Source organism: Methanosarcina vacuolata Z-761, from assembly GCF_000969905.1.
In the GTDB taxonomy this organism is placed as follows: Archaea; Halobacteriota; Methanosarcinia; order Methanosarcinales; family Methanosarcinaceae; genus Methanosarcina; species Methanosarcina vacuolata.
Map to the genome: position 1 here is coordinate 461,371 of NZ_CP009520.1, position 115,343 is coordinate 576,713.

Genomic DNA, 115,343 nt, shown 5'->3' on the forward strand with positions numbered 1-115,343 from the left:
TAGATTTGGAGTAGTTTTGCGAAAATAAGGTAAGAATGCCTTGATCAATATTCTCACGAGTTTTTGTAGTCTCCTTACAGGGAAAAGTTTCAGCTCCTCCAATAAATAAACTACCCATTACAAACGGTATTAGAAAAAACATTTTTAGGCGATTACGGCTGTTCACTAAACCACCACATAAATTTTATATTCTATTTTTTATCCGACTTGCTTCTTCTAATTCAATAATCATCTGAACAGCCTTTCAAGTCCGAAACATTATTGTATGATATTTGTACTCGTAATACATTGAACGTACACAAATCATTTTAAAACCATGCTTATTTGCAATTTTTTCGATTGTGTAGGGGTTGTGGGCAAATCCAAGGATATCTTTTGGACTATTTTTCAGGCGTGCCGATACTGCAGTCCGAAACTCGAAGCCTGTTTTGCATAAAATTCTCAAGCCGTTCGTGTTTTGTGAGAATAGGCCTATCTTCCATAGTGGATATAGGCGGGAGTCCAGGATGTCAAAAAGTACTATTTTGCCATCTTTATTTAGATGCTTTGACGCATCAGAGATGAATTTATCAATTTCCTGAAATGTCAGGTACTGAATTACACCAGCTGCAGTTATTCTATCGAAGTTGAAATGCAGGTTATCCCAGAGTGTTTCATGGTCAGCAAGAAGCAGATCTATGTTTTGACACTTTTTTTTCTCAATCCTTTTACTTGCTTCTTTTAACATAGATTCGGAAAAATCCACCCCTAAAAGCTGTTCATACTCTGGAGCATAGTACGTCAAAAGTTCTGCGGCACCGCATCCAAAATCAAGAAGTGTTCTGCCCCCTTCAAGGTGGAACAGTTTTTCCCTGGCTTCCATAGAAAGAAACTCCTCAGATGAGTATCTGTGCCCTCCATGTTTCTTATCTTTGAAAAAATCTTTCCAGACATTTTTTGATTTTGACATGCTTTTCGGACTCCAATATCTTGCTCTTTTCGATATCTTTTTCCAGGCAATCTGTAACTTCCAGATTACCGTTTTTTAACTATTTATTGACTGATTCGAGCTATAAAAAAAATTAATAATTTTTCTGATTTTACACATATGCGCATAATTATATATACTTTTCTAATCAAATTTCAAGGTCTGTATCACGAGTTGTCAAGATAACTAAAGTATTATCTTTACCCATAATAAATTTGAAATTCGTCCCCTCTGCTCCTGAAGTGCATATTTATTAACATTAATTTAAAGGCTTTTAATATGCTATATAATTCAAGTTTAATATATATTTGAAATAAATATTAAAAAATTTCAGTTAATTTTAAATTTAAATATTATACATAATCTATTTGTCCATTTTATATTAAAGACTGCCTATTGCTAAAATCAGTTATTTGCTGAAAATCAGTTATTTGCTTATAATCAGTTATTTGCCTAAAATAAGTTAGATATTCTCCCAAAACAACTAATTTGTATAAATTATAAATTTGACATTATGTCTTCATTACATCGGTGATGTTTTATGGGAATCCATAGAACATTATCACCTGCCGCAAAACCAAATACAAAAGACCTTATGCAGACTTATGAATATTAATAAACGGAATCTTATATGCAGTTACACAAGGTTGTAAGTGGAAAGATATTTCTCCACACCTAAGAAAAGAAGATAGCCAATAAAAGTGGACTGGGTCAATTTCAAAAAGAAAATCACAATAAAAAAGTTCTTTAGCTGGATAAGATTATTCAAAATCTCTTGCAAAGATATGAAATCAAAGAATCGCATACCTTATGTTCTAATCTTATCAGCGATAACGAAGGTAAATTTTGGTAGCCCACAATCTAATTAAGATTCTTTTACCACTACCCCTGTAAATGCAGAGTTTATAGGCTGTAAATACAAAGTTGATTGGCTGTAAAGCAAACTGCAAGGTTTCTTTGCCATTTCCAAGTCATTTAGCATGAAAGTTTTTTCAAGTACTTTCGTTTCTTTGTGCCTGTGATTAGAAGAATTTCATATGCGTTTTTTTGTAAAGTATTTTCTTCTCCAGTGGAGTGCAACATTGACAAGTCCGATCATTACGGGCACTTCAATTAAAGGGCCCACTACCGCTGCAAACGCCTGACCTGAATTGATACCAAAAACCGCCACTGCTACGGCAATTGCAAGTTCAAAGTTGTTACTTGCTGCCGTAAAGGCGAGGGAAGTTGTCTGTTCGTAACTAATCCCCATTTGTTTACATATAAGGAAAGAGACCCCAAACATAGTTACAAAATATATTAAGAGGGGTATTGCAATCCTTACAACGTCCATTGGCAGTGCAACAATGTATTCGCCTTTTAACGAGAACATAACAATAATCGTGAACAATAGAGCATAAAGTGAAATCGGGCCTATTGTTGGAATGAGTTTGTTATCATACCATTCGGCTCCTTTTGAGGGGCGCAGGAAATAACGGGTTAAAAAACCAGCAATGAAAGGAATTCCCAGATAGATCGCAACACTTTGAGCAACCTCTCCCATGGATACATATATTTCCATGCCACTAAGTCCCAGCCATTCAGGCAGTATGGTTATAAAGAAATAAGCAAAGACGGAGTAGAAGACCAGCTGAAAGACTGAATTGAAAGCAACAAGTGCAGCCGCATATTCATTGTCCCCATCTGCCAGACTGTTCCAAACAATCACCATGGCAATGCACCTGGCCAGACCTATTAGAATAACACCTACCATATATTCTGGATATTCTCTGAGAAATACAATTGCCAGGATAAACATCAAAATGGGGCCGATGATCCAGTTCTGGAGTAAGGATAAACCCAATACCTTATGATTTCTAAAGACCTTGCCTAGCTCTTCATATTTGACCCGCGCCAGTGGCGGATACATCATAACTATTAACCCGATAGCGATGGGAATGGACGTGGTGCCAATAGACAAACTCTGTAATAAGTCTGCAAAGCCCGGGAAGACAAAACCCAGAGCCACGCCGATAAACATAGCCAGAAAGATCCACAGGGTTAAATAACGATTTAAAAACGATAATTTTGATACAGCAGTTTCTTCCAGAACGAACACCCTCTATTTTTCAATAAATATTTTATAAAAATGTAACTATTCAGCCTATAAAAACATGTCTATTGATATTGATTCTAGTGAAAGTAATAAATCAAAGAAATAACCTATAGAAGAGGACGAAACGCAGTCAGTTGCCAACAGTTCCATAAAATCAATTTGCAGAAATTTGTCTATTTAATTTTAACAAAGATGGCTATTGATTCTGTTTTATATAGACTGAATAGTTACATAAAAATAACTATTTTTTGATCACTCGCAACATCTATCACTTGCTTTAAGCTTTTCTAATAAAACTAAATCGTCTTTACAAACGTTTATTTTCTCAACTTCATAACCAATAATAATTGAGAGGAAGGGAAATTTTTGAAAAGTAGAATCGTTGAGTTGATAATAGACCCACTGGGATTTTTTTACAGAAACAATAATTCCTGCCACTTTCAGTTTATTCAGATGTCTGGAAGTGTTAGATTGCTTAATGCCTAAAACTGCTTCAATATCACAGACACATAGTTCTCGGTTTTTTAAAAGATTTAGTATCCTTATCCTGTTTTCATCAGCCAACGCCTTAAGTATGTAAACAATATCCATGGGCACCACCAACTCTAAATGAGTATATGCAATTATACTCATATAATATTTAAAAGTACGGTCTTATTTTTAATTGTGAATTCTACTTAAAATTCTATCAGTAACATTATATAATCAACTGTTTAAGCCTCAATTATTTTGGTGAGGTTACTTCTGATTCTAAATAAATGTTTTTTTATTAAAGAAAGCTCGTGATCGTTGAAACCTCCCAACAGAAACATCACAGATAGATAAACAAGAACGCCTATTCCTGCAGCCACGAGAAGCTTATAGGTGGTCAATATCTCAAAACGGGAAACAAAGAAGTACATAGCCGTTGAGGATAAAATACATTTTATGATATCATAAAAATAAAAGTTATGTTTGAAATGTTTTAGAGACATGTGTGTGCAAAGAATAGCCATAAAAAAGTATGAGAATAAGGTTGATAGAGCAGCCCCGACAATGCCTACCCAGGGTATTAGAAGAAGGTTAAGTAACACGTTCAAAACCGCCACAGCAAAATTAATATAAGTTGGTACTTTCGTTTTTTTGACAATTAATAGTGTATTGATAAAAATTTGAGCGATTCCTGCTAGAAGGCCAGAAGAAGCTATAACTGGGATCACAAACCAACCTGAAACAAAGTTCTCTGTTGTAAATATTCCAAGCAAAGGTTTTGCAAAAGCTGAAAGCCCAAAGACTGCAGGAATAGAAATAATAAGGAAATATCGCAAGGAATAAGACATATAAACTGTTAATTCATCAATTTTATTTTCATCAAACAGTTTTGAGAGCTCTGGGAAAAGAATAATCTGAAGAGGGTTTATAAGAAATTGTATAAGGTTCCCGAAGGAGCAGGCTGCCGAATATATGCCTACACTATTGAGACCGAGAAAATAAGTAACTAAATATCTGTCACTTGATTCTGTAATCCATCTTACAAGAGTATTTGGGGTTAAAGGTAAAGAGAATCGCAGGTACTCCCTTAAATAAGTAAATCGAGGGATAACAAGTCCTATCTGTTTAATAATGATCAGAATAGCGATTAAAGTAATGACGCCCTGTACCAGTAATGTGGCTACTATTACACCAAGTAGCCCATATCCAATTTTGAGAAGAAAGAGAATAAAAAGTAATTTTCCAAGTGCTTCAAAAAGAGTAAAGTAAGAAAATTCCTTAATCTGCCTGAACACTCTGAAATAATAAAGAGACACAGGCTCGATTACATTCACGAGAATCAAAAGGGAGCCTGCCTTGATGAAATAGGCCGCATCTGGATCCTTGAAACCGAACGTTGCTAGAGGTTCGGCAAGCATATACAGTGAAAGGGAGGCCAGAAGGCCAGAAATAGTCACGAAAAAAAGAATGGAATAGACAGCCTCCTTTATCACTTCCTTCTCTGTTTCAGAAGATAAAAATCTGACAAGACCCATTGAAAGGCCCATAAGTGCAAGAGGAGAGATTAAGGATACTGAAATGTTTATCTGCGCCCAGAGCCCGTAATCATACGTCCCAAGGCTTTTTGTGATTATTGGGATTAGAAGGAAGGTACTTAAGTTTGTAAGTACCTGAACCATTCCGATAAGGCCGACTTCTCTTGCAAATTTTTGATATGACACTATAACACCTAAAACTTAGTCTTGTTTAACTCTCGGACTGGAGACTAATAGAAGTAATTTTGAGATGAATTGCTCTAAAAATACAATCGCCAAAACGGTTTGTTGTCCTGCTACCTTCAGCCTAATTAAATATATAGAAGTGTTAGATTGCTTAATGCCTAAAACCGCCTTATATCGCAGACACACAATCCCTCATTTTTTAAAAAAATCCCATCTCCTTATCCTGTTCTCATCAGCCAGAGCCTTAAATATGGAAAACAATATCTGCGGGGATCATCACTTATATATGAGTATATGAACTTATACTCATATGTTACTTATATATATTGATTTATATTCCGTTACTAATTATAATTCTTCTGGTTAATGCTGAGGTAATCTTATTTAGGATTCGTCAAATCATGCCGAGAATAATTGGAAAAATAAAGGTTGTGTATTGACCGTTATTGCAGTAAATTCTACTATTTGTGGCTTTGTTCACAAAGTCCATGGAAGCAGAAAAGGAAACAAAATTGTTGTTGACATCGAAACTCCATATGAAAAGATAAAGAAGTTTTCTCACATGGAAATCCCCATGAAATAAATTATGGACATCAAAGATAACTACGTGATTGATAAAGCACAGGAAGTTAAATGCTGCTCAAACTGCTTAGAGCCTATCCGAAAAGTGGTTGCCTGCTATAACTTTTACAATATGCAATATGCAAAATCAGAACGGACGCCCGGATATTTAGACCTATTGTAACTTTTCGATATGCATTACTGAATTTTCGGATAGGCTCTTAGTACCCTGTGCAGTACTCGACCTCTGTAGACTTGATAGTGGACTCATTGCAAAATATCTGGCAAAAAAGGCGAGCAGTATCAGTGTTGAATTTAAGGATGTTTAACTGTCTTCCCTGCTTCGTAGGTCTTAAAGTTTATCAAAATTAATAACTATAGTCACAAAAAGATAATTAATAGCCAACAGCTATCAAGAATTAGTCCAGAGAACTTCGATAAACCTCTGATCCCAACAAATTACTTAAATACCCTTTATAAGCAGGTAGCTAAAAATTAGGGTTTATCGAAGTACTCTTCATATAAATTTTTTCTATTGAATCTAATAAGATAACGGTTGATCTTGCTTTGTCCAGGCTGAATATTCACGCATATCTTTATTTGCTTTTATCATAAATAGTACTATAATACTTTTGTTTGCATTTAGCTGAGGCATCAAAGCAACTCAATACTATTCTGGAACGGGGGGAGGAAAATAAATCTTAAAGATACTTTTCGAAGAATACTGATTGCAACAGACGGGTCTAAATATAGTCAAACTGCCGTACTGCAAGGAATGGAACTTGCAAAAATTATGGGTGCGAAGGTCTATGCTCTCTATGTGCTTAATAAAGACGCATATGTACCGTCTGTACTGGAAACACCGATTCATCTGGGTTCTAGCTGGAACGTCATGGAGGAAATGTTGCGTCAAGAAGGAAATGATGCTATCCAGTATGCTAAGAAGGTTGCAAAGGATAAGGGAATAGACTATGAAGGTGTGGTTGTAGAAGGCGATCCTGCGAGTGCAATTCTGGAGTTTGCAGAGCAGAACAAAGCAGATATTATAATAATGGGAACCCTTGGTAAAGGAGGATTAGAAAGATTTTTGCTTGGAAGTGTAACATATAAGGTTGTAAGGCATTCAAAGGTTCCAGTTCTTGTTGTTAAGAAACAAAAACCGAATTAAGGTTTAAAAGGTCCATTATTGGAATACTTAATGTCACCTGTATATAGCTTACGCAGTTGCTTACTTTGCAGACAACTTTTGAGGTTCCATTATTTTCGTGCTAAGCCTGCTTTTGATAGGTTAACGTAAAAATTCATTTTATTACATGGGAAGAACAGAAGATTAAGAATCCTCTGTCTTTTAGGTTGTAGTGAAGTGAATCTTCGTCTTTTTTTTGTTTCATTCAAACCACATACATTTCTTCTTTGCAAAATGGGAGTTCTTGGTACTATAGGTCAGAAATGGTTTCGATAAACCATATAAAAGCCGACTCCCATAATTACAAAGCCTGCAACTTTTTTTAAAGGGAAACCATATTTTGAAACTTTCTTAAGCTTTGAGGACGAAAAGCTTGCAGAATAAGCAACAAGAAGCATTGGAATGGAAAAGCCGAGGGAATATATGAAAAGCATCAACGCTCCATAACCAATCTTACCTGAAACCGCAACCATGGTGAGGATTGAACCAAGTACTGAGCCGACACACGGAAGCCAGACAATCCCGAGAGAGAAACCAAGTAAAAGCCCTCCTAAAAGGCCTTCTCGTTTGGAGTTCGCAAGGGATGAAAAGTTTCCAAAAACATTGAAAATATTGAGATCAAAAATCAGAGCAACGCCCATAGTTATAAGAAGAATTTCGGCGAAGATGTTAAGGTAACCGAGATAAGCCGTGAACGTAGCCCCTAAAATGGAAGTAATGATCCCCATGCAGGTGAAGGAAAGGGACAAACCTAACACAATCGCAAGCGGTCTGAACTTTCCTTTCTCAGTTGAGTAAGCAAAAACTGCCGGGATTACGGGCAAGATACACGGAGAAAGTACACTGACTACCCCTGCAAAAAAAGCTGCAATTGGAAAAAAATCGGAAAACATAGTTTATTCCTCTGTTTTCCTGGATTCAATAGCTTTCTCAAGAGTCTCTGAAAGGATTTCTTTGTCGGTAACACCTAGGAACCTTGCGCTTGTTCTTTCTTGGCTTTTGCTGCCGTCCTGCCGCATATACATGTATTTTCCGTTTTCGATATCCATAATAATACAGGTATCCGGAATAACTCTTACTCCAAATTCTGTTGCAAACTCGGGATTCTGCTTGATATCAATAAGCATGAATGAGGCAGAATCCTGATATTTTGGAAGTAGCTCTGAGAATATTTCTTCCTGTTCTCCACAGGGAATACAACCCTTTGAGCCAAGTTTCAGTACAACAGGACCTTTTTTGAGGGCTTCATCAATCTGGCTCAAGTTCGTAACTTCAATCAATTCCATTCCAGTGCCTGAGTCACTAACGTTCTCCGTAATTTCAGCAAGGTCTGTTTCATTATCGGAGCTGTCAGAATCTGTGCAACCAGAGCTGAAGATCAGGAAACAAAAAATCGCTAAAGTTGAGAGCGATTTTATTAAAGTAGGTAATGAAAAATGAATTCGTTTCTTACCTTGTATTCTATGCAATCGCTTCATTATAGTTCTCCAAAAATTTTCATATTCTATTTTATCGTCAAGAAGTAGAAACTTATTATAAAATATCAAGATATGTTGATATACTCAAATGTAACAAATATTATAAGTATTTTGTCAAATTACTTGTGAGTATCAAAAATATGAGGAAGATCCTTGTAGTGATTAACTCGATTGACAAGAGGAAATATTCTGTAATTGATCAGTCCAGTGAGAAATCAATCTATTTTCCCTTGTTTACCTCTTCTCTGCTTGTTTTTGATTCAGTGCTCGCCGAGAATATTCATCTACACAGAACTGGCACGTTATACGGGCAGAAGGTACAACAGCAACTACCTCTTTGATTTTAAGATCAAATGCCTTCTCCATAAAGATAGTGCGGCATATATTTACAAAGATTTCAGGAACTTTTGGTAATACTTTATTCAAAAAGGGCAGCTTAATCCTTCAAATTGATTTAGAAATCCTAAGTTATAAAAAACCGCGATGTATATATCAAAAAATGTTGATATATTGTAATTTAAGATTTTTAAAGTCCCAAAAAATATTGAGTATAAATAATAATATGTTAGATATCTAAAATAATTGATATGAAAACCCTTATTTAGAAGGCTTAACTTCTTTTATTTATGAGCTATTGTTGTCCTGCTGACCCTGAGAAAAAGAAGGAATGGGAAGGGAAAATGCTCCAGGAAATCGATTTTCTGGACAATGACATAAAAAAAGCCAGTGAGATCTTCAGTGCTCTCGGACATCCTATAAGACTGAAAATTGCTTATTTTCTCTCTCAACGAGATCACTGCGTTTGTGAATTGATATTTAAATTGAACGAAAGGCAGAACCTTGTTTCTCATCACCTTGCAATCATGAAAAACTGCGGGATCGTCGAAGCCTACAGCAGTTCAAAATGGCATTTTTACAGGTTGAATCCTGAATTTGAAGATATTTTTGATATTATTAAGCAGTTACAAAACAAAAAATCCGAATAAACCTGAAAGAAAATATGAATGAACCTGAATGAAAATCAGAACAGGGCTTAATTAAATCTGGAATGAAAAAGATTTAAAAATGAATATGACTGGGGTTTTCGTCCTTAAAGCAGCAACAACAGTCTTCTTCTCATCTATTTGTATTTTCTTCTGTCTATGTATCTTTTGTATTTTTTTTCTGTCTATGTATCTTTTGTATTTTTTCTGTCCATGTATCTTTTGTTTTTCCATTAGAATATGAAATCTACTTTATTTCGTTAGCCTGGAAACTATGTGAGTTAAAAATAGCCTTTACTCCAAATTTACAAACAATATGTCTAATTTCCAATTTCGAAAAATATATATAATTCTACATATTCAATAATTGTTGATATGATTAATGAAGAAAATATACAGCTTTTCAAGGCTCTAAGTGAAGACACCAGGTATAGAATTATTAAGGCTTTAATCGAATCTGAAAATAAATGCAGAGAAAATAAATACGGTAACAGAGGAGAGCTATGTGCCTGTGAGATCCCGGAAATAATCGGGAGGACTCAGTCCAATACCTCAATGCACCTTGCAAAATTACAGGACTGGGGGATAATTAAGGTAAGAAAAGAGGGGAAAAAGAGGTTATATTCTATCCAAAACGAAAAAATCAGGAAAATTCTGGAGGTACTTGAGGAATAAGATTTTGTACTATTATAAAAACTCAAAAGAAGTTGGTTCCTCGTTGTTTTGTGTGTATATCCTCAATATTCTCATAAAACCAATTCGGTCTTGAATTGAAAATCATCTTAAGTAAAAGTATATGGGGTTCAAAATGAATTAAATATTCTGAGCTTCAGGGAAATATTTAAATAATATTAAGTATCATCATATATTGATATATTTGTAAATTGAAATATCGTTCAAGAAGTAACATAATGGAGGATCCAAAATGGTTGATATATTCTATCCTCTTCAATGGATTGCTGATAAACTGACATATGAGGTGTTTAAAATTGCACCTGACACACACCTTGCAGCCAGTGTTAACTTTATCATTTATGATGTGCTGAAAATTTTCTTGCTGCTTGCCGTGATGATTTTTGTTGTTTCCTACATCAGGACCTATGTAACTCCAGAAAAAACCCGAAAAATCCTTGGAGGCAGAACAGGATTGCAATATCATCTATTAGCCTCCATGCTAGGAGTGGTAACGCCTTTCTGTTCCTGTTCATCAGTACCTCTTTTTATTGGTTTTGTTGAATCTGGAATCCCACTCGGAGTGACTTTCTCATTTCTTATTACCTCCCCCCTGGTAAATGAGGCTGCAGTTGCTGCACTGTGGGCCACCATTGGCCTTAAGGTAACCCTGATCTATATAGTATCAGGTGTTGTACTCGGAGTTTTTGGTGGGTACTTAATAGGCCTTCTGAAAATGGAAAAATATGTGGCGGATTTTGTTTACAATATAAAGGTAGGGGATCAAAATAGAGGTCAGGAATCTCTGAAAATAAATGAAAGAGCTGCGATTGCCTATGATAATGTTAAAGAAATCGTGGAAAAGGTCTGGATATACATAATTATTGGAGTTACTTTGGGAGGAATCTTCCACGGATATGCTCCCGAAGGCATCCTTGCACAATATGCAGGGAAAGACAATTTGCTTGCTGTTCCAATTGCAGTCGTTATAGGGGTTCCTCTATACTCAAACGTTATGGGTATGATCCCTATAGTGGAAAGCCTTATTGGAAAAGGGCTTCCTGTCGGCACTGCTCTAGCCTTCCTTATGGCAGTTACTGCACTTTCGCTCCCTGAAATGATTATCCTGAAGAAAGTACTTAAAAAAGAGTTGATTGGAGCTTTTGTTTTAATTGTTACGGTATCGATCATATTTACTGGATATCTATTTAACATTATTCTATGAGATTAATGTATCTACAACTCGAAAAGACAGTAAAATGTTCAAATAATGACAGTAAAATGTTCAAAATGATAAAACAAAACACGAGGTTAAAAAGATGAAGATCGAAATTCTCGGAACTGGTTGTCCAAAGTGCAAAAAGACAAAAGAAACGATTGAAAAAGTACTGAAGCAGACTGGCGTAGATGCTGAAGTAATTAAAGTTGAGGATATTGAAAAAATACTGAACTACGGCGTTATGGTCACTCCTGCAGTTGTTATTGATGGAGAAGTAAAAGTTGCAGGTAAGGTTCCAGACGAAAAAGATATTCGAAAATGGGTTACTCAATAAAAAAGGAATCGTTTACTATTCAATTAATTAATATAAGAAAAAACAAGCTCATGAGGAGGATAAAATTATGGCAGAAGAGACAAAATGCGCATGTGGTTCGTCAAATGTGGCAATTTTCCCATGTACTGGGGCTTCAAATGTGGGACAACTTTCAAATAAGACCGCGATAGAACTCGAAAGACAAAACTTTGGAAACCTGATGTGTACCGTAGGAATTGGGGCTAGGGCTCCCGGACTCATGAAATCCGCCGAGGCTTCAGAAAGGATAATTGCAATTGATGGCTGCCCGGTGAACTGTGCAAGTAAAACTCTCGAACTTGCAGGTTTTAAAGTGGATCAACATATTGTAATTTCGGAGTTCGGAATTAAAAAGAATAAAGACAAGGATCTCAAAGACAGTGAAATCTCAGAAGCTCTAGAAAAAACCCTTGAAATACTGCAGTCTGAATGATTTCGGTTTCAATTAACATTATGCATTGCTAAGACCATATATCTTAATAATCAGAAACTTAAATGACCAAAATTAAAGGTGGCAAGTTGACTGAATTTACTGTAAATTCTACTATATGTGGTTTTGTTCACAAGATACGTGGAAGCAAAAAAGGAAATAAAATTATTGTTGACATTGAAACTCCATGTGAAAAGATAAAGAAGTTCTCTCACATGGAAGTTCCCATGATGGAAATTATGGATATCAAAAACAACTATGTGATTGATAGAGCACAGGAAGCACAGTGCTCCTCAAATTGTCTTGTGCCCTGTGCAGTGCTCAATCTCTGCAGACTGGAAAGTGGTTTCCTTGCAAAATCTCTAGTAAAAAAGGCAGGTAGCATTAGCATCGAGTTCAATGAAGTTTAAAAAAGGAAAAATTTACCTCCTTTTCAATTTCCAATTTAATACTCAAGAGGCAAATTCCTTTAAAGGAAAGAATTTCTTTATGGTTAAGTGAAAAACCTGTTAAAAAGAGCTTATCCTAAAACTTCGAATTATATTGCCAGATATTGAATAAGGAAATTAATTAATTTCCTTATTCTGAAACTTGTTTGGAACCATTATTGATCTCAAAACGAAATTGGTTTCGGGATAGGCTCATGAAATTATTATTTAGATCTTTTTAATTAGAAGCTGAAAACTTTGAATCTTATCCTCTTTTAATTTTGGACATTACATTCTTCTTTACCTGAGATTCATATTTCTTCCAGCTATTTTCATCAATTTCGGGCATGATAAGCTCCGGAGCTTCGCTTCTTTCTTTTCTACTACAGGAATCTATTGCCTGCTGGATGACCAAAGGGTCGGTTATCCCTACGAGGTCAATGACTTCAATTTCCCTAAGAAAACGAGAGATTGCAGTCGCTGGAATTTCGTTAAGGTAAGGAATTACTCCTTCAGACCCGACAATCTTTTTTGACCCTCCGAAAGTCGAAACTCCATTTTCGGCAAGTGACAGCAGGGACTGCCCGGCAAAATGTTCACTTTCCTTCCCGCAGACAATCAGGCAGCTGATGTGAGGATTTGAAAGTACATTAACTATTATCTTCTCAATTCCAAAATTTTCCGTAAAACAGGTCCCGCAGATGGCGTAGTTTTTTAAATTCAAGTCTCGATAGTCAGAAGCAAGGGTTACTACTGCCACAGGAGATTTTGGGTCTCCTACTACATAATCGCCAGAAGTTATAGGCCATGCCATGTAAAAGCTCCTTCTCTTAGTAATTCATGTTAAATGGTTTTCTCCAAAGTTACAAGTTATAAAGTGAAAAAAGTAGAAATCTTTTTATTTCCAGGCTTTAAGTTTTAAGCTCTCTGCAGGCAACTCATTATATTGTCTTTTGCTTATATCCAGGTCTTCATTCAAAACTTCAACTACAAATCCGGCTCTCTTTAAAAGCCCAAGATACTCTTCCTTAAGCAAGGCACCTGCAAGGCAGCCTGTGAGCAGGTCTTTGTCATTCTTCAGGTTTTCGGGAAGCTCGGCCAGAAGAACCATGTCAGAAATATACATTGCGCCTTCTGGTTTCAAAACTCTAAAGGCTTCTTTAAAAACTTTTTCTTTATCTGGAGCAAGATTGATCACGCAATTACTGATAATAACATCCACTGACCCGCTCTCAACCGGAAGAGCTTCTATATCTCCAAGACGAAATTCGACATTGGTATAACCGTATTTTTGGGAGTTTGCCTGTGCCTTTTCGACCATAGCCTGAGTCATATCAACTCCAATAACCTTTCCTGATTTCCCTACCTTCTGTGCAGCAAGGAAACAGTCAAATCCTGCACCTGAACCGAGATCTAGTACAACATCACTTGGTTTTAATTCTGCAAAAGCGGTTGGGTTTCCACAACCAAGACCCAGATTTGCGTCTGGAACAGCATTGATATCATTTTCAGAATAGCCAATGGATTTTGACAGATCTATCGCACTCGAATCACCACAACATCCACTCGAACAACAGGACCCGCCTAACATTGCTATTTTTCCGTATTTCTCTTTAATTACTTGCTTTTTTTCACTTGCATCCACAGGTATCGCCTTCTCTCTTACTCGAGTTATTTATGCCCTTAATATAGTTCCAGGTCTCTCTTTGTGTATATAAAAAAGGATTCAATTATCAAAATATATTGATATATTCAAGTATAGTCTCTGATATAAATATTTTACTCGATCACGCAAATGAAGCAAAATAACGAAAGTATGAACCGGAATTAATGGATGGATCTGACTAAAAAATTGAGTTGTTATCAGGCAAATTCAAGTTTATTTCGTTCAATAAACACTTATTGAGCCTATTCCAAAAGCTATTTTTACAAAGTGAACCTCGAATTTATAAACAGTTTTAACCTGACTTCCGCTTTTTTTAAGCGCATAAATTCAATTTTTCCATAATTTCTTTTTGCTTTCTTGTGAGTTCTGTAACTATTACCTCTCCATTTTGCAGTTCTACTTTTCTGATCTTCTCAAGCTCTAAAAGTAAACTCTCTACTGTATAATCCTCAATAATTTTTGTTTCCTTCATCATACTCAGTAGCTTCATTCTAATAATTAGTCCGATAAAGCAGACAAAAATGAATCCCTTTGTTGTTGAATCTTTGTTTGTGTTTAGTGGAAGCGACTGAATATCATTTTTCATTACTTTGAATCCTTTCTCAACAATATCTCTTTCTCTGTAGTAAGTGAGACATTCTACCCAATCACGTTCTCCATAATAAAAAAGGAAAAACTTCCCCATTCTGTTTATTCTCTGCGATACTGCATTTTTCTTGATATTGATTTTGAAATGGTCATCTATCTTTTTCCACGAATAGAAACTTGCCATTTCCCTTGCTCTCTCTTTGAACACCTCTGCCGCATTTCTCCATCCTGGTATTGCTGTTTCTTCCAGTTTTTCCTTCATATCATAAAGACGGGAGTAAAATGTGCTTTTTTCGTCCATTTCTCTCTTTGGATCATAGAAACAGTATCCATTGATCTTGAATTCCTTTTCCTCAAGAGTCACTGGCTTTACAAATATTGGTTTTTTGTGAAACTTATGAAGATATTCCGGACTTTCGATGTCTTTTTGTACTGAACTCATAAGCTCTTGACAACTTTAAGTGCCATGTAGCTGCATAATAAAAAGAATCTTTCCCTTACTAATTCTCAATGTTTCCCTTGCTGAAAAATCCTCTATCCCATTACCAGTGTATAGTTTTCCATTCCATGAGCTTCTATCTTTTTTAGAGTATTTTTAAGAGTTGTAACGTCTACAATACTTCCAGGATAGATGTCATACATCACCGGAATTCCTTTTTCCTTATCCACAATCATGGAGAGATTTATTTGAGGAAGATCGCAATTGTCTCTATTGTATCCGTATTCAAGAAGATTAATTAGTTGTGAGTAGCTCGATAAACTGGTAAGATCGTACATTAATGTGCGTTTTGTCCCAAGATTTCTAAACATTTTACCCATAAACATGGATGGAATGTCGCTATTACCTACTTTTGCAAGTAGATTACTGATGTTTTGACTTTTCAAGGGTAACTCAGGCCACTGGAGAGAAAGAACAGAATTCTCATACCAGGTTTTAAGGTTATACATAGCTGTAGGACGAATTACACGATTAAGTGCCATTGAAAGTATCATGTTTCTGTCTTTCTCATTGAACAGATCACCAAGATACTCTTCAATTTTGAGTTCTTCTACGATTTTTTGCAATGGAAGGAACTCACCATAGTTATAAGCATTTATAGGTTTGCTGGAAACGAAAGAAGTCTCATCTTGCACGATTTCATCGGAAGAGTTTAATGCGTCACGAACTCTAACAGGTTTACCGTTTATGTTTCTGCCAACATATTTGGATTTATGGCGAATTTGTTTCTTTTCCTTATCGTAATAAGGAATATCTTCGTACCAGTACTCAATTCCATTTATTTTCTTGATGCGGAGTGTGGACTTCATGTGCTTATTATATAAGCACATAAGAGTATATAAAAGTTTTGAATTGTTGTTTGGAAATGAATAAGTTCGCATGCATCTGCACACGAATTAATTGAGCAAAATAGGGATACAAGAATTATGCGCTTAAAATTTGGGAATTAAGGTTTTAACATTATCTCGCAACTGCATAATAAAAAATCAAATAAAAAATCTAACAGATACCTGAATGAAAAGAAACCTGAAAGAAAAGAAACCTGAAAGAAAAGAAACCTGAAAGAAAAGAAACCTGAAAGAAAAAAAACCTGAAAGAAAAAAAACAAAATGACTGGGTTTTTAGTCCTTACAGCAGCAACAACAGTCTTCTCCCTTATCCTTCCCTTCTTCTCCCTTATCCTTTTCAAAGATTTTGTCGTATATATTTTCCCTGTATATGTTTGTCCACCCTATCTGTGTACCTGCAGAAACAAACATAGCGACTGAAATCGTTTCGGCAATTTCCTCCTTTGTAGCTCCTGCAGCAATCGCTCTTTGCGAATGTGTATCAACACAAAACTGACAACGCATAAGGACAGAGGAGGCAATGGCTATAAGTTCCTTGGTTTTAAGATCCAGATAACCATCTTTGAATATTGAACTTCTCATCTGTCCAAAAGCTTCCGCAGTTTCAGGTAACATTTCATCCAAAAATGACATTGAAATTCTCTCCTACTTAAAAACTATATAAATTTGTAATCTGCAGTATAATTTAAAAATTTCAAATAAGGTATATTTTGATTAAATTACTTCAAACTGTAAAGATACAGGTAATTTACATTTACCGGCAATTTACCTTTACAGGCAATTTGCCTTTATAATCAGCTGTATTTTAAAATTAAGCAGTCTTCGTCTTCTCTTTTTTCCGGCAGTTCATGTCTCAGCCTTAATGGCCAGGTTTTCTGCAAAAAGCGTTATTCCAGTGCATAGTGTTGCCCCGGTCTTCAGCCTTATGTGTGTACAGCAGGTCTTCTTCATCATCTTCTGGATTATTTGTAGTTTCTTTTGGCAATGTATCTTTTTCTTTTGGCAATGTATCTTTTTCTTTTTTCAATTCCTTGTCTCCTTACTAATCAATTGTATTCTGTAAAAATGATATAATCGACATTAGAGATTCAGATTTTAAAAACATGCATGATGAGTATCAAGAATAATTGATAGGTGTATAGTTGATAAATGTTAAAATGTCGGTTTAAGGAATCTCTCTGAAATCTCATATCAATCTTTTTTGATATTCAGCTCCCATGTTCTTATGAAGTAAGCTTCATATTGATTAGAAGATTCTATATTAATCCGAAGAACTGACTTCATTTTTGAGTAAAAATGTAGTCTTATAGTGGTAGCTCTCTGGAAAAATAATGGTTACATCTTAAGAAATTATATTCTATATAATAACAAGGGTGTGGAAATGCCTGGAAATCCGAATGAGATAAAACTTGTAAATAATGCTATGTCTAATGCCACCCGAAGGAAGATTATGAACTTTCTTGTAGATGGCGATAGAAGTACCGAAGAAGTCGCAGAAGCTGCAGGAAAGACAATGCTTGACTTCCATCTCAAGCTTCTTCAACAGGCAAGCCTGATTGAATTAACAGACGGAACAGTCAGATTAAGTGAATACGGCAGAAATTTTCTGAAGGGCAAGGAAGAAAAAGATACTCAAAAAAATGCCGATCTCTCTCAGGCAAAGCCTGTGGATATTGCAGAAATCCGGCAGCTTTTACCCTGTATAGCAGACTCCTCAAAATTCAGGGTAATTGCAAATATGACTCCCCCGCTTGGTGGAACCCTCAAAGTTCTTGAACCTCTCTTTCCCAGAGGCAGATACTCGGAAAAGATCAGCGCCCTGATATTGCAAAAAGGAGAAGTGCTTACAACGGTTTACGGTACTGGAAAAGTTACCATGACAATGATTAAAAACGAGGCAGAGGCCAGGGAAGCGCTTGAAAGTCTTAGAAGTACCATCAATGAGGCTATTGCAAAGGGTGTTGCTCCTGCTCCCCGGGAAAAGGTTAGGGTCGAACCCATGGCGCTTTACAAGTACCTGCCCCAGACCAATTGTGGTAAATGCGGCGAACAGAGCTGTTATACTTTTGCCATAAAACTCATGAGCGGAGAAGCTTCCCTTGATAAGTGTACATCGCTCAAGGAGCCGGAGTACGCAACTAACCAGGAACATTTGCAGGTTCTCAGTGCGTACATTTGAGCCTAATAATTTGAAGAATATTTCAGAGCCTATCGAAAAGTACGGTTCCCTGGTGTATCATTCCATGCTGAATGAAATACTAGCAAAGTAATTTCCAGGTTTCTGCAAAGTCTCTATCTACTAAATGGACAAAATTTCTTTGAGTAGGCAACTATAACAATTTTATAACTACAACGACTTTGTAACTATCGACTTTATAACTATCGACTTTGTAACTATACCGACTTTGTAATTCTAATGACTTTGTAACTCTAATGACTGTGTAGTTATATGACATTAGTTGTCAAAGACATTAGTTGCCAAAGACATTAGTTGTCAAAGACTTTACAGAATCCTCCTCTAACTCAGCAGGATCCAGGGTACAGGGGCCAGTGGTGCACTTTCCACAGCCATGTTGATTGAGTTCAGGGTAAGCTTTTATGTCTTCTTGAAGCTGCATAAAGCACTTCTCTTTATCAAACCCAGTTGAACTAAGAGCGCCGGATTGACATCTATCCACACATATAAGGCATTTTTCTCCTCTTTTGTGCCTGCAGAACTCTTCTTTTGGACGTGGAGTAGGGGGGATTTCGGCAGAAATCAGAAGAGATCCAATTCGACCTGCGCATCCGGCTTTTGTAATCAACATTTGGTTTACTCCGAAAGTTCCAATTCCGGCAGCATAAGCGGCGCTCTTGTGAGACCATGAAACATTAAAACCATTATTCTTATAATCGAAAATAATTTTAGGTACAATTGCTGTGATACCCTCTTTTGCCAGTTCAGTTTTAATTCTTTCATTGATTTCTCCGATAAGGTGAGAAGTATCTACACTAGCCTGAATAGATTCCTTTACCACGCCTGATTTCAAGTTCTGTTTCACAAGCTCTTTGTCAAATGGCAAGAAGAAAGAGACAACGGTCTTTGCTTCAGGAAAGATTTCTTTTGGATTTAAGTGATGAAAACCTACGATTTGTTTAATTTCCATAAAAATAGGATCGGTAGTAGAAGCAAAACCTATGATGGGTTCACGATATCTTGTTTTAGTATCTGAATTTGCTACAGTGTTCTTTATTATGGTCTCAATCTTGTTTTTTAGTTCCATATTAGGATCTCCTAAAATATATGAGAGACTTTTGCCTCAACTTAATAGTCGGGCAGATCTTCTTTAATTATAACCGTTTAAATGTTTACGTATCAATCTTTTTTGATATTTGGCTTTTGTGTTTTTATTGATATAACGTCATAACTAATTGTAGGAATAGCTTGAAAAAGTTAGGTTTTGCTTTTAGACATCTTTGCTGATACTGTTTAATTGATCTAAACGGAATTAAACTCCAATAGTACCTGAGAGGTGTAAAATGTCAGGAGGTTCGAGTGAAACAAAGTTGGTGAATTTTGCTATGGGCAATAAGACCCGAAGGAAAATAATAAACTTCCTTGCAAACGGCAATAGAAATGTTGAGGAAATTGAAGCTCTAGTCGGGAATAAAACGATTGATTTCCATCTGAAGATTTTACAAGATGCGGACCTTATTGAGTTAACAGAAAGAACTGCGAAAATCAGTGAACATGGCAAAAATTTCTTGAAAAGTGACAAAAAAAGCAACACTGAAGAACTTAAAGACCTTTCTCAGGCAAAGCCTGTGGAGATTGCGGAAGTTCGACAGCTTTTGCCCTGTATAGCGGATTCCACAAAGTTCAGAGTAATTGCAAATATGGCTCCTCCGCTGGGTGGGGTCTTAAAAATTCTTGAACCAATCTTTCCCAGAGGGAATTATTCAGATAAAAAAGATAGTCTCATAATTCAAAAAGGAGAAATCATTACAACTATTTATGGTAGCGGCAAAGTAGTCATGAGAATGGTTAAAAATGAGAATGAAGCTAAAGAAGAGCTCGAAAATCTAAAAAACACTATTAATGAAACTATCAAAAAAGGAATAGTTCCGCCTCCCAGAGAAAAAGTCAGGGTAGAACTTATGGACATATATAAACACCTGCCCCAGACAAACTGTCGAGACTGCGGTGAACAGGGCTGCTACAGCTTTGCCATAAGGCTAATGGCAGGACAGGTAAGTTTAGATCAGTGTACGCAACTTAAAGAGCCAGGTTATGAACCCAATCTCGAACGGCTACAGTTTCTGGCTGCGTATATTTAAGTCACAATCATTAACGTATCAATTAGTTGGAGGAAGCTTTGAAGACACTAACAATAGTTCTCACTGATGGTCCTTACATCTCTGAGTACGCTGACATTGCCTACAAACTCGCTGAGACTGCACTTGAAAATCATAAAGTAAACATGTTTCTGTACCTGGATGCGGTGCATATTCCAAAAAAAGGCCAGGAACCGTCCTTCTTTACCAATGCAGGACAACTGTTTTCCGGACTTGTGGAAAAAGGGGTCGTTATTCGAGCCTGTGCGCGATGTGCCGGTGCAAGAGGCTACATTCCAGAAGAAGAAATTATACAGGGAAGTAACTGCAGAGATTATCTCCCTGGAATAAGAATTACTAGCCTTTATGAACTGTCGGAAATGCTGGGTAAGAGTGATAGAGTAATTTCATTGTCAAGATAAGTTAGCAGAAACGAGGTCTAAACGATGAAATCAGTTTTCTATCTGCTGGATACAGCTCCATATGGCAGTGAAAAAGCATTTGGAGCGTTGAATGCAGCCGCAGTAAGCCTTAGCGAGATGGATGTGACTCTTGGCCTTTATGGTGATGGAGTTTATCTTGCAGTTGCAGGTCAAGATAGCCGAAAACTTGGATTACCAAACCTTGCAGATATTCTATATGCATACGGGGAGTTGAGAGTGCTTGTGCACGAGCCTTCGCTTGTAGAAAGAGGGCTTTTCGGGGAAACCTTCATCGAAACTCTGGAACTGACCGACGAAGAAGAATTTTTTGAAGCAATGGAAAGCTCGGACTGCGTTCTCTCATTTTAATACTGGTTGCTGATTAAGGATTTGGATGATAATATGAAAAAAGAACAATTGGATGTGTTTCTGCTGACAAAGCCTCCTTTCAGCCCGAGATCGGAGTTATGCCTCAAACTGGCTGCACGTTCCGGGAAGGTCAGAATCTACCTTGCAGGAGACGGAGTCTATCACCTGCTTACCAGGATAGAGGAACAGCCAGAGTTTAAAATTTATGCATGTAAAGAAGACCTCGAAGCCAGAGCCGTCAGGGCAGGAGACAAAGTGACAGTCCCGGATGACTTTTACCTGGATTTTATAGAGGATATAATGGAGCACTGCAGGCATGAGTATGCATTTTAAAATACTGGCCTTAAAAATGAGATTATACTTTTTGATTTACAGTTAAATGTTCCAGATTTTACTCTCTCATATTTTATTTTCCCAGATTTTGCTCTGCCGAATTTTACTTTTATACTTTCAATTGCTTCTTAAAATTACTGAAAATAAATGCTAACCGGGTTGAGTCCTATGGTCGAGAATATCCCGAGAGAAATAATAAAAGATCTGCAATCGGTATGCCAGTTGCATGAGGAGGCTGTCTGTAACCATGACAAATGTAGGGAGTTCAGCGAAAACTTGTCCGCACTTTTGATCCGGCTTGAAGATCTTAAGTTCTACCGGATGGCCGACAGACTGATGAGCATTCTCCTTAACTGCAAACCAAAAGAGGCTTCTCACTGTGAAAAAGCAAACCTTGTAGGGGAGATGATGAAAGAAATAACAAAAGAGGCAAAGAATGCAGGTGACAGCTCCCGCCAATGAATTGACGGGCACCTACGGAATTTCAACCTATGCCATACTGCCCCAGGGCAATTGTTATTCCGGTTCTCGCCATCAACGTTCAAACTTTTACCTGCAGAACTACTCTGTAGAACCTTATAGTTTAAGTCCAGTAGCAAAGTTAAGCGGCTCTTGTATCATTTCCAGCTTCCAAGACAAAACTTAATAATATATATAAAACTTAATAAAATATATAAAACTTAATAATATTAATCTGTTATTTGAGTTAAAAACGTGATGTTGAGACAGATTATGCATTCATCCCACGTTTGAATACGCGGGGATTCTACTTCGATGTTCTAAAGTGGCCTGCCCTATTTGCAGTACTAATTTACAGCTTCCGACCAGATCTCCCAGAGCAAGAGAAGCAATCCACAAAACTTTGAGGGTTCTGCTTCGGCTGTGGGATCAGATGAAGGGAAGCTCAAAATCTTCCGGCAGGTCAGAGATGAGATAAAAGACTGAATCTCTAGTGTTGAGTCAACAACAAAATGTCGTATTAAATCGATTGCAGTTATTCGGAATTATTGAATCCTTTATAATTGACTCGACACCAGGACATTTGGTAAATATGCCAGGTTTTTGATTTGTCTGCACGGCATCATTCTGGTTCTTTCTTTGATTGCTTTCACAATGCCAGCAGATTGGCAAGATATCCTGCAGTTACAGCTATGGTAAAGATGGTCACTACGAAGGCTGACAATAATCTTTTCTTGAATATGGCTGAAAGAAGGGTCAGTTCTGGTATGCTAGCTCCTGCTCCGCCAATTATCAGTGCAAGTACTGCTCCCACACTCATCCCTTTTCCAATTAGCGCCAGTCCTATAGGGATCATAGTCTCAGCCCGGATATAGAGAGGGATGCCAACAATTACAGCCACAGGAACTGCCAGAGGATTGCTCGGCCCTGCGAGGCGGGAGACAATGTCCGTTGGTACGAATCCGTGAATGAATGCACCAATGCCTGCTCCTAAGAGGAGATAGGGCATGAGCTGACGGAATAGGCTGAACGCGAATCCTGCAGATCTCTGTATTCTGGATTTTGCGTCCGTTGATTGCTGACAGTCACAGCTGTTTCGTACAACAGCGGCTGGCTTAACATATCTTGAGAAGCCCAGTCCATCAAGCAAAAGGCCGATGACAACTGCAGCTATGAAGACTACAACAAAGTAAAGAGCAGCCACCTTCCAGCCCAGTAAAATGACAAATAGAGATATTATCACCGGGTTTAGCAAAGGCGATGAGAACAGGAATGCCATTGCTGCAGCAAAAGGGGCACCAGCCTTGAGCATTCCAAGTAGAAGTGGTATGGTTGAACAGGAGCAGAAAGGAGTTAGAGCACCAAATCCTGCCCCAAGGATGCTTCCTATTATCTTGTTCCTCCCACCAAGTGCCTTTTTTATGGTCTCGTCTGGCACATACTCCTGAATCAGCCCCACGAGAAAGGTTATTCCTATAAATAAAACAGCAAGTTCGACTGCTATTTCAACGAAGTAATTAACCGCCACAGTTAAATTATTCCAGAACATTTCGATCTTCCTTCAAAATTTACTTTTTATTCAACCGTCGAAAGCTACAGCTATTGGAAATTTGAATACACAGTATTCTCTCCAGAACCCAACATTTTCGAAGCTTAAACCGTTTTTGAAGGGTCCAAATTTGTCCCTATATCCTACTTTCAAAAAGAGAACTTTACTGGAAGCTCACTTGTCATGAAGCAGCTTTGCCTGGTTAAGTATTTCAATAACCGCTCCATCCGAGAGACGAAAGTAAGACCATTTACCTTCTTTCCGTTCTTTGATAAGGCCCGCATTTTTCAATACTGAAAGATGATGAGAAACAGTCGATTGAGAATTGGAAAGGGCAATCGTTAGTTCGCAGGCACAGAGTTCTCCTTCCTTCAATAGTTTTAATATTTTCAGACGATTCGTATCGGCAAGAGCCTTAAAAACCCTTGTTTCCGAATTTAGTACTTCTTCGTCCAGCATATTTACCAGAGAACTGAGCTTTTGAGTTCTTACTTCTAACTGATCCCGATCAAAAATAAAACGCTTCAACCTTTCGATTTCCACTTCACTCTTTCTTTTATTCGTATCTGATTTCTTTTCGGTTCCCATGAATTACCTGCAGCAGCTACCTCCACCTTCTAAAGGGAGCAGCTTGTTTTTACTCTGTTCTTTTGACCAGCATTTTACACATAGTTTTATAGTTCCTAAGTCCACGTGATTGGCTCGGAGTAACGAATCTTCTTCTTTTCCGCAAATCGAGCACTTAAAATTCATTTCCAGGGCCTCATAACAAAATTCTCCTCATGATTGGCAATGTTTCATATTCATATGTATAAATATGATTATATTTTTTTCTTCTGCCAGTATGTTTCATATTCTTTCAACACTGCGACTTTGAATTTCTCCAGTTCTTCTTCAGAAATTTCATTTATCTTTGCAAGGTTTCGAGTAAGTTCTTCGCAGTCTATATTCTCTGGAGTCTTGCCTATATCATTCTGTTTTTCGAATTCTTCATCCAATCCGGCAATTTCCATTTCTTTATTGCCAACTTTTATCTTTCTGACACTTACAATAGAAGGCCCGCAACAGCAGCAACTTTTGTTATTTCCTGTGAGTTTCCCAAGTAAATTTTTTCCGAGTTTACTCATCTAAAAATGTCTCCTTTTATAATCCGCATATATATCAAAGAATATTGATATCTAGATTTGTCGATATGATATATAAGGGTGGCGACCATAATATACCGTGCCTCAAAATAACCATCGAAAGCGCCCGACAAAACGTGTACCCGAAAGATGTAACTGGCAGGTTTCAAGGTTGATCGCCAGATTGTAATTTCCAAATTAGGAATCAAAAAGAGCAAGAAAAGAAATGTCAAGGATTCAAAAGTGTAACTGAAATTTTCAGAAAGGCTATCAGATCATTCAATTCAAGTGTCTTCCTTTCTTCAGATCAGAAACAGTAGGTTCAACTTCTAGCCTTAGATAAATATATATAGTTTCACGGATTCAATGAATATTGATATGATTAATGAAGAAAATCTACAACTTTTCAAAGCCCTCAGTGAAGACACAAGGTATAGAATTATCAAGGCTCTAATCGAATCTGAGTGTGACTGCGGAGAACATAAGTACGGTAATAACGGAGAAATATGCGCCTGTGAAATTCCAGAAATCATTGGCAAAACGCAGTCCAATACCTCAATGCACCTTGCAAAATTACAGGATTGGGGGATAATAAAAGTAAGAAAAGAAGGGAAAAAGAGGCTGTATTCTATACAAAACGAAAAAATTAGGAAAATATTAGAAGTCCTTGAAGAATAATTTGTGCCATTACCTCAGTTAAAACTGCAAACCTATCCAGTACGAATAACCATAATATTTACTCTTTAAGGCAGTTACTTATCTTTTTCAAGATTCGCTCTTTCTTGAAAGGTTAAAAAACCGTAGTGTTGATCTTTTAGAGCACAGATCAGGGTTTTAAGGTTGTTAAGGGCGTTTTCTCCAGTATTGAACTTGCAGTCCAGGCGTATAGATGTGTTTGACATGTCCACAAATTCCCAGGGGTGGACAAAAATAACAGGAGATTCCCAGCGCTTGAGTAGCGGGATAAAAACTCCCGGAGGCAGCCTTATAAATGAAGAAGTAATCGTCGCAGGAATTCTTATTATTTTGCCTTCAACTCTGCTCCGGGGAAACGGAGGCTTATACGCTGCAATGGATGAATCATATCTGAAACCCTCATCTTCCAGAAGTCCAAGATAATTTTTCGGGAACTGCAGGTTTGGGGCCCTGAAAGAAACCAGTTTCCTTTCAAACTGCCTCAGAACTTTTCCAGCCTGTTTAAGAGCAGTTCTGGCTTCTTCTTTATCCATCCGGTCAAAACGCGTATGGGTATATCCATGGCATCCAAGTTCATGTCCTTCTTTCGGAATTCTGGATATAACGTCAGGATATTGCTCAGCCATCATCCCGGTAACAAAAAAGGTTGCTTTTATCCTTTCTTTTTTGAAAAGGTTCAGTAACTCAGGCAGTCCTTCTTCCATGCCTCTCGTACTTGTAAGCATAGGGGGACAGTCTTCTTCCACATCAACGGTTATTGTGATATTTTTCATAAATGACACTTGTATATACCTTGCTTGTCTGTTTACAGATCCGGTTCCAGTCATAATTTGAAAGACCTCTTAAAGCCTCCCTGGCAAAGGAAGTTCTCAGGGCCGGTTTTTCTATAAGGTCCTCGAGATAGTATGAAAATTCGGTAAGGCTGTCTGCAAGATAACCATTTACCCCGTTCCTGACAATATCCGAAACCCCACTATTATTCATTGCTACGACAGGAACTTCTTTTGACATTGCCTCCAGAATCGAAATTCCAAAAGCCTCATTACTCGAAGGAAGGGCAAAGATATCTGCCTGTTCCAGATATCCCAGCACTTTTTCTCTGGACACTTCCCCTGTAAAGTAGAAATTTCCGGATAAACCTGCCTCCTCCACTGTGTTTTCAAGCTTTTCCCTTAGCGGGCCGTCTCCTATCATTACAAACAGCAAATTTTCATGCTTTTCCAGAAGTGAAGGAGCTAGATCTACAATGTTTTGAACACCCTTTTTCTTTGTCATGCGTGCAACGGTGGCAATTATGAGTTTTCCTTCAGTATTTACAGGAAAAGGGACTGTGATGATTCTATCCTCAGAATCTACCCCATTGAAAATCCGGTAAATTGGTTTTTTTGTCATCAGCTTTGAGTCTTTTTCAACTGCCGAACTAACTGCAATTACAGCGTCGGCATTCTTTAAAAGCAATTTTCCTGCAAGATATAAAAGCGAACTATATGGCGTATCTCCTACCAGGGAGTGATTGGTGACTACTACGGGAATGCCGAGTTTTCTGGAAACAATAAGAGCAACCATACCTATGGGAGAATCCAGCCCATGGCAATTGACAATCTGATAATTCCCGTTTTTCAAAAGGCTGAATAGTTCTTTATATGCACCGGGCATGAGAAATCGACTCTGTCCGGGTAAAGGTTTACCTTTGACCCTTATTACTGATACTCCATCCCTTTTACTGTACTCGGGAACACCCGGGTAGCTCCTTGTAATAACGCTTACCTCATATCCATGCCTGCTCAGGGTTTTAGCAAGGGTGTGCATTGAATACTCGATTCCTCCTACCTTTGGAAAATACCAATCACTGATCATTGCAATTTTATATTTTTCCATATCTCAGATCCTCCGTAATAAAACAGGTATAGGAATCCTATCAGGCTGCTCAGTCCGAAAGAGATAAAACGTTCCAGAAAAACAAAACTTCCTGAAGAAGCAAGCGATAACCCAAAATATAGAAGCAGGGAGACCAGTCCTCCTTCAACTATTCCAAGCCCTCCTGGAGTTATTGGCAGGAGTCCGAGCAGGAGATACAAGATTGAAACTGATGCGATAATGTGCAGAGAAAGATTAAGATTTAGAGCCAGGGCGATCAGTTGAAGTCGCACTATGTCAAGAATCCAGACCCCGGAAGATAACAGGAGAACAGGAATAAAAGATTTATGAAGTTTTTTCCAGTTTTGCTTTATATCTTTAAGAAGGACGGTAAATCTTTCCCGGAAAATCCATATGAGTATTCCGGTTGCAAGGGAAGCAAAGAGCAATAGATAAGTTGAATTTAAGGTCAGAATATTTTTCTGAGGCAGGAATTTAATCTCTAAAGAAGGAACGAAATATAGAACATAGAATAAGAGCAGGATAATTGGAATCACTTCAACGAGCCTTTCAAAGAGGATCGTTATGAAAGCGTCGGTATAACTTATCCCGAAACGTTTGTTAACCCATAACATCCGCAGGGGTTCGCCTCCTGTCCTGTTCGCCGGAGTTAGATTATTCACAAAAATTGCTCCGAAAAGAATGGGAAGAAGGTCTGTGGCTTTAAGGTCGTGGCCAATGCTGGAAAGTACCTGTTGCCAGCGGACTGCAAATAAGTACACACTCAACAGGTAAACTAAGAACGCCAGAATGGCATATCGAATCCGTGTTTTGGTGAGCATTTTCAAGCTCTCTCCAAGAACAGATACAATCTCCGTCCAGTAGGCATGGACCAGAAATACTCCAACTGTAAGCAGTAAGAGGATCACAATGGCTTTCTTCAACATTCCCTGATTCAAAAATACACCTTCATAGGGATTCAGAGTGGAATTTCTTTGTATATTTTTTATAATTAAAATCTGTTCCTATCTGGATTCTCCATTCATTGAGATTGACCAAACTCTGGATTTTGTACTTTTCCAGATTGAAAAAGACATATTTAAAATATTCTTTTTTACGTATGTTTTATCCCAAAATTATTTTGCTTTTTAAATATCTTTTATTATATTTGTATATCGTGTACAGGTGACCATTATTTTACTCCAACTTTGAATTTGTTTCATATTACGTAATCATTCCACAATACCAGAATGGAATTGGAATTTATTCAACGTTTAACCTTTTGTGTCGCCTGCTGTTGTATTATGAATTAGACTTCCAAACGGGTTTGAGTCCGCTAAATCATTTCAGGATACAACATTTTTTACGTATCAAAGACCAAATCTCTACATGCCCGAAGCTATAACTCATTAAAAAGTATTTCTTATCTCCTACCCGGTCCCATTCTTATTTTTAGATTCTTTTTATATAATACCTGTCATCATCGTTTTTTCCAGATTCAACTCTATATTTTTAGTTTCAAATTGAAACCTAACATTTCTAATATAGTTTTCTATTACTATTTTTTTCCGAATTTATTCTTTTATCAAATTTCTTTTGCTGATTTATATTGTTCGTAGTCTCACAAAGTATCGTCTCCTACTCTGATGAAAAAGCAGTAAGAATTTCTTTCGGGGTGGATTTTCCTTTTAAAATAAAGGATAAATATATATGCTATATCGAAAACCTGGTCAAAAAGGCAAACAGTGTCTCAGTATTTGGATTCGGCCCCATATTGCTTCCTACTCTTGGGTGACGACTCAAAAATTGATGAAGAAAAAGCTGTATATATGACTCGTTATGCTATAGATCAGGGCGTCAGTTTTATCGATACTGCCTAGCGCGAAACAGAGATTATGAGCAAAGATTACTGAGCAAAGATTACTGAGCAAAGATTACCGAGCAGAGATTACCGAGCAGAGATTACTGAGCAGAGATTACTGAGCAGAGATTACTGAGCAGAGATTACTGAGCAGAGATTACTGAGCAGAGATTACTGAGCAGAGATTACTGAGCAGAGATTTCTAAAAATTTTAAGCCCCGTAACAATGCTGAGATATTTGAGTAAGTAGAAGAAGAGAAGCTTTTATAAAGTGGCCTTAGAAGCAAGGCTTCAAAATGTACGGAGTGCGGGCAATGTGAAAATAAATGCCCTCAGCAAACCTATAAGGGATATGTTAAAAATATTGTAGATATTTTTGAGAAATAATTGTTACTTATCTCTCTAACTATCCCCTTGTTTACTTAATTCTTGCTTATACCGGCTGATTTCACTCATGAACTAAATTAATAAACCCCTACTACCGTACATCTTTTTTAAATCTCTTTATATTTGCGTAGGTGACAAATTTTTCGGTGTTTAATTGGTTTTCCTGATGTGGACTTTTTATTTTGAATTTTTCCAACTTTTTTTGTTAAAATATATCGTTTTTACCTTACTACTACGGTAGTTTTTGCTTCTGGAACTCCTTCCAGGCTGAATGTGTAAGTTCCTGAATTTTCAAACGTATATGAAAACGCTTTTCCGTAGTTAATAGTTTGTTTTTCCCACAAACCATCCTCACTTACAAGCACTGAGGATCCTTTTGGCTTTTTGTAGTTTACCCACGAAACCGTGCTTCCTTTTTCAATTTCCAGGAGACTTGGAGTAAGCGTCGTTGAATATATTGCTATCTTTTCTTCACGAGTGACGTTTTCTTTATTTGTGGTCTCTATAACTTTCACAGAGGACTCTGGTTTTGACTGAACCTGTGCTTTTTCTGCGGTGACTGTTGTTCCCACAGATTTTTCTGAATTTTCGTTTTGTGATTCACCAGCAAGTACGGTTACTGTTCCTTTTATGTCAGGATTATCTTTAAGAGTAAAAGAATAGGTTCCTGGGTTTTCAAAAGTAAAGGAAAAGGCTTTTCCATAGCCCAATGTTGTCTCTTTCCAAAGCTCGTCAGCGCTTGCAAGCACTACTGGGGCTTTTGGTTTCTTGAAGTTAATCCAGGTAACACTTTCACCGGAGTGGATCTCAATTTTCTCGGGTGAAAAGGCACTGAAAATGGCTACCCTGTTAGCAGTGGTATCAGCACTTTTTACAACTATTGTTGACTCTTTTGCCGCTGCAAAACCTGTCGACGTAATAAGAATCGCTACTATTAGCAGGGCAAAGATTATAGATTTATTACGGTTTTCCATCTTAAAACCTCCAGTTTTCCAGCTTTGTATCTAACTCCTTTTTGGAATTGCCACTCTAAACTTTGATATGCATTTCATATAGCCAAAACGGTATGATTTTTATTCGTGTGGTGAGAATAATCCAGAAGCTTTTGCCAGACAAACCACTTTGGAATAAGCAAAAAGTCTTGGTTATTCTAACTGGCTATTCTAAACTGGCTATTCTAAACTGGCTATTCTAAACTGGTTATTCTAAACTGGCTATTCTAAACTGGTTATTCTAACTGGTTATTCAAACTGAACTGTAAATATTGACACCTTAACATTTTGATTATCTTTTTTATCTTAAAGATTATAAGTGAAAAAAGTTAGATTTCTGTTCCTTCTTCTTGAAAATAAGAATTTTTTTTCATTGAATTTATATAGTCCCTTCATGTATTAATTAGGTAAAATGAAATCGAAAGCACATACCAGAGTAGAAACCAAATCTTCGCTTCTGGATACTATTTTCCTTTCTGAAAAGAGAAAGAATCTTCTTTTGCTCCTTAAAGAAGAAGGTTCAAAAAGTAGTGAGGATATCAAAGATGTGCTTGATTTTCCATGGAAATCAATCACCCCCCAAATTAAAAAATTAACTGATTGGGGCCTTGTTCTCGAAGATCATGGAATATACTCCCTCTCAGATATGGGTGTGGTGATTGCTTCAAATGCAGAGTTTTTCCTGAATACGCTTTCAGTCTATGAAGAAAATCTGGACTTCTGGTCTGACCATGATGTAAGCCCTATTCCTCCCCATATTCTTAATAAAATAGGAGAGCTTGGTCACGTTAAAATTATAGAACAGGATTTCTCAAACGTTTTCCGGCTTCCAGAAGAGATTATGACAAATTTAATGAGTTCCAGGAGTATAATGTCTTTTATTTCGATAGTTCATCCTTTTTCTCTTTTACTTCTTTTTGAGTATCTTCAAAAGGACATCGAAGCTACAACAATTGTTACAGGAAAAGTTCTAGAGGCTTTCCAGACTGAATATCATTCCGATATTCCACTTTTAAAAACAAGCAATCCCATCATTAACAAAGCTCTGATCGAATACAAAAAAGAAATAAAAAATGTCTTTCGCAGCAAAGTTTCTGATTTTCTTGTATACGAAGGTGACTTAAAACCCATATCATTGATTGTAACTGATAAGATCTTTTTCCTCTCTCTACTTGACAAAAAAGGGAGAGTGACTACACGATTTCTAATTGCCTTTGAGCCTCAGGCTTTAAAATGGGGAGAGGAACTTTTCATGTATTATAAGGAAAGGTCAAAGCCCGTACCTTCATCTTTGTCTACCTTATGAAATTTATCTATTTTTCAATTTATTCATGGGCAGTTTGGTTTTTGCACTTTCATTGTCATCTTCTTTCGTATCTCAACACAGAATTGACTATCCTGGACGAATTCTGAGAATACAAAGCAAGCATTGGAATCAGAAAATAAGAAACCTATTCCATGGACTTATTTGAACTAAAATCATTTGAGAGGAGAAAATACTCTCCTCCCTTCATATTGAATGGATCCCACCTGAGAGTCAGGCCGTAAACACTACATCAACTCTTTCGACATCCCATAAAGACCCCAGTTTTTCCATAACATCCTCTTTTATTGCTGGAGCAAACTGATGGTTTGCAGGCAGGTCTACAACCACTCTCACCACTCCATCTTCCACGCTCGTTTTCAGGATAAGGTTTGTACGAATTATGTCAAGGCCGGTCAGGGGGTTCATAACGTGCTTTAGCCTGCTCCTGACAACCTCTTCTGTGGTAGGCTCTTTCTCGGTTATAAGCCCGTGTTTTTCTTCATAGTCTTTGATTGCGGCCCGCAGGCCCTCAACTGCAAGTACTGAGCAGTGGGCTTTGATCGGAGGGAGCCCTCCAAGTTCTTCCGAAGCCTGTTTCCATGTTATTTTCTTTGCCTCATCAAGGGTCTTTCCTCTTGCGATATCTGTAATAACCGAGCCTGTAGCAATGTTTGAGGCGCAGCCATACGATTCGAATTTTATATCTTCAATAATCTTGGTATCAGGATTGACCTTAATGTAAACCGCTACCATGTCTCCGCAAGCCGGGCTTCCTTCAAGACCTTTTCCATCAGGGTTCTCGATCTTTCCCACATTGTGCGGGTTCTTGAAATGCTCCAGTACTTTTTGGCTGTAAGGAAACTTCATTATCTCACCTTATATTTTCTGACTATGTTTTCTGACTATGTTTTTCTTACTATATTTTCTGGCTGTGTTTTCTGACTGTATTCTCTGACTTGTATCCTCTGACTTGTATTCTCTGATTTACTTTTGTGGTCGCCTGGATTCTGCTTCACCTTGCTATTTTTTCTACCTTTTTCCCATTCATTTCCTTGCAAGAGGGCTTATTTCCCGGAGCCTTGCCACTATCTCACTCATTGCTTCAATTGCTGCATCAGCATCCTCAATATGATTATAGCGCCCAAAGGTAAAACGCACTGATCCATGCGCTCTCTCATGATCTCCTCCTATACCCCTGATTACATGGCTGGCTTCAAGGGAGCGGCTAAAACAGGCTGAACCCGTGCTTACTGCAAAACCCCTCATGTCCATATGCAGAGTTACGGATTCGCCTTCTACATAATGGAAAGTCAGGTTTGCATTCTGAGGCAGGCGTCTTTCCCGGCTGCCATTGAGTGTAACGTCCGGAATCTCGGAAAGTGCTTTATCAATTACGCGGTCTCTCATTGCTTTGAGCCTTTGGTTTTCCTCTTCAGTTACGAGCTCTATAGCTTTTGCAAAACCGACGGCTGATGGAATATTTTCTACTCCTGCCCTCAGGTTAAACTCCTGGAAACCTCCGTCCATGAGTTTGGTTATTGGGGTGTCTTTCCTGATGTAAAGCGCACCTATTCCTCTTGGGCCGTGGATAGTATGGGCGGACATTGTGATCAGGTCTACAGGCAGTTCCTTTACATTGAGAGGTAGCCGGGTAAAGCTATGAGTAGCATCCGTATGCAGGAGCACATCTTTTTCTTTGCATATTTCCGAGATAGCTTTCAAATCCTGCACTGTTCCTATTTCCTGGTTCCCCTGTTGGATTGAGACAAGAACCGTTTCCTTTGTAATAGCGTTTTTAAGCCCTTCGATATCTACAAACCCTTCAGCGTCAACATCCAGAAAAGTCGCATTAAACCCCTGTCTCTCGAGAGCTTTTGCTGTATTCAGCACAGGAAAATCTTCTATCTTCGAGACAACAAAATGTTTTCCTTTCTTTTCTTTAAGAGCCAGAGCAACGCCTTTAAGCGCTGTGTTGCTTGACTCAGTGGACCCTGAAGTAAAGATAACCTCCTCTGAATCTGCACCGAGCTTTGAAGCTATGCTTTCGCGGGACCTTTGGAGTGCTTCTTTTGCGTCAATACCCATGGAATAGCCAAATTCTGATGTTGCTACTGCATATATATCAAAAAAATATGGCTTCATTGCTTCAAGTACACGTTCATCCAATCGTGTGCATGCGGCATTGTCAAGGTATATTACATTCTCAAATATTTATTCTCCCCCCCATTTGAAATAATCAAATTTTAGATTTTACAGTTAAATTTTAGATTTTACAGTTAAATTTCAGATTCTCCAGTAAGTTCCTGGACTTTTAATCCGATAAATTCCTGAAGCAATAATCTCCTGGATACTAATAGTTGAATATCAAGCATCTAAATCAGGTAAGCATCTAAATCAGGTAAGTATCTAAATCAGGTCAAATCCGGAAAATCTAAATTATTGTGACATTTTAAGCTCCAGTTCAAATTCTCAGATTTCTCCAGGCCTTAGATAAATAGGGTTACGTTTGCATTCCGTGCTTCTTGAATATATGAGCCTACAGCTCCCCATTCATCTATCCACTCCGTTCGGAGCTCCTCTTTACTCAAGCCCATAATTTCCATGGTCATCTCGCAGGCGATTATTTTTCCGCCAAGTTCCTTGAAATCATTCATCAGTCTTTCAAGTGAAGCAACATTGGCTTTGTTCATTCTTTGTTTAATCATCTGCCTGCCAAGCCCAAGCATATTCATCTTGGAGAGTGGCCCCTTATCAAGCTCTCCTTTCTTCAAGCGCATTAACCCCCAGAAGGTAAAGTATATGGATGCTTCCATACCCATTGCCAGAGCTCCGTTCGCAATTATAAGTGCACTGTATACCTTATCCATATCGCCACTATGCAGTATAATGACCGTCTTTTCCCCCATTTTCATTCCTCTTCCGGCTTATCTCTGGATTTTTATCTCCCACTCTTTTCCTCCTTCTTTATCTTCAATCTCCAGCACTTTGAGCCCCATTGCTTCACAGGCCATAGGAATTTCCTTTTTTGACGCTGGATGTGTCCCTTTCACAATAACAAGATCCCCTGGAGAGGCTTTCTTTAAGGCTTTTCTACACTCTACCAGCGGAACCGGACAAGTCTGCCCTCTAACATCGATTTCCATTTCTGCCATTATTCTTACCCCCCAAAGTAAGAGAAACGGAAGGATTTTGACAACAGTTCTGTTTGTTGTCTTTCCCCAAATCCATTAAATTTAAAAAAATATATTATCGAAAAATATATTATCGTTTCATATTGAAAACTCTATCTGGGAATACTTCTTTCTGGGAATACTTCTATCTGGGAATACTTCTGTCTGGGAATACTTCTCTTGTTGTGAGAAGTCTTTCTTTTCAGAGCGCTCTCCTTATCTTTTCCGCAACTTCTTTTAAATTGGCAGTATCAGGCTCAGTCCATACTACTGATTTTATCCCTCTCCCGCCGTCTCCTTTTCTCCTGGGAATAACGTGTACATGTACATGGGGAACCTCCTGTCCGGCGACTTTTCCATCATTGATTCCTATGTTTGAGCCTTCTGCCGAAAATGCCTTCTCAACTGCAGCCGTAATCTTCCTTGCAGCTTCAAAAAGCAAAGCGACACTTTCCGCATCCATATCCGTAAATCTGCTAAAATGTTTTTTTGGAGCTACTAGAGTATGCCCTTCGCTTGCCGGAAAAACATCCAAAAATGCAAAAACGGCAGCGTCTTCATATACCTTCTCCGAAGGAAGTTTTCCTTCTATTATTTTACAAAAAAGGCAATCTTCCATCATAACCATATCCCAGTAGAGTTTTAGGGAATACGCTTATATCAGGGTTATGTTTCTTCCGCAAATTTTATATGTGTATAAAAAATTATTTAAGTACTCATTCCTTAATTGATTGATTGATCCGAGAGTCTTAACCCTCTTAAGCTAAGCGAAAGGGCCCTGTTATCCCAATACGAAACTAGGGTTACAGAGCCCCAACTTTGACGAAAAGGGTATGGTTCTGTTGCTATTACATCGCAACTCCCAGAAAATTTCCTATTTTCTGTGATCCTTTAACGAAACTCTGGAAGTGAAACCCAATGATTGGTTATATCGCAGGTGCACTGACAACTGTAGCTTTTGCTCCACAGCTTCTAAGAGCTTTGACTACGAAGTCTACAAAAGATGTATCTCTTATGATGCTAATTTGCTCTACTTCAGGCATGCTTCTCTGGATGCTTCACGGTATCCTGGTAAATGATTCCGCCCTGATCGCTGCAAATAGTATTTCTTTCATACTTGCTTTCTTGCTGCTGGGGCTCAAGATTAAGAATGACTATTCGGGTTTTGTTCTTAATTTTTGTAGCAAGTATGGAGGATCTGGAAAGGACGTATTTTTATCTAAAAAACGCACATGAAATTCTCTAATCACAGGCACAAAGAAATGAAAGTACCTGAAAGAACTTTTATGCCAAATAATAATGAATGTCCAGCTATATATTTATGAATAATTAAACCAATTTTGTTATAATAACCACAATTTGTACTTTCTTTACTGTGGAGGTGAGATAATAGCTAGAGTTTTGGGTGGAGCACTCATAGGCATGGTCTGTACTTTTGTCTTCTATTTTATTCCATTAGTAAATTCCATAGCTCCTTTTCTTGGAGGTTTTTTAGGTGGCTATTATGCAGATGGAGGTTCTAGAGGAGGACTTAAAGCCGGAGTTCTGATGACCGTTTTCATGATTATTCCGGGTTTTCTTCTTGGGGGATTTCTTGGATCGATACTCAGAGATATTCCTGTTCTTGGGGGACTTGTAGCTGCTTCTGCATTTATAATTACCATTGTCATCGTAGCTCATACCGCTGTAATAGGTATAATTGGCTCGGTAATTGGGGCTGTGCTAGCTGAAAAGGGGGAATTTTGACAGTAGGGTCTTGCTTGTGATATCTCCCGCCGGTAAAACGGCAGGCATCTATAGTATTTCAACTGGGGCTAACTTCCCCGGAGTTTGACAATAATATATAGCTGAAAGTAAAAAACCTAGATTCGGCAGGTCGATATTTCATATTCGATCATTTTTGTTGATATCGATTTTAAAATGATGATCCCTCATGTGTGCAGTTGTGAGGTTTGCATATGATCAAAACATAATTTCTCATACAGAACTTTACTGGAAAAATAATTCAGTGTTTATATGTGTCATGGGAGTTAAGCTACAAGTTAACCAGGTTTAAATTTAATGTAAACTTATCAAATGTTCAAAAACGATATCAATAAAAATATTCAAATTCCTTATGTCAACATGCCAAATATAGAAAAAAACATTATCAGTAAATCTATTCTGGTACATTCTAGACCCTGAGCCTCTGGCACATGCATAAAACATAAAGGACTTTCTGCTGGTGTTAATGTTTTTCATAAGAAAATGAGGTTTAATTGAAATAAAATTCTGAAGAAAAAGTTTTTCAAATCTTTTTCTTCATCACAAAGTACTCTACAAGAATTAAGAACAGAGGCAGAGAAATTGCCATAAGTATTTTGGCTTTTCCCATAGGATTTTTAATCATGCTATTTGTTTCTGCGCTTCCGTTGACGGTACTTGTGTTTGTTTCACCATTCCAGTCTCTCAACACTTCTTCTTCTGCTAGTCCACTGCCTCCAACTATCTTTTCCGTATCCGTGGAATAACTGGTTATTGCAAAGCAGGAGAAGCCAGACGTTTTCGATTTAAAATAAACGTAATCCGTATCTTCTTTAACTTTTTCGGTTTCTAGCGGTTCCCAGCCTTCGTTATACCATTGAAGAATTATCTGGGACTGACTAATATTATTCTCTTCAAGCCATGACTTTTCAACTTTGAACTCTATAAACCCATTTTCAAAATAATTGGCGACTCCTGCTCCATAATTTCCTACCCAGATATTCACATATTTATATATCTTACCAGAAGGGGCTCCTGAGACAAAAGTAGATTTATCTTTGAGCATTTCTACAGTTGTAATTGTCTTCTTTAATGTCTTTAGTGGGTCAAATTCGATATATGTAATGCATGTGGCACCTTCCAGAAAATCGAACTTGATATGATAACCACTTTGAACGTTCCCGGTGGCAAGCTCCTTTGCCTCTACATTGCTCACTGGTTCTTTAGAAAGACTGACGCCTCCTGAACTGCTACTGGAGGACCCTGAACTCTTACTTCCTGAGCCGCTGCTGGAGGACCCTGAACTTTCACTTCCTCCGTCATCGCTTGAAACTGTTTCTTTATATACGGTTGCTGTTTTTGTGAACTCATTATTGGTTTCATCGCTTTCAGATACAATGCTTCCTGAATCTGCGGTTGCTTTTATTTCAATTTGCCCTTCGTTTCCTGGAGTCCAGGAAAAAGTGCCTGTTCCGGTTTCACCTGCTGCAAGGGATGGTATCGATGCAACTCCAGTATAATTTTCATTGTTTCCCTTAATATCATACTTAATTTCACTGCTCTCAGCAGCTGCAGAACCATTATTCTTTACTGTTGCCGTAAAGGCTATATTCTCCCCAGGATGCGGTTCTTCAGGACTCAGAGAAATCGATTCTATTTTCAGGTCTGGAAGCTCACGTTTTACGTTTATGGTTTTTGACATTTCATTGTTGTCTTCATTACTTTCACTAATGATATTCCCAGAATCTGCGACCACTGTTACACTCAAGTTTTCTTCGTTTCCAGGGGTAAACGAAAATCCTGTAATTGTACTTTCTCCCGCTGAAAGTTCAGGGATAGAAATTTCTCCTTCTGAAGCTCCATTAAAACTATATTTTGCAGTACTACTATTGGCAGTTGCCTCCCCCTGGTTCTTTATTTTCAGGGTAAAGTTCAAAGTTTTTCCGGCTTCAGGTTGTGTTGATGATTCTGTGTCCAGGCTTTCAATTACCAGATCCGGAAGCGACCCTCCTTCTATTTTCACAGAAATTTCTTTCTCACTATTCTCTATATCTTCTAAAGCTGCCTTTATTGTTACAGTTCCTTCATTGTCAGGAGTTGTCCACGTGTGAGAAATCGGTTTATCTAATCCAGCCCCTATTGCAGGGACTTCTTCTTTTATTTCAGTTCCATCAATTGTATATATTATATTCGTTGGTTCTGAGGTTTTGGTTCCATCGTTCTTGACCAATGCTTTTATAGTGACTTCACTATTGGTTCCCGGGTTTTCAGGGTCAATGGAGAGACTTTCTATTTTGAGATCCGAAGATGTTTCTTTTGCCACTACTACTTTAATCGTTTTTTCGCTATCTTCCGCTGCTGCCTTTACCGTCACTGTGCCTTCTTCTTCCGGAGTCCAGGTAAATGAGACTAACGAGCTATCTCCCGGATCTATTTCCGGTATTTTTACCGTTTTTGAGTCTGCATCCCCAATTTTGTACGTTAATTTTGTCTCCTCAGAGGATTCGGTTCCCGTGTTCTTGACTAATGCATTGACAGTTACCTCACTATCAGGTTCCGGATTTTCAGGGATTGCCGTGAGGCTTTCTATTACGAGATCTGCAGATTTTTCTTTTGCCACTGCGACTTCAATTGTTTTTGTACTATCTCCCAGCGTTGCCGTTATTCCCAATGTACCCTCTTCTTCCGGAGTCCAGGTAAATGAGACTATCAAGGTATTTCCCGGGGTTATTTCTATTATTGGTACATCTATCGGATCTTTATTTCCTATTTTGCACACTGCCTCTGTTTGCTCCGAGACTTCAGTTCCCCGGTTTAGTACTGCTATTCTAATGGTTGCAGCTCCTCCGAGTTCTGGATTCTCTGGACTACAAGAAATACTCTCAATTGTCAGATCACTGGTTGGATCTGTGGGGTTTGTGTTAGTTTCATCTGCAGCAGATGCCATGCCTGGGATCATCCCAGAAATTGTCATTATTATTAATAATACAGAAATTACAGAACTAAAAAAATCGGCTTTCATTTTCATAGGCCTCCACCCCTACATCTGTAAACCAAAATTTCCGGTACGTCAGTAGCTTATTGATTTGTAATCATACAATTCATAGAAACAAAATTCCTAATCTTTCATTTGGCATGAAAATTCTTTCAAGTACTTTCATTTTTTGTGTCTGCTATTTGGAAAATTTCATGTGCGTTTTCAGTGAGTGTTCCAATATAATGTTAGTAGGAATCAAGGACATTTTTGTTCCACATAAATTCTTTACGATGCCATTTTTTGATGATTTTATAAAAAGTTTAAGTTTTTTAATTTATGTTTTTCTCCAAAATTGCTATTAATAATTATAAATACCATTTAATCTAATTGTTCTCAAAATGCTTTTACCCAAAGTTTAAGATTTTTAATTTGTGTTTTCCCTAATATTACTATATAATTATATTCAAAATTTAATCTAATTGCTCTTTATATATTACAATTTATTCTTCAGACAAAAATCTCTATTTTTACCCCCTACGTCAGTTCCCTATAATTAGATTTCTATTTTTTTTCATGTATTCATTTTTATTTATAGTTACTTTATTCTTCATTTGTAGAATACTTACTATCTATTAACACGCGTAACTATCTAATTTGTTCTTAGATGTATTTGGGGAAACTATTATAAATGTTAATAATTGCAGTGAAGTCATCAAAACAGTAACAACTATTGAAAAACAAAACTTAAAAAAATTAAAAAATAATTAAAAAATATCTATAAACAATATCATGAATATTATAATATTAAACTTTCAAGAGTTTACCCAACTTTAAAATAATATTTAAATCTCCAAAAATATAATGCACGAAATGTTTAAACAATCAGGTATTTCTTGTCTTTGATTTGAGTTCTACTGTCAACACCAAGTATTCCGGCAATCTCAATACCTTCACTTCCGACCTCTGCCAGTAGGGTGTAGATTTCGGTCTTTGTTATGTATTTCTCAGTCCGTGTGCCATCAGCTTCTTCCATTTTGATGGTTATCTCTTCTTTATTGTGTCCTTTTGCCAGACATTCCTGAACGATTACTCCATACTGCTCTGCAATAACTTTCAGGCAATCGAAGATCTGATTAGTAGAAATAGCATCCTCTTCATCAAGGAGGACTTTTGAAAGGTTATAAGTGTGGATATTTGCCCTGAAATAATCCTTAACTTTTTCAGGAATTCTTGCCAGTTTTTCCATATCAATGAAATCCCCAAGCTCTTTATCCGAGGTGATTTCCTTATCATCTTCATATACAAAATACCTGTGCTCTCCGCCTTCAATCCTGAATTTCCGGTTTGCTTTTTTGTTTTCCAGGGCTATACGCACGTTTTTCTGAGTGTCATACTCCAGAAAAGTTACAAGAAATTCGGAAAGGTTCTGCATTTTTATTTTTTCTTCTTTTCTCAGGATGCCTGCCCGCGCCCATCCTGGCAGGCTTAAGTTTCCAAGTAGTTTTTCTACTGTCAGAGTCTCTTCTGTAAAAGTGAGTGTGTAATGATACTGCAAACCAGAGACCCAACCTTCCATTTCTCCTGAAATGCCATTTGTATTGCTGGAAAGTTCAAATCTCTTTTCAGCTCCGTAAACTCCTGTAATTAAAAACCTGCTAAGAACTTCAAGTATATTTTCTTCAATTTTTTTATATTCTTCGGGAGTCCCATTTTCTATTTTTGTATGCTCGGCTTTGAGGATTTCTCTTCTTTTCCCGAGATTTTCACTGCAGGTTTGCAGGATTGCATTAGTACAGGGTATAATATCCTCTATATCAACTTCGTTTACTAATTTTCTGAGTAAAGTCTCAAGCTTCTCTTCAAAATAATTCATTCCTTCTATTTTACTCTTCAATTCATGAAGCGCTTCTTTCTGCTTGCACTTTATCTCTATTATGGAGTTTTCCAGAGGGATTACTCGGGAAGTTATATCTAAAAAAGTTCTCAGATCCTCAATGAAATCCCGCTGTACAGGCAGTTCCGTAGAGTCCTGGTAAATATATTTCATAAAAGCACCCTGAATAACTAGATGACCCTTTAAATATTCTATGATCTATAGCTATATAACGTTTTATCCAGAAGCTTCCTTAATTTCTAAAATAAGTCCCGTATTTTAAGCAACGAGTTTTACAGAACCTATATCTTATACTTTGGATATAGATTCTGTACTTATATTTTTCTATGAAGTGGCCGAGAAGAGCCCGGCCATACCATAATTTAAAGCAGAACTTTTCTGACAGTGTCAAGAATCTCATTTATATACTTTGCGGCTGAATTTTTCAGGTCCATTGGATGAACACTTTCTGCTACAAAAGCATTTTCCATTTCTTCGTAACTCATATATGTTATATTTCCACCGAATTTCTCAGGTCTCTCTATGACAACAGTTTCGTATCTCGGAAATATATGGTAGCGGAAAAGAGCGAGAATTGGGTTTTCTTCCGTGTCTCCTATCTTGCAGTAGGCTTTCTTAAGCTTTTTGTAGATTTCTTCTTCAGTGTCGTCCACCGAAATAAAATTCTCCTTTGATGAAGCCATCTTGGTTCCATCTAATCCCAGAAGAATTGGGGTATGAATGCAGATCGGAGTTTCGAATCCGAGATTCTTTAGATTTTCACGGGCAAGCATATGGATTTTTCTCTGGTCAATACCTCCAACTGCGATGTCAACTCCGAGCATAGCGATATCAATAGCCTGCATCAGTGGATATACCATCTGGGAAACGGTTGGGTCATCCATAGCACGCCCGACTTCATCCATGCTCCTGCGAGCCCTGTTCAGAGTTACTGCCCTTGAAAGTTTGAGAACATTTAACATGTACTCTGCTCCAAGCTGATAGTCAGACCCATAAACGAAATTAGTTTTTTCTTTGTCAAGCCCGAGGGCAATAAAGCAGCGCTTGTTATAATCTGCAATCTTTCGGACTTCTTCAAGCGTGCCTTTCCGATTAAGATAAGCATGCACGTCCGCAAGCAGGACAGTAATTTCGAATCCGGCTTTTTGGAGATCAATTAGTTTATTTACTGTAAGAACGTGCCCCATGTGGATTTTTCCGCTAGGCTCGTATCCTACGTAGGCACGGGGAGCTTCTTTTTTGTTAAGAAGTTCTTCAAGTTCTCCTTCAGTTACGATTTCCTGAACATTTCTTTTTATAAGTTCGAGTCTGTCCATTGCCTCTACGTTCCTTTTATTTTCTTATTCTCAAAACCTTAATTCCTATTAATAAGTTTCTGTAAAAACGCCATACCTTCTTCGGATTTAAAATTCGGGGTTTCCCAGTTTTGAATGACCCTTCTACGCAAAGATTTTGTCTCCTTGTCAAGTACGGGATTAAAGCCCGAGATTTCGTATTCTTCTTTTGAAATAATGACTCCTCTCCTCTGCCATGGAGGAAGCGTTGCAAGATTGATTCCTCTCTCAAAAAGCATTTCATGGATTTCCCATTCTTTTTTCCTCTGAGACATTTCGAAGCTTCAATCTTACTTATTCCTTCATTCCTCAACGTATAATATCCCCAGGCTGCCACAAAATTGCGCCAGGCTTCAAGTTGCCTCCAGTGAAAATACGCAGGAATCTCCTCTTTTTGAAGAACTACTATTCTAGAATCAAAAGCCACAGGTTTTTCAAGCTGCAAATTTATCGTAAGTGCACTTCCCAGAAAGCTTGCCGTGACAGAGTCAATTTTTTCTACTCTTCCCTCAAAGGGAAGTTCCATAAAGAGAAAACTAACTTCATCCGAAAAAGTGTAAGCAAAGAGAGGGCTTAAACCACTTTTCTTAATAAAAAGTTCAGCAGTATCCGCCATTGCCCTGGCGAAAGTTTGGTCATAGGGTTTTCCAAAGCCCAGGTCCGTAAGTGTATTTTTAAAATTCCTGCCGTCCGCGCGCACAACCACCGGAGGGATACAGCGCATCTCAGCATAAATTTCCCGGTCTTTCATGTACTTTTCAGATTAACTTAATCTTCTTTTCTCTTTTTGTATCTCTGGATAACATCTCTTACTATTATGATATCTGCTGCCGTTATAACCCATCGGTAAGGAATAATTACGCCCCTGGTAGTCAGGTCAAAAAGTTCCCTATTAATATCCGAAATAGCAAGTCCGGTAATTTTCTGATCTTCTATATCAATTACGAGATCCTGCAACTTCCCTACATAAACACCAGCGTTTGTGTATACGTTTAAACCAAAAAGTGATGTAAGTTCTGCGCGCATTATATCCCTGCTTTGTAAATTAATTTAAATCTTTATCCTAATCTTATATGAAAAACATACTTATATATCTTACAGTTTTGCCAACTTATATCATCGTCAGTTTTATCTCGCATTTTCAGGTAAAATGGAATCTAAGTCATTATTATAATAAATTCTCTTATTTAAACTAGCGAGAGATAAAAGTGGTCTCGTTAAATTCTTTGTCCAATGTTTGAACTAAGAAGAGGGAGTTCTAAAAGTGTTAAGCTGCTTTTACTCTTATAGACCCACAGCTTACTTACCTTTTTCCTGTAACTGTCCAGAATGAGAAGATACCTTTTTGAGAATTTTTCTGGTTCACAGGTAAATTTCTGAATTACCTGTGATCAGAACTCTTCAGTCTTTTATATAACCTTTCTTTTTATTCCGATTAATCATCTTTGAATCTCAGTTTATCTCTTATTCCAGATTTCTTTATACTTCTAGCTGTGAAATCACGTTTCGAATGGTTTCTGAGGATTTTCTGAGAATCTCGTACTGGCTTTTATCGAGCTTGAGTTCTAGGATTTCTTCTACTCCGGATGCCCCAAGCTTTACGGGTACACCGAAGTAAATACCTTCCTGTCCATACTGTCCTTCAAGGTAAGCCGAAGCAGGCAAAATTCGCTTTGTATTTTTAATCACGGCTTCCGCCATTGAGACAATAGCCGCGGAAGGTGCATAAAAAGCACTGCCCTGTTTAAGGAGCTCCACGATCTCGGCTCCTCCATTTACTGTCCTTTCTACCAGCCTGGCAATTCTATCTCCTGAAAGCAGGTCCGTTAGTGGAACTCCTGATACTGTTGTATATTGGGGAAGAGGAACCATCAGATCTCCATGCCCTCCTATAACCATTGCCTGCACATCTTTTTTAGAGCACTTCAGTTCTTCTGCAATAAAGCTTGCAAAGCGCCCTGAATCCAGAACTCCGCTCATTCCGAATACTTTCTTTGTCTCAAATCCTGTTGATTTCATAGCTATGTAAGTTATAATGTCAAGCGGATTTGTGACATTAATTACTATGGATTCTGGAGCATACTTTGCAATATTTCTGGAAACCTCTGCTATTATTTTAGAATTTGTTTTAATCAGATCTTCCCGGGTCATTCCGGGTTTTCTTGCAATCCCTGCTGTAATTATTACAAGATCGGAGTCCACGATATCTGCATAATCATTGGTCCCAATTATTGAAGTATCATAACCTGTTATTGCTCCTGCCTGCATAAGGTCAAGGGCTTTTCCTTGCGGTAGTCCTTCCACAATATCCGTCATGACAATTTCGCCAAGTTCAAGTTCAGCTAGTCGCTGGACTGTAGTTGCCCCTACGTTTCCTGCACCAATCACGGAAATTTTAGCCATTAACTGCACACCTGTATTAAGTAATTTATTTTGATAGTTTTGGAACTTCTATCTTTAAAAATTTATCTTGTAACGTGACTCTTTATTATCGGTCAGCTACTATTGTTATATTTATCTGTGTTCGCACTTTATACTATATCTAGTTCTTGAATTTGTTGTTTTTCTCTTTTGAACACTTTCAGCTTTCATGCAGTATTTTTATTAAATATTACCCCCAAATGGTTCAGGGGAAACATGCTGAATAATACATACATTCATATTCCAGGTGTAGGGAAGGGCCTTGAGCGAAAAATCTGGGCTCAAGGCATACATACATGGAAAGAATTTCTTGAAATGGAAGATCAAATCTCTATACCTTCATCACGAAAGGCCAGAATTTGCGAAGAGGTGAGAAAATCTTCTGAACATCTTGCAGCAAAAGATTATTGTTTTTTCTCACAATGTCTTCCGTCTGCCGAACACTGGAGGGCATATTCCTTATTTTCCGATTCTGCCGCATTTGTAGACATTGAAACAACGGGACTTTCTAAATCTCGGGATAAAATCACTATTGTGGGGATCTACAACGGAAAAAAATCAAAAACGTATATAAAAGATATTAACCTTGATGACATTGTAGAAGAGTTCTCAAAATACAGACTACTTGTATCCTTCAATGGTGCCCGTTTTGATTTACCGTTCATAAAATCCGAATTTCCAGAAATTGAATTCAATCAGCTTCATATCGATCTAATGTACCCCTTAAAGCGAATAGGGTACAATGGAGGTTTAAAGAGCATTGAAAAACTACTCGGGATCACCCGAAGCGACGGTACTGAGGGCATAACAGGTTTTGATGCTGTGAGACTCTGGTACAAATATGAAAAAGGAGATCGTGAAGCTCTGGATACACTTATTAAATACAACAGAGAAGATACAGTTAATCTGAAAACTATTATAGAGCTTACTTATCCTAAAATGGTTGAAAATGCTCTGAATGCCTGAGAGGTATATCTTTCAGGTTCCGAATGGTAAGATATAAAAAATCAGGCTGCAATAATATTTCCTTCAATTACTTTATTATACTTATATTGCTGTTTCTGATAGTCTACTCTGGTAATGTATTGGCACGTTTATAATAAATTCTTGTTTGTAATCTGAATATCATCTATATGCTCTGGTAGGAAAGGGGAACTCGATGGAAGTTACAATGAAGTTCGGGGATAAAGTCACTGTTGCAGATGTCCGAAAACTCCATGATATGGAAGATGTAGTGTTTGATAGGGAGTGGTTTGAAGAAACGGAGGTACGAAATCAGGATGTGTACTACATGTTCAGAGACCTTGCGAAAAGCGATTCTGAACTTGAAGCAATTAAAGCCCATCACCTGAGGTATGATATTACTGTAATTCCTCCAGCAATGCTTGGATCAGAATATATTAAAACCGTAGGTCACTATCACCCGCGTGTTCCAGGAACAAAAATCTACTATCCTGAAATTTATCAGGTACTCGAAGGTTCTGCTACCTATCTTCTACAAAAGGTAAAAAGTGGAGAGGAAGATTTTGTTATGGATGTCGTAGTCATAACAGCAGAAAAAGGAGATTTAGTACTTGTTCCTCCTGGATATGGGCATGTGACTATAAATGCTTCCGATAAAACTCTCGAAATGGCAAATTGGGTTTGCCGCGACTTTTCTTCGGTTTATGAGCCTATAAAAAGACTTTCCGGAGCTTCTTATTTCCTGCTTAAAGATGGTTATGTCAAAAATCCCCTTTACAGGAATATACCACCTATCCGCCACCTAAAACCCCTTACATACGATGATATAGGGCTCGGTTCCGGAGAATGTATGTATGAGCTTGTGCATAAAATTGAAAAACTGAGATTTTTAACAGCTCCACAGGATTTTACAGGATTCTTAACAGGAGTGCTCTGAGAAACAGGCTATTTTCCAGCTTAAACAGACTGGACTTTTATTTTTCCTTTTTAAGGTCGTTCTCTCAGAAAACTTCTACTCTTATTTCCTGCTCTATAGTAAGCTCGTTTCTATGGGCAGGTGAGAGCGCAAAAAATAAGTGATAAGGGTCAAAGCATATATTTATGGTTATTAGTACATAATTAGTACCTAGTACACATAACACATAACACATAACTTATAATAAGTATAAATACCTTCAACTACTGGAGGTTCGAAATGCAAAAAAATGGATACCGTGTTCAATTTACATCATCCCGAATAAAGGATCTTATGTACAGGACTACATTTGATCCTAAGAAAATGGATGGAGATATCATTCTTAATCTTTCACTTATTGATAAAAAAGATCTTGACGACGTGCTTGGGATCTTTAAAATGGTAATCTCGAGCGGGCTTTCTGTAACTCCATATGTTAAGATAATCTCCGAGGGAGAATCTATCGGAGATCTGACTATCGAAAAGGGAAAGGTAGGTATCGGGACCGTATGCAGCATTACGATTGACGGCGTACTTCTCAAGGCAGGAATTCCTGTAAACCCTAAACTTGGAGGAGTTGTTCAGATCCGAAACGGAGTTCCGGTTCGTTTCACTGATGTGCTGACCTATGTAAGTACGACTGTAGATCCGCTTGAAATCCTTATGTCACAGGGGATTACTTCTGTGTCGGAAATGCTCAGGACAGGCTCAGGTAAGGTTCTTGCAAATCTCAGGGAAGCTCCTATGGTTGCAAGAGATGAAATTGAAAGCTGCCTTTCTGACCTTTTGGATGCAGGCTTTAGTGGAATCTTGGAAGTTGGGGAACCAAACACACGGGTTCTGGATGTTCCAATAGAGAGAGACCATCTCGGAATAGTCGTCATAGGAGGGACAAACCCTATGGCTGTTGTACAGGAATATGGGATTGCTATAGATACCAGTGCAATGTCAAGACTAATTTCGTTCAAAGAGATGAGCAGGATTGAAGACCTGGTTTAAGGCTCAACAGTAAATCTTATTCTAAAATTTCTTATTCTAAAATTTCTTTGTTTTTATTGAGATTACTTACTACTCAGTTCAGTTTCTCAGAGTATGTTTCTCAGAGTATACTTCTGAAGGCTGGCTTCTTTACTTTGAATGTGCCTTTCTTTGTAGTTGTTCTCCTATAAACAGATCCAGTTTTCTTGCGAACTCTTCCTTTTTACCATTGGGAATAGTTGCTCCTGCTGCAATATCGTGCCCGCCGCCTGCACCTCCAACTTCCGACGAGATCATCGACATTGCTTCCGAAAGGTTAACTCCCCTGCGAATAAGGTCCTGTGTTCCCCTGGCTGAGACTTTAATCCCTCCTTCGGCTTTTGCAAAAGCAATAATGGGGAGATTTCTGTTTTCAACTAGTGTAGAACTCATGCCTGCAATAATCCCCACGATAGTTTCTTTTATCTCTGAGCCTGCATCGAAGTACTGGATATTTTCAAGTTGAATGACTCCATTTTCTTTAACATACATGAGCCCGTTAACAAGGTTCTGTCTATGTTCGGCAAGCAGTTTACGGGCATCTTCATACGCTTTCTCTCTATCTCCCATGCAAACTGCAAGTCCTATCTCAGCATGGTCATAACGTGCAGTGGCATTAAGAAGGGTGGAAAACTCTGAAGCATCTCTCATTTCCGTACCTTCTTTTTCTCCCAGAAGGACATAAACCTCACCTACCAGGCGCTCGATTTTATAAGAAGGTATGCCTGATTTCAGGCAATACTGAATGAGTCCTGATACAATCTTCTGTTTTTCCGGGTTTTCAAGGTCAATCCAGCGCCTCCAGCGTTCTTCCTGGTTGAAGTGAATGTTGAGAGTATGAAGAAACTCGATGCAAGCTTCTTCATTTCCTGTAAGTCCGGGAAGATAAGGGTCTGAGGAATATTGTATCAATTTATAAATCGGGCGGGTTTGCTTTCCAAATAGGGTCAGGTCCTTTTTGAACTGGAGAGTGCCTTCTTTAACTCCTTCTTCCAGAATTTCCCTGTTGATCCCAACAAGTTGCCCCATTTTCAGATGTTGCATGTCCCCCACTGCTCCTACTATGGCCAGCGAGGAAAGATCCTGATTTTTTCCAAGGGCTGAAGCCAGCAGGTAAGTACTTCCAGAGCCGCTCAGTTCATATGAGCCATTTGCTCCGAAAAGGTGAGGATTCAGGTGAAATTGATAGCTTCCCTGAGGCTGGTGGTGGTCTGAGATCACTGCATGAATGCCGTGGGATTTTATTTGTTCGCACATCCCGCTTCCCAGATCCGTAAAAATGACAATATTATGATTTTCATCTGCGATGGCATCAAGAGCCTTTTCATCAAGCTGCTTGACAAAACGTGTTGTATATTCAAAATTGCCACGTTCAAGGGCAGTACAGATAATCCCTGCAGAAGTCAGTCCATCAGCATCAATATGTGATACAACGTGGACTGATTTATGTTTTTTAATCTCTTCGGCACACTTTGTTGCCTCTTTATAAAGTATTTTCATTGTCTCAGACATTATTCTCTCCACGGTTTTCTACTTGCCTCAGTTTAAGCGTTTTTTCATACTTTATTTTCTTTCCCACTCCGTGGGGTCAACCCTATAATCTTTTCCTTGTCTTTTGATTTCTGGAAAATTCCGGATCTCCTGTAATGTAAGTTTGAGATCTTTATCAAAGTATTTTTTTGCGAGTTCATTCCAGGGAATCATGTATGCTTCTCTGCCGTGCCCGGGACCCAGGCGAAGCTCCACTGCAAGAAAGCCACGTCTTCCTGATTTGTTCAGGTAGTTCGAAATTCTTTCTATCTGATGAAGTCCATTTTTATCCACGGTAAAATGTTGAGAGAAGTAAAGTGCGTTTGCTCCCTTGTCCACTGAGATGCTCTTGCATTCAATTCCCAGGTATAGATCTGGATTAAGAGAGTCCACAAGTACATCAAGAAACTGCGGAGTAAATCTATGTTGCTTAAGCCTGTAAGAAATAGCTCTTATTCCGTTTTCTTCAATGTATGCATTAAATGAGTTTACAAGCATGTGTTCAAACTCGGTCATGAAATCCTGTTAAATCTTTTCGCTATTTTACTTAAGCTTTTTACTCAGGATGAAATTCTTTTCACTTGAGTGAACAGGAACAGATATGCCAGTCTGGATAAAGTTTCAGAATCAGAGAACTGTATTCACTATCTTTGAAACTTCTATTGATCACCTAAAACTCAGCTCATTATCTTAAACCAATGTCCTGTATCTGAAACTAACATTGATTCTTTATAACTACTGCTAAGCTAACTGTTAAACTAACTGTTAAACTAACTGTTAAACTAACTGTTAAACTAACTGCTAAACTAACTGCTAAACTAACTGCTAAACTAACTGCTAAACTAACTGCCAAACTAACTGTAATGAGTCATACTCAGGTTTTTTGCTAGAGATCTGTAGAAGATAATGCTGGAGCCGATTATTTTGGAGTCCGGCAGGAAGGTACGAAAGTTATCTCTCAGAGAGGTTTCAGAGAAGTCCACTCAAAGGTCAAAAAAGTTTGAATAGAGTAATTGTTTTATCAGCGCGCTCAATTTGAGCAACGAATTCTATAAAAAACAGATGCCGATCAGAATCTGATCGGCTTATGTGGTTTTTTAGTTTGATATAATGAAACTTACAAAGTCGGGGCTGAGTCTTGTTTCCCTTACGAGTTTCTCAATAGTATCTTCGTCGGAAAGCCCTTCTTTCTTTAGTTCCTGTATGCGGTCGAAAACACGCTGGGAGATTTCGGAGTACTCATTAATATCTTTTCTGTGGCCCCACACATCGCCCTCAAGTAAAGCAATGTTCTGCATGGACAGATACATTTGCGCGGAACTGGAAATTGTTTTCTTGTATGAGCTCGGGATGTGGATCGCTTTCACTTCTGGACACTTCAGGATGAGTTTAAAAATATCCTTGTTAGATGGTCTGAATGCAAGATGGATAATTTCCTCATCAAGTTTTAAAGTGTCTATCTCTTCTTTTGAACTTACAACTCTAATTTTCATTTTTATCACCATTTATTTCAAGGCATTTTAAGGTGTTTTAGAGCCTTTTAGGGTTTCTTTAGGGTATTTAGGGTTTTTCCTTAGAGTCTCGCCAGAATTCTTCAAGATTGTTTAGAGTTCATTAGAGCCTCTTCAGGGTTTCTTTAGGTTTCAGGGTTTCAGGAGTCCTTTCAGAACTTGTAGAATCTTCAGGTCTCCTTAATATTTTTACTTTTTATGGAACTTACTTTAAGTCTTTTGATTTTTATGTTTATCGAATTTACTCGATTATTTGTTTTTTAATTTTTGAATTCATCAGTTCTAAATTTCAGTTAGTTTTGTTTTAAAAACTCTTTGAAATTCTAGATTTTACAAATCGTTTTTCAAAACCTAACATTTAAACTTAAGGTTTTTCCTATGTTACGAACATATAGTATTTAATTTTTTACTAACGTTTTTTATCTTCTTTCTAATTCCAAAATTTTATTTTAAAAAGTTGGTCTTGGAAAAAACTAACTTTTTTTCTTTCTGTTTTGTATAATCTGTTAACAAGTGCTTTTTTTCTTTAAACCTAATTTCTTCGGGAAATTTTGAAAAGCAGTTTAGTATGATAAGACCTTTAATCTTACTGATTTTACATTATCATATTTTATATATATGAAAACAGATATATGATATTATACAATACTATTTAATATTTTTCTGTACTAAACTTTTTTAATAATATCTTTTGTTTTATATAAATATCTTTTAACCCTAAACTTGACCATTAAAATTTATTTTTCAGCTCAAGGTACCAGGTTATTAAATCTGAGACTTTCTCTTATACTACAGGTTTTGACAGTTTACTAAAGCTTTAAGTTGGTGACTCCGAGCATATTTTTAGTTGTATAAACTAATAATACACAACACTGGTTTCAGAATGTAAAGTTAAGTTAGTGACAAGATTCAGTTAGCGACAAAATTAAAATTAGTGACCTGCTTGGGGGCTGCAGGTCTTAATCTTTCAAAACCTTTGACATGTATACGTTATCAAGGACATACCCGAATTTTCTATAATACTCTCTGGCTCCTATCCCGCTGATAATGGCAAGTTTCCGGTATCCATTTTCACATGCTATCTTCTCTGCATATTCCAGAAGTTCCTTTCCATATCCTCTATGCTGCCACTCCTTTTGCTTTGCTTCTTTTCCTATGGGTACCATAGAACCGTAAACATGCAGTTCTCTTATCAGGGCAGCATCCTGCAGTTCCGGGCGATGAGGTGCAGCAGGGAAGCGCAGACGGGTAAATCCTATTAAGACATCTGCGGCAAGGTCTTCAAATGCAATGAAATGCTCTGTGCCTCCACAAGCGTCATAACTCTCTACAGTCAGTTCGATGTCTTTTGGATTTATTTTTCTTCCTTTCAGGCTGGTATGTCCTACTTCCCTGCAGCGAATACAGTGGCACTTTCCTCCTCTTTCTCTCAGCTTTTCTTCTGCAAGCTGCCTCAGATTACTCTTTCTGACTCCGGCAATGATCTGGTAAGCTGGAATATCCCGCTGAATACGCTGGAGTCTTACCCATTTAGGTAGGATTTCTTTTATATCTGCAATTAGTTCAGCAGCTTCTTCGTCAGAAAGAGCATCGTAATCTCCTGATTCCCAAAGCCTGTAAAGAGGAGTTCCTTCAGTTACCAGGGTAGGATAAATTTTGAGGTAATCGGGCCTGAAGCGAGAATCTTCGAAGAGCTTTTTGAAACCTTTGAGATCCAGTTTTGAATCCGAGCCAGGCAGATGAGGCATCATATGGAACCCAACCTTGAATGCACTGTCCCTTAATACCTGATTAGCCCTGACAATTTCTGCAACTCCATGTCCTCTCTGCATGCGGGCAAGCACAAAATCATAAACGCTCTGAACCCCAAGCTCTACTTTAGTTCCTCCAAGTTTGAGGAATTCGTCCACATGTTTCTCTCCTGCCCAGTCAGGACGTGTTTCAAATGTGATTCCTACGTTTCGAATCTCAGCTTTTTCATTTGCTTTCTGCACTTCTTCAAGAGGAATATAAGGTAAAGTTTTTCCAATTCTCCAGGCGTTTTCTCTCCACTCTTTACCTGTGAAATCGTTCATTGCCTCAAGGCAGCGTTTAATAAACCATTCCTGGTAATCGAGACTACGTGCAGAAAACGTGCCTCCCATCACTATTAGTTCCACTTTCTCTACATCATGGCCGATCTCTTTAAGCTGGGAAAGCCTGGATTCAACCTGGGTATAAGGGTCAAATCCATGCTGGATCGCCCGCATAGCCGCAGGCTCCCTTCCCATATAACTCTGAGGTGATTTGAACGCAGAATTAGGTCCTCCCGGGCAGGGAAGACAAACTCCGTGCGGGCATGGAGCTGGAGATGTCATTACAGCAATTACCGCAACTCCAGAAATCGTTCTTACAGGTTTCCGTCTCAAAAAATCTCTAATTATTGCCTGTTCTTCGGCCGATCCCCGGGTTATGACATCTCCGTTTCTGGGGAGGCTGTCCAGATGATAATGTTTACTGACATCTTTTTTTGCCTTATTTAACTGGTTTTCGTTTTCTATCTCGCCGACAAGTACTTTTTCAAGTATTTCCCTGCAGGCCTTATTATAATCATCTTCTTTCATCTCAAGTTCCGTCTTTCCGGTTTCTGGGTTTCAATTTTTTATTCTTATGGCAGTTCTAAATAAAAATCAGTTTTGAGAGCTTCAAAAAGATTTTATAATTCTAAAAAAGCTATTTAAATTTGGATTTTATGATAATATTTGAGCTGATCTCAAAGCTCAAAATGATTTACTAAATCAAATTATGAATCATCAGTCGGAGCTTCGGATTACGAAGTGGGTTTGAAAACTCACATTGATGTACTCACATTGATGTACTCACACTGATGTACTCACACTGATGTACCCACATTGATGTACTCACATGATATAATAATTTTATTGGTTTCAGGATTAGCTATCTGCTTAGTGCGGGCATGAAGGCAATCCAGTATTTGCTGTGCAGAGCCTGCTTCATTTTTAATCCATAAGTTTTTACGACCGATTGCTTAACAAAGATCAAAGCCAATAATGAAGGTCCCGAGTCCGGCTGCCGGTTTGAGACCCATTATAGACCTGATATACTCATCTGATGGAGTAGATGGAGATGCAAGTACAACATTGGTCACACCTTCTACACATTCCAAATCCTGGCATTTCTGGGGTGGAAGTACTACAGTTATGGGTTCTTTCTTTGCATCTTTTGGCTTAGGCACGGAGCTCTTGTAAATTACAAAGTTTCCCATAACCAGCATATCGTTACATTTTTTACACTCTTCAAGTTTCTCGGGATCGTAAACATCCTCACCAACTTTTTCTCCATATTGCATAAGTACTACATTGGGTCCTTCAGGCCAGACATAGTTCATATTAGTTGTAAAGGCTATGATTACCTGGCGTTTGAAGACTTCTTTTATTCCCTGATTGTCTCCGACACCAAGCCCCATAAGGACAGCTCCTTCAGCCTTTTTCTCAAGCTCAAAAATACTTTCTTTGTCTTCTTCACTCAAGACATACGTATCTTCCACACCTTTCATGGCTTTTATCGTGCATATGACGTCCTGAATAACAGTTTTACATTCCACAATGAATTCCCCTTCGTGTTTTTAGACCTATGTTATATTACTGGATTACAGGTATGATCTTATTGAATTTCTCAATTTTATTTAGTCTCTTCTTATATTAATAATGTGTCAGGCTTTTTTGCCTTCTTTTAAATTCGCCTATATCATATAACGTTTTTTATATTTCTCGATTTATATCGTCAATTTCTAATATGATTCTATTTTTTCTCTTGCAAGTAACTTATATAAGGGTTTTAAACATTTTTATATAAATCACAAAAAGCGCTTACTATAAATATTTAAAGTTATTTAAAAATTGCATTAGATCTTTTCCAAATTTTTAAGTGCATTCTTATATTGAATTCCTCAGGCTTAATCTTTAGTAATTTGTGCAGATTTGTATCCTCTTCAAATTGTATAGATATAAGTAAATTTCATGTATTTGCTGAAAATTTAAGTATTTAATCAAGTCTAAAAACAATGTCAAACAATGCGTTCAATTTTATAATTATACGATTAAATTGTTGCACATTTCTCAAGTTGGGATATTCTCCATTGAATTTGAAGAGGATACGATAATAAGGTTGATGGGAATAAATTGTGAAAAATACTACTTTTGAGTGGAGATCTGCGGAAAGACAGTAACTTTAAAAGTAGTGCAGGATAAGCTTGCCTGGTGGATTTTTGAAATTAGTTATGACTTACTCGGTTGAACTAATAAATCAACAGCATCAAACTGTTTACTGTCTAAAATACGACTTTAATCCACAGTCTTTGCCGTAATTGAGTTTGTTCCTCAGGTGCGTAGGGTCCTATTATTATAATATAAAATTGTTTAGCTTAAGAGTTTCTATGTATTAATTATCTTTTTTCCATAGTCTTTTATAAGTATTTCGAATTTATCTTTTAATTTAACTCCTGACGAATATACTACCTGAGTTCTTTCGACATTTACCGTCATTTGTATCGTTGTTTTGCGCTTTTCCTCTTTAATTTCCCTGAAATAGACCACAAAAGATTTAATAGGGCAATTATTTTATAGAACACTTGTAATCCAATTTAGAGGGATAAGGAGGGAATGAAATCCTCTTCGGCAATAGACGAAATTTAAAAGTCTGAGTTGGTGAAGAATGGTGAAACCCTTAAAGTGTTGATCCCGACACTTCTTCTTACATACGATGTATCTTAACAAACATGGAGGAACAATAAATGAAGAGATTCGCAGCAGTGACACTGGCTGCTCTCATGCTTCTGACTGTATTTGCATCCGCCGCAAGTGCAGCAGACTCAGTTGAGATCCGCGGTCCGGTGTTTAACGGCTCTAATATCGACGACATTGTCGGCGATGGTGTTACAATTGATGCTACTCAATTCGCAGCATTCTACTACGATATTGACGATAACGTCACAACTGAAACTCTTTCCATTAAAAATGTCAGTGGAAACAGTGGCAATGTAATTGGAGAGGGTGGAATTGTATACTCTACCACGATCCAGAAAGTTGACTACGAATATGAAAAGCCAAGCCTCGGCTGGGACAACTACAGCTTACTTGGTTTCTTTGCAGACAAGTATATCCCACTGAAATCCAACAGTGCTGACAAACTCGCCAAGCTTGTTCTTGACAGCGATGACAAGTACACCGTTAGAACCGGCGAAACCCTTGACCTCGGACAGGGCTACTCTCTCCAGGCCAAGCAGGTCGATGTTGACGGTGAGAAAGTCTGGCTCGAATTCGACAAGGACGGAGAATACGTAGATGACGAAATCATCGATGTTGGAACCGGTGACAGCACCTGGGACGTCGAACTTGATGACATCCAGGATGAAGATGATGTTGTTGTCCTGAAAGTCCATGTAAACCAGGTCTTCCAGGGTGCAGTCGACAGCATTGCTCAGATCGAAGGTATCTGGCTCATTGACTACGCAAACGCCATAAAGATCGAATCTGATGATGAGTTCGGCGACCTCGACGATGTTTCCATTAACGGTGATACCCTTAACATTACCAATGAAGATTCTTTCACTCTGACCAGGGACTCCATAAATGAACTCGCTGAAGGCCTGTCTTTCAAAGTTGCGGACACTCCAAGCAATGTGCTCAGGTTCTATCTCGCAAAGGAAATCACTGAACCCGGAACCTATGAAGTAAGAGGTAGTGTTGCCTCCGGAGAAGCTAGCTGGGACGCAAGCAACTTTGCAGGTTTCTACTACGACCTTAATGACAATGTTGAAACAGAAAGCCTCAGTGTCTCTGACCTTGACGGCAATGTAATTGGAGATGGCGGCCTTGTCTACCAGACCTCCATTAAGGAAGTTGCCTACGAGTACGAAAACGAAGACCTTGGCTGGGAACAGTATCCAGTTATTGGTTTCTTTGCAGAGGAATACATCCCATTGAAATCCAACAGTGCTGACAAACTTGCCAAGCTTGTTCTTGACAGCGATGACAAGTACACCGTTAGAACCGGCGAAACCCTTGACCTCGGACAGGGCTACTCTCTCCAGGCTAAGCAGGTCGATGTTGACGGTGAGAAAGTCTGGCTCGAATTCGACAAGGACGGAGAATATGTAGATGACGAAATCATCGATGTTGGAACCGGTGACAGCACCTGGGACGTCGAACTTGATGACATCCAGGATGAAGATGATGTTGTTGTCCTGAAAGTCCATGTCAACCAGGTCTTCCAGGGTGCAGTCGACAGCATTGCTCAGATCGAAGGTATCTGGCTCATTGACTACGCAAACGCCATGAAGATTGAATCTGATGATGAGTTTGGCGAGCTTGACGATGTTTCCATTAGCGGTGACACCCTCAAGATCAGCAATTCAGACACCTTCACCCTGACCAGAGATTCCGATCAGGAAATTGCTGAGGGCATGTCCTTCAAGATCGCAGACACTTCAGCATCCGACCTCAGGTACTACCCATTCGTCGAGAGGACTGCCGGTAACGAAACCACCAATGTAACTGGACCAAGTGTAGGTGGCAACGTAACCGTTGGTGAGAATGTAACCACACCTACTGACAATGTAACAACCCCTGAAACTCCGGAAGATTTGAACGCAACCACTCCGGAAGCGACTACTCCAGAAGAACCAACCGAAGCTACTAACGCAACCGGTGAAGAAAAAGAAGACTCCCCAGGATTTGGAGTTGTTCTTGGACTTGTCGGACTCCTTGGAGTTGTCTACCTCGTCAGGAGAAACAACTAAAATTTCTGATTGAAGGGTTTTCTAACCCTTCTCTCTTTTAATTCTTTTTTAAATTCCTTTTGCAGATAACTTTTTATCTACTTGTTTCTTAATTCAAGCGATCTTTCAACTTTGAAATCCCGGTTTAAACTTGTAGTTATTTCCAGGATTATACAGATTTTAGGTGAAGCTTATGAAAAAAATGGTGGCTTTAATATCTGCACTTGTGGTTTTAATGGTCGCATTTTCAGGATGTGTTGGCGACAATAAATCCGCAGTTAATGGAACAGAGCCCAATAGCTCGGGAGAAAATGTCAATCCTGCCGAAAGTACGGCTAACGTTAGCGAGCTTAATGAGTCTGCAGTTAATGTAACAGAACCAAGTAACTCAGGAGCGAATGTAGGTTCTGCTGATAGTACAGCTAACACTAGCGAGGTTAACAAGCCTTCAGGTAGTGGAACAGATTCGAGTAACTCGGGATCAAGTACAAATACAAATTCCGCTGAAAATGCGGCTGACATTAGCAAACTTGAAACACTTCCCGAAGGTTTCACATATGTTGGGCATGTCTCTCTTAATGCAGCTGATATCAAAATCGATTACAACGCAGATAATGTTTCAGAAGTCGTCGGAGGGTCGGAAGGCATGTACAAATACAATGAGTCCGACTTCTACATAGATGTAATCGAGCTTGAGAATTCTGAGGCTACAACTAATCTAATAGATGCATACAAATCTTCTTTCAAGCCATTAACAGAAGGTTCCCGTTTTGTCGATGAGTCATTTAATGGGCATTCAGCTGTAAGAATTGCAGACTACGTCACAGCCGGAGGAACCGAGGTTCCCAGATATACCTATATCTGGAGCAATGAAAACCATGTATTTGTGGTTACCGGAAGTACTGCTGATGATTCTCTGGTCAAGCAGCTAGCAGAAGCCACAGGATACTGATATTTTTAAAAGAGTAAAACCTTTTTTATCTTTTCTTTTTTTTAATTCTTTTTTAATTTTTTAAGATTTATATCTACCCATTAAATTGATTTTGAGGATTTTAATGATATAACTACTCAGAGAGCAATTTTTATTTTGAAAGTACCCCTTTTCCGCCGATGTTAATATCGCCAATTAACTTTCGGCGGATAACTTTTTCAACTTATTCGGTTTCTTCTGATTTGTCGGATAGTAAATAATGAATACCTCACCTTTAATGATGACCGTATCACTCTTCTATATCCTTAAACTGGCGCTTCTGGTCGTCGCGGCGAGTTCGTAGAAATCCAGTTCCCTGTCGATTTCTGACAGTGCTATTCTTTCAGGATCTCTGACTTTCAGACAACTTTTTTGTCTATATCTTTACGAAAAAATCCGGTTTTTCGGTATTCCGATCGTTAGCCTTTAATATATCTTTGTACATTTGTGTGTTGCAAGCCCGGATAGCCTAGATGGTTGGGGCGCCAGACTCATAGGGACAATTATATGAGGCGTCTTTAATCTCCTGAGATATCTGGAGGTCGCGTGTTCGAGTCACGCTCCGGGCACCTAATTTTTTTGTTCATAGCATTCTTAACTCATTTTTTATGCATCTTCAGTTTTCGTGATAATGTTCTCGTTCTTTGAAACTGTGTTGCCTGAGGTTCATTATTTTTCAAGGTAGTAACGAAATAGTAAGAACCTATCCGAAAAATCAAAAATGGAACGTTTTAACGGTTAAAATTCAGATATAATAAAGTCTTAGCTTCCCTGTTTTTGATTCTAAATAATAGTGTCATGGCAATTTAATTATGATCCGTTAATTTATATATAACACTTCTTAAGTAGTTCTTTTCTTAATTCTACTGATTCATAACTAAATTGCTTAGACGCTAGTATACTTGAGTGTTGTAATACAATTTCTTACTTGTGTATTACGTAAAAATAGAAAAGTGGTCTATTTTTAAGGGTTCTATTGTGGGCTATCTAGAAATAAGGCAGTGTCTCAAATTTGCTGTAAATTTGAAGTCAAATTTTTGCGTACTATGCCGATAATTGATCTGCCAATATGAAATTTCTACTCAATACCTTCTTGAGATTCATGATTTTACAGAAAAATTGGCACACTGCCGAAAATAATGTATAACATAATATCCTTATTTAAAATACTTATCAATGTTCAAGTTATAAAGTTCTATGCAAATATACTTTGTTAATAATTCTGGATATATTAGTTATGAGTTAATAAAACTCAAAATTGAAGCTCACTATTCAAAAGACAAATCAGACTCTCGATAATGAAAAAAGTATGAAACTTTTATTGACGGAAAAGTAAAATTGGTTTTTATGAGCTTAAAATCTATAATTTACGCCAAAAGGGAAGTTTAATATGAATTCTGAGAAGATAAAGTCTGAAATATCATCGAAGATAAAAAAGATCGAATCTGAATTGCCATTGAATATAATTATTTATTTATCCGTTTTTTTGATTACATTGGCAGTAGTCATACAAAACAAAATAAACATAGGAAATTCTAATTTAGATCACTTGGTAGGTAACTTATATCCCTTAGGAGTATTTGCACTCATTTCTCTTGCTTCCTTATTATGTGGTTTATTGGTAGGTTTCGTCTTTGGGCTACCACGTGTCATATCAGAGAATACCTCAATTTATTCTAATATGTATGGGGATAATTCAAATCTTGATCAAATCTCCGACTGGTTATTAAAAATCCTAATTGGTGTTGGACTAGCCCAGTTAAGTAAACTACCAGGTATCTTAAGTAAATTCGAAGATTTTATTGAAGGCACATTAAATTTTCATGGTAGTGGTATAGTTGGAGTTTTACTACTAATTATTTTCTCAGTTAGTGGTTTTCTAGGTGGTTATCTTTACACAAGGCGCTATGTAGCGCTTATGTTTATGGAAGGATTATCAAAACAGCACAATATTGAAGAATCAATGGACAATGATAAAGAAGAAATTAAAAATAAAACTAAAGAAATGGTTTCTGAAAATAGAAAGATAATTGAAAGCATACAAAATAATCAAGAAAATTTTTGTAAATGGATGGAAAAAATCACAAAACAAATGAACTTATTTGAAGAAAACCAAAAAAAATTTAATACACTGAATGCGATGGACTCTTCATTGCAAGCAGTATTAGACTATACGTATCCTGTAGATGGAAAAGAGTGTTTAGAGCAAGTAAAAAAATTGAAAAGTGAAATTAAAAGCCCATTCAAAGAGGTATCAACAAAAGATCCTTTAATTCAAGATTCTTCAAATACCTGCCCAAATACAGAAGTTGAGTCCAAACTCCAAATGAAAATGAAAAATAACAAAAATGAAATTACAGAATACACAAATAAACTTTCTAATGAAAACAAAGAAATAATGAAAAACATAGAAAATAACCAGAAAAAATTTGCCATCTGGATGGGCACATTTGAAGACCGCCTAAAAGCGATCACAAATAACCAGGTATACCTAAATAATTTTTGTATGATAAATAAACAAAGGAATTCAAAATCTGGGGAAAATTAAGGCTGCTTCTCTTGAAAAGGATGGAATTCTTAGCGTGTTCAAATACAAAGTTGGGAAGTAAAAACCGGTTTTGCTCATAATCTCTGAAGATATGATCCAGGAATGGAAACCTCACAAAGTGGACACAAAAAGTTGAAAATTCAGACTTTCATTCCTGCTATAGGACAGGTGAGACGGCATGGCTGGAAAAGGGTGATATTTTTCCGGAATGTGAAGTGCTATCTGAATAGTATCTGAAGAGGTATAAAAAAATCCCTACTTTTGAATCATTTACTTTAAGCAATTTACTTTTAAAAACACTTAATATATATATATGCACTTTTAAAAAACACATATTTAAATTGTTTGCTTTTAACAATCTTATTAGCTTCTCTTTATTGACGTATTGTTTCTTTAGCTATATACATAACCTTACTATGTATACTCTATTTCTGTATAATCTACAACTGAGTTACTTAAAAAAGAAGCCTTTGGGGAAACCTTAGTTCTCATAAATCTGAATTTCTATCCAATCATGCTTTTATGTATTCTTTTATTAATTACTTATTTATACTTTTGAATATATCTTCATACACTAAATACAGGGGGAAATTATGGAAACCATTTATGATATTCTTAAAGAAGAGCATGAGCAGATGTCTGACCTTCTCCGGCAAGCATTGCAGGATGGCTCAAAGGTAAGTTTTTTTAAAGTAAAGCTTAAAGCTGATCCTCATATGATGGGAGAAGAGAGAATCTTCTATCCTGTGCTTGAAGAAATAAATGAATTACGTGAGCTTATGAGTCAAGCTCATAAGGAACACGATGAGGCAAAAACCCTGATCTTTGAAATAGAAGGAATGGACGAGATTAATGAAAAATGGGCCTCTAAAATCAATGAACTGAAACAAAGCATAGAGCATCACATTGAAGAAGAGGAAAGTAAGGTTTTTGAAAAAGCCCGAAATATCCTGAGCCAGGAGAAGGCAGAAGAGATGGCTCAACAATACATTGAGTTCAAAAGGAGTTACATGAACAGAATAGAGACTGGGGGACCCTTTGTATAACAAAATATCAGATATTGTACTTGAGGCCAATTTCTTGTTAATTTGTTCTCTTTTTTTATCTTTTTTGCTTGTCTGATATCTCTTTAACCTTTTTTCTTTATTTCTTATACTCCTTACTCCCCTGATCTCTTAATAATTATTTTTTATTTATCATGAAAGTTCTTTCAAGTACTTTCGTTTTTTGTGCCTGCTATTTGGAAAATTTCATGTGCGTTTATCATGAAAGTTCTTTCAAGTACTTTCATTTTTTTGTGCCTGTTATTCGAAGAATTTCATGTGTGTTTTTTATCCTACTTGCTTTTCTAATCTCTTATTAATTAGTTATTTTGTTCTTTACTCGAAGGTGATTAATATAGTATTTACCGAATTATCTTGTGACTGTTGCAAAAGAGTTTTGCGGAAAAAAATACCTTTCAGAAAACTAGTTTTATATACTTTTATATCGTATTTTCACTGTAACTCTATGTTTTTCTATAATTCGATAACTGATCCTATATACCATAATTAGACATAGCTATCATGTTTTGTTTCTATTTTTAGTGTTCTATTTCCAAGATACCTTTATATATTACTTTTCTCTATATAGTTCCTTTAATAATTATTAGAATGCCCTAGGGGGTTTATTTATCACCAAAGATAAAAGAAAAGTTCAGTTTACCGGAAATTCAACCTATATTGTGTCCCTCCCCATAAAATGGGTCCGGGATATAGGGCTTGAGGCCGGAGACACCCTTACACTCACACCCATGCCTAATAAAACTCTGCTTGTTTCTTCCAGTGCGGTTTCAAAGGAACACTCCTCCCTTAATGCAACTATCGATTATATTCACTCCGACAGTGCAGAAAATAATCTCAGGATTCTTATTTCTCATTATCTTGTGGGCTATGATGTTATCAGACTGACTACCAAAAAAGGTTTTAGTGCCTATGATCGCAAGTTCATCAAAGATTCCGTGCGTCAGAAGCTGATAGGGCTTGAACTTATAGAAGAGTCTAGAAACGAGCTGGTCTTCCAGTGCCTTCTGAACTACAATGACCTTCCACTTACCAGAGTAATTAGAAACATGTATGGACTTGTGCTTTCCATGCTTGAAGACTCCATGACTGCTCTCAGGGACCATAATGTGGAGATCGCTGAAGATGTCGTTCAGAGAGATGACGATGTGGATCGCTTTTATCTTCTTGCTGTCCGCCAGCTCAAGGCTTCAATTGAAGATATCGAGCTCTCTGAAAAGATTGGAATCAGGCATCCCAGAGAATGTTTGGGATACAGACTTATTACGAAAAGCATCGAGCGTGTAGGAGATCACGCTGTAAAGATAGCAAAAAGTGTCATGAAAATGGACTCCGGAGTCAATGCTGATGACCCTATCTTTAAGATGGCTGACCTCTCCTGCAAGGTTTTTGAAAGCTCAATAGGCTCAATGGCCGAGGAAGATCCGCAGGCTATTAATAAAATCGTCGTAGAAGCGAAGAAAGCTTCCCAGTTCGGGGTTTCTCTGGAACCACAGAACTGCGAAGGTCCAGGTAATATTGAACTTAGCATGATCCTGGAAAGCCTTAGAAGGGTCTCGGAATACAGTGCTGACATTGCAGAAGTTGCAATCAATATGAACATTAAGCGGGTCTGAACCTCAACGGTTTGGACTTTTATTTCTTTTTTCATATAACTTATATACTCTATTTTGTACTCAGCGGCATTTAATGGTGCAATTTTTAAGGCACTATATATAATTTTTTTGATCAAATAAGCAATTTTAGATTCTTTTTTACATTTAACGCATTTTTGTCAGTTTTGGCGAAACCTTAATTCTGATTATTATGCGCTTGTTAACTATTTTTCTAACTGGAAGATTCATAGGAAAATCAGAGTTCTGAGCTTAGGAATCCAAGCTGACGTTAAAAATTCATTATGTCTAGCTGGACATATCGGTATTATATAATAAGTCGTTTGTTAAAATATAGCTAGGATATTAACTCATATAATAAACCAAAAATAAAAATGTAACTTCGTTCGATCACTGAAAAATTGACCACAAGAACGCGATTCTATGCTTTCATCTCAAGATAATGAAGGAATTCAGATTAATTATCAACTTAACTAAAAGTCTGAATTTGGAACTCAAATAACTGCTATATAGAAAACGATTTTGATATTTCACATAAGTGACCCCGCTTACTGAACTTGATTAATCCCAGATGAGGAATTCCCATGAAAATAAAAGTCAATCTCATATCCGGAAGAACTGCCAAACAGGGTGCAAATCTGGAAGCAAAGACATATAAAGCTTATTTTGAAGCCTGCAGTTACTGCGAGCTTAACGCAGTAGATCTTGAAAAATTGGGGGCATCCGAAGGAAACAGCCTGAAAGTCACATCCGAGTTTGGAGACGTTGTGGTATTTGCAAAAGCAAACGATGGAAACCCAAAAGGGCTTGCTTTTATTCCGATGGGCCCCTGGGCAAACGCAGTGCTAAATCCTGATACTCACGGTTGCGGAATGCCCGGTTTAAAAGGTGTGCCTGCAGAAATTGAAATTACGGATAAAATGCCCCTGGACATGAAGTCCCTGATGAAGAAGTATCTGGAAAACTAAAGTCCAGAAAACAAGTAGTTCACATTTTCACTCAAATCCGGAGAAACTTGAAAAATTCGGAGGAAAAATATGCCCATAATCAAAGACGCAGTATGTTCTCTTTGCGGATGTCTCTGCGATGATATATCAGTCACAGTTGAGGATAACAAAATAACGGGTGTAAGGAATGCCTGCATTCTCGGCCACAGTAAGACCGTTGGAGTACAGACTCATGATCGAATCAAAACACCCATGATTAGAAAAGACGGGGAACTCGTCGAAGTAACATACGAGGAGGCAATCGATACTGCTGCAAGGATCCTGGCAAACTCAAGAAGGACTCTTTCTTACGGTTGGTGCTCCACCTCCTGCGAAGCGATAAGCAAAGCGATCCAGTTAGCTGAGGAGACCGGGTCCGTGATTGACTCGACTGCTAACGTTTGCCATGGCCCTTCAGCCCTTGCTACTCAGGAAAAAGGAAATCCTGGAGCAACTCTTGGAGAGATCAAAAACAGATCAGACCTGATCATCTTCTGGGGCTGCAACCCGATACATGCCCACCCTCGCCACATGACCCGCTATTCAAGCTTTTCCAGGGGCTTTTTTACTCCAAATGGGCGAAAAGACCGGAAGATGGTGGTAATCGACGTGCGAAAAACCGATACTGCAAAACGTGCCGATAAATATATTGAAATAGAACAGGGTTCGGACCTCCTGCTGGTAACAGCACTTCGCTCAGCAATCAATGGGCATGAAACTGCTATTCCGAAAAACGTGGCCGGAGTTTCAAAAACCGAAATTCTAGAACTTGCCGAACTCATGAAAAACTCCAGTTTTGTCTCCATTTTATTCGGCATGGGCATAACACAATCCCGTTCCAAATACAAGAATGGTGATGCAGTATCTTCCCTTATCTCAGACCTGACCCAGCACACAAAAGCTATCATGATGGGAATGAGAGGTCATTATAATGTATCAGGTTTCGGGGAAGTCGCAACCTGGGAGACCGGTTATCCGATGGCAATTGACTTTTCAAAAGGTTATCCCTACTACAATCCTGGAGAGACGGGGGCAAACGACGTTCTTGTCAGGGAAGAGGTTGATGCGGCAATTGTCGGAGCTGCGGACCCAGGAGCACACTTCCCACAAAAGGCAGTCCGGCACCTTGCCAGAATTCCCCTGATTCAAATTGACCCTTATCCAAACCCAACAACTGAACTTGCCGATGTAGTGATCCCTGCAGCAGTCGTGGGTATTGAAGCCGAAGGCACAGCCTACCGTATGGATGCAATCCCAATCAGGATGAAGAAACTTATCGATACCAGGTTCAAAACCGATGAAGAGATCTTAAAGGACCTGATTGCAAAAGTAAGAGAACTGAAGCGAGGTGAAGGAACATGTCAGAGTTATTGATTGAAAATGCAGTTGTCTGCGACCCGATTCAGGGAATAAACTGTGAAAAAATGGACCTGTGCATAAAAGACGGCAAGATCGTAGAAAGCGTTTCCTCAAATGCAAAGGTTATCGATGCTGAAGGCAGACTCACGATGGCAGGAGGCTTTGACGGGCATACTCACAGCGCTGGCAAAATCAATGTGGGACGATCGATGAACCCTAACGATGCCAGAAGAAATCTGGTCCCGGGCCTCTCTGGGTTTGAGCCACACACTGAAAAGACCAGGGCTCAGGTAGGGTACAACACCCCCAACACTTATGCAATCGGGTACAGGTATGCAAAACTGGGTTACACCACTATATGCGAGGCTGCAATGCCTCCTCTTACAGCAAGGCATACCCACGAGGAATTTAAAGAAATCCCAATTCTGGACAAAATGGGGCTCACTCTCTTTGGGAGCAACTGGCAGGTTATGGAATATATCCGGGACAAAGAGCCCGAAAAACTTGCAGCTTACATTGCCTGGGGTCTGAAAGCCTCTAGAGGTTACGGCATAAAGATTGTAAATGCAGGTGGCGGAGAAGCATGGGGCTGGGGCAAGAATGTTAGCGGGCTCTATGACCCCGTGCCTAACTTTGATGTAACCCCTGCAGAAATTCTGCTGGGCCTGGGAGAGGCAAATGAAAAACTGGGTCTTCCTCATTCAGTTCATGTTCACTGTAACAATCTGGGGCACCCTGGAAATTATAAGACTACCATCGAGACTATGAAGCTTTTTGAGAAAGTGAAACCCAGGTGCAACAGGCAGAGTCTGCACGTAACTCATGTCCAGTTTAATGCCTATGCCGGCACTTCCTGGCGTGACTTTGAGACCGGAGCTCCAATGATTGCAGACTACGTGAACGGAGTTAATCACCTGACTTTTGATCTCGGGCAGCTCATTTTCGGGCCTGCCGTTACCATGACTGCCGACGGCCCGGTTGAATACGCAAACTCAAGGATGTTAAAGGAGAAATGGAGCAACCAGGATGTGGAGCTGGAAGACGCATCCGGAGTGGTGCCACTTGTATATTCCCCAAAGAGCTTTGTAAATGCAGTCCAGTGGGCAATAGGGATTGAACTGGCCCTGCTTGTAAAAGATCCGTGGAAGGTCATGTTCACAACGGATAGCCCTAACGGAGGATCTTTTGTTAACTATCCTGAAGCATACACCTACCTTATGAGTGAAAAGAAGAGGCAGGAGATCATTTCGGGCTTTCCGGAGATGGCCCTTGGCAGAATGGTTTTGCCTGGCCTCGATAGGGAACTAAGTTTTTATGAACTGGCAACCATGACCAGAAGCACTCAGTCTAGGATTTACAGCAGGCCTGAGAAAGGAAACCTTGCAGTAGGAGCTGATGCAGACATTGCCATATATGACATTTTACCGGATGCAATTGATCCCTCCGTAGAGCATGAAAAAGTAAAGAAAGCCTTCAGTGCTACGGCTTATACCATTAAGGGAGGAACAATCGTTGTTAAGGGCGGAAATATTGAAAACACACCCATGGGGAGGACTTACTGGGTAAATGCAAAGGTTCCGTCAGATATTGAAAGCGCAATGCATGAAGACCTTGACGTGAAGTTCCAGAAATATTATACTGTGAGCAAGTCCAACTACATGGTAGAGGATGCATACGTCCCAAAACCTGTTGAAATCGCAACGGAGGGATTCTAAAATGCAGATAATTACTCTTTCCTTAAAAGCACAGAATAAAATCCCTATCGTAGCTGATACCGTAAACCCGGACAACTTTGCCGGAAAAACGGAGGACGAAATCAAAGCTGTCCAGGTCTGGTATGGAAATATGCAGTGCCCTCTTAGCGAGCTATTCAATGTAAAAGTTGAAGGCAAGGACAGCGCAGAAAACACAAAAATTGTGATCAACGGTGATGCCTCCAGAGTAAAGCGCATTGGACAGGGTATGAGCACCGGTGAAATCGAAATTAATGGGAATGTGGATATGCACTGTGGCTCTAATATGAAAGGCGGAAAGATCACGATCAACGGAGATGCAGATAGCTGGCTCGGCTGTGAAATGAAAGGGGGAGAAATAATCCTTAATGGAAACGGCGGCTATTATGTAGGCGGCGGCTACCGGGGAGAAGCCTGTGGCATGAAGGGAGGTAAAATCACAGTCAACGGAAATGTCAGGGACTTTCTGGGAGAACACATGTGCGGAGGAGAAATCCATGTACTGGGCAATGCTGGGCTCCTTCCAGCAATCCTGAACAACGGTGGGACGATCATCATCGAAGGCAGCACCGAAATGCCTGCAAGCGAAATGAAAAAAGGCACTGTCATCATAAAAGGCAAAGTTAAGGATTTGCTGCCCTCCTATGTAGAGGAAGGGACCGAAGAAGTGGATGGCGTTCTCTACCAGCGGTTCGCAGGAGATGTCAACGTCAGCGGCAAAGGCATGCTCCTTATGAAACAATGTGAAAGTCATTAAGTAGAATGAAATTTAGAGAAAGAAAGGCGCGTGAAGAACGCGCTTATTTTTATTTATCAGTTAGGTTATGAAGATTAGCTGGTTTAAATTTACCCAGCTTTTGATACAACGTTCACTCAGTTTTTATTCATTGGCATTAGGACTTACGCAGTTGAACTGAAGAATCAACAGCATTAGAGCGTCAACTGTCTAAAACATTACTTTAGTCCACAGTCTTTGTCGTAATTGATTTTGTTCCTCAAGTGCGTAAGTCCTAGGCATAAAAAGTGCTTTCAAGTACTTTCCATTATTTGTGCCTGTTATTCTATAAATCTCATGTTCTTTTTCTTAGCATGAAAGTCATGTTAATCTGCAAGTACTTTCATCTGTTTGTACCGCTTATTCAAAGAACATCATATCCATTTTTCACACAAATCCTTTTTTCACACAAATCCCTTTTTTACACAAATGCCTTCCTGAACTGATACGTCCCGAGAAGTACCATAACTCCGGCCCCGATGACCAGGCTTATAAGCCCATGAACAGGTATTCCTCCTTCAAACAGAGTTCTTGTACTGTCTATTGCATAACTTACCGGATTGAGCCTGGCCAGAAACCTCAACCATGCAGGCATGACGTCATAGGGCATAAGTGCACTGCTGGTGAAGAATAAAGGCATGCTGATCATGCTGTTAACAGCTGCATAGCTGTCATGGTCACTTAAGTACATTCCTATCATAGTTGAGAGAGCAGAAAAAAATACTGAAAACAAAAACAGTGTGAAATATATTAACATTAACTGCACAGGGTTCAATATCCTTATCCCAAGAAGAGTAGCTATTATGAGTATCACAGTTGCCTGCATCAAGCCTCTTACGCTGATAAATAAGATTTTTCCATAAAGCATGCTTTCTCGTGGCGAGGGCATGGCAAGGAACTTATTCAAAAAACCCAATATCTTGTCGAAAATCATAAGAGATCCTCCCTGCAGGGAAGAAAAAAGCATAGTCATGACAAGAATGCCAGGGGTTATATATTCGAGATAATTATCAGTGAACTTCGTAGGCAGGGCCAGCCCTACAAATACCAACCAGGCTGCAGGCATTACCAGGGAAGAAATAACGGTAACCCTTCCTCTTAGCCATTTTACAAGATCCCTCTCAAAATAGTAGTATACTGCTTTCATCATCTTCGCCTCAGAAGGTTTCTAAACTGGGTCGAATTAAACCCTACCTGCTCTTCAGGGGTTTTAACGTTTTCAAGAAAAACGTCATTAAGGGAGGCATGTTCCCCTATGGAACTTGTAAGATTTTCAGGAGAGCCAATAACTGCGATTCGCCCTTTATCGATAATAGCAACCCTGTTGCAATATTTTTCTGCCTCTTCAAGGTAATGCGTAGTCATGAAGATGGTCATCCCTTCGGCCTTAAGCATCCTGATATGCTCCCATATCTTCTTTCTGCCGCTTACATCTAGTCCAAGGGTCGGCTCATCCAGAAACAGAACCTCAGGTTCGTGCACAAGCGCCTGGGCAAGTTCAAGGCGCCTTCTCATTCCTCCGGAGTATGTTGCTACAAGGTCGCCGGCACGATCTGAAAGCCCCATCATTTCAATCACTTCATCTACCTTTGAATTTCTATTAGGGATGCCATAGAGCTTTGCATAAAGCTGTACATTTTCCCTTCCTGTGAGTTTTCGGTCAACTGCCATATCCTGAGGGACATAACTTATCTTTGACCTTACTTTTTTTGACTCTTTTACTATATCGTATCCACAGACTTTTGCAGTACCGCTGCTGGGTTTTAGTAAAGTTGTAAGCATCATAACTGTCGTACTCTTGCCTGCTCCATTAGGGCCGAGAAGGCCAAAGATCTCGTTTTCAACTTCGAGATCTAGATTATCCACAGCAACCAGGTTTCCAAAGGATCTGGATAATTTTTTTATTTCTATCACAGGTATCCCCCTGCAATTGCATAAACAGGCCTTAAACCTGAAGTGTAATAAATCCCGCTTGTATACATATTGTAAATAATCTTCATGATCACAATACTTATGGCTGCAAAAACACAGACTGCAACCGCTATCTTATCAATGTCTGAACACTCTAGCTTTTTCAGAGATGTCCTGTCAAGGTTTGCCCGAAAAGCCCGACTCTGAATTGAAACTGCAAGGGTTCCGGTTCTCCGTACACAGTTTGCAAGAGTAGGGGTTAATATATTGAGTAATGTTTTTATGATTCCTGACCCGAACTTTTTCGGATTAAATCCCCTGAGCCGCTGGACTGTTATCACGGTGGCTACTTCAGTGATTATTATTGGTAAAAATCTTACTGCTGTGATCACCATAAAAGCTACGCTGTAAGGAACCCTGAGTCCGACCAAACCATTTAACATATCTCTTGAGTCCGTGGTCCAGCACATCAACAGTCCAAGAGAAAGGATTGAAGCCGATCTAAGGCCCTGAACTGCGCCGTGATGTAGCCCTTCTTCATACACGAACAGCCCGCCGCCTGTCAACCAGCCCAGAACCGGAAAATTAGGACTGATTATGGTAAAAATCACAGTTCTCGGTAGTTGAGAATAAAAGAGAGACTGTGAGTAAATAGTTCCCCAGATCAAAAGTACGAGCAATATAACAAGTGTCTTGATCTTTATTGCCGGCATTCTTGCAAGTGCGAATCCTGAGAGTACGAGCAGAAACAACAATAACATCGTTTTCTGGTTGTCCAGGGACACAGCGACAAAAACAGTGGAAATCAGGATAAGGATCTTAGCTCTTGGGTCCATCCTGTGAATAACTGTATCTTTAATTGTCGGTTCTGCAATTGATCTTGCACCTATCATGCTATCATCCCGTATCCCTTTAACATTTTATATCATCCAGCACACTTCAACGCCTTATATTATCAGCACACTTCAACGCCTTATATTATCAGCACACTTCAACGCCTTATATTATCCAGCACACTTCAACACTTTATCCCTTCAACACTTCTGGAGGTCAGCGTTTTTACAAGTTCTTTAACTGAAAAGGCATTGACTCCCAGATAATTTGCAATCTCAACAACCGGGGGCTGGGTCAGCGAGGCTTTCCTGAGGCTTTCAGTGTCTTTTATAACTTCTTTTCCTTTCCCGTCTGCTATGATCTGCCCATCATTCATCACGAGGATTCTTGTAGCATAAGACATGGCTACCTCAATGTCGTGTGTGCAGAAAATCAGTGTCGAATTGTTATTTTTGAAAAAGTCCATCATCTGTTCTATATTCACTCTATCCTGCCCTGTTGTGGGTTCATCAAGAAGAATAAGTTCGGGAGTTATGGAAAGTACCGAGGCAACGGCTGTCCTGAGTCTTTGTCCACGGCTCAGGGCTTGTGGGAGGTCGTGCCTGAGAGGCAGAATTGACATGGCTTCAAGAGAGTTTCTTACCCTTTCCTCAATATTACTGTATTTTAATTGAACAGGTCCAAACCTTGCTTCTTCCTCAGCTGAATCACAGAAGAGCATAAGGTCAGGGTTCTGGAACACAAATCCTACCTTGCCTGCAAAGGAGTATGGGTTTCTGGACTTTGTGTCCTCCCCAAAAACCTTCACATTTCCTTTATCTGGTTTGAGAATAGCTGCAAGGTGTAAAAGCAGGGTTGATTTTCCCGAGCCGTTTGTGCCCATAATCGCAACCCTCTCACCTTTACGGATTTCCAGATTTATTCCCTTCAATACCATCTTGTTTTTCTCATATCCTGACCATAGATCCTGAATGGAAATAATCGAAGCATTGTTTTCAGAAACATTGTTCTCAAAAGCATTATTTTCGTGAGCATTATTTCCATGAGTATTATTTTCGTGAGCATTATTTCCATGAGTATTATTTTCAACGGAATCTTTCCTTGAACTGTTCTTGATTACAGTATTTTCTTCTGGATTTGAGGGGAGTTGAGACCTCCTGATATTTTCTTTAAAATTTTCCCTATCCAGTACAGCAAGAGCTCCGCTGACACTCAAAGGGCTGGCTTTGATTCCAAGTCTATGGCAAAGTTCTACGGGTTCTGGAATTCTTAGCCCAAGCCTGTAAAAGACTTCAAGATGATCAAAAGCTTTTGAGGCGGGTTGATCAAAGACTATTTTTCCGTCGTCCATTATGACAATTCTGTCTACAAAGGGTGCAAGCTCGTGCAGTCTATGCTCAACCAGCAAAATAGTCGTTTTCAGTTTCCTGTTGAGTTCTCTGACCGTATTAAGGACTTCATGCGTACCCATGGGGTCCATCTGGCTTACAGGTTCATCCATAGCAAGGACTTCAGGCGCCATTGCAAGCATACTTGCAATGCATATTCTCTGTTTCTGTCCTCCGGAAAGTGAGTTTGTGGAATCCAGCCTGTGGCCGGACATCCCTACGATTTGCAGGGCTTCTTTTACTTTTCTATCAATTTCTTCTCTCTCGAAGCAGAGGTTTTCAGGCCCAAAGGCTACTTCGTCTTCAACAGTTGTAGAAAAGATCTGGTCATCTGGGTTCTGAAACACAAGGCCTACTTCTTTCGAGATTTCCATCTGGTTTGATTCAGTGGTTTCCATCCCTTTGACTTTCACACTGCCTGAAAATATTCCCCCTGATTCATGGGGGATGATCCCATTTAAGGTTTTTAATAAAGTACTTTTTCCACATCCGGTAGGTCCTGTGAGGAGGACAAATTCTCCTTTTTCGACTCTAAGGTTAATTCCCTTTAAAGTCGGTTCCGATCTTCCTGGATAAGTGTACCATAAGTCTTTGATTTCTATCATTGTACCACGACCACAAACCTACTGTACCACAACCACAAACCTTTTCAAAAAAGGTTTACTTGCAAGCCTTTTGAGAAAAGGCTTGAGTGAAAACTCCAGGCAATGGCGCAAACCTTTCCGAGGGAAAGCTTGACCAGAGGCCGGGAAAACTGACCAAAGTTCGCGTCATTCTGCCACCTTTTTTAGTCTATTTCCAAGGCTGATTCCAAACCAGGTTCCTATGAAGGTGTAGAGGAACCCGTCGATCAGGATATTTGCAGCTATATACCAGTCACTGTAGAAAAGTCTGTAGAGGACCATCCAGACACTGAAGGATACATAGCTGCCGGCCATATCAGCAAACCCGCAAAGAATTCCCATCCTGAGCCTGTTATCTGGAGCTGGATTTTTACCGGTTATACCTGCAGTATACAGCAAAAGTTCCAGAAGTACCGCATTGACTGACAGTGTTATAAAAGTTATAGGGGTGAAACTCCCTGTTATGAAACCTCCAAGTAGAAACCTGACCATCATAAAAAGGCTTATAACTCCTGGTTTTGGGATAAGGACCACAAGAGAGGCAATGAGCATGTAAAGAAGAATCTCATTGAAGAGCCCTGTGAACAGGAAACTAAATGGCCCGAAGATTGCATGGGATAACTCCCACAGGATGGTCATAGGCAGGTTTATGGCTGCAAAAGAAACGGTGCCGAAAAGAGCAATTAACACAAGGTTGCGGGTTTTAAATCTATCCATTATCTCCCTGGGCCTTGAGAGGAAAAAGCCCAGAGCAGTAATCCCGAGCAAAGAGGCGGTAAACGTAGTTATTATAGGCCCCCAGCGCCTTGAGATTGCAGCAATTTTTTGCTCTTTTGTTACTGCAATCCAGTCGCTGCCTGTGAGTTTTACCTTGACCCTTAAAAGGTAGTCTCCTCCCATGGCATCCGGAGATATATACATTGGAAGGCTTATCAGCGAACTTGAACCTGGAGAGAGGGTTACGGTGGCATAACACACGGTATCTGCTTTCATTCCCATAATCTCGGGCTTAAATGCTTTTACAGGTTCACCGGTTTTTGCGTCAAGAATATCATATGTGACTATGACAGGAATTGTACTATTTCCGGCATTTGTAAGCTCTATCCCCATGTAGGTTGAAGTGAGGTCGTCTTTCTCTACTTTCAGGTCTGTAACCGTTAGCAGCTTTTTGAGTGCAGGGGACGTTTCCTGGACAACCAGGGTGTTGGAGGGATGGCTGGGATCTCCATATCCGTCTTCATCTGAAGGTACGATTAGCTGGGACACTGAAACTTCATTTGCGACTTCTTCTTTTGAAGCAACTTTAAGCTGGGTTGTACGCACAATAGTATGTTTTGTTCCTTCCACATCAACAACTGCTTTTGCAGTTATGTTATAAACCCCGCAGGGCGTGTCCGCAGGTATATAAAAATCAATAAGCCTGTACCAGTCATCATACTCGGTCTGAAGTGAGAATGAATGAACTGGAGTCTCGCGAAGCACAAAACCCTTCGGTAAGTTAAGCTCCACTGTCACATTCATATTTCCGTCATAATAGCTTTCAAAGAAAAGATATGCAGAGAGCGTGCTGTTTCCAACTGCAAGGCCATTCCCTTCTACCCCATGGGGGACCTGAATTATGAATGTAGTCATATCTTCAGGTTTGAAGTCCTCCTGCTGAACCTGTGCAGTTACGGGCTGTACGATTAGCACAAGTACGAGGAGGAAAAAACCTATATTTTTCATTCCGCTACCTTTTTTCTTATTTGAGGATTTTTCGGATTTCCTTCATTTTTGCGTCCCAGTCAGGGACATCTTCAGAACTAATTATATCAACAGCTCCACCCTGAAATTCTCCTTCTCCTGCCAGTTCTTCCATCCAGCTCTCGATCTCAAGATAGGATTTTTTTAACTCTTCAAGAAGCTCGGGGTCAGGGTCCCAGAGTCCTCTTGACTGTGCTTCAAGGAGCCGTCTGGACATTTCCTCGAGGGCATAGGGATTGTTCTCTTCAAAGAAGCGACGCATTTCTTCATCAAGCACGAAGGTTTTTGTGATATCATCAAAAATCCAGTCGTCCACTTCCTGGGTGGAGGCTTCCCAGCCATAGACTCTTCCCACTCTTTTTGAAATGTCCTGTGCGCCTTTATATCCATGCTGTTTCATGCCTTCGATCCATTTCGGATTTAAGAGCCTGGTTCTTACAACTCTTCGCATTTCGTCAGCCATGTCCCTGACTTCAACATGCTGCGGCTCTCTTGTATCTCCAAAGTAGACTTTTACATCCTTTCCGGAAGCCTGCCTGGCTGCAGCTGTAAGGCCCCCATGAACTCCATAGTAACAGCAGCATCCTAAAAGGTCGTACTCGTCACTTACCACTTTATTAAAGGTGGCATCCACAGTCTTAAGGCTTGATGCAAGCTGAGTGTGAGCTTCCTTGCCTTTTGCGTCTTTTCCGTAGGCGTACCCATTCCAGTAAAGGAAGATATCTGCCAGGTCCTTTTCGTCTTTCCAGGCACTCGCATAGATTGCAAGCTGAACCCCGGCTGAATAAGTCCCGGGTTTGCTCGAAAAGATCCTTAAAGTAGCATCCCTGGAATCTACTCCTTCTTCAACCATCTGAAGGCTGTGTTTTCTTGGATAATTCATCTCTTCAGGTTCATTAAGGGAAGCCACTGCCTGGATTGCCTCGTCTATAACCTCAAGACAGTTTGGAAAATTATCCCGCAGAATTCCGGAAACCCGGATCGTAATGTCTATCCTGGGCCTGCCCAGTTCTTCAAGGGGGATCACAGAGAACCCTTTCAGGTGCCCATTGCTGAGCCAGATTGGTTCAACCCCGAGCAAGCTCATAATCTGGGCCATTCCCTCTCCGTCAGCCCACATTACATCGTTTGCCATCCAGTAAAATCCCACATTCTCAGGATACCGGCCTTCGTCTTCTATGTGCTTATTAAGCAGAACCTCTGAGAGTTGCCGTCCCACTCTCCAGGCAGCTTTTGTCGGAATTTTTTTTGGGTCAAGTGAATAGAAATTTCTGCCTGTTGGCAGCACATCGTCTCTTCCGCGCATGATAAGGCCTGAAGGGCCGGCAGGGATGTATCCTCCATCAAAACCGTGTAAAAGGGCTTCAATTTCAAGAGAATCGTCTATTCTGGATTCAAGGTCAAGAATCCTGCTGCAGACCGAAGCAGCATCCTGAAGAAGTGAGGAATTTATACCCGGATTTTTGCGATTCTGTTCTTCAGAGCTTTTTTCTTTGTTATTCCGTTCTTCAGAGCTTTTTCCTTTGTTATTCTGTTCTCCAGAGCTTTTTTCTTTGCTATTCTGTTCTTCAGAGCTTTTTCCTTTGTTATTCTGTTCTTCAAAGCTTTTTCCTTCAAAAATCTCTTTGATTATCAGTGCTGGCTCTTTTTCCGGGTTATTTATAAATGTCCTTATAAAGTCTTTAGAAAGAGAATCTATTTCTTCAAGTAACTGTCCATTTGATTTTCCGTTATCGGATATCCGGCTCTGGTCAGATATCAGTTCATCAAGGTCAAGTTCCAGAAGTTCTGCGATCAACCTTCTAATCGAGACTTTGTTTCCCACACTTCCCTTGTCATCGTACCTTAAAATCGAATTTATGAATTCAACTTTTTTCTCGCCTTCAGGGACCTGTCCAAAGATGTGCATTCCATCGTGGATCTGGCTGTTTCTTATTTTTCCAAGAGCTTCGTGAGCTTTTCTTATTATTTCTTCAAAAGGAGTCTGATGATCGGCTTTTATCTCGGAGTCCAGATTAGATTTTTTGATTTCGTCAAGGATCAGGTGCTTCAGGGCATGTTCGCGTCCTTTGTCGTGTTTCACCTGTTCGTATTCTCCAAGCAGCCTATCAAGTTCCGCCAGATCATCATAAAGCCCCCCCGAGGTCATGACAGTCTGCATATGGTCTATCAGGCAAGCGAGGCTTCTGCGTTTGGCAATTGTACCTTCCGGGGGATTGTCCGAATTATAAATATAAAGATGGGGGATAGTCCCGATACTTATGTCAGGATAACAATCTTCTGAAAGCCCAACTCCTTTTCCAGGCAGAAACTCAAGATTCCCATGGGTCCCCACATGTACGAGCACATCGGCTCCAAAGGTGTTTTCAAGATACCTGTAAGTTGCAAGGTACTGATGGGTTGGGGGGACATCCGGATCATGCAGGATCCTGCAGACTTTTCCATCACACCTGGAACCTGCACATCCTCGCTTTGGCTGCACGCAAACAACGGCATTTCCATACTGCACTCCTGTCACAACGATCTTATTATCATAGACCATGGCGGCAGGAATGCCGTCTACCTCTTCTCCGGGAGGTTTTCCCCAGCTATTAATTACCCTTTGCCTTACTTTTGGGCTCAGGGTGTTGAAAAATTTCTCATATTCTTCTTTTTCCACAAAAGCCAGAGCCCCGCCGTTCTTTACTATCTCATTAATGGGAGTCCACCTGAACTCGGAAATTGCTTTTCTCTCGAGAATGGTCTCAATAAGGTCTTTTCCGTCTCCAGGGGGATTGACGGCATAGCCTTCTTCCTGCATTCGGTTCAGTATTCTTGCCACGCTTTCGAGAGAATCAAGGTTTGCAGCACCCCCTACAGAACCTTCAACACCTGAACAGGGGTAGTTGTGAAGGATAAAGGCAACTTTCCTCTGGTTGACCGGCTTTTTCCTGAGTTCGGCCCATTTAAAAATTCTGGATGACAGTTTTGAGCAGCGGTCTTCGATAGGAAAACGTCCCATGTAATTTCCTTCTCTTTTGCCTGCTCCTATTATGATGGGTTCAATTCCGCCTTCAAATTCGGGAAGGGCCACATTCCATCCAATCTCAGTGCTTAACCCCATTGATTCCTGCCATTCTTCAACAGTCATATAATGTGAAATTACAGGCTGGAAAACAGGAACGTCAAGTTTTCTCAGCACTTCTATACCTTTTGCTGCACACGATGTATTCCTTTTTTCAGTTTTGCTGCTTGCAATAAAAAAAGGAGAAAGTTTTATAAGACAATCTATTATGGGTCTGCCGTTTTCTATGACATAGTCCTCTATGACCTCATCCATGCCCCTGCTTCCAAGTTCCTCGTCTTTCAAAGAATATGCAAAAATAGGGATAACTGATAGGTCGAGATTTTCTAACTTTTTTATCAGGTTTTTCTCTATCTCAAGTTCATTATTTACCCAGGAAGTTCTGGAGATGAGCAGACCCACGGTTTTATCTTTCAAAGGCCCGTACCAGTTAAGATATTCTTCAATGTTTGAGAATGTTTTCTCTGCCTCTGGATGATATAACCCGTCCCATGGTATCTTTTCAGGAGGTCTTGTTTCAATCTCACATCCTAATACTTCCTTTAAGATATAGCGCAGCATATTGGCAAAGTTTTCCAATCCTCCATATATTATGTAAGAAAAACATGTAGCTGCAATTTCAAGTTTCACCGAAGAGAGGGTAAATGAGGAGGGATCACTCCCTACACAGATTACAGGTACCCTCGTTTTTAACGGTTCAAGCTTTTCATAGAACTCTTCCCAGAAAGGGTTTGATATATAGTATAGAAAGATTGCATCCGCATGTTCGCATTCAAGAAGAACTTTCTCAGCTTCTTCCGGATTATCTTCCAGAATCTTTGAATAGTGGGCTTTAAGCTCTATGCCAAGGTCTCCTGCAGCTTTGAGGAGAGTAGGGATATAGGAATTCCACGTTATTGAAACAATTTTCATGTTTTTTCCTCTTACGTAAGAACATGCACTTTATACTCTCCCAGCACTGTGCCGTCATCAAGCCTTGCAGGGGCTTCCAGGGCTGCAATATATTTTCCATCAGGTGAGACATCAGCTGCTACTGTAATCCCTTTGGTGTTATAAACCTGGACAAGTTTAGAGTTTGAACCTCCACTTTTTGATATATCAAAGACGTACACTCCGTGGACATTTCTATCCTCGGTCACCAGGTTCTGGGCTATAGGAATAACTAGATACCTGTCATTCAGTGCACATTCCCCTGCATAGCCATCCAATCTCCATTTCCATAGCAGGTTTCCGCCAGTATCATAGGCAAAGAGGCTGTTTCCGTTGGGGTGTTCTATAGGAGCATCGTTGTTTTTATCTTTGGAGAAAGTGCTGCCTATTGAGAAAATAAGGGTATTGTTGATAATATAGGCGTAATTCGAACTGCCGTAAATTGGGACTCCGCTTACTAAAATCGGGGTTGAAATGTTTGTCTCCCATTTTACTTCGGGTACACCGGTTTCCATGATTTTGGAATTGTCAAATAAAAAGGCTCGTCCATCACTGGTCATTGTTATTATGTTTGCTCCATCAGGAGTAATCTGGGTACTGTACCATATTGCAGAATAGTCAAAAAATGGCTCAAGGGGCGGGATTGAATAGTTCCAGTACTCTTTTCCGGTGGTTCCATCCAGAACATGCACAGTTCCATCTTTCCATTTGTCGGCTTTTGCAAAGCAGGTTGTCCCGAATACAGCGTATTTTCCGTCAGGGGTGTTATCTATCCATGTAACTCCGGAGTCCATAGATTCGGATTCAGGGAATTTCCAGCGCAAATTGCCTTTGGAGTCAAAAGAATAAACCTTACCCAGGTACTTGTATTTCTCTCCTATGTAGCCGCAGGCTCTACTGGCAGCAACATAGATATTCCCCTCAGAATCCAGTTTTATTTTTTTCATGGCTGGCAGATGGTCAAGGTCTGAACCCAGGTCTTGTCCTGCTCCATATTTCCAGATTTCCGTGCCATTTAAATCAAAACAATAGATAAAAGCATCAGGGCTTTCTTCTCCCACAATCAGGCTTTTTCCGTCCTCGGAGAATTCTATATCCGCAATTCTTGCATCAGCTATGCCTTCAACAAGCTGTTTTTCCCATACTTTTTTACCTGTTGCAAGTTCTATAAGTTTTAGAGATCCTCCATTAGTTCCTATGGCAAGGTATTTGCTGTCAGGAGAAAACTTTGTCACACCCTCTACATTTGCTGAGGTTTTATCGATAGGTCCGGGAGTTACATCCTCAAGTGTTATAGCATACTCTTCTTTCAAAGCAGGTTTTTCAGGTGCATACACTTCCAGATCACTTTTTGCCCCGTCGCCTGTGATAACTTCAAACTTATATTGAGTGTCGGGTTCCCAGTCAAAAGCTGCAAAAACCTGTTTCTCCGTTTTTTCAATATCTATTGACTCGGTAGAGTTATTGGCAGAAGAAATTTTTACCTGTGAAATGTCTGCCTCTTCTTTTAGAGTAATCATAGCTCCGGTCCTGGAAAATACTATTGAATCTATAGGTGCCCCAGCCTCGGAATTGCCACTTTCATCCCCGCTCTGGACACCTTCGGAAACCTGAGCAATTTTACTGTTCTCGGACTCCTGGCTTTTTTCAGTGCATCCGGCAGTAATTACAGTTAGGATAAGCAGGACTATCAAAATTTTCCATTTCATTTTCTCACCTGACAATTATTAACCTGTGTTTTCCAATCACATCCCCATTTTCAAGCTTTAGAGGGGCTTCAACTGCAGCAACTGTGCAGTTGGAAGAAATCGCAGCATCTACAATAACGCCTTCTGTATTATATTTCCAGATTAACCTTGAATGTCCGTTTCCGGATTTTTGGCTGTCAAAAACATGAATTCCTTGGACCTGAGTATTGCCCGAGGCCGAATCTTTCCCTACTGGCAGGACAAAGAATCTGGTATCCGGAGAAAAGAAAATCCCTGCACAGCGTCCTCCAAGGGAATAAGTCCAGGACGTGTTTCCTTTCTCAACCTCACTTGATACAAGAGTGTTCTCAAGGGGATGTGCCACCGATATGTTGTCGGGATAATATGCAGGAAGCGTGGCTCCTGTAAGGTAAAGCGTCTCATTTTTACTGGAAATTTTAGCTTCTTCCCCGTAGGCATAGATGTAGCTTCCCTCAACTTCTTCTGGAACTGTTACATTGGATTGCCAATCATAGGTGTCCCGCGAGTTCCTCCCGTCTCCCGGGGTTTTCATGTCCCATGCGGTTTTTCCGTTTCCGGGGTTCGTCATCTCGGAATCATAAAACAGGTATTTTCTTCCATCCCCTGTATAGGCAGTTACCATGGACCCGTCATCTGAAATATCAAGTCCGTGCCAGATGGCTGCAGAAACAAAGTAAGGTTTGAGAGGCGTAATTTCGTATTTCCAACGGAGATTTCCGCTGTCATCTACTGAATAGACGACTGCATCAAGTCCAAGGGAATTTGTCCAGTCTCCGGTTGAAAAAACCACATTTTTCCCGTCCTGGCTTGAGTCGATCCAGTTTACGCTCTGGGCGTAGTTTTCTGTTGACGGTAATTTCCATGAAAGAGTTCCATCCGGGTTAAACCTGTACACTCTTGAAGCCAGACTATAACCAGATTCTTTCCAGTATCGACCTGCTGCAATATACACATCATCGTCAGCAGCCGTTATTTTGTATATGCAGGGTTGATATTTTGGATTCGTACTGGTTCCCAGGTCATCAGCGCTTCTATAGCTGTGAATTTCAGCTCCTGTACCAGCATCCAGAGAATAAATGTATCCGTCAGTACTCTTTTCCCCTGCGAGCAGATACTTTCCGTCTTTCGAGAACGAAATGTCTGAAACATTTCCTTTTAAGGCCTTTTCCCATAGCAGTTTTTTGTTTGGCACATCAATAACTGTCAGTTTTTTCCCGGTCCCAACAGCTACATATTTTCCGTCCTCGGAGTAAGCCACATAGTCCTGGACATTTGATCTTCCTTCACTGAGATTTTCTGGATTTATGTCTCCAAGTTCATACTCCCAGTAAAGGTAAGGAGAAGATTTTTCAGAATAAGTTAGATTTTTCTGACTCAGCTGGCTGCTTTCCTGAACACTGTCATTTTTCAATATCTCTTCACTACTGTTATTTCCCTGTTCATCGGAGGCTACAATATGTGAAGAGGTGCATCCTGAACAGATCAGAAATATAAATGAAAATATAAGTATCAGCACAACACTATTCTTTTTCATTTTCAGACTCCTTTGATTACCTTTTATTGTTATCCGTATATCTTCAGGTTTGAGATACTCAGAATATTCTGATGTTGCGTACTGTTGTCTCCAAAACCTGCACTCAATTTTTCAATCTTTATATTTTCAGCAGGTCCGCAGTATTGTTTATAATCTTCAACGAGATCTCTTTCAACTGTACTCCTTGGGATTCCTGAGATTATAATCGATGGTGAAAATCGCCTTCTGTTTTCCTGATCCCTATAATATTCACCTTCGGATTGCGGGTTCATGCTTCCTGCTGCAACATAGTAAATAGATTTATGATCACTGAATGTCACTTTTAACCAGAGACTGAATTTATCCAGATCCTGTCCTTCCCAGTTCCAGGAAATTTTTCCTGGAGATATGCTCACATTTTTACTCCAGACCCCTTCCCCTGTCTGTGCTGAATTTGTTGTCTTAAAATACAGTGCCCCATCTTCGCATTTTAGAAACTCGCCTTCAAAATTGCAGTTTTTGAAGTCTTCCTGATACACAGTTTTTTTTTCTGGCGCTATTTGAAAATAAATTATCAAGCCTGCAAGGCTCAGGACTATAAATCCGAATATTATAGTCTTTCTGGAGATCATAATTGACCCATATAATAAGTGATTAATAAACATTTCGAAAATATTCTATATTTCTCTCATATAGTAATAATAAAATAAAAATTATGGCTACTATATTTGAACAAATTTTTATCAAATACAAACTAACTACCCTTTAATTATTCAATTTTCTGTTTCTAATTAGTTAATTTTGATATATTTATCTCAGTTCAAAATACGATTTATACTAAAAGTATTACTTTTATCGCTATTTATGTATGCATATATGTGACTCGAGATGCGCAGTCAATTGAAGTAGTCATTTTAACGTAACCGATCACTTAGCCTACTATATGCGAATTTGATGTATTTTTTATATTCCAATCTAGATAAGGCCAATTAATTATTTTATTTTGGCTTTGTATTCTAGGAAGGAAATCTCATTTACTTTATATTTCCTTTGATCTTGGGGATCTTTGTAATATATAATTTTTATACGCTTTAAAAAAACGAAATTGATATATATTGCTACAATATTTTTCACATTTATGATTAATGGTAACAAAAAAAACCGAATCTCTGTCAGTTTTTATATTATTTTGTTTATTTTAGCAATTTTAATTGCTATTACTCCTGTGAAAGGTGCTATTGAACAACGAGGCCCTATTATAAGTATTTCAGCCGGAGAACATACAATTCTTAATGGGGAAAATTGCCCTGGATTTTATTATTCAACTTCTACTGGCACATACTATGAGTCGTTGGAGCTTAATTTCTCTGAAGACGGGCTTATTGATACGGGAAATGCAACTTATACCTCAAAAATCAGTTATGGTTCAACGGCTTTCTTTGGGAAGAAATACAAGGTCTTTGAAGATGGTTTGATCACTGAAAACCTGGTTAGTTTTGGAAGCCGTGATCTTCAACGGGGGAATGATTATGACCTGGGAAATGGCTACAAACTGGTGCTTCAGGGGGTAAACAATGATTCTGCTCTCCTTGAACTTCAGCAAAACTCCGTTCCAGTTACTACGAAATCTCTTGAAGAAGGTTCAAAGTTCAACTTCAATGCTACAATAAACGGCACTAAATATACAGTTCTTGAAGGAACTCTTAGCCGGGTTCTTGACAGTGAGGACCCAATTGTGAGTCTCTCAAGTGTAAACCAGTATTCGACTGCACCTATTGAGATTAACGTTGGGGACCAGTATGGTAATTTTGAGGTCACTGAGGCTACAGATAAAAAGATCGAATTGAAAAACAGAGTGCCTATAAGGATGCAGCCTGGAGATTATGTTACAATCCTTGAAGATTTGATCGATTTCAGAGTGGCTGATAATGTATACAGGGCATGTTCTTACAATATGACTAAAGACGTTATCAAGTCATATCAAATAAAAGGTACATCTTTAACTGTAAACCGCTCGGATTCTTCTCCGGACTCCTGTGTCTGGACAGCTGATTCTTTTGGTATGCTCTATTATGACCTTGAAAACAATTTCAGTACAGAAAGACTTGAACTTAATCTTAATGCTGAAGACAACTGGATTCCTGAAGGAGGTCTGGTTTATGAATCCTCCCCTGTCAAGGTTCCATACAAAAACCCGGAGATGAGGAATTATGGGGAAAACGCCTTTGATGGCGGATATTCTGTACTTGGATGGGATGGTGAGAAATATGCATATCTTGGAAACGATCAGGGGCTCATAAATGTCCTTCTGGATGATGACAATAGCAGAAGCCTCTATTCCGGGGAAGAGTGGAACCTTGGAGAAGGGTACACCCTGAGAGTAGATGGCATAGACTCGGATAAAGTCCACCTGGCGGTTTTGAAAAATAATATTTCTGTTTACTCAAGTATAATATCTCCCGGGAAGTCCGCTGACCTGGGTACACATACTCTCCTGTACAATAAGACAATAAATGGTATTGAAGTCCCCCTCTTTTCCGTATATGTGGATAATGTCCTGGAAGGAAACGGAAGCTCTGGTGTAAGCCTAAAATATCCTCTACACTTTTCCGAAAGTCCTCTTGAAATAAAGGTCGGGGATATGTTCGGGGCACTTACTGTTGTTGAAACTTCCCCTAAAATCCGGCTTGAAAATGAAAATGCTCTCAATTTTGGTTCGGACCTTGAGGTTACAGAAGAAATCCACCTTGGATCTTTTGAAAAGAAGACAGAAACGAATCTCAATGTTACCTTTTTCCCCTTCATGAATAAGGTGGAAAAGGTGGATTCTGTTCTTCCCACAGTCACTCAGCGTGCTATCCCGACTATGAGTGTTGAAGAATACCTTCTCGGAAACTGAAATATATAGTGAGGTTAAATCATGAAAAATCATAACATTACTATTTACCCTTTTACTGCAATAGTCGGACAGGAGAAAATGAAGAAAGCCCTGATCCTGAACGCTATAAATCCTAAAGTAGGAGGGGTTCTGGTCAGGGGTGAAAAAGGTACTGCCAAGTCAACGGCCGTCCGGGCACTGGCTAATCTCCTTCCTGAAATCGAGGTAGTTGAAGGCTGTAAATTCCGCTGTAATCCTCATGACATAAATGCAATGTGTGAAGAATGCCTGGAAAAGGTAAAAGCTGGGGCTCTTAAGAGCTCTTCTATAAAAATGAAAGTTGTGGATCTGCCTGTAAGTGCTACCGAAGACCGGGTTGTAGGGACTCTTGATATAGAGCATGCTATTAAAAAAGGGGAAAAGCGCTTTGAACCCGGGGTACTTGCCCATGCTCACAGGGGTATCCTGTATGTGGATGAGATTAATCTTCTGGATGACCATCTTGTAGATGTGCTCCTCGACTCTGCAGCAATGGGGGTAAACACTGTTGAAAGAGAAGGAATTTCCTTTTCTCACCCTGCAAATTTTGTGCTTGTAGGCACCATGAACCCTGAAGAAGGAGAACTGCGACCCCAGTTACTTGACCGTTTTGGTTTATGCGTAGATATAAAGGGTATAATGGATGTAGCCAGACGAGTGGAACTTATCAAATACAGGCTCAGTTATGAGACCGATCCCGAAGCTTTTGCAGCAAGCTGGCAGGCTGCAGAGTCCGAGCTTTGCGGGCAGATTCTTCTTGCTCAGAAATTACTTACTGAAGTAAAAATCTCAGATAACATGCTTGAATTAATCAGCCAGATCTGCGTTGATATGGGAGTCGATGGGCACAGGGCAGACATCACAATGATGAAAACCTCAATCACGCTTGCAGCTTTCAATGGCAGGACTGAGGTTCTTGAAGAGGATGTAAAAGAAGCTGCAGAATTAGTCCTTCCCCACCGTATGCGCAGAAAACCGTTTGATAACCACTCTGATAAGCAGGATAAACTCAACGAGAGTATAGAAAAACAAAGGGAAAAAGAAAAGGAAAAAGAAAAAAATAAACACGAACAGCAAAAAAAAGAGCATAACGAGCAGTCAGGAAAAGAACAGGCCCATCCCGAAGAGCAGAAATCAGATAACCCAGAGGACAGCACCGGTGAACAACCGGATGCTTCCTCCGAAACTATTTTTGCAACAGGAGAGAGTTACCAGGTAAAGCAGTTTTCTCCCGATTTTCTCCGAAATAACCGAAATGGATCAGGTCGGCGCAGCAAAACCCTGACGAAGTCCAAACAGGGCAGGTATATAAAGAGTAAAATTCCCGAGGAAAAAATCACGGATCTTGCTTTTGATGCTACCCTGAGGGCAGCTGCACCTTACCAGCTTTTAAGGGAAAAACACGGAAACTCCATAGTAATTCATGACTCGGATTTCAGGCAAAAAGTCCGTGAGAAAAAGATAGGAAATCTTGTACTCTTTGTTGTGGATGCCAGTGGTTCTATGGGAGCTCAACAGCGGATGGTAGCTTCTAAAGGTGCAGTCCTTTCAATGTTGATGGACGCTTACCAGAAACGTGATAAGGTGGGGCTTATTGCTTTTAAGGGAGCAGGGGCAGAGTTGTTGCTGCCGCCAACATCCAGTGTGGAAATGGCACAAAAGTGTCTGGAGGAGCTGCCAACCGGAGGAAAGACTCCCCTCTCCCATGGGCTTATGAAAGGATATGAAACCATACAGGCAGAACTCCGACGCGATCCTGATACCTGTCCGTTTATGGTTCTGATCTCTGATGGACGGGCAAATGTCAGTATGAATGGTGAACCTCCTCTCCAGGAGACAAAAACAATAGCTTCCATGTTCAGAAAAGAATGCATACAATCGGCAGTTATTGATACGGAAAGCAGCATTATTAAATTCGGGCTTGCTCAGGAAATTTCCAGTGCGCTTGGAGCCATGTATCTTGCACTTGAGGACCTGAAGGCAGATTCAATAGTTGAAGCTGTTCGGTCTTCAGCTCCTTTTGAATTTTCGGTTCTTTCTGGAAGCTTTTCAAGTTGAAGAAACTTGTCAATGGAAGTTCTCAATATCTTGAATTATAGGTTATGACCTGTTAGTCTTTACTTTTTTGTTTTATCTTTCTGGCTCTTCGTCATTTCCTATGGATAAGATGATTTTCAATTCAAGACCGCATTGGTTTTTATGAGAATATTATGAGAATATCCACACAAAACAACGAAGAGCCATCTTTCTTATCTTACTATGTTTTTCTGCAGTTGATTCCTCTTCCTTTGTGGTTCCGGAAGCGTAAATATACTTATAATATTACTCTTAATAATGATTAGCTACAGAACCTAGTTACAGAACCCAAATTAAGCATTTTACAGGGAGTCTTGGTAATGACTGATGATCTGAAATCTGTTTATCACTTGTTTAACCCCGATAAGGCGCTTTTTGATGAAGAACTGAAGAAATACTATGTTAAAATTGGGGAAAACGAGACACGGATTTCAAAGCTTAAAACACGCCTGGAGCTGGGACTGGAGACCGGAGAACCCATTAAAATTCTGTTCACTGGTCACAGGGGTTCAGGAAAATCAACTGCTTTAAATCGACTTGTTTCACATTTAAGTGATAAGTTTTTCGTTGTAAACTATAATGTTCTGGACTTGCTGGATCTGAATGATATCAATTATACTGATGTACTTCTTTCTATTCTCGCACAGCTTATTGAAAGTTCTAAGGTAAATAAAATATTTCTCAGAAGCGATTTAGTTGAGCGAGCGAATAAATGGGGACAGACAATAACTGAAAATCTAATTTCCAGTACAAAGGCTGGTCTTGGTTTTGGAGTTGGCTTGCCTGCTCTTATCAATATTTTCACCTGGATGAAAAACGAAACTGAGACCAGAAAAGAAATTAGAAAAGAAATCGGTCCTCGAGTTTCAGAATTAATCAGCATCATCAATGATATTGTTATTGAAATTGAAGATACAGGAAAGCAAGTGCTTGTAATTATTGATAATCTGGAAAAGTCTGATCCTGATAAAGCCCTGGATTTATTTGGGAATCATGGTACGCAGCTATCTCAGCCAATATGTAAGATCATATATACCTTTCCAATCTCATTGAAAAGTTCGGACCGATTTACGCAGATCCGTATGAATTTCAGTGACGATATCATGTATCCCAATATCAAAGTCCATGAACCAGACGGTAGTGTGAACCGGGAATCAAAAGAGCGTGCGCTCATGAAAGAGATCGTCGCAAAAAGGGTGAATTCTAACCTCTTTGAACCTGAAGCCCTTGAATATATCATTGATATGAGTGGGGGAGTTCTGAGGGACTATATCAGAATTATTCGAGATTCGGCTGTCACTGCCCTTACGAGAGGAAAAACAGTCATTGATAAGGCTGTTGCAGAAGAAGTGGTCAATGATCTCAAGAATACTTTTCAAGCTCAGCTAAGCGATGAAGACTATGACGTTCTTCTTGAAGTTTCCCATTCCAAAAGTATAAAACGGGATCAGGGTCTTGTAGGCCTGCTTCACAATTTGAGCGTCCTGGAATATACAAACGGGAGAAATTGGTGTGACCTGCATCCTATTGTCCGTACCATTCTTGAAGAGAAACATTTGCTAGAGCAGGATGCAAGCAGCGATTAATACTATTTTTGTTAATTTATACTTTGATGAAGAAAGTAATTGGATTTTGTATTATCCAAATTTTTTATCCAAATTTGCATTACCAGAAATAAATGAAACCAATCTTATAGGCCTTCAAGAGGTGTGAACGTGGAGCTTGAACCTGAACATCTTTACAAACTGGATAAACTGGTCACTCTCCTAAGTATCTCAGAAGACCTTACAATTGTATTTGTGCGCTGCAACGAACCAGTTCTCTGCAATGCGCTCTATACGGAAACTGTTAGAAGGCTGGAAGGCGAACTTTTTATTTATGATATCAACATGAGTGAGTCTTATCCTGATCTATTGAAGTTACTAAATGAGGCGAAAGCATCGGAATTATATACTCAAAACATAAAAGAAAATAAAAAAGTAGCATTCTTCGTTTTTGGATTGGATAAAGCAATAGAGAAAAAGACCATTGAGGGAAAATCTGAAGCGCTTCTTCTTTTGAATATGATGCGGGAGCGCTTTCTGGCCATTGAAAATCCTGTAATTATCTGGATTAACAGTACTTCTCTTTCAAAAATCCTCAAAGAAGCGCCGGATTTTTTTTCCTGGCGTACCACTGTCCTTGAATTTGACATGAAAAAAGAAGAAGTTGTAAGAGCAGCTATTGATTTTGGTGACACGGAGCTTGAATCCTTAAGCAAAAAGGAACTTGAAGACAGGTGGGAGTATTACTCTCGCCTATTGAAGGAATATCACGAAAAAGGAACAATTGATTCTCAAAAGTTTGCTTACTGGAATTACAAGCTTGGAATGATTAAATTGCTCAGAGGCTATCCTAAAGAAGCGATAACCTATTTTCAAGAATCTCTTAAAATTTCCCGGCAGATAGGGGATCGTCGTGGAGAATGCTCAGTCCTTGGAAAACTTGGGAATGTCTGTAGTGACGTTGGCGAAGTGAAGAAAGCTATTGAATATTATGAGCGTGCTCTTTTTATTTCACATGAAGTCGGTGATCAACACAGTGATGGAGTACTTCTTGGAAACCTTGGTAGTTCCTACCTACATCTCGGTGAAGTTACTAAAGCTATTGAATATTATGAGCAGGCTCTTCTAATTTCTCGAAAAATTGGAGATCGGCGTGGAAAAGGAATAAATCTTGGCAACCTAGGTAATTCTTATTATTATCTTGGTGAAGTTACTAAAGCTATCGAATATTATGAGCAGGCTCTTGTAGTTTCTCGAGAAATTGGTGATCGACGCAATGAGGGTGGGCTCCTTAGCAACCTTGGTAGTTCCTACTTCCATCTAGGTGAAGTTACTAAAGCTATCAAATATTATGAGCAGGCTCTTTTAATTTCTCAAGAAGTTGGTGATAGGCGCAACGAAGAATCAATTCTTGGTAATCTTGGTAGTTCCTATGGCTCTCTTGGTGAAATAAATAAAGCATTTGGATATTTTGAGCGAGCTCTTTCAATTTCGCGAGAAGTTGGTGATCGACACGGGGAAGCAAGATGGCTTTGCAATCTTGGCGTTATTTATCTGCAATTTGGTGACCTAAATAAAGCAATTGAATTTCTTGAAATGTCTCTTCTAATAGGCAAAGAACTCAGAGATCATAAAATAATTGATTTTTGTGAACACCAATTAAACTCCCTTAAAAAACAAGTAAATAAAATTTAATTTCTTTTCCAAAATTCTTCACTCTTTATCAAGTTTTTAACTTGTGTTTTTCTTTATATATGTTCTGATTTTTTCAAAAACACAACAAAAGATATATGTCTATCTAAAAACCTAAACCATGCCTATGGATTTCCAGATCTTGGATGCAGACTATGAAGTCGTTAATGACAGCAGCCCCGTAATCCGTCTCTTTGGCAGGGGAGCGGACGGGAAGAGCGTTTGCTGTTTTGTTCCCGATTTTGAACCTTATTTTTATCTCAAGGCGTCTGGAGACCTTAATACCGCAGCCAGGCTTATCGAAGATACTTTCACGCAAGTTAAAAAAGTAGAAATTGTAGAAAAATTCGAGCCTATTGGGTATCAGAAAACAAAAACAAAGATGCTCAGGGTTACTACCCACCTGCCCAGAGAGGTTCCCGAGATCAGGGACGATATTCTGAAGCTCCAGGAAGTGCTGAAGGCTGAAGGCAAATGGGAAGTCTATGAGACTGATATTCTCTTCAGAAATCGTTTTTTAATTGACAGAGATCTCGGAGGTATGGTCTGGGTATCCACAGAAGGAGAAGCCGTTGACCCTGCAAAATATATCCGTACAAATGGTTCAGGCAGTTCTCGCTGTGATAAGTTTACATGCGATGCTTCACTCCTTGCGTCCGGGTTCAATAAAGTTGAAAATCTTACTCTAGCCCCACTGAAGTATCTGGCTTTTGATATTGAATGTCTGCCTCTTGATGGAGGAATGCCTTCTCCTGAGGTTTCGCCTATAATCATGATCAGCTTTTCTTTCGAGCCTGAGTATAAAGGACATAAAACCCTTGTGCTTCTGGCAAAATCTGTGAAGGATCTGAATTCCGATGTTTGGTCTTACACGGACGAGACTGAAATGCTAAATCAGTTTTTCGAGATCTTCTGTGAGTACGACCCTGACATTGTAATTGGATATAATCACCAGGATTTCGATATTCCTTACATAACGGATAGAGTAAAAACTCTGGTTTCAGAAGGAAAATTAATAAACCCTGTTGTCGGCCGGGATGGCAGCAAAATAGGTTACAGAAAATTCGGGCTTATTACCCGCACCGAAATGAAAGGCCGGGTGGTTGTGGATGCACTTCCTCTGGTAAGAAGGGCTTTCAGTCTGAAGCAGTACACCCTGCGAGCGGTTTCAAAGGAACTTCTGAGCCGTGAAAAGCTGGATGTTCCCCCTCTTGAAATGGAAGAGTACTGGCTCGATACAGGGGAAAAATTCCAAAAATTCATTGACTACTCACGCAGGGATGCAGAGCTTGCCCTGGAACTTATCCTTAATTTGAAACTCCTTGACAAATATGTCGCCCTTGCCCAGGTAAGCGGAAGTCTGCTTCAGGAAGTTGTTGATGGAGGCCAGACTTCAATGGTTGAAACGCTTCTTCTCAAAGAATTCGGGCTCCGCGACAGAGTTCTCCTTCCAAAGCCTGATGACGGAGTTTCGGCTGAGAGATATGAAATGAGTTCCGATCTCAAGGGCGGTGAAGTCCTGGAGCCTAAGAAGGGCCTTCTGGAAAATGTGCTTATTCTTGACTACAAGTCTCTTTACCCAACTATAATGATGGCACATAACCTGTGCTATACTACAGTAGTTACGGGTGACAGGTCAGATGGTGTGACCATTAGACCTCCGTCGGGAGGAGAGTTTGTGCCTTCCGAGGTTTACAAGGGAATCGTGCCTTCTATCCTTGAAGATTTGCTTAACAAGAGGACACAGACAAAGAAAAGGATGAGAGGGGCCTCTAATGAAAATGAGTATAGAGTACTCGATGCTACTCAACTCGCTTTGAAAATCCTGTTAAACAGCTTTTATGGTTATTCCGGGTATGCCCGGGCAAGGCTTTACAGCCTGACTCTTGCAAACGCCGTAACCAGCTTTGGAAGAAACAATATCCTCAATACGCGGGAAATTATTAACAGCACTATAGGAAAAATAATTCTCAGAAATAAAACAGCTCTACTCCTTGATGAAGCAGGAGAACTCTCTCCCCAGGATAGGGTAGTTGAACTGTCGGTTGCCTACGGAGATACTGACAGTGTCTTTGTCCACTGTAAATCCAGAGGAGATCTTTCTCTTGAAGAGGTCAGCCTTATAGGTAACAGGCTTGCAAATATCGTTTCTGCATCCTTGCCCGACCCGATGGAACTTGAATTTGAGTCGATTGCGAAGCGTGCCCTTCTTATCGCAAAGAAACGCTATGCTCTCTGGTTTTTTGAGCCAAAAAATTCAGGTTGGGAAGACAAGATTAAGGTCAAAGGCATGGAAACCGTCCGAAGAGACTGGTGTGAATTAACCTCGATAACTCTCAACAGGGTGCTTGAGCTTGTGCTTATAAAAGGTGATGTTGATCAGGCTGTAGAACATGTCCGCCAGATAGTCAGCAAGGTGAGGAATCTCGATCCGGCAAAAGACTCGGATATTATCGAAAGCCTTGTTCTCACACGCACCCTTACAAGGAAAATTGAGAGTTATAAAAACAAGCAGCCTCACCTTACGGTTGCTGAAAATCTGAAAAAAAGGACTGGGGTCGTACCTTCTATAGGAACAAGAATACCTTTTGTCATTACCGCAGGAAAAGGACTCTTTGTTGATCGGGCTGAAGATCCGGATTATGTAAGAGAGAAAAACATCCCGATAGATGTCGATTACTATATTAAGAAGCAGATACTCCCTCCGGTGGAACGTATTCTTGAGGTTTTCGGGGTTAAGATGTCTTCACTTGACTTTGATTCCAAACAAAAAGGACTATTTGATTTTGAAGCTAAGAAGCCTGAAGTAAAAAAACAGGAAAAAGAAAAGGTTTCTTCTCAACGGAAAAGCAAAGGAATAACACAGGAAGAGAAAGTCCAGTGCCCGGAGAACGGGCGTGCGGAGCAGCGTTCCTTATTCGATTGGACTTAAATTAAAACAGGAACATCCTGTACTCGTTTTTGCATGATGGATTCCATTGCTTCGGGCTCTTATACCTTTGCATTCTGTCGAGAAAACACAGCTTACATGATTTCAACATTATTTTTTGCCGGACCAATTCTGATGTATTCGACCGAAATCCCCCTAACTCTTAAATCCTTTTTATAACCTTTTACATTCTTGGGCAAGTCCTCAAAATTATCTACTTCGGTGGTTGTGCATCCCCATCCAGGTAATGTTTAATATTCTGCTTCAACCTGATCCAATATTTTTGTTTCCGGAAAAACCGATAATGTCTGATCGTTGTAACGGTGGGAGCGTCGCAAAAGTCCAAAATTAACTAAAATTCAGAGTAATTCTCCAAAAAGGATAGCAAGAAAAATGTTATTTTATTCATAAAATCAAAAATCTTGACCATGCTTTTGTTAGCAGGCATTTTGACTTTTTTGCATAAGAAATTCTTGAATAACAATGGAAATATCAGGAAAGAAAGTCTATAAAACCTGAATCTCTAAATCAGAAACTTCTTAATCATAATAAAGTGGGCCCGCTGAGATTCAAACTCAGGATCTCTCCCGTATGAAGACTGGGGAATGCGCGACACATGAACCGTGTTTGACGAGCCAAAATACAATAGACCTTTCTTTCTCATTGAACAAGGACTCAAATAAACAGAATACTGATAGAGCTCATCCCAAAACCAATTTTATTCTCAAATCAGTAAGATTTCAGAACTAATTTCCATTATTAGAAACCCGATTGATTATTCATAATACGAGATCCAGAGAAGCAATTTTGAGTTTTGGGATGAGCTCAATATATAAAGAAAAATAATTTTATAATCCCATAATTATGTTAAGATCACTAATGAAGACCTTTTAATATATAATTTGATAAAAGAGAGCAGAAAAATGAGAAATTAAGTGAAATTCTCCAATAATTTTTCCTTTTCATATTCTAACAAATTTACCTTATAAAATGAGTTTTTAACAATAGTTTCTAGTAGTTGATCTTCCGGAATCTCATTCGGAACTTTAGATTTCAGTTTGTTGATTGCAGATGTAGGAACTCCGTATTCAGCAAGAATCGAAAGATGATCAGGTATAAAATCATTTTCTATCTGTGTTGCATAATACAAATAATTCCCAGGATCTAATGCTTTTTTTTCACAAACATATTTCTGCAACTCATTAATTACATTTAACCACTTTGGTACTTTATAATGAAGCCAATGCCTTTGGATTTGAAACTGATTTTGAATTGCAGCGTTTAAAATTTCATTTTTTGTTTTATTCTTATTTGTTGAAGCCAAATAAGTAAATTCAGATTTTATAAGATAATTCATATTTTGATGTAGTCCGTAATCATAAGTAACTTTTACCAATTTCTTACTGGTCATTGGACTACCAGACTCACCAGACTTCAACAAAAAGGCCCAAGCTAGAGAAATAGTAAATCTTAATTGTTCATATGTCGGATACCCTTTCCAGTAAATTAATGAGTAACATTGATTAATATTTTCCATCAAAAAGTCCAGTATTTGCTTTTGTCCTTTTATTGAAACACCATTTTTTTTGAATAATTCCTTTTCTTCTAACGGAAGATTTTTTAGCTCTTTATATTGATTAGTATTTTTGTATTTAATATCTTTATCATTAATTTGGACAAGAATTTCATCAGAAACAGGATTCTGCTCAAAAAAAGGAATATCAATTATTATTTTCTCTTCCGCAATTGGTTTATTGAAATTATAAATTCTCCCAACATAGTGTTCCATCATTCTACCAGCTCTACCCTTTATATTTGAATAATCAAAAAAATCAATACTTTTTTTATTCCCTTTGTGTGAGTCAAAGAAAATAACATTTTTAGCACTTGTATTCACACCTTCAATAATTGTAGTTGTACAGAACAAATAATTCAACTTTTTTTCATTGAAGTATTTTATTACTGTAGCGGTTATATGTTTGGGTAAAGCACCGTCATGTATTCCTATACCATATTTAAGACAATCAATAAAGTCCCACTGCTCGTTTATATTCTCTTTCAGCCACTCAATTATGCTAAGTCGCTTTTCAGGAAATATGACTTCTTTTCTCACTAGATATTCTTGGAATTTTTTGGATAAACTTCTTGCCCGATTAGGAGAAGCGCAATATATTAGACTCTGCTCATCTCGTAACTTTAAAAGCAGTTCAAACAATTCTTTTTCTTTTAATAATCCCTTTTTCCCCCGTTCTCCAAATTTCTCCGAATAGCAATCAACAGTTACACAATCAACTAGACCATAGTTTGTTTTAAAGAACTTTGCATTGTATTTTTCGGTAAATCCTTCTGAAATACCTTCAATATTTGGCCCTAATAAGTAAAATCTACTTTTATGTTTATTTACTAACAAATTAAAAGCATTATTTAAGATATCTGAGCGTTCATCATCTCTTCTTGCACTTAACTTGTAAAACTCGTCAATAATGAAAAAGTCAATGTTTGGAAGGTTTTGATACTCCATAACTCTTTCTGCAGTTAGTAAAAATAAATTCCTTCCCTCTTCCACATATTTCTGAGATGTCCGTATAATAATCCTATAATCTTTTGTGTACTTGAATAATTTTCTTCTTGTTTCATCTAAAAGTGCAAGTGTTGGCTGAATAACTACTATGTTTTTGTACCTTTTAGATGCCACAATTTCTTCGATGAGTAGACTTTTTCCAAAACTTGTTGGTGCACTAACTATTACATTTTTGTCACTTCTTAATAGTTCACTCAATGCTTTTTGTTGTTCATGGAAATATTTATCTAGATCATAACAAAAATGAAACTCTTTTCTTATTTTTTCTCCCGTGTTTTTAATTTGTAAAATACATTTTTCTTTTTCTAAATAAGGATAAAATCCAGCCGCTTCTACTAAATCAGCCCAAATATCATACGTTGAACTCTCTAATTTTCCGCAGTTATCTAGAATATTTATAATTACTTTTCTGCCGTATTGTTGCTCAGATTCATTTCCTCTCAATAATTCGGAGCAATCTTTTGCAAACTGAAAACTTTCCTCTAATCCTATACTTTCAGAGTTTCTTATCTGATCTATAATCTCGTCAATTAATTTAGGACTGGCTTCACTCATCTTTTAATTCCTGTAAAGTGTACAATTTCTTATGCAACCTTTTAATTAACTCATTTTTACATGGAACTGGAAAAAGTAGCAACACAATATTTAAATTACTCTTAAGAGGATGATCATTTATGTTATCAAAATTATTTTTTAAGTTTCTAACCTCTTTTTCATAACTTTCTATAAATTCACTTTGATTTTCATCGTCATACTTTGTAAAATTATCACTTGAGTATGTACAAAGCAACGGAATGGTTATAGAACTTAAAACATCTTTTAGCTTACTTTTTCCATCCATCAATTCTAGCCATTCTTCTTTTTCTGGAATGTTATCATAAGGCTCAATCTTTTTTGATATGATTACAAACTCATTGTTAAGATAGTCACGCTGGAAATGTTCTTTTATGTCCTTAATTAAGGCTTCTACACCTTTTTTACCGTCCATATATAATTTTGATTCTCCTAACCACATAGTTTTATTTTCTGGCTGAATATGAACAGCGTCAAAGCCATGAACCGGAACCCCATATGAATCTTTAAAATATATTTTTGATAAGAGAGGAACAGTGCTATGAAAATCACGTAATATAAGATGTAATATTAATTCTCCGAACTCTCCTCTTTTCAAAAAACTTTTTCTCTGTTCATCGCTGTCATCAATGAAACTGCAATTATCAACGTATATCTCTTTAGCTTTTTTGAATTCCTCAATTTTGTAAATAGATTTTGCGGCGTCAGATAATTGATCTATAAGCTTAGTCTTATCTGGTTCTAAGTGATAACCAAATGCGAACTCAAATATTACATTTTGAAGCAAATTAACTAATTCCTTCCAACGATATTTGCTTTCGTTATTATCATCAATATCAAATCCAACCAAATAAGTCTTAAGATTCGCTTCGGAAATTCTTTCTTCAATAATTTTTGCTGAATTAAATGGCTTTTTCTTTTCCATATTAGTCCTCAGGTTCTTGGAAGCAAATCTTAAAGCTTATAAAATAATTATTCGAAAGTAACTATTGAATAAATAACTTACTATATTTTTCATAAATACAAAAATCAGAAAAGAGAGTATATGGATAAGGAGGATTACATTCAAAGACAAAAATAGATAGTTTTCAAAATATGTAAAAAATATTACATTTGAGCTCCGTAGAAACCCATCTAAGTAAGTTTCAATAGGCTGCAGATTAATCAAAAATAGATTAATCGGACAATTCAAACTAATCGAGACTTATCATCTTAAATGATTTCTTCATAGCGAAATATAGTCTCAAAGAGTATAGGATTAAAGTAAAAATTAGATTGAGAGTAATAAATATTTGCACTGTTTTTCCTCGATTCTAATATTATAATCGAAAGAATGGGAGGTTACATAAACATTTAGTAACCTTTTATTTGATATTATGAGGTAGAGAAATGAAATTATTAGGAAAATATAAAGTCATGAAACATAAGGTAAAACCAGAGATTACATATCCTTTAGTGAGGCTTCCACGATCGGAAGTAAACCTTGCTGGAGAAACTGCTCATATTTTCAAAACAGAATATAATAGTAAACCTGTTTATTTAATTGCTTTTGAAGAAGAGATTAACTGTGAATTTAAAGTTGTGCAACCTGAAGGCAAATCTGACTTTGAAGCAAGAATAGAAGCATTCAAAAAGAAGGTTAATACGTTCTTAGAATCAGAAAATAAGGATATAAAAGAGAGTGGGCCCGCTGAGATTCGAACTCAGGACCTCCGCCGTGTGAAGGCGACGTCATAACCGTCTAGACCACGAGCCCATGTTGTTTTTGAAATTTAAAAAGGAATAAGCACCATAAAATAGAACTTCTTATGTATAAGCTTATCGCTTGTTAACGATGGTAGGGGCTGCCCCGCCGCGTTATGAAATTGTTATTCTATTTTGCTTGGTCTGGATTTCAGTTTTTTTCGATCTCTTTATCAAGCCCTTTTCAGCCTTTTTTCACTCTGCTAATACTTTATGTAGGGAGTGAAATCTTCAGTTTCTCTACAGGAAATTTTCGAACACACACCACACAAATTAAATAAGTTACAGATGTAAATAACTCTATAAACTAATTTAATTGTAGGGTTGAAATGATAGAAATCCTCAAAATACTCTTCAGCATTCCCTTCTTACTGTACTCGTGTTATTCTGACCTTAATTCCCGCAGGGTCTCAAATAAGGTCTGGAAATATATGCTTGCATCGGGTTCGGGGTTCGTTTTTTATGAAATTTTCACAGACGGACTTTCCTACCTTATGCCTCTTCTTTTATCAGGAGTTCTTGTTTTTACGGCCGTCTATCTCCTTTTCCAGTTTGGGGCTTTCGGAGGCGGGGATGCAAAGGGGTTGATCGTGCTTTCCATCCTTTTTCCTTCTTATCCGGTGTTTAGCTATTCAGGAAATACATATCCCCTGCTCGGGGTTCCACCAATCGGGATTTTCGCCTTTACGGTACTGGGAAATGCTCTCCTGATGACAACGCTTGTCCCTCTCGGGATGTTCTGCCACAATCTCCTGCATTTCTCGCCTGAGATGATCAAAAATCCGCTTTACATGTTTATAGGATACCGGACAGAGATTTCTTCCCTGAAGTACAAGAAACACCTTGGCCTGCTTGAAAAATTTGAGCTTGACGAAAGTGGAAGCCTCAAAAAAACATTTGCCCGTGGAGGTCTCAACTTCGATGCGGACCAGAAACCGGAACTTGAGGAGTATCTGAAAAAAGGTTTGATTGAGAAAGATATCTGGGTTACTCCCGGCCTGCCGTTCATGCTTTCAATTACAGCCGGGTTTATTACTGCTGTTTTTTTTGGAGATTTGATATTTTATACGGTCATGCGCCTCATTGTAAGTTAAACTTCGTGGTGTGTTTTGATAAAATTGAAAACCTTGATGTTTTGAAAACACATCTTATTGAGTAAGTGGTAATCTGGTAGGCATTTCTATTCCGATTGGTTCTTTGTTTAATCGCGGTGGTAAAGAAAATAATCCCTTGAGAGAGGAATTATTTTTTACACCTGGATATCTAACTCCTTACAAATCGTTTTATGATAAAGGATGGTCAGGCTTTGGAATAAAACTAATCATCACCGCGCCCTTCTATGACATCAATGATACGCTGGCCGATCAGTGGAGCGGCGGTAGCGGCAAAAGTGGAATTAGGGTGAGAATTCGAAGTGGATACGGCATTTTCCGGCAAGAGGTATAGCCCGCCTCCGGTTTCCAGCTCGCGGAAATCCCAGATATAGATATTATCCCCGGGTTCATCCCAGGTCGTCTTGACCCAGTTTGCAAAGTCTCTTGCTCTCTTTGCTTCTTCGACATTGGTCTCACTTTCGACTAGAGCTGGACCGGTCCAAACGATAAAGCGGTTATTCGGAAACTCATGCATCTTTGCTTTCAGGGCGTTGTATTGCAGCTTATAATTCTCTTCACTTTTGACACTGGAAGTTATATCCGGAGAACCGGTATCGGCAACAACGCTGCTGACCGGGAAGCAGTGCTTCCAGACGATGACATCATAAGTCTGAGTCAGCATCTCCAGGGTCGGTTCTTTCTTATAGGCAGAAGCACCGGCATGGTTTACCCAGATGTTCCAATAATCGTAAGGATAGTTATTCCATCCATAAGGGCGTGATTTCGGGAATTCCATTTGTGTTATACTGTAGTTTGTGCCGTGATTGGTGTTGTAATTCGCAATCTTAGTGTCTACCCCACCGTCCCAGATGACCCCGCCGGTGCTGTGATGGAGATAAATGACCTTTGCCGAGCTCGACATCGGTTCGTCATTTTCAATTTCCGCAGCTATAATATTGTTGTTTGGGCCAGTTACGTTTGATTTTGTAGTCGCATTATTTGCAAATACTACTAACTGTGAATTTTCACTGGCGTTTGAATTATCCGCATCCGAGTTTGAACTACACCCCGATGTAGAGATAAATAAAATAGTGATTAGCAATCCAATAAATTTAATTCCAGAAATTTTACTGGCAAGGCTCATGATAATCCCCCAGGCATTACTTATTATTCTTTTGTAAGATGACGTTACTATCGGAAAAAGTGAATTTACTCAGCACTCACTAAAATTATTAATTATGTCTACTACAATATGAACATTGCCTTGCTATTTAATTATACAAAAATAGTAAAGGAATTTATTGGTAATAAGTAATAATGTTTTTTAAAAAGTAATAATGTTTTTTAAAAAGTAATAATGTTTTTAAGAGTTAATCTCGACATTTTTTATACAACGCTGCGACGCTCTTTGCTCTTCAAAGAATTACCTTTTTTGCACAACAAGCAGCCCGTAAAGAATCGTTTCCGGAAACGGCGGATTTTCAGGCGTGCCTTTTACAATTCTTTCTTCAGGATAGCCGAGGTTTTCGCAGGTATAAAGTTCAGCTTCAATACCCATCTCTTTAAGGATTTCTGCAACCTCAAGTGAGCCAAAGTTTTCTTCCGGCAGGAGGAAGATATTTCTTCCGTTCTTTAATTCCTGGATCAATTCGGCTTTTGCAGGCTCCGAGTCCCTGCCATGGGCTGTGATTGCGCAGAGGTTGGTCAGGTTCACTTTTGTACGCGCACAGGCCACCTGCATCGAGGAAATCCCGGGTATGACTGTGTCTTTCTCTCCTGCGAATTTTCCGAGCCCTGAAAACATAGGATCGCCTGTAGACAGGACGACTGCATCGGCTGGTAGGAGATGAAGCGACTTATAGTCCTTAATCGGTTTTGCTTCACATTCAATATACTCCCGGGCAATCTCAAGGGCTCTTTTCGCGCCATAAACCACAGAAGCTTTCCTTATAGCCTTTATTCCTTCTTCCGTAAGCATTCCGGGCCCTACTCCGACTCCTACGACAATCATTATTTTTCTTCCCCTTTTCCTGTCTTAATTAACTTTCATTCTTACTGTCCATCAGGACAGATCCATCCCTGTCGATTACCACGATTCTTGCGCCTTTTCCTTTCTCGATTGCCATCTCGAAGGCCTCTTTCAGGCGCATATGTTCAGGCGCTTTTTTAAGCATCTCGACAACGGTTGCATATCCGCTGCCTTCAAGCATCTCAGGGTTTCCCCATTTAAGGACAAGGCCTGGAAGCCCGCAGATAATTATATCACCAGAAGCGTAATCAAGCCCTTCCGAAATCCTGCTTCCGATCATAACGACTGTATAATCAGGAAAAAGCATATGAGAGTAACGCATTCCTATCCGGCCTGTCGTCAGGACCACTCTGTCCGTGCAGCGTATCAGGTCTCCTCTCATTTCTCCAAGGTGGTCATTCCAGGGCTCAACAAAGCCTGTACTTCCAAGTACGGAAATTCCGCCTTCAACCCCTATCCTGCTGTTCAGGGTTTCTTTTCCGGTTTTCTCTCCGTCCGGAATTGAGATTGTAACCTCGGCTCCTCTCAAGCCCAGTTCTTCTACGGCTTCCTGCACTGCGGCCTTTATCTGTTCCATTGGTTTTGGGTTAATAGCTGGCTGGCCTTTTGGAACCTGTAGCCCGTCCCTTCTGACAATTCCTATGCCTCTTCCTCCGAGAATTCGGATTCCTTCAGCTTCCCTGGCTTCTCCCACAAATTCAAGCCCCCGGGTAATATCGGATTCGTGGTCGTTTTGAATCTTTTTCACAACTGCACGCCCCTGAGAGGCTTCGCTGACCTCAAGCTGTGCTCTCAATCCCACAGGAGTCGGAACAGATACGCTATGAACCGTTTTCTTAAGGGAAAGGACCGCGGCTTTTGCAGCAGCACTTGCTGTGGTTCCTGTAGTGTATCCTCGTTTGAGGATAGACCCGTCACTCAGAACCACAATCATCCCGGATGCTACTTTTGTTTCAAGTTCTTCCCTGGCAAGCCCGGTACGGACAATCCATTCTTCAGGGATCTTGAAATTGTTAACAGGATCTATCATGGAAGAATACTCGGAGGTTTTTTATTATAAATGTATTGACATCAATTACCAATGGCTAAAGCACTTTGGCTTTCGCTTCTATGCCTTAGTTACCTATATCGGAAAAACCCGATTGGTTTTTTGTATAAGCCTTGCCATATTTTCTGGTTTTACTGCACATGATAAAAGTAACTGACATCAAAGGTATAGATAAAAGATAGAAAAGAAGTAGAAAAAAAATCGAAAAAAGATAGAAAAGAGGTGGCATCATTCCAGGAGTGGGGATTTGTTTTTTGGAAATGGGGTTTTTCCTGGATTCTGGAACGATTGGGGAGTCGTTCTTCCTATGGGGTGTTGGGGTTGGTGTGTGAAAAATATTCTCGGGAATGATGCCTTTTCAGATGCCGGCACTTGCCTGGCACACTACTACATCTTAAGTTCTATTATATAAATATATAGGAAACTAAGGATGATCTTTCAATATAGAAATATATTGATTGATTACGAATATGCCAGTTATATATCTCTATAATATTTCCATAGAATCCTCATATTTTTGTCTCCCAACTGCATTTTCTAACTTCGCTGAAACAAATCTCTCTTTGGATTATATATTCACCACTCTAACACAATCAGGTTAAATGGAAAGGGCACTATCAGACTTAATTCTGAAAATCTAGGTAGAATTAAACTCCAATATATAAATAAAAACCGAAACACTGGTTTTTCAGGTTACAGCCCTTTTTACTGGATTCTTGCAAACATGCGGTCCAGTTCCCCTTTAGTAAATGTGATCACAGTGGGCCTGCCGTGTGGACAGGAGTAAGGATTTTCAGCTTTCTTAAGCTGTTCTATTAGCTCTTCCATCTGTCTGGTGCTGCAGGCAGCTCCACCTTTGATTGCAGCTCTGCATGCGAGGGTCTTGCAGATCTTTTCCGAAATTCCTGTATCTTTTTTAACTTTTCCTGAGGCTAAAAGGTCCGAAACTATGTCATGGATAACCTCAGGGTCTTCAAGCCGGCCGAAGACCTCGGGTACGAAGGTGACTACGTATGTATTGTCCCCGAATTCTGAAATCCCGAAACCGTAATCTTCCAGATAAGGAATGTACTCTTCCATAAGCACTTTTTCTTTAGGTGTAAGGTCTATGGTTATAGGTGTGATCAACTCCTGCACCCTGGACTTTTTCATTTTCAAGACCTGTTCGTAAAGAATTCTCTCGTGAGCAGCATGCTGGTCGATAAGCACAAGGTCTTCTCCCCTTTCGGCAAGGATATACAGCTTAGATACCTGCCCTATAATCCTCAGGTTTTCAAAAGAATCCGTGTTCGGTTTTTGTATCGGCTTTTGCATCTTTTCGGCATTTATCCCCTCAAATTTCTTCTCTTCCGAACCTGTTTTTTCAATTTCATTTTCTTGAACATCTGTTACTTTTCTTTTAATATCTCCTTCTTTCTCCCTTTCCTTCTCTATTTTGTTATCCAGCTTTTTATCACCTGAGATTTCCTGTGTTCTTCCTTCTGCGGTAAAGTCCAGAAGGCGCTCGGAGCGTTTTAGCCTCCTCTCGGTATCTTTTACCGGATAAACATAGTTCTCAGCCTTATCTCTCATACTTTTGGCTCTTTCAGGAAGGCCAGTTTCCAGAATTCCGTTCTCCTGAATCCCTTTTTCCCGAATCCTGCTCTCCTGACTCCCGTTCTCCCGAATCCCGGTGGCCTTTCCAGCGTCCTTCCTTCCAAAAATTTCCGCAGCTTCGGAGACCTGCAATCTATCTGAAGAACCTGAAACATCGAAGGTTTTCTGAAAAGCCCTTTCTCTTTTTTCCCGAATTTCAGGAGCCAGAGCATTTTCGGAGAGTACTTTTTCGATTGCAAATGTGACCGCATCCCCAAGCTCTTTCTCCCGGCTGAAACGCACCTCGGCTTTTCGGGGGTGTACATTAACGTCTACTTCCCCAGGATCAACAATAAGAGAGAGCACCGCCACAGGATAGCGCTCTTTTGGAATTTTGGTATAATATCCTTCTCGAATAGCTTTATTGACGGCTCTTGAGGTTACAGGGCGGGTATTTACGAACAGGAAAATCTGGTCGCTTTCTCTTCGAGTGTTTTCAGGCTTTGAAATGTACCCAAAGATTTCAAAATCTTCTGTCCTGTACTCCAGGGGGAGCATTGAACGAGCAGTATCCGGGCCCAGAAGATTTACAATACTTTTGAAAGACTCACTTGAGCCCGCATTTCTTATGACTGGCTTTTCTTCACTGAGCAGAGTAAAGGAAATATGCGGATTTGCCAGAGCAAGCTGCGTTACCGTCTCTGTAATATGGGCAAGCTCGGTACGGTCACTTTTGAGGTATTTCTGCCTTGCCGGAGTATTGTAAAACAGGTCTTTTACATGCACAGACGTACCTGGGGCCGTGCCTGCATCCGAAGTTTCCAGAACTTTTCCCCCATTGATTACTATTCTGGTACCTGTAATTTCTTCCGGAGGCCGGGTAAGTATCTCCACCTTTGCAACCGCTGTAATAGACGAAAGAGCCTCTCCCCTGAAGCCCATTGTAGAAATAGTATCGAGATCTTCAATCCGTGTGAGCTTGCTAGTTGCATGCTTTTTATATGCAAGCAAGGCATCTTCCCTGCCCATCCCGCACCCGTTGTCCCGGACAAGAATGGAGCGTTTTCCACCTTTTTCGACTTCGATGCGGATGTCCGTAGCTCCTGCATCGATTGAGTTGTCTATCAGCTCTTTTACTACGGATGCAGGTCGTTCAATTACCTCTCCGGCCGCGATTTTGTTTATCGTATCTTTATCAAGGAGCCGAATTTTATTTCCCTTATCTTTTTTCTTCCCTTCAATATGTTCTTCCATCATTCCTTTACTCCGTCCAGACCCGAAAAATATTCATTGGACATACTTTACTCGACCTTTAATCCAGCAATTAATTGATCCCTAATCGACCCTTAGCCCAGTCAATCCAGCAGCCTTTTGAGCTCATGAAGCTTGTTCAGGGCTTCTATTGGCGTCATTTCTTCCACATTCAGTTTTCTAAGAGCTGTTTCTACAGGGCTGGGCCTGTCTACCTTTGCTGGATTTCCGCCGCTGTCTCCAGGGTCAAAAAGCATCATCTGGGTATAACGCGCTGTAGCCTTGCTTTTTCTCTTTTTTCCGTTCTTGCCGTCTTCAACCTCTTCGAGCACGTTCTCTCTTTCGAGTTCTTTAAGAATTTCATTTGCCCTTTCTATTACCTTTTCCGGGACGCCTGCAAGTCTTGCAACCTGGATTCCATAACTCCTGTCTGTTGCACCCGGCACGATCTTTCGCAGGAAAACTAACTCATGACCTTCTTCTTTTACTGCAACATGATAATTTTTGACCCTTTTTAATTTCTCTTCAAGGGCTGTGAGCTGGTGGTAATGAGTTGCAAATAGAGCCCTTACTCCTACTTTTCCTCTGTTATGCAGGAATTCCACAACAGCTTTTGCAATGCTATACCCATCATAGGTACTCGTTCCCCTGCCGATCTCATCAAGAAGTACAAGGCTTCTTGGGCTTGCATTATTCAGGATATTTGCAAGCTCAACCATTTCTACCATAAAGGTGCTCTGTCCACTTGCGAGGTCGTCAAATGCCCCAATTCTTGTAAAGACCTGGTCAATAATCCCTATTGAAGCATAGAATGCAGGAACAAAAGAACCGACCTGAGCCATAATAGCTATAAGCGCAGTCTGGCGCATGTAAGTGGACTTGCCTGCCATATTCGGTCCTGTTACCAGCAAAAACTGGTTTTCCTTGCAGTCAATTTCTGTATCGTTCGGGACAAAGCCGCCATGTACAGTGTTTTCAACTACCGGATGCCTCCCATCCCGGATAAGAATCTTGCAGTCATCCGTAAGCTGGGGCCTGATATAATTGTTATTTTCTGCGATTTCAGCGAGATCTGCAAGGACATCAAGCGTGCCTATTCTTTCGGCTGTTTCCTGAAGTTCTCTTGAATGGGCTGAAAGTGTCCGCACAATTTCTGTAAAGATTTCATACTCGAGAGCTATAGCTTTTTCATTGGCTGTCAGGATAAGGCTCTCTTTTTCCTTGAGTTCAGGGGTAAAAAAGCGCTCGGCATTTGACATGGTTTGTTTTCTGATGTAATCGTCAGGAACCTGGCTACTGTTGGCATTGGTTACCTCTATATAATACCCAAAAACCTTATTATATCCCACTTTCAGGGACTTTATGCCACTTCTTTCTCTTTCCTTCTGCTGAAAATTTGCAATCCACTGCTTGCTGTTGCTCGCAATATCCTTGAGTTCAGCGAGTTCTGCACTATATTCCGACTTTATCATGCCTCCTTCCCGAACTGAGATAGGCGGCTCGTCAACTATTGCTCTATCTATCATTTCAGCCAAATTTTCAAGCTCGGAAAACGATGCAAGCCCTACTGCAATATCATTTAAAATTGCGGATTCAATGTTTTCTATAAGGGAATCCCGGACAGGAGGCAGAGCTTCAAGGGATTTTTTCAGGGCTACAAGGTCCCTTGCGTTTGAGTTCCCATATACTACCCTGCCTACGAGGCGTTCTATATCCCTGACATCTGAAAGCCAGTTCCGGAGATCGTAGCGGAGCAGAGGCTTTGCTGTCAGTTCTTCAACAGCATCTAGACGATGGTTGATTTTTTCCACGGAAAGTAGGGGTTTCAAAAGCCACTTTTTCAGGGTACGGCTTCCCATCGGCGTTTTCGTGCTATTCAGAATGCGGTATAGGGAATTTTCGTCTCCTTCATCTCGCACGTTTTTAACAATTTCGAGATTCCGCAGGGTTACGGAATCAAGGATCATAAATTCGGAATTTGAGTAGGTTCTCAGGGTATTGATATGGGTAAGCTCCCGCAGCTGTGTAGTCTGTGCATATTCCAGGGCGGCCCATGCCGAGTACACTGCAAAATCCAGGTTCTCACAACCCATGCCTTCAAGAGTTGCAACTCTAAAATGGGTTTTCAATTTTTCTCCGGCTTCCTTTGCTCCTGAAATATCGGGGGCAAATTCCTGCACAATAGTTTGGGCTCTCAGCCGTTCAGTAAGGTCTGGATTTCTATACAGGGATGAAGGCAAAATACATTCGGACGGCCGCATGCGAGCAAGCTCGCTTAGAAGCTTTTCAAAATTTTCCGAGTCTCTGAACTGCGTTGTAAGGAATTCACCTGTGGAAATATCGAGAAACGACACTCCAATTTCAAATTCGGTTTCGGCATTCTTTCCGGAGTTTCCGATTTCTCGCCCAGCGACTGCCATGAGGTAATTGTTTGAGGCATCTGAAAACATGGACGAATCAATCGCCGTGCCGGGTGTGACTACCCTTACAACCCCTCGCTTTACAATTCCCTTCGCCTTTTTCGGGTCTTCAAGCTGTTCGCAAATTGCCACTTTATACCCTTTATTTATGAGCCTCGGCAGGTAAGTGTCAATTGCATGGTAGGGTATTCCTGCAAGCGGCATTCTCTCTCCTGCTTTGTCTTTGCCACGGGCTGTAAGCGTGATCTCCAGTTCTTTTGCAATAGTTTTTGCGTCTTCCCCAAAGGATTCATAGAAGTCTCCCATACGGAAGAAGATAAGTGTGTCAGGATATGCCTGCTTGGCTTCGTAGTACTGGCGCATTGCAGGGGTCATCATTTCAGTCATTTTTTACTCACTGTAGGCCTTGAATTGTTCTGTTAATACAATTGAGAAAATAAAATTGAGATTTTTATTGGAAATTCCGGGTTTTTCAGGATTCCTCAGATACTGGGTAATGTCTATATCAGGATTCTCTAAATACTGGCTAATAACTTTAGATATTGATTAGTAGATACAACATCTTTATTAAAATCATCCTTCTTATATATATTTAACAATTCGATATTGAAAGCCATTTTAAAGGAGGAATTGGTCTGGGCCAGGAAAAACTTATAGAAGTTTGTCCTGTCTGCGGAAACGCAGATTTATATTATGAAGTTGGCGGGTATGCAGGTTCGGTTTACCACTGCAAGGAATGTGGGTATATAGGTGCTTTTGTTATTGAAGCTAATGAGGAAATGATCGAGAAAATACGGGAAAATTACAGACGTGAAAGAATGAGTCAAAGTAATAAGGTAAGCGATGGTGAATGAAAGTAAATGGGCCAATGAAAGTGAATGGGATAATGAATGCAAATGAGACAATGAAAGTAAATGAGACAATGAAATTCCAATGAAACTAATATATTTTTGCATATATCGTTTCGTGATTTCGTGACTCTTCAAAGATTTCTAGGGCACGCCTGTCCAGATCTGGAAGAAAAAAGTAAAGGATTAACAAGAGGAAAATAACTCAAAGAGCGAAGCGTTGAAACATTTTCATCAAAGGCTTTTCCAGAAGTTGGGGGCCTATAATTACTGACATAAAATCATAGTAAAAATTCTGCATTTTTAAGCGCATAAATATCGCTTGGTCTCGATACATGCGCTTAAATTTAAGTATCAGACAAAAGCAATATTATTAAATTGCAATCGTCTGATCTCACAGAGATACAGCATGGCATATATTTGCCTAAAAAGGTTGAAGTTTAAGATAGTAATCTAGGTGATTTTCCAGGTGCAAACTTTCACATATTAAACAAAATCGAATTTTATATAACTGCATATCACTTCCCTTTGTAATCTCTCTAAACAATTTTGATTTATAACGATACCGAACCCGCTAGTAAAAATACCCCGACACCCAGCGAAAACTTTTACGTATCGTAATTTTATTTGACACAGGTTTTCCATCAACGACTCAGGACGACTTTGTCAATTTTATCTCTAAGTATATATGAGTCGTATAATTGTATATTGGAAGTATAAGCATATATAACTTTTTATCGACTAGTTATTCTAAATATACAAACAGATTATTATTTTTTCTTTAACCTGATAGTTTAATATTATATATGACAAGTAGAAACCAAACGTCCAAAATACAATAGATTATTTCCATTCTAATACAATGAAAAAACGACGAGAGAATCTAAATTGAACCAGAAAACAAAAACAAGTGAAGCCCTAGAGATAGATGCAACAACGTTTAAAGTCTATCAAAATTAGCATATAAATTAAATTTTGGTGGGGCCGCTGAGATTTGGACTCAGGTCGCAAGACCCCCAGTCTTGCAGGATGGACCAGGCTACCCTACGGCCCCGCAGAGCAGATTGTACTTTCTCAATGGCAAATCTCCTTTTTGTTTACCATCGTCAACTATTGTAATCAAATATGTAGTATAAATGAGTATCGGTAGAAGAGAGTAGGTGAATTCTTTTTATTATATTTTTTACAGTAGTTCATTACTCATAGACGTCATCCTTATCTGGATTTCTTAGCAGGATCGGAACTATTACGGTTTTTGGAGATCAGCTTCAGAAGGCGTACTCAATATGCTTTTTGCCCGAAGGACTCGCTGGATAATAGTGATGTGGGAAAACACAGCTACAAGTACCAGAGCCCAGCTTAGAAAACCTGAAATTCCGCCTAGGGCCAGGAGAACCATTCTTTCCGTACGTTCGGCAATTCCGACTGACAGTTTCCGGCAACCTGCGGATTCCGCACGGGCGCGGGTGTAGCTTACCAGGAAGGAGCCTATCAGGGCAAAGCCTGCCCAGAGCCAGCCTTCGATTTGCACAATCGGGGAAAGGACAAGCCTGCCGTTAACCGCGCCTGCTATTATTCCTAGGAACATCAGGCCATCAGAGTACCGGTCGCAAACCGAATCGAGCACACCTCCAAAAGGCGTCATCCGGTCTTTTGCCCTTGCAACTCCTCCGTCAAGGATATCAAAGACCCCGCTAAACAGAATAAGAAGACCGCCTGCAAAAGGTTTTCCCAGCGCAAATGCTGCCCCTGCAGCGATGCTTACGGCGAAACCCAGCAACGTGAGGGTATTCGGAGATAAGGGAATCAGGCGGGCAATGGGAATTATCAGCTTTCTTGCGCTGTTTTTGAGTTCGTCGAAGATATTTAACCCCTTCCATTTACTGGCTGCGTGTATAGCTACATATAGATGATAGTATGGTTGAACATTAGCTTATCTTTTTTGGAAAAAAACCTGCCCATACTTTTAATCTGTTATTAAGGGCTTCCTGAAGTTTTGGGATGTTTCTCCAGACAGAATGTAGGCAGGGACAATAAAAGAGTTTTTGTCAAAAAGGAAGTTTTTAAAGATTTTCTGGTGATTTTAAAGTATTTTTTAGTTAGTTACTAACTTGACAGTGACTTCTGAGTAGTTTTATGATATATCAGTGATTTATAAGTGATTTTCATGACTTTTATGGCTTCTGAGTGGCTTCTCATCAAGAACGAACTTATAAGAATTCACATCAAGGGGGAACTTTTAAGGATTTCCTGTCAAAAAGGAAGATTTATTGATCCCTATTAAAAATACCTGTTAAAAATACCTGTAAAAATACCTGTTAAAAATACCTGTTAAAAAACACCTGTTAAAAAACGAATAAGTCGCATGAATTTAAAATGATATGGAGTTAAAAAATGGAAATCGTAGAAAAGCACAGATCAGAGTGTAAAGAATGTGGACAATGCCTTAAGGTTTGCCCTCGCTACAATGACCTGGGTTTGTTTAACCGGTTGTACGGATATCTGGAAGGAAATTCGGACATTGATGCCGGCTCTCTGCTGCGCTGCCTGACCTGTGGGCTCTGTACAAATGCATGTCCCGTGGGGCTGGGAATAAAAACACTTATTTCTCCTGCAAGGCAAAAGTGGGTCCGTGAACATGGCCTTACCGACAGGCAGACAATGGTAGACCCTGAAGCTGAGAATAATCTTTTTAAGAAGATTGCCGAGCTGGACGAAACTCCTGCGTACAAAGAAAGTTCAGGTTCAGTAGTTTATTTTCCTGGCTGCGCAGGAACATATATCAACAAAATCATGGCACAGTCTGCAATTGCACTGTTGGATAAAGCAGCAGTCGATTACACTGTCCTGAGTGGGGTCGAATACTGCTGCGGAGCCGTATCTGCGGGTGCTGGAGATCCAGGGCCTATCCACAGGAACGGACAGCGAAATATTGAAGAAATCCGAAAAAGGGGGGCTAAAACTCTTATTACAGCCTGTCCTGGCTGTTTTAAGGCATTTAAAGATATCTACCCTCGAATTTTTGGGAAACTTGATTTTCAGGTGTTGCACGTTTCCCAGTACCTTGAGCTTCTTATAAAGGAAGGAAAACTCACTCCTGAGGCTGTGCTCAAGCATAAAGTCTTTTATCATGACCCCTGTCATCTGACCAGGTCAATGGGAGTATATCAAGAAGCAAGAGACGTGCTTGAGCAAATTCCGGGCACCGAGCTTGCCAATGGAACTCCTAAAAACTCGGCTTGCTGTGGCTTTGGAGGTGGAGTAAGGGTCAATTACCCATCTGAGTCCCTGGATGTGGCCTCTGACCGCTACAGAGCTGCCGAAAAACTGGGCTGTGATATAATTATCACTAACTGCGGGGGCTGTATGCAGAATCTTATTGAAGCCGGGCAGGACGAAAAAATAAAAGTTTTTGACCTTGCCGAATACCTGTCCCTCGCCTGCGGAATAAAAATCGAGAGGGAAGATTCCAGAATGCTGGAACTCGTCAACAGGGCTTATAGGCTCTGCATTTCGGGATATGGAGAATCCGAGGGCTTGTAATCTTACCTTGTAATCCTCATATCCTTTTTGATTTCATTACCTTTTTTGTCAAAAGAAACTTCGTTATTTGCAACATACAGGATAGATGTGTAACTAGCAGGATCTGTAACTCGCTACGATTACATGATAAAAGGTCTCGTGGCTCATGAAAGGCTCTTTCTGTAGTTTATTTCAGCTTTGCAATTAAGGGCCTATTTTACTAATCCTTTCCCTTTACGAATCTTTTCCCGAAGCTTTCAAATAAAGGTAACTATGGGTGACTTACTTTTTTAAGTAGTAATAAGGTATATATATTATCACATGGTACAACGGTTGCCGGTTCCATGGTTTGAAAGGACGCAAATAGAGAAAAAGGTAAAAAGCTGAGACATATGGCAATCTATGGAAAAGGTGGTTGGAAAATCCACTACAATGCAAAATCTTATCCCGGCTTTTTCGACCATGGGCAACAAAATTTTGCTTTTGGGGCGCAACCTGAAGGCAGACTCCCCAGAATGCTACTGGAAGTCTTAACCAGAAAAAACTTTCTAAAAATCCATTTTGAATATTTAATATTTATATTTTTTGATATATGAATTTTATTTTCTTCCTCAATATACAAATAAAACTCAAAAAACCAAAAACTATAAATACTACCCCTGAATTCACTACAGAATTTTTAGAAAAATATATATATGCGAATAACCAACAAAGTATTGGAGACATCTGAGAGATGAGTAATCAGACGGGATTAAAATGGCACGAAAAACACCCCATCTGCTAAAACACTCATGAACCCCAATCAGCGTAATCATGAACTCTTCATGGTTTCATTGTCTCGCTTGAGGTGATCATGGCTTCCCACCCATGGTGATCGTGAGTTTCTTCCTGTACATTCATCGCTTCATCCAGAAGCATGAGCTTACAGCCTGGATGTTCACGAATAATCGTGATAATTGCAGGATAGAAGTCTCTATAGTTCTAAAACTAAAACGGAGGATGCAACATTAGCAAAGAAGAATTGCTTCAGGAACTTGCAGATGCTATAATTTCCTGCAAGAAGGATACAGTACTCGCTGTAGTTGAAAAAGCGAAAGGAGAACTGGAACCTTCTGAAATAATTGATAAAGGGCTTGCAGCAGGCATGAACGAGGTTGGTGTCCGTTTCGAGAGAGGAAAACTGTTTCTGCCACACGTAATGATGGCTGCCGATGCGATGACTGCAGGAGTTGCAGCGCTTAAGGATCTTATGCCTGAAGGAGCTTCCGGCTCAAAGCTCGGTGTTATTGTGAACGGTACCGTTGAAGGTGATGTTCATGATATCGGAAAGGCAATCGTGTCCACAATGCTTCAATCTGCCGGCTTTGAAGTCCATGACATCGGTCGTGATGTTCCAATCAGGAACTTTATTGAGAAGGCAAAGGAAGTCAATGCCAATATGATTGGAATTTCCGCCCTTATGACCACAACTCTCCAGGGACAGAAAGGTGTAATTGAGCTCCTCAAAGAAGAAGGGCTCAGAGACAAAGTAAAAGTCATGGTAGGCGGTGCGCCTGCAACCCAGGCCTGGGCTGACAAAATCGGTGCAGATTGCTATGCTGAAAACGCAACTGAGGCTGTTGCAAAAGCAAAAGAACTGCTGGCTTAAATCATTCTTATTCGGAGGTTATAAAAATGGCAAAAAATAATGCAGTTGCTGGATTTAATGCACTTAATGGCGTAGAATTAAACCTTTTTACTAATGATGAACTTAAGGCAATTCACTATGCAACCATGGAAGTTCTGATGGAACCAGGAATTCAGGTTTCTGATCCAGAGGCAAGGCAGATCTTCAAGGAAAATGGCTGCGAAGTTAACGAAAAGACCAACGTCGTAAAGATCCCTGAATATCTTGTAAGAAAAGCTCTTCAGCTAGCCCCATCCAGATTTGTACTCTGGGGCCGTGACAAAAAGTTTAATACCGTTCAGGAATGCGGTGGCAAAGTTCACTGGACCTGCTTCGGTACCGGTGTTAAGGTCTGCAGATACCAGGACGGCAAGTATGTAACAGTCGATTCCGTCGAAAAAGACATTGCAGACATTGCAAAACTCTGTGACTGGGCAGAAAACATTGACTATTTCTCTCTGCCAGTCTCTGCAAGGGACATTGCAGGTCAGGGCGCTCAGGATGTTCACGAAACACTTACCCCTCTTGCAAACACCGCAAAACACTACCACCACATTGACCCTGTTGGCGAAAATGTCGAGTACTACCGGGACATTGTAAAGGCCTACTACGGCGGCGACGAAGAAGAAGCAAGAAAGAAACCTATTTTCTCCATGCTACTCTGCCCTACCAGTCCGCTTGAGCTCAGTGTAAATGCCTGTCAGGTCATCATCAAGGGTGCTCGCTTTGGAATTCCTGTAAATGTCCTGAGTATGGCAATGTCAGGTGGTTCTTCTCCTGTATATCTTGCAGGCACTCTTGTAACCCACAATGCCGAAGTTCTTTCAGGAATCGTACTTGCTCAGTTGACAGTGCCTGGATCTAAGGTCTGGTATGGAAGTTCCACAACCACCTTCGACCTCAAGAAAGGTACAGCACCTGTAGGATC

At 39.3% G+C, this 115,343-nt stretch carries 92 protein-coding genes, 3 tRNA genes and 3 pseudogenes (2 of these 98 only partly in view); 43 read left to right on the plus strand and 55 right to left on the minus strand.

Annotation, left to right across the window (positions count from 1 at the left end):
* The 5 genes from MSVAZ_RS02045 to MSVAZ_RS02065 form a co-directional block, all read right to left on the minus strand.
* Positions 1-118: the start of a hypothetical protein gene (locus MSVAZ_RS02045; RefSeq protein ID WP_232316188.1), read on the minus strand. 1,628 nt of this gene lie to the left of the window's left edge; only the first 118 of its 1,746 coding nucleotides appear in the window; its start codon is at positions 116-118; its stop codon lies off the left edge, out of view.
* A 126-nt stretch (positions 119-244) separates the two neighbouring features.
* Positions 245-949, minus strand: coding sequence for a class I SAM-dependent methyltransferase (locus MSVAZ_RS02050; RefSeq protein ID WP_048117422.1), 705 nt, complete (start codon positions 947-949; stop codon positions 245-247).
* 1,051 nt (positions 950-2,000) lie between these two features.
* Positions 2,001-3,065: an ACR3 family arsenite efflux transporter gene (gene arsB, locus MSVAZ_RS02055; RefSeq protein ID WP_082091009.1), complete on the minus strand. Its 1,065-nt coding sequence runs from the start codon at positions 3,063-3,065 to the stop codon at positions 2,001-2,003.
* 249 nt (positions 3,066-3,314) lie between these two features.
* The gene (locus tag MSVAZ_RS02060; RefSeq protein ID WP_048117425.1) at positions 3,315-3,653 is read right to left on the minus strand and encodes an ArsR/SmtB family transcription factor; all 339 of its coding nucleotides are present in this window, start codon (positions 3,651-3,653) and stop codon (positions 3,315-3,317) included.
* Positions 3,654-3,775: 122 nt separating this feature from the next.
* The gene (locus tag MSVAZ_RS02065; protein WP_048117428.1) at positions 3,776-5,254 is read right to left on the minus strand and encodes a flippase; all 1,479 of its coding nucleotides are present in this window, start codon (positions 5,252-5,254) and stop codon (positions 3,776-3,778) included.
* 436 nt (positions 5,255-5,690) lie between these two features.
* Between MSVAZ_RS02065 and MSVAZ_RS02070 the strand changes: the two genes are divergently transcribed.
* Both MSVAZ_RS02070 and MSVAZ_RS02075 read left to right on the plus strand, forming a co-directional pair.
* Positions 5,691-5,837 (plus strand): DUF6951 family protein, encoded by a 147-nt coding sequence (locus tag MSVAZ_RS02070; protein ID WP_229397034.1) that lies wholly within the window; start codon positions 5,691-5,693, stop codon positions 5,835-5,837.
* Between the two features lie 702 nt (positions 5,838-6,539).
* The gene (locus tag MSVAZ_RS02075) at positions 6,540-6,983 is read left to right on the plus strand and encodes a universal stress protein (RefSeq protein WP_255351986.1); all 444 of its coding nucleotides are present in this window, start codon (positions 6,540-6,542) and stop codon (positions 6,981-6,983) included.
* A 275-nt stretch (positions 6,984-7,258) separates the two neighbouring features.
* Here the strand turns inward: MSVAZ_RS02075 and MSVAZ_RS02080 are convergent, their stop codons facing one another.
* Together MSVAZ_RS02080 and MSVAZ_RS02085 are read right to left on the minus strand one after the other, a co-directional pair.
* Positions 7,259-7,894, minus strand: coding sequence for a cytochrome c biogenesis CcdA family protein (locus MSVAZ_RS02080; protein WP_048117435.1), 636 nt, complete (start codon positions 7,892-7,894; stop codon positions 7,259-7,261).
* A 3-nt stretch (positions 7,895-7,897) separates the two neighbouring features.
* The gene (locus tag MSVAZ_RS02085; protein ID WP_048117437.1) at positions 7,898-8,479 is read right to left on the minus strand and encodes a thioredoxin family protein; all 582 of its coding nucleotides are present in this window, start codon (positions 8,477-8,479) and stop codon (positions 7,898-7,900) included.
* A gap of 626 nt (positions 8,480-9,105) precedes the next feature.
* On the opposite strand from MSVAZ_RS02085, the gene MSVAZ_RS02095 reads away from it, so the two are divergent.
* From MSVAZ_RS02095 to MSVAZ_RS02125, 6 genes are all read left to right on the plus strand, one after another.
* Positions 9,106-9,465: an ArsR/SmtB family transcription factor gene (locus MSVAZ_RS02095; protein WP_052725306.1), complete on the plus strand. Its 360-nt coding sequence runs from the start codon at positions 9,106-9,108 to the stop codon at positions 9,463-9,465.
* A gap of 372 nt (positions 9,466-9,837) precedes the next feature.
* Complete coding sequence (locus MSVAZ_RS02105) at positions 9,838-10,137, plus strand: ArsR/SmtB family transcription factor (protein ID WP_229393824.1); 300 nt, start codon at positions 9,838-9,840, stop codon at positions 10,135-10,137.
* A gap of 250 nt (positions 10,138-10,387) precedes the next feature.
* A complete protein-coding gene (locus tag MSVAZ_RS02110; protein ID WP_048117449.1) occupies positions 10,388-11,359 on the plus strand; it encodes a permease in 972 nt (323 codons plus the stop codon).
* Between the two features lie 94 nt (positions 11,360-11,453).
* Positions 11,454-11,687 (plus strand): thioredoxin family protein, encoded by a 234-nt coding sequence (locus MSVAZ_RS02115; protein ID WP_048117452.1) that lies wholly within the window; start codon positions 11,454-11,456, stop codon positions 11,685-11,687.
* Between the two features lie 67 nt (positions 11,688-11,754).
* Positions 11,755-12,138: a putative zinc-binding protein gene (locus MSVAZ_RS02120; RefSeq protein WP_048117456.1), complete on the plus strand. Its 384-nt coding sequence runs from the start codon at positions 11,755-11,757 to the stop codon at positions 12,136-12,138.
* An 86-nt stretch (positions 12,139-12,224) separates the two neighbouring features.
* Positions 12,225-12,545, plus strand: coding sequence for a DUF6951 family protein (locus MSVAZ_RS02125; RefSeq protein ID WP_048123570.1), 321 nt, complete (start codon positions 12,225-12,227; stop codon positions 12,543-12,545).
* A 283-nt stretch (positions 12,546-12,828) separates the two neighbouring features.
* Here the strand turns inward: MSVAZ_RS02125 and MSVAZ_RS02130 are convergent, their stop codons facing one another.
* The 5 genes and pseudogenes from MSVAZ_RS02130 to MSVAZ_RS19945 all read right to left on the minus strand — a co-directional run bounded on the left by MSVAZ_RS02130 (position 12,829) and on the right by MSVAZ_RS19945 (position 17,191).
* Positions 12,829-13,377, minus strand: a complete 549-nt coding sequence (locus tag MSVAZ_RS02130) for a tetrahydromethanopterin S-methyltransferase subunit A (protein WP_048117458.1) — start codon at positions 13,375-13,377, stop codon at positions 12,829-12,831.
* A gap of 84 nt (positions 13,378-13,461) precedes the next feature.
* Positions 13,462-14,208, minus strand: coding sequence for an arsenite methyltransferase (locus MSVAZ_RS02135; protein WP_048117461.1), 747 nt, complete (start codon positions 14,206-14,208; stop codon positions 13,462-13,464).
* A gap of 334 nt (positions 14,209-14,542) precedes the next feature.
* A pseudogene (locus MSVAZ_RS19100) lies at positions 14,543-16,125 on the minus strand (IS1634 family transposase).
* Positions 16,126-16,437: 312 nt separating this feature from the next.
* A complete protein-coding gene (locus MSVAZ_RS02145) occupies positions 16,438-16,797 on the minus strand; it encodes a carboxymuconolactone decarboxylase family protein (RefSeq protein WP_048117464.1) in 360 nt (119 codons plus the stop codon).
* 226 nt (positions 16,798-17,023) lie between these two features.
* Complete coding sequence (locus MSVAZ_RS19945; RefSeq protein ID WP_156150933.1) at positions 17,024-17,191, minus strand: hypothetical protein; 168 nt, start codon at positions 17,189-17,191, stop codon at positions 17,024-17,026.
* 354 nt (positions 17,192-17,545) lie between these two features.
* On the opposite strand from MSVAZ_RS19945, the gene MSVAZ_RS02150 reads away from it, so the two are divergent.
* Positions 17,546-18,343, plus strand: a complete 798-nt coding sequence (locus tag MSVAZ_RS02150) for a (Fe-S)-binding protein (protein ID WP_048117466.1) — start codon at positions 17,546-17,548, stop codon at positions 18,341-18,343.
* Between the two features lie 292 nt (positions 18,344-18,635).
* Here MSVAZ_RS02150 and MSVAZ_RS02155 read toward each other — a convergent pair whose 3' ends face one another.
* Positions 18,636-19,427 carry an epoxyqueuosine reductase gene (locus MSVAZ_RS02155; RefSeq protein WP_048117469.1) on the minus strand — a complete coding sequence of 264 codons (792 nt, stop codon included), beginning with the start codon at positions 19,425-19,427 and terminating at the stop codon, positions 18,636-18,638.
* A 256-nt stretch (positions 19,428-19,683) separates the two neighbouring features.
* On the opposite strand from MSVAZ_RS02155, the gene MSVAZ_RS02160 reads away from it, so the two are divergent.
* The 5 genes from MSVAZ_RS02160 to MSVAZ_RS02180 all read left to right on the plus strand — a co-directional run bounded on the left by MSVAZ_RS02160 (position 19,684) and on the right by MSVAZ_RS02180 (position 22,064).
* Positions 19,684-20,481 carry a (Fe-S)-binding protein gene (locus MSVAZ_RS02160; RefSeq protein WP_048117472.1) on the plus strand — a complete coding sequence of 266 codons (798 nt, stop codon included), beginning with the start codon at positions 19,684-19,686 and terminating at the stop codon, positions 20,479-20,481.
* Positions 20,482-20,519: 38 nt separating this feature from the next.
* Entirely contained in the window at positions 20,520-20,900 is a 381-nt protein-coding gene (locus MSVAZ_RS02165; RefSeq protein WP_052725308.1) for a DsrE/DsrF/TusD sulfur relay family protein, read from the plus strand.
* 24 nt (positions 20,901-20,924) lie between these two features.
* Positions 20,925-21,269 (plus strand): DsrE family protein, encoded by a 345-nt coding sequence (locus MSVAZ_RS02170; protein WP_048117477.1) that lies wholly within the window; start codon positions 20,925-20,927, stop codon positions 21,267-21,269.
* Between the two features lie 33 nt (positions 21,270-21,302).
* Entirely contained in the window at positions 21,303-21,602 is a 300-nt protein-coding gene (gene tusB / locus MSVAZ_RS02175) for a sulfurtransferase complex subunit TusB (protein ID WP_048117485.1), read from the plus strand.
* A 168-nt stretch (positions 21,603-21,770) separates the two neighbouring features.
* The gene (locus tag MSVAZ_RS02180; RefSeq protein WP_048117487.1) at positions 21,771-22,064 is read left to right on the plus strand and encodes a hypothetical protein; all 294 of its coding nucleotides are present in this window, start codon (positions 21,771-21,773) and stop codon (positions 22,062-22,064) included.
* Positions 22,065-22,710: 646 nt separating this feature from the next.
* Here the strand turns inward: MSVAZ_RS02180 and MSVAZ_RS02185 are convergent.
* From MSVAZ_RS02185 to MSVAZ_RS02195, 3 genes are all read right to left on the minus strand, one after another.
* A complete protein-coding gene (locus MSVAZ_RS02185; RefSeq protein ID WP_048117489.1) occupies positions 22,711-23,610 on the minus strand; it encodes a permease in 900 nt (299 codons plus the stop codon).
* Between the two features lie 174 nt (positions 23,611-23,784).
* Entirely contained in the window at positions 23,785-24,198 is a 414-nt protein-coding gene (locus tag MSVAZ_RS02190) for an ArsR/SmtB family transcription factor (protein ID WP_048117492.1), read from the minus strand.
* 233 nt (positions 24,199-24,431) lie between these two features.
* A complete protein-coding gene (locus MSVAZ_RS02195; protein ID WP_048117495.1) occupies positions 24,432-24,737 on the minus strand; it encodes a hypothetical protein in 306 nt (101 codons plus the stop codon).
* Between the two features lie 375 nt (positions 24,738-25,112).
* Here MSVAZ_RS02195 and MSVAZ_RS02200 point away from each other — a divergent pair, with 375 nt between their 5' ends.
* A complete protein-coding gene (locus tag MSVAZ_RS02200; RefSeq protein ID WP_232316189.1) occupies positions 25,113-25,412 on the plus strand; it encodes an ArsR/SmtB family transcription factor in 300 nt (99 codons plus the stop codon).
* Positions 25,413-25,486: 74 nt separating this feature from the next.
* On the opposite strand, the gene MSVAZ_RS02205 is transcribed toward MSVAZ_RS02200, so the two are convergent.
* Genes MSVAZ_RS02205 through MSVAZ_RS02215 form a run of 3 tightly spaced genes read right to left on the minus strand, consistent with a single transcriptional unit; the run spans position 25,487 to position 28,246 of the window.
* Positions 25,487-26,203, minus strand: coding sequence for a polysaccharide deacetylase family protein (locus MSVAZ_RS02205; RefSeq protein WP_048117501.1), 717 nt, complete (start codon positions 26,201-26,203; stop codon positions 25,487-25,489).
* Positions 26,178-27,308 (minus strand): glycosyltransferase family 4 protein, encoded by a 1,131-nt coding sequence (locus MSVAZ_RS02210; RefSeq protein WP_048117504.1) that lies wholly within the window; start codon positions 27,306-27,308, stop codon positions 26,178-26,180. Before MSVAZ_RS02210 ends, MSVAZ_RS02205 begins: the two co-directional genes overlap by 26 nt.
* Positions 27,284-28,246, minus strand: coding sequence for a lysylphosphatidylglycerol synthase transmembrane domain-containing protein (locus MSVAZ_RS02215; RefSeq protein WP_048117507.1), 963 nt, complete (start codon positions 28,244-28,246; stop codon positions 27,284-27,286). The genes MSVAZ_RS02210 and MSVAZ_RS02215 overlap by 25 nt, the downstream gene beginning before the upstream one ends.
* Before the next feature lie 1,193 nt (positions 28,247-29,439).
* On the opposite strand from MSVAZ_RS02215, the pseudogene MSVAZ_RS20990 reads away from it, so the two are divergent.
* Positions 29,440-29,535, plus strand: a pseudogene (locus tag MSVAZ_RS20990) (4Fe-4S binding protein); the annotation flags it as partial.
* A 221-nt stretch (positions 29,536-29,756) separates the two neighbouring features.
* Here MSVAZ_RS20990 and MSVAZ_RS02225 read toward each other — a convergent pair.
* Positions 29,757-30,509, minus strand: coding sequence for a cupredoxin domain-containing protein (locus tag MSVAZ_RS02225; protein WP_232316190.1), 753 nt, complete (start codon positions 30,507-30,509; stop codon positions 29,757-29,759).
* A gap of 430 nt (positions 30,510-30,939) precedes the next feature.
* On the opposite strand from MSVAZ_RS02225, the gene MSVAZ_RS02230 reads away from it, so the two are divergent.
* On the plus strand, positions 30,940-31,833 hold the full coding sequence (locus MSVAZ_RS02230) for a helix-turn-helix transcriptional regulator (RefSeq protein WP_048117511.1): 894 nt from the start codon (positions 30,940-30,942) through the stop codon (positions 31,831-31,833).
* Positions 31,834-32,064: 231 nt separating this feature from the next.
* Here the strand turns inward: MSVAZ_RS02230 and MSVAZ_RS02235 are convergent, their stop codons facing one another.
* The 5 genes from MSVAZ_RS02235 to MSVAZ_RS02255 form a co-directional block, all read right to left on the minus strand.
* A complete protein-coding gene (locus MSVAZ_RS02235; protein WP_048117514.1) occupies positions 32,065-32,700 on the minus strand; it encodes an iron-sulfur cluster assembly scaffold protein in 636 nt (211 codons plus the stop codon).
* Positions 32,701-32,877: 177 nt separating this feature from the next.
* Positions 32,878-34,044 (minus strand): cysteine desulfurase family protein, encoded by a 1,167-nt coding sequence (locus tag MSVAZ_RS02240; protein ID WP_048117517.1) that lies wholly within the window; start codon positions 34,042-34,044, stop codon positions 32,878-32,880.
* Between the two features lie 275 nt (positions 34,045-34,319).
* Entirely contained in the window at positions 34,320-34,739 is a 420-nt protein-coding gene (locus tag MSVAZ_RS02245; RefSeq protein WP_048123572.1) for a DsrE/DsrF/DrsH-like family protein, read from the minus strand.
* A gap of 18 nt (positions 34,740-34,757) precedes the next feature.
* Positions 34,758-34,985, minus strand: coding sequence for a sulfurtransferase TusA family protein (locus MSVAZ_RS02250; RefSeq protein WP_048117519.1), 228 nt, complete (start codon positions 34,983-34,985; stop codon positions 34,758-34,760).
* 220 nt (positions 34,986-35,205) lie between these two features.
* Positions 35,206-35,625 carry an HIT family protein gene (locus MSVAZ_RS02255; protein WP_048117522.1) on the minus strand — a complete coding sequence of 140 codons (420 nt, stop codon included), beginning with the start codon at positions 35,623-35,625 and terminating at the stop codon, positions 35,206-35,208.
* A gap of 296 nt (positions 35,626-35,921) precedes the next feature.
* Between MSVAZ_RS02255 and MSVAZ_RS02260 the strand changes: the two genes are divergently transcribed.
* Both MSVAZ_RS02260 and MSVAZ_RS02265 read left to right on the plus strand, forming a co-directional pair.
* The gene (locus MSVAZ_RS02260) at positions 35,922-36,239 is read left to right on the plus strand and encodes a SemiSWEET family sugar transporter (RefSeq protein WP_048117527.1); all 318 of its coding nucleotides are present in this window, start codon (positions 35,922-35,924) and stop codon (positions 36,237-36,239) included.
* Between the two features lie 123 nt (positions 36,240-36,362).
* Entirely contained in the window at positions 36,363-36,749 is a 387-nt protein-coding gene (locus MSVAZ_RS02265) for a DUF5518 domain-containing protein (RefSeq protein ID WP_231592380.1), read from the plus strand.
* A 541-nt stretch (positions 36,750-37,290) separates the two neighbouring features.
* On the opposite strand, the gene MSVAZ_RS02270 is transcribed toward MSVAZ_RS02265, so the two are convergent.
* From MSVAZ_RS02270 to mdh, 6 genes are all read right to left on the minus strand, one after another.
* A complete protein-coding gene (locus MSVAZ_RS02270) occupies positions 37,291-39,774 on the minus strand; it encodes a CARDB domain-containing protein (RefSeq protein WP_052727849.1) in 2,484 nt (827 codons plus the stop codon).
* 823 nt (positions 39,775-40,597) lie between these two features.
* Entirely contained in the window at positions 40,598-41,770 is a 1,173-nt protein-coding gene (locus MSVAZ_RS02275; RefSeq protein ID WP_048117530.1) for a hypothetical protein, read from the minus strand.
* Between the two features lie 209 nt (positions 41,771-41,979).
* Positions 41,980-42,933 (minus strand): tyrosine--tRNA ligase, encoded by a 954-nt coding sequence (locus MSVAZ_RS02280; protein ID WP_048117531.1) that lies wholly within the window; start codon positions 42,931-42,933, stop codon positions 41,980-41,982.
* 16 nt (positions 42,934-42,949) lie between these two features.
* Positions 42,950-43,702 carry a tRNA(His) guanylyltransferase Thg1 family protein gene (locus MSVAZ_RS02285; RefSeq protein ID WP_332310033.1) on the minus strand — a complete coding sequence of 251 codons (753 nt, stop codon included), beginning with the start codon at positions 43,700-43,702 and terminating at the stop codon, positions 42,950-42,952.
* A 17-nt stretch (positions 43,703-43,719) separates the two neighbouring features.
* The gene (locus MSVAZ_RS02290) at positions 43,720-43,977 is read right to left on the minus strand and encodes a PRC-barrel domain-containing protein (protein WP_011306735.1); all 258 of its coding nucleotides are present in this window, start codon (positions 43,975-43,977) and stop codon (positions 43,720-43,722) included.
* A 453-nt stretch (positions 43,978-44,430) separates the two neighbouring features.
* Entirely contained in the window at positions 44,431-45,354 is a 924-nt protein-coding gene (gene mdh, locus MSVAZ_RS02295) for a malate dehydrogenase (protein WP_048117533.1), read from the minus strand.
* A 234-nt stretch (positions 45,355-45,588) separates the two neighbouring features.
* Here mdh and MSVAZ_RS02300 point away from each other — a divergent pair, with 234 nt between their 5' ends.
* The 3 genes from MSVAZ_RS02300 (at position 45,589) to nrpRII (ending at position 48,289) form a co-directional block, all read left to right on the plus strand.
* The gene (locus tag MSVAZ_RS02300; protein ID WP_048117534.1) at positions 45,589-46,338 is read left to right on the plus strand and encodes a ribonuclease H-like domain-containing protein; all 750 of its coding nucleotides are present in this window, start codon (positions 45,589-45,591) and stop codon (positions 46,336-46,338) included.
* A gap of 193 nt (positions 46,339-46,531) precedes the next feature.
* Positions 46,532-47,272 (plus strand): glucose-6-phosphate isomerase family protein, encoded by a 741-nt coding sequence (locus MSVAZ_RS02305; protein ID WP_048117536.1) that lies wholly within the window; start codon positions 46,532-46,534, stop codon positions 47,270-47,272.
* Positions 47,273-47,530: 258 nt separating this feature from the next.
* Positions 47,531-48,289, plus strand: a complete 759-nt coding sequence (nrpRII, locus tag MSVAZ_RS02310; RefSeq protein ID WP_048117539.1) for a global nitrogen regulator NrpRII — start codon at positions 47,531-47,533, stop codon at positions 48,287-48,289.
* Between the two features lie 129 nt (positions 48,290-48,418).
* Here the strand turns inward: nrpRII and MSVAZ_RS02315 are convergent, their stop codons facing one another.
* The 5 genes from MSVAZ_RS02315 to MSVAZ_RS02335 all read right to left on the minus strand — a co-directional run bounded on the left by MSVAZ_RS02315 (position 48,419) and on the right by MSVAZ_RS02335 (position 54,952).
* A complete protein-coding gene (locus tag MSVAZ_RS02315; RefSeq protein ID WP_048117541.1) occupies positions 48,419-49,819 on the minus strand; it encodes a single-stranded-DNA-specific exonuclease RecJ in 1,401 nt (466 codons plus the stop codon).
* Between the two features lie 51 nt (positions 49,820-49,870).
* The gene (locus tag MSVAZ_RS02320; RefSeq protein WP_048117543.1) at positions 49,871-50,353 is read right to left on the minus strand and encodes a hypothetical protein; all 483 of its coding nucleotides are present in this window, start codon (positions 50,351-50,353) and stop codon (positions 49,871-49,873) included.
* Between the two features lie 581 nt (positions 50,354-50,934).
* Positions 50,935-51,330 (minus strand): DUF1699 family protein, encoded by a 396-nt coding sequence (locus MSVAZ_RS02325; RefSeq protein ID WP_011306742.1) that lies wholly within the window; start codon positions 51,328-51,330, stop codon positions 50,935-50,937.
* Between the two features lie 977 nt (positions 51,331-52,307).
* Positions 52,308-53,951, minus strand: coding sequence for a tRNA uridine(34) 5-carboxymethylaminomethyl modification radical SAM/GNAT enzyme Elp3 (locus MSVAZ_RS02330; protein ID WP_048117547.1), 1,644 nt, complete (start codon positions 53,949-53,951; stop codon positions 52,308-52,310).
* 425 nt (positions 53,952-54,376) lie between these two features.
* A complete protein-coding gene (locus MSVAZ_RS02335; RefSeq protein ID WP_048117550.1) occupies positions 54,377-54,952 on the minus strand; it encodes a hypothetical protein in 576 nt (191 codons plus the stop codon).
* 1,188 nt (positions 54,953-56,140) lie between these two features.
* Here MSVAZ_RS02335 and MSVAZ_RS02340 point away from each other — a divergent pair.
* The 10 genes from MSVAZ_RS02340 (at position 56,141) to MSVAZ_RS02385 (ending at position 69,153) form a co-directional block, all read left to right on the plus strand.
* Positions 56,141-58,147 (plus strand): S-layer protein domain-containing protein, encoded by a 2,007-nt coding sequence (locus tag MSVAZ_RS02340; protein WP_048117553.1) that lies wholly within the window; start codon positions 56,141-56,143, stop codon positions 58,145-58,147.
* Positions 58,148-58,319: 172 nt separating this feature from the next.
* A complete protein-coding gene (locus tag MSVAZ_RS02345; protein ID WP_156150934.1) occupies positions 58,320-59,078 on the plus strand; it encodes a hypothetical protein in 759 nt (252 codons plus the stop codon).
* 476 nt (positions 59,079-59,554) lie between these two features.
* Positions 59,555-59,665: transfer RNA gene (locus tag MSVAZ_RS02350), tRNA-Met, on the plus strand.
* Positions 59,666-60,591: 926 nt separating this feature from the next.
* Positions 60,592-61,644, plus strand: a complete 1,053-nt coding sequence (locus MSVAZ_RS02355; protein ID WP_156150935.1) for a hypothetical protein — start codon at positions 60,592-60,594, stop codon at positions 61,642-61,644.
* A gap of 593 nt (positions 61,645-62,237) precedes the next feature.
* Positions 62,238-62,690, plus strand: a complete 453-nt coding sequence (locus MSVAZ_RS02360; protein WP_048117558.1) for a hemerythrin domain-containing protein — start codon at positions 62,238-62,240, stop codon at positions 62,688-62,690.
* 626 nt (positions 62,691-63,316) lie between these two features.
* Positions 63,317-64,321 (plus strand): phosphate signaling complex PhoU family protein, encoded by a 1,005-nt coding sequence (locus tag MSVAZ_RS02365; protein ID WP_082091011.1) that lies wholly within the window; start codon positions 63,317-63,319, stop codon positions 64,319-64,321.
* Positions 64,322-64,902: 581 nt separating this feature from the next.
* A complete protein-coding gene (locus tag MSVAZ_RS02370) occupies positions 64,903-65,286 on the plus strand; it encodes a molybdopterin dinucleotide binding domain-containing protein (protein WP_048117564.1) in 384 nt (127 codons plus the stop codon).
* A 69-nt stretch (positions 65,287-65,355) separates the two neighbouring features.
* Complete coding sequence (locus MSVAZ_RS02375) at positions 65,356-66,678, plus strand: formylmethanofuran dehydrogenase subunit B (RefSeq protein ID WP_048117567.1); 1,323 nt, start codon at positions 65,356-65,358, stop codon at positions 66,676-66,678.
* Entirely contained in the window at positions 66,663-68,378 is a 1,716-nt protein-coding gene (locus MSVAZ_RS02380; protein ID WP_048117570.1) for a formylmethanofuran dehydrogenase subunit A, read from the plus strand. Before MSVAZ_RS02375 ends, MSVAZ_RS02380 begins: the two co-directional genes overlap by 16 nt.
* A gap of 1 nt (position 68,379) precedes the next feature.
* Entirely contained in the window at positions 68,380-69,153 is a 774-nt protein-coding gene (locus MSVAZ_RS02385; protein ID WP_048117572.1) for a formylmethanofuran dehydrogenase subunit C, read from the plus strand.
* A gap of 439 nt (positions 69,154-69,592) precedes the next feature.
* On the opposite strand, the gene MSVAZ_RS02390 is transcribed toward MSVAZ_RS02385, so the two are convergent.
* From MSVAZ_RS02390 to MSVAZ_RS02430, 9 genes are all read right to left on the minus strand, one after another.
* Entirely contained in the window at positions 69,593-70,321 is a 729-nt protein-coding gene (locus tag MSVAZ_RS02390) for an ABC transporter permease (protein WP_084626047.1), read from the minus strand.
* Positions 70,318-71,085: an ABC transporter ATP-binding protein gene (locus MSVAZ_RS02395; RefSeq protein ID WP_048117577.1), complete on the minus strand. Its 768-nt coding sequence runs from the start codon at positions 71,083-71,085 to the stop codon at positions 70,318-70,320. The genes MSVAZ_RS02390 and MSVAZ_RS02395 overlap by 4 nt, the downstream gene beginning before the upstream one ends.
* Complete coding sequence (locus MSVAZ_RS02400; protein ID WP_048117584.1) at positions 71,082-71,975, minus strand: energy-coupling factor transporter transmembrane component T family protein; 894 nt, start codon at positions 71,973-71,975, stop codon at positions 71,082-71,084. Before MSVAZ_RS02400 ends, MSVAZ_RS02395 begins: the two co-directional genes overlap by 4 nt.
* 125 nt (positions 71,976-72,100) lie before the next feature.
* Entirely contained in the window at positions 72,101-73,909 is a 1,809-nt protein-coding gene (locus tag MSVAZ_RS02405) for an ABC transporter ATP-binding protein (RefSeq protein WP_048117587.1), read from the minus strand.
* A gap of 165 nt (positions 73,910-74,074) precedes the next feature.
* A complete protein-coding gene (locus MSVAZ_RS02410; protein WP_048117591.1) occupies positions 74,075-75,652 on the minus strand; it encodes a hypothetical protein in 1,578 nt (525 codons plus the stop codon).
* A gap of 16 nt (positions 75,653-75,668) precedes the next feature.
* On the minus strand, positions 75,669-79,646 hold the full coding sequence (cobN, locus tag MSVAZ_RS02415) for a cobaltochelatase subunit CobN (protein ID WP_048117594.1): 3,978 nt from the start codon (positions 79,644-79,646) through the stop codon (positions 75,669-75,671).
* A gap of 11 nt (positions 79,647-79,657) precedes the next feature.
* Entirely contained in the window at positions 79,658-81,373 is a 1,716-nt protein-coding gene (locus MSVAZ_RS02420) for an outer membrane protein assembly factor BamB family protein (RefSeq protein ID WP_048117597.1), read from the minus strand.
* A gap of 4 nt (positions 81,374-81,377) precedes the next feature.
* Positions 81,378-82,928 carry a WD40 repeat domain-containing protein gene (locus MSVAZ_RS02425; protein ID WP_048117601.1) on the minus strand — a complete coding sequence of 517 codons (1,551 nt, stop codon included), beginning with the start codon at positions 82,926-82,928 and terminating at the stop codon, positions 81,378-81,380.
* Between the two features lie 29 nt (positions 82,929-82,957).
* Positions 82,958-83,539 carry a hypothetical protein gene (locus tag MSVAZ_RS02430; RefSeq protein ID WP_048117604.1) on the minus strand — a complete coding sequence of 194 codons (582 nt, stop codon included), beginning with the start codon at positions 83,537-83,539 and terminating at the stop codon, positions 82,958-82,960.
* Positions 83,540-84,096: 557 nt separating this feature from the next.
* Between MSVAZ_RS02430 and MSVAZ_RS02435 the strand changes: the two genes are divergently transcribed.
* From MSVAZ_RS02435 to MSVAZ_RS02455, 5 genes are all read left to right on the plus strand, one after another.
* Positions 84,097-85,806 (plus strand): S-layer protein domain-containing protein, encoded by a 1,710-nt coding sequence (locus MSVAZ_RS02435; RefSeq protein ID WP_232316192.1) that lies wholly within the window; start codon positions 84,097-84,099, stop codon positions 85,804-85,806.
* 21 nt (positions 85,807-85,827) lie between these two features.
* Positions 85,828-87,882: a putative cobaltochelatase gene (locus MSVAZ_RS02440; RefSeq protein WP_048117610.1), complete on the plus strand. Its 2,055-nt coding sequence runs from the start codon at positions 85,828-85,830 to the stop codon at positions 87,880-87,882.
* Positions 87,883-88,220: 338 nt separating this feature from the next.
* On the plus strand, positions 88,221-89,486 hold the full coding sequence (locus tag MSVAZ_RS02445; RefSeq protein ID WP_048117613.1) for a P-loop NTPase fold protein: 1,266 nt from the start codon (positions 88,221-88,223) through the stop codon (positions 89,484-89,486).
* Between the two features lie 129 nt (positions 89,487-89,615).
* Positions 89,616-91,139, plus strand: coding sequence for a tetratricopeptide repeat protein (locus MSVAZ_RS18635; protein ID WP_052727850.1), 1,524 nt, complete (start codon positions 89,616-89,618; stop codon positions 91,137-91,139).
* A gap of 118 nt (positions 91,140-91,257) precedes the next feature.
* On the plus strand, positions 91,258-94,068 hold the full coding sequence (locus MSVAZ_RS02455; protein ID WP_048117617.1) for a DNA-directed DNA polymerase: 2,811 nt from the start codon (positions 91,258-91,260) through the stop codon (positions 94,066-94,068).
* Positions 94,069-94,996: 928 nt separating this feature from the next.
* On the opposite strand, the gene MSVAZ_RS02460 is transcribed toward MSVAZ_RS02455, so the two are convergent.
* The 3 genes from MSVAZ_RS02460 to MSVAZ_RS02470 form a co-directional block, all read right to left on the minus strand.
* On the minus strand, positions 94,997-97,201 hold the full coding sequence (locus tag MSVAZ_RS02460; RefSeq protein ID WP_048117618.1) for a DEAD/DEAH box helicase: 2,205 nt from the start codon (positions 97,199-97,201) through the stop codon (positions 94,997-94,999).
* Positions 97,194-98,144: a HamA C-terminal domain-containing protein gene (locus tag MSVAZ_RS02465; RefSeq protein WP_048117622.1), complete on the minus strand. Its 951-nt coding sequence runs from the start codon at positions 98,142-98,144 to the stop codon at positions 97,194-97,196. The genes MSVAZ_RS02460 and MSVAZ_RS02465 overlap by 8 nt, the downstream gene beginning before the upstream one ends.
* A 757-nt stretch (positions 98,145-98,901) precedes the next feature.
* Positions 98,902-98,975, minus strand: a tRNA-Val gene (locus MSVAZ_RS02470).
* 316 nt (positions 98,976-99,291) lie between these two features.
* Between MSVAZ_RS02470 and MSVAZ_RS02475 the strand changes: the two genes are divergently transcribed.
* The gene (locus MSVAZ_RS02475; RefSeq protein WP_048117625.1) at positions 99,292-100,056 is read left to right on the plus strand and encodes an A24 family peptidase C-terminal domain-containing protein; all 765 of its coding nucleotides are present in this window, start codon (positions 99,292-99,294) and stop codon (positions 100,054-100,056) included.
* 223 nt (positions 100,057-100,279) lie between these two features.
* Here the strand turns inward: MSVAZ_RS02475 and MSVAZ_RS02480 are convergent, their stop codons facing one another.
* From MSVAZ_RS02480 to MSVAZ_RS02490, 3 genes are all read right to left on the minus strand, one after another.
* Positions 100,280-101,200, minus strand: a complete 921-nt coding sequence (locus MSVAZ_RS02480) for a hypothetical protein (RefSeq protein ID WP_198146780.1) — start codon at positions 101,198-101,200, stop codon at positions 100,280-100,282.
* 279 nt (positions 101,201-101,479) lie between these two features.
* A complete protein-coding gene (locus MSVAZ_RS02485; protein ID WP_048117627.1) occupies positions 101,480-102,067 on the minus strand; it encodes a cobalt-precorrin-7 (C(5))-methyltransferase in 588 nt (195 codons plus the stop codon).
* Positions 102,068-102,095: 28 nt separating this feature from the next.
* A complete protein-coding gene (locus MSVAZ_RS02490; RefSeq protein WP_048117630.1) occupies positions 102,096-103,115 on the minus strand; it encodes a cobalt-precorrin-5B (C(1))-methyltransferase in 1,020 nt (339 codons plus the stop codon).
* A gap of 265 nt (positions 103,116-103,380) precedes the next feature.
* Between MSVAZ_RS02490 and MSVAZ_RS19955 the strand changes: the two genes are divergently transcribed.
* The gene (locus MSVAZ_RS19955; RefSeq protein ID WP_157205996.1) at positions 103,381-103,545 is read left to right on the plus strand and encodes a hypothetical protein; all 165 of its coding nucleotides are present in this window, start codon (positions 103,381-103,383) and stop codon (positions 103,543-103,545) included.
* A 293-nt stretch (positions 103,546-103,838) separates the two neighbouring features.
* On the opposite strand, the gene mutL is transcribed toward MSVAZ_RS19955, so the two are convergent.
* The 4 genes from mutL to MSVAZ_RS02510 all read right to left on the minus strand — a co-directional run bounded on the left by mutL (position 103,839) and on the right by MSVAZ_RS02510 (position 111,037).
* On the minus strand, positions 103,839-105,965 hold the full coding sequence (mutL, locus tag MSVAZ_RS02495; RefSeq protein ID WP_048117633.1) for a DNA mismatch repair endonuclease MutL: 2,127 nt from the start codon (positions 105,963-105,965) through the stop codon (positions 103,839-103,841).
* A 98-nt stretch (positions 105,966-106,063) separates the two neighbouring features.
* Complete coding sequence (gene mutS, locus MSVAZ_RS02500; protein ID WP_048117636.1) at positions 106,064-108,766, minus strand: DNA mismatch repair protein MutS; 2,703 nt, start codon at positions 108,764-108,766, stop codon at positions 106,064-106,066.
* Between the two features lie 1,437 nt (positions 108,767-110,203).
* Positions 110,204-110,281, minus strand: a tRNA-Pro gene (locus tag MSVAZ_RS02505).
* A 192-nt stretch (positions 110,282-110,473) separates the two neighbouring features.
* Positions 110,474-111,037 carry a CDP-alcohol phosphatidyltransferase family protein gene (locus MSVAZ_RS02510; RefSeq protein WP_198146833.1) on the minus strand — a complete coding sequence of 188 codons (564 nt, stop codon included), beginning with the start codon at positions 111,035-111,037 and terminating at the stop codon, positions 110,474-110,476.
* A 584-nt stretch (positions 111,038-111,621) separates the two neighbouring features.
* On the opposite strand from MSVAZ_RS02510, the gene MSVAZ_RS02515 reads away from it, so the two are divergent.
* The 4 genes and pseudogenes from MSVAZ_RS02515 to mttB all read left to right on the plus strand — a co-directional run.
* On the plus strand, positions 111,622-112,770 hold the full coding sequence (locus tag MSVAZ_RS02515; protein ID WP_048117638.1) for a (Fe-S)-binding protein: 1,149 nt from the start codon (positions 111,622-111,624) through the stop codon (positions 112,768-112,770).
* 381 nt (positions 112,771-113,151) lie between these two features.
* Positions 113,152-113,283, plus strand: a complete 132-nt coding sequence (locus MSVAZ_RS20995; protein WP_231592386.1) for a hypothetical protein — start codon at positions 113,152-113,154, stop codon at positions 113,281-113,283.
* A gap of 472 nt (positions 113,284-113,755) precedes the next feature.
* Entirely contained in the window at positions 113,756-114,397 is a 642-nt protein-coding gene (mtbC, locus tag MSVAZ_RS02525) for a dimethylamine corrinoid protein MtbC (RefSeq protein WP_048117644.1), read from the plus strand.
* Positions 114,398-114,423: 26 nt separating this feature from the next.
* A pseudogene (mttB, locus tag MSVAZ_RS02530) lies at positions 114,424-115,343 on the plus strand ([trimethylamine--corrinoid protein] Co-methyltransferase); it runs 568 nt beyond the window's last position.

Excerpts from the sequence above, each read along its gene's own strand:
- MSVAZ_RS02375 (WP_048117567.1), top strand. The coding sequence starts at position 65,356 with ATGCCCATAATCAAAGACGCAGTATGTTCTCTTTGCGGATGTCTCTGC.
- mutS (WP_048117636.1), bottom strand. The coding sequence starts at position 108,766 with ATGACTGAAATGATGACCCCTGCAATGCGCCAGTACTACGAAGCCAAG.
- nrpRII (WP_048117539.1), top strand. The coding sequence starts at position 47,531 with ATGCAAAAAAATGGATACCGTGTTCAATTTACATCATCCCGAATAAAG.
- MSVAZ_RS02190 (WP_048117492.1), bottom strand. The coding sequence starts at position 24,198 with ATGGGAACCGAAAAGAAATCAGATACGAATAAAAGAAAGAGTGAAGTG.
- MSVAZ_RS02340 (WP_048117553.1), top strand. The coding sequence starts at position 56,141 with ATGAAGAGATTCGCAGCAGTGACACTGGCTGCTCTCATGCTTCTGACT.
- MSVAZ_RS02120 (WP_048117456.1), top strand. The coding sequence starts at position 11,755 with ATGGCAGAAGAGACAAAATGCGCATGTGGTTCGTCAAATGTGGCAATT.
- MSVAZ_RS02320 (WP_048117543.1), bottom strand. The coding sequence starts at position 50,353 with ATGACCGAGTTTGAACACATGCTTGTAAACTCATTTAATGCATACATT.
- MSVAZ_RS02425 (WP_048117601.1), bottom strand. The coding sequence starts at position 82,928 with ATGAAAAAGAATAGTGTTGTGCTGATACTTATATTTTCATTTATATTT.
- MSVAZ_RS02325 (WP_011306742.1), bottom strand. The coding sequence starts at position 51,330 with ATGAAAATTAGAGTTGTAAGTTCAAAAGAAGAGATAGACACTTTAAAA.
- MSVAZ_RS02465 (WP_048117622.1), bottom strand. The coding sequence starts at position 98,144 with ATGGAAAAGAAAAAGCCATTTAATTCAGCAAAAATTATTGAAGAAAGA.
- MSVAZ_RS02085 (WP_048117437.1), bottom strand. The coding sequence starts at position 8,479 with ATGAAGCGATTGCATAGAATACAAGGTAAGAAACGAATTCATTTTTCA.
- MSVAZ_RS02050 (WP_048117422.1), bottom strand. The coding sequence starts at position 949 with ATGTCAAAATCAAAAAATGTCTGGAAAGATTTTTTCAAAGATAAGAAA.
- MSVAZ_RS02130 (WP_048117458.1), bottom strand. The coding sequence starts at position 13,377 with ATGGCATGGCCTATAACTTCTGGCGATTATGTAGTAGGAGACCCAAAA.
- MSVAZ_RS02280 (WP_048117531.1), bottom strand. The coding sequence starts at position 42,933 with ATGGACAGACTCGAACTTATAAAAAGAAATGTTCAGGAAATCGTAACT.
- MSVAZ_RS02370 (WP_048117564.1), top strand. The coding sequence starts at position 64,903 with ATGAAAATAAAAGTCAATCTCATATCCGGAAGAACTGCCAAACAGGGT.
- MSVAZ_RS02305 (WP_048117536.1), top strand. The coding sequence starts at position 46,532 with ATGGAAGTTACAATGAAGTTCGGGGATAAAGTCACTGTTGCAGATGTC.
- MSVAZ_RS02490 (WP_048117630.1), bottom strand. The coding sequence starts at position 103,115 with ATGATAGATCCTGTTAACAATTTCAAGATCCCTGAAGAATGGATTGTC.
- MSVAZ_RS02180 (WP_048117487.1), top strand. The coding sequence starts at position 21,771 with ATGGTCGAGAATATCCCGAGAGAAATAATAAAAGATCTGCAATCGGTA.
- MSVAZ_RS02385 (WP_048117572.1), top strand. The coding sequence starts at position 68,380 with ATGCAGATAATTACTCTTTCCTTAAAAGCACAGAATAAAATCCCTATC.
- MSVAZ_RS02360 (WP_048117558.1), top strand. The coding sequence starts at position 62,238 with ATGGAAACCATTTATGATATTCTTAAAGAAGAGCATGAGCAGATGTCT.
- MSVAZ_RS02420 (WP_048117597.1), bottom strand. The coding sequence starts at position 81,373 with ATGAAATGGAAAATTTTGATAGTCCTGCTTATCCTAACTGTAATTACT.
- MSVAZ_RS02270 (WP_052727849.1), bottom strand. The coding sequence starts at position 39,774 with ATGAAAATGAAAGCCGATTTTTTTAGTTCTGTAATTTCTGTATTATTA.
- mdh (WP_048117533.1), bottom strand. The coding sequence starts at position 45,354 with ATGGCTAAAATTTCCGTGATTGGTGCAGGAAACGTAGGGGCAACTACA.
- MSVAZ_RS02110 (WP_048117449.1), top strand. The coding sequence starts at position 10,388 with ATGGTTGATATATTCTATCCTCTTCAATGGATTGCTGATAAACTGACA.
- MSVAZ_RS02430 (WP_048117604.1), bottom strand. The coding sequence starts at position 83,539 with ATGATCTCCAGAAAGACTATAATATTCGGATTTATAGTCCTGAGCCTT.
- MSVAZ_RS02330 (WP_048117547.1), bottom strand. The coding sequence starts at position 53,951 with ATGAAAGAAGATGATTATAATAAGGCCTGCAGGGAAATACTTGAAAAA.
- MSVAZ_RS02115 (WP_048117452.1), top strand. The coding sequence starts at position 11,454 with ATGAAGATCGAAATTCTCGGAACTGGTTGTCCAAAGTGCAAAAAGACA.
- MSVAZ_RS02200 (WP_232316189.1), top strand. The coding sequence starts at position 25,113 with ATGATTAATGAAGAAAATCTACAACTTTTCAAAGCCCTCAGTGAAGAC.
- MSVAZ_RS02235 (WP_048117514.1), bottom strand. The coding sequence starts at position 32,700 with ATGAAGTTTCCTTACAGCCAAAAAGTACTGGAGCATTTCAAGAACCCG.
- cobN (WP_048117594.1), bottom strand. The coding sequence starts at position 79,646 with ATGAAAATTGTTTCAATAACGTGGAATTCCTATATCCCTACTCTCCTC.
- MSVAZ_RS02315 (WP_048117541.1), bottom strand. The coding sequence starts at position 49,819 with ATGTCTGAGACAATGAAAATACTTTATAAAGAGGCAACAAAGTGTGCC.
- MSVAZ_RS20995 (WP_231592386.1), top strand. The coding sequence starts at position 113,152 with ATGGAAAAGGTGGTTGGAAAATCCACTACAATGCAAAATCTTATCCCG.
- MSVAZ_RS02290 (WP_011306735.1), bottom strand. The coding sequence starts at position 43,977 with ATGCGCGCAGAACTTACATCACTTTTTGGTTTAAACGTATACACAAAC.
- MSVAZ_RS02105 (WP_229393824.1), top strand. The coding sequence starts at position 9,838 with ATGATTAATGAAGAAAATATACAGCTTTTCAAGGCTCTAAGTGAAGAC.
- mutL (WP_048117633.1), bottom strand. The coding sequence starts at position 105,965 with ATGATGGAAGAACATATTGAAGGGAAGAAAAAAGATAAGGGAAATAAA.
- MSVAZ_RS02255 (WP_048117522.1), bottom strand. The coding sequence starts at position 35,625 with ATGATGGAAGATTGCCTTTTTTGTAAAATAATAGAAGGAAAACTTCCT.
- MSVAZ_RS02060 (WP_048117425.1), bottom strand. The coding sequence starts at position 3,653 with ATGGATATTGTTTACATACTTAAGGCGTTGGCTGATGAAAACAGGATA.
- MSVAZ_RS02080 (WP_048117435.1), bottom strand. The coding sequence starts at position 7,894 with ATGTTTTCCGATTTTTTTCCAATTGCAGCTTTTTTTGCAGGGGTAGTC.
- MSVAZ_RS02445 (WP_048117613.1), top strand. The coding sequence starts at position 88,221 with ATGACTGATGATCTGAAATCTGTTTATCACTTGTTTAACCCCGATAAG.
- MSVAZ_RS02400 (WP_048117584.1), bottom strand. The coding sequence starts at position 71,975 with ATGATAGGTGCAAGATCAATTGCAGAACCGACAATTAAAGATACAGTT.
- MSVAZ_RS02185 (WP_048117489.1), bottom strand. The coding sequence starts at position 23,610 with ATGTTCTGGAATAATTTAACTGTGGCGGTTAATTACTTCGTTGAAATA.
- MSVAZ_RS02155 (WP_048117469.1), bottom strand. The coding sequence starts at position 19,427 with ATGGAACTAAAAAACAAGATTGAGACCATAATAAAGAACACTGTAGCA.
- MSVAZ_RS02210 (WP_048117504.1), bottom strand. The coding sequence starts at position 27,308 with ATGGAAAAATATAAAATTGCAATGATCAGTGATTGGTATTTTCCAAAG.
- MSVAZ_RS02380 (WP_048117570.1), top strand. The coding sequence starts at position 66,663 with ATGTCAGAGTTATTGATTGAAAATGCAGTTGTCTGCGACCCGATTCAG.
- MSVAZ_RS02480 (WP_198146780.1), bottom strand. The coding sequence starts at position 101,200 with ATGAGCCTTGCCAGTAAAATTTCTGGAATTAAATTTATTGGATTGCTA.
- MSVAZ_RS02345 (WP_156150934.1), top strand. The coding sequence starts at position 58,320 with ATGAAAAAAATGGTGGCTTTAATATCTGCACTTGTGGTTTTAATGGTC.
- MSVAZ_RS02300 (WP_048117534.1), top strand. The coding sequence starts at position 45,589 with ATGCTGAATAATACATACATTCATATTCCAGGTGTAGGGAAGGGCCTT.
- MSVAZ_RS02405 (WP_048117587.1), bottom strand. The coding sequence starts at position 73,909 with ATGATAGAAATCAAAGACTTATGGTACACTTATCCAGGAAGATCGGAA.
- MSVAZ_RS02250 (WP_048117519.1), bottom strand. The coding sequence starts at position 34,985 with ATGGCAGAAATGGAAATCGATGTTAGAGGGCAGACTTGTCCGGTTCCG.
- MSVAZ_RS02260 (WP_048117527.1), top strand. The coding sequence starts at position 35,922 with ATGATTGGTTATATCGCAGGTGCACTGACAACTGTAGCTTTTGCTCCA.
- MSVAZ_RS02095 (WP_052725306.1), top strand. The coding sequence starts at position 9,106 with ATGAGCTATTGTTGTCCTGCTGACCCTGAGAAAAAGAAGGAATGGGAA.
- MSVAZ_RS02160 (WP_048117472.1), top strand. The coding sequence starts at position 19,684 with ATGTCAGGAGGTTCGAGTGAAACAAAGTTGGTGAATTTTGCTATGGGC.
- MSVAZ_RS02205 (WP_048117501.1), bottom strand. The coding sequence starts at position 26,203 with ATGAAAAATATCACAATAACCGTTGATGTGGAAGAAGACTGTCCCCCT.
- MSVAZ_RS02170 (WP_048117477.1), top strand. The coding sequence starts at position 20,925 with ATGAAATCAGTTTTCTATCTGCTGGATACAGCTCCATATGGCAGTGAA.
- MSVAZ_RS02410 (WP_048117591.1), bottom strand. The coding sequence starts at position 75,652 with ATGAAAAATATAGGTTTTTTCCTCCTCGTACTTGTGCTAATCGTACAG.
- MSVAZ_RS02460 (WP_048117618.1), bottom strand. The coding sequence starts at position 97,201 with ATGAGTGAAGCCAGTCCTAAATTAATTGACGAGATTATAGATCAGATA.
- MSVAZ_RS02515 (WP_048117638.1), top strand. The coding sequence starts at position 111,622 with ATGGAAATCGTAGAAAAGCACAGATCAGAGTGTAAAGAATGTGGACAA.
- MSVAZ_RS02245 (WP_048123572.1), bottom strand. The coding sequence starts at position 34,739 with ATGGGGGAAAAGACGGTCATTATACTGCATAGTGGCGATATGGATAAG.
- tusB (WP_048117485.1), top strand. The coding sequence starts at position 21,303 with ATGAAAAAAGAACAATTGGATGTGTTTCTGCTGACAAAGCCTCCTTTC.
- MSVAZ_RS02475 (WP_048117625.1), top strand. The coding sequence starts at position 99,292 with ATGATAGAAATCCTCAAAATACTCTTCAGCATTCCCTTCTTACTGTAC.
- MSVAZ_RS02230 (WP_048117511.1), top strand. The coding sequence starts at position 30,940 with ATGAAATCGAAAGCACATACCAGAGTAGAAACCAAATCTTCGCTTCTG.
- MSVAZ_RS02485 (WP_048117627.1), bottom strand. The coding sequence starts at position 102,067 with ATGATTGTCGTAGGAGTCGGAGTAGGGCCCGGAATGCTTACGGAAGAA.
- MSVAZ_RS02195 (WP_048117495.1), bottom strand. The coding sequence starts at position 24,737 with ATGAGTAAACTCGGAAAAAATTTACTTGGGAAACTCACAGGAAATAAC.
- MSVAZ_RS02285 (WP_332310033.1), bottom strand. The coding sequence starts at position 43,702 with ATGAAAGACCGGGAAATTTATGCTGAGATGCGCTGTATCCCTCCGGTG.
- MSVAZ_RS02275 (WP_048117530.1), bottom strand. The coding sequence starts at position 41,770 with ATGAAATATATTTACCAGGACTCTACGGAACTGCCTGTACAGCGGGAT.
- MSVAZ_RS02440 (WP_048117610.1), top strand. The coding sequence starts at position 85,828 with ATGAAAAATCATAACATTACTATTTACCCTTTTACTGCAATAGTCGGA.
- MSVAZ_RS02150 (WP_048117466.1), top strand. The coding sequence starts at position 17,546 with ATGCCTGGAAATCCGAATGAGATAAAACTTGTAAATAATGCTATGTCT.
- MSVAZ_RS02390 (WP_084626047.1), bottom strand. The coding sequence starts at position 70,321 with ATGATGAAAGCAGTATACTACTATTTTGAGAGGGATCTTGTAAAATGG.
- MSVAZ_RS02455 (WP_048117617.1), top strand. The coding sequence starts at position 91,258 with ATGCCTATGGATTTCCAGATCTTGGATGCAGACTATGAAGTCGTTAAT.
- MSVAZ_RS02145 (WP_048117464.1), bottom strand. The coding sequence starts at position 16,797 with ATGTCATTTTTGGATGAAATGTTACCTGAAACTGCGGAAGCTTTTGGA.
- MSVAZ_RS02225 (WP_232316190.1), bottom strand. The coding sequence starts at position 30,509 with ATGGAAAACCGTAATAAATCTATAATCTTTGCCCTGCTAATAGTAGCG.